Origin of the sequence: Streptomyces sp. NBC_01013 (assembly GCF_045162765.1) — a bacterium.
Taxonomy (GTDB): domain Bacteria; phylum Actinomycetota; class Actinomycetes; order Streptomycetales; family Streptomycetaceae; genus Streptomyces.
Window position 1 is genome coordinate 460,520 of sequence record NZ_CP108687.1, and the last position, 113,434, is coordinate 573,953.

Sequence of the window (113,434 nt, forward strand, 5' to 3'; positions counted from 1 at the left end):
GGCTTCATCGTGGGACCTGACGAACGCGGAGTGGGATCGGCTGGAGTCATTCTTTCCTCCTGGTGGTGCGTGGAGGTCGGAGCAGCGATCGCCCGTGCTGAGCCCGCAGTTCAGCGCACTCGCCCCCGGGGCTTCAAGGGCACAGGGGGCAACGCCGGAGCCGGGAGCGGCGCACCGTCGTAGCCGCGCACCGCGCCGAACCGATCACCGTTCATCCAGTCCTCCCGCGCCTGGGTGATGTCGTCCTGGGTTCTGCCCACGAAGTTCCACCACATGACGATCTCCTCCTCGAAGGGCTCACCGCCCAGGAGCATCAGACCCGCGTCGGACTCCGCGCGCAGCGGAAGCTCGGTGCGTCCGCAGCCGAGGTAGAGCATGGAGCCCGGCAGCACCGGGACGCCGTCGACCTCCGCCTCGCCGGACATCGACAGCACGGCGTACTCGAAGTCGGGGTCCAGCGGGAGGCGTGCGTCGGCCCCACGGCTCAGGGCGAGATCGGCGCCGACGATCGGGGTGTACGCGGTGCCGGGCGAGGTGGCGCCGTCGAGGGTCCCGAGGATCACGGTGGCCGAGAGGCCCGGAGCGGTGACGGTCGGCAGGTCCGTGTGGTGCTGGAAGTGGGGTTCGACGGCGCGGTGGGCATCGGGGAGGGCGACCCAGAGCTGGGCCCCGTGCAGAAGCGAGGCGTGCGGCCTGGGGCTCTCCTCGGAGTGACTGATGGCGCGGCCGGAGGTCATCAGACCGAGCTCGCGCGGGCGGATCGTCTCCAGGCTGCCCAGGCTGTCGCGGTGCAGGACCTCGCCCTCGTGCAGCCAGCTGACCGTCTGCAGGCCCATGTGAGGGTGGGGCGGCACCTGCATGCCGGGCTCGTCGGCGATGTCGTCGGGGCCGTAGTGGTCGACGAAGGCCCAGGCCCCGACCATGCGGCGGCCCAGATTGGGCAGCAGTCTGCGGACCTCGGTGGACTCGCCGAGGCGGACATGGCGCGGGGTGAGGAGTTCACGTACGGGTTCGGCGACGACGAAACCCCGTCCTCCGCAGACGGAGAGTGTGGCCTGGCGATCGAGATTACTCATGGCGGTCAACCTATTCCCGTGCGGCTCCGGGCGGGCTGCACCCACGCCCAATAATTAGTGGAATGTTAAACGACATGTGGGTGTTGTGGCGGATGGAAACGTACGGGAGCGGCCCGGCGGCACCCTCGACCGAGGAGATCAGATGAGCGACACCTACTACGAGTTCGGTACCGCCGCCGAGCGCTGGGATCGCGCTCAGTTCTTCTTCGATTCGAAGGAGTACACGACTGCGGCCCGGATTCTGGGCGGACTGGTCGAGCAGGTGCCGGAGCAGGTCGCGCCGCGCTTGCTGCTGGCACGGGCCTACTACCACTCGGCGCGGCTCGTCCGGGCCGAGACGGAGCTGCGCGCGGTGCTGGAACTGGACCCGGTCGAGCACTACGCGCGACTGATGCTCGGCCGCACGCTGGAGCGTCAGGGTCGACAGGCCGAGGCGGACACCCACCTGCGGATGGCGGCCGCCCTGTCCGGGGACTTCACCTCGGCAGCCGATGCGTGACCCCAGGGCCCGGGAACTTCGCCTCGGCAGGCGATGCGTGACCGCCCTCCCCGGGGGCCTGGCCCCGGCAGCCGAGCCCTGACCGCACGGTCCGGGTACCTCACCACGCCGGCCCATGCCTGCCCCCACTGGCCGGAGACCTCACCCAGGCAGGGTGGCTCCCGGCCGCCCGCACGCGCCGGGCCGCACCTGGAAAATCCAGGTGCGGCCCGGCCGCATCGCGTGATACCCACAGCCCATGACCGACCTCGTCACACCACGTCTGCTCCTGTACCCCCTGACCGCCGCCCACGCCGAGCAGGTGGTCGCGGGCCGGCCTGCCGGCGGTGCGCGCTGGGCTCCGGGCTATCCCTCGCCGGGCGAGATGAGGGCGGCCAAACGCTTCCTGGAAACGTGCGCCGATTCAGGCGATCCCCATCCCTACGGTCCGTACGCGATACAGCGCCGCGAGGACGGCACGGTGATCGGCGGAGTGGGGTTTCACGGGGCACCCGACGACCGGAGGCACGTCACGATCGGCTACGGGCTCGTGGAGTCGGCACGGGGAAGGGGTTACGCCTCCGAGGCGCTTCGCGCGCTGTTGCGGTTCACCCGCGACCAGGGCATCGCCTGCGTCCACGGGGACACCGATCTCGACAACACCGCCTCCCAGCACGTCATGACCGCGGTAGGGATGCGCCTCGTGAAGGAGGACGCACAGCTGAAGCACTACCGGATCGACTGGGACGGGCCCGCCACCCAGGAGTGAGAAGCGAGGCGGCTTCCGCACGCAGCAGAGCCCACCGGGTTCCCCGGCGGGCTCTGTGCGTGCCGTCGTCGCGACGTACACGGTCCTGCCGCAGACGTCACGCCGTTCCGGGCCGGCCTGCCTGGCCCGTGGTGGCTCCCGGCCTCAGCCCACGATGGTGGCCGGCCGGTTCGCCGTGACCTCCCCGGCCGTGACCGCATCCCGTCTCGGCACCAGCAGCCGCTCGGTGAGGTACCCGAAGACCAGCCCGAAGGCCGTCCAGAGCGTGATCTGCACCGCGAGCGTGGCCAGCCTGAACTCCCAGAGCAGAGAAGCCGGGAAGTCCTTTCCGACCTCGTTGAACGAGGGCAGGAAGGCGTAGGCGAGGCCGACCACCAGGACATAGCCGGCGGCCGCGGCGATGGTGGCGTTCCAGTTGCCCAGGCGCGGGGCCAGCCGCCTGCCGAGAAGGACGGCGGCGACGGCCAGCAGGACACTGAGAGCGACCATCAGGAAGAACAACGCGGTGCGGCGGCCGATGGTGTCGGGGTCGCCGACCGCGGGCGGATTCGCCGGATACTTCAGGAACGGCACGATGTACACGGTCAGCAGGGCCGCTCCCGCGATCAGCGCAGCCGTCGCCCGGGGTCCGAAGCGGCCCATCCGGCCGAGGGCGTAACAGAAGACGAGCGCGGCGATGCCGCCTACGGCGACGCCGAAGACCAGTACACCGGTGGCGAGGCCGCCGGTGGCCTGCATGCTGCGGCTGACGAGTTCCGCGCCACCGCCGTGGTCGTGGGTATGTGACTCTTCGAGGGCGATGGCCGCGTCGACACGGGACTCGCCGAGGAAGTAGGCCACCACGAGTGCGATCGCACCCGCGACGAGGCCGGCCAGCATGCCGCGGACCAGCAGAGCTCTGACAGATATGGAGTTCATGAGGAATTCCCCTGGATCAGCCGGATGGATCAGTGGCAGGGGAAACCGAGGAGGTGACGGCCGTCGTGGACCCACTCGTGCACGCCTTCGCCCGAGATGAGCGCGGTAGCGCCCTGCTCGGCGCCGACGAAGTAGAGCAGGACCAGCATGAGGACGCCGAAGAAGACCGCCCACGGGGCAATGGCCTTCAGTGAGATGGGGGTGATGGCGGGTGTGACGGCGGCGGGGGCAGCAGTCTGTGCCATGGCAGAACCTCCTGGGGGAACACGCGTCCCGATCGTGGTGCCTGAGACGAAGGTGCTGGGTCTGACTTCCCGCACAGGTACGGGTTCACAGTGGCGCGACCGTGCCGGATTCTCACCGGACTTCCGTCACACCCTCGTCATGTCGTCGCGACCATACCGCCTGGACGTGACGGCCGCCATGGTGCCCACGGGCGGGCCGTTGGCCCTCGGATGCCATGGTGTGCTTGGCCGAGGGGCCACAGTTCAGGAAGGTCGTAGCGGTGATGACGGTACGGGTGATGTTGATCTCACCGGCGATGAACGCCGCGCTGCGCGAGGCCCGGTTCGCCGGTGACGCGCCCCTCGACGACGCCGGACTCCGGCCGGCCCGCGCTGCCGCTGCCGCCGGATCGGTCCCGGCAGCGGACCGGTGGCTGCGGGGACCGTCCCGACGCTGCGCGGGCACCGCGACGGCGCTGGGGCTGCGAGCCGAGCACGAACACGAGCTACGGGACTGGGAGATGGGCCGTTGGTCCGGCGCACGACTGTCCGAGGTCGGCGCGGACGAGCCGGACGGAGTGGCGGCCTGGCTGGCGGATCCGGCCGCCGCACCGCACGGTGGTGAATCCCTGCTGGGCCTGTGCGCCCGAGCGGCCTCATGGCTCGACTCGCTCCCCGGCAACGATGCCCGTCGGGTCCTGGCGGTGACCGAGCCCGCCGTGATCCGGGCCGCCGTCGTCCATGCGCTGGCCCTCCCGGCCCAGGCGTTCTGGCGGCTGGACGTGGCTCCGCTCACGGTGACGGAGCTCAGCGGCAGATCGGGGCGGTGGAACCTGCGCTGCGGCCGGCCGCTCGCACCCGAGGAAGAGGGCTGATGACGGCGGCAGGACAGCCCTCCCACATGTGCGAGCCCACGTGTGCGAGCCCCTACATGTGCGAGCCCCTGCAGACGTGTTGGCTCCTACGCCGCGCCCCCGCGCTCCCCGTTGAGCCTCGCGTCCAGGGTGATGGCGGCGTCGATCAGGGCGAGATGGGTGAACGCCTGCGGGAAGTTGCCCAGTTGTCGCCCTGTCAGCCCGATCTCCTCCGAGTACAGGCCGAGATGGTTGGCGTAGGAGAGCATCTTCTCCAGAACCAGTCTGGCCTGGTCCGTGCGCCCGGCCCGCGCCAGGGCGTCGACGTACATGAACGTGCAGAGGGAGAAGGTCCCCTCCGAGCCGCGCAGTCCGTCCGGTGACGCTTCGGGGTTGTAGCGGTAGACCAGGCTGTCGCTGACCAGCTCACGTTCCATCGCGTCCAGCGTGGACTCCCACATCGGATCGTCCGGCGTCATGAAGCCGACCGTCGGCATGCGCAGCAGTGACGAGTCGAGTACGTCGTCACCGTAGTGCTGCACGAAGGCCTGCTTCTTCTCGTCCCATCCCTGGCTGAACACCTGCTGGTAGATCGCGTCGCGGGCGTCCAGCCAGCGGACTCGGGCCGCCGGGCGGCCGTCGTCGTAGGCGATCCGGACCGCTCGGTCGAAGGCCACCCAGGACATCACGCGGCCGTAGGTGAAGTCCTTGCGGCCGCCGCGGGTCTCCCACAGCCCTTCGCCGGGCCGGTCCCAGTTGTCGACCAGCCAGTCGAGGAGGGTGTGCAGCGCGGTCCAGCCCCGGTGGTCGAGGTGCATGCCGTGCTGGTGCGCGAAATAGATGCTGTCGAACGCCTCGCCGTAGATGTCCAGTTGCAGTTGGTCCGCCGCTCCGTTGCCGATGCGGACCGGGGCGGAGCCGCCGTACCCCTCCCAATGCCCCAGGGTCTCCTCGGTAAGGTCCGAGGAACCGTCGACGCGGTACATGACGTTCAGCGGCCCGGTGCCGCCCGTGTGACCGGCCTCTTCCTTCACGCGGTCGTGCAGCCAGCTGATGAACGCGGTCGCCTCTTCCCTGAACCCCAGGCCCAGCAAGGCGTACACGGAGAACGAGGCGTCCCGGATCCAGGTGAACCGGTAGTCCCAGTTGCGCTCCCCGCCCAGTTGCTCGGGCAGCCCGGTCGTCGGCGCGGCTACCAGGGCTCCGGTGGGCGCGTAGGTCATGAGCTTCAACGTCACGGCCGAGCGTTCCACCGCTTCCCGCCACCGGCCCGCGTAGCTGGACTGCCCCAGCCAGGATCGCCAGAACTGGACGGTCTCGTCGAAGAGCCGGCTGAACTCCGCCATGGCGACCTCGTGCGGCGGCCCGCCGGGTGACGACTCCATGACGAGACCACGTTGCTGCCCAGCCTGCAGCGTCAGGGTGAACCGCAGGTCGCTGCCGTGCGGAACGATGTGCAGCAGTCGCTCGTCCCGCGGTTCACGGACGGCGTGAACGGCAAGGCGCATGTCCTTCGAAGCGAACAGGGCCCCGTGCTCCGTGAGATGCAGCTCGTGCGGCTGACGACCGTAGTCGAAGCGGGGGGCGAGCTCTCCCTCGAACGTGATACTGCCCCGGACACAGCGCACCATCCGGACCAGACGGTGCCGGTCCGTCGCCGTCGCGCCGGTGACCGGCATGAAGTCGACCACCTCGCCGGTCCCCGCCTCGGTCATGAAGCGCGTCACCAGCACGGCGGTGTCGGGGTGGTAGAGCTGCTTGCTGGTGTACGTCCCCGCGGCGGGCTTGCAGGTGAAGTGACCGCCCTTCCGCCGGTCGAGAAGAGCACCGAAGATGCTGGGCGAATCGAAGCGCGGGCAGCAGAACCAGTCGACTGTCGCGTCGGTCGTCACGAGGGCCGCGGTCTGCAGATCACCGATGAGACCGTGGTTCTCGATCAGGGGGTATTCATCCATTTCGCACCTCTTTCGGCGCCGATGGCTCATCGTAAGCCGTCGGCGACGCCGCGTCCTGGCGAGACGGTCCGCCCCGTGGAGCGACCGCGGCTTACGCGGCCCGGGGGGCCCGGCCGAGACCGTAGGCTCTGCCCCATGGTGGAGACGCAGGCGGACGGTGCCGTACGAGGACCAGGCCGGCCGCGGGAGGAGCGGGTCACCGGAGCCGTTCTCGACGCGGTGGTGGGCCTGGTCACGGAGCTGGGGATCGGGGCGGTCACGATGGACGCCGTCGCGGCCAGGGCCGGGGTGAGCAAGCCGGCCATCTACCGACGGTGGCCCACCAAGCAGGACTTGATCATCGCCGCCGCGGAGACGCGCATCGGCATCCTCTCGGTGCCCGACCTGGGTGACTTCCGCGCCGAGCTCCGCTTCGTGCTCACCGCACGCCTGGAGGCATACCGACTGCCCGGCTCGGACCGGCTTCTCGCGGGCCTCATCGGGGCGTCGGCCGATGCGGGCGCGGCGCGGGGCCAGTACGCGGAGTACACCGAGCGCATCACGAGCGAGACGAGGCGCATCCTCGAACGGGGGATCGCGCGAGGTGACGTGGCCCCCGGCATCGATGTCCGGGCCGCCGCCACCCTGGTGGCCGCACCACTGGTCTTCCGGCTGATCGGCGAGCTGGAGCTGCCCGACGCCCGCTTCGTGGACTCGCTGGTCGATCTCGTCGCTCAGGCGGTCGGCACAGGCGCCTGACGGATCAGGCTGACGGATCACGGCTGACGGATCAGGGGGCCCGACCTCCGGGTCCAGGCCGTCGGCAACCCTGATTTCCGGCGTCGAATTTTCACGCCCCACGCGTCTTGCCTCGCCATGCCTCAATAACGATACTTCCAGTAACGATTTTCTGGACCTCGATGTGGAGGACTCATGGCCAGCGCCGTCACCACCCCCGCCCCCGCCCTCGACAAGCCGTTGATGCACTACGGGAAGCGCACGCTCGACCGCCTCGCACCCGGCGCGGAGCAGCCCGGCTACCGGCTCCTGGACGTCTGCCCGCTCACCCCGCACATCGGCGCCGAGATCGAGGGCGTCGACCTCTCCGGCCCGATCGGCGACGGCCTCGCGCAGGAGCTCCGGCAGGCGCTGCTGGAGTGGAAGGTGCTCTTCTTCCGTGATCAGCACGCGTTCGCCCCGCAGTCCCAGCTGGCGTTCTCCGCCCTGTGGGGCGAGCCGGAGCCCAATCCGTTCTTCCCCAAGGGCGACTCGGTCGGCGTCTCCCGGCTGGCCAAGGACGCCATGGCCATCGGCAGCGAGAACATCTGGCACAGCGACCACTCGTTCATGGCCGCACCGGCGCTCGGCTCCGTCCTGCGCGCCGTCGAGGTCCCCGCCGCCGGCGGGGACACCATGTGGGCCGACATGGCGGCCGCCTACGACAACCTCACTGACGCCTTGAAGGCCCGGATCGACGGGCTCACCGCCGTACACGACTGGGTGCCGAGCTGGGGGGCGTTGATGACCGCGAGCCAGATCGCCGCCCATCGCGAGAACCTGCCGGCCGTCGAACACCCCGTGGTCGTGCGCCACCCGCGCACCGGGCGCAAGCTCCTCTACGTCAACGAACCCTTCACCACCCGGATCGTCGGCCTGTCCGGCCCCGAGAGCCGTGAGCTGCTCGGTGAGCTCGTCCTCCAGGCCCGTATCCCCGAGTACCAGGTCCGCTTCCGATGGCAGCCGGGCTCGGTCGCGGTCTGGGACAACATCGCCACCCAGCACTACGCGATCAGTGACTACTTCCCGCAGCGCCGTGTCATGGAGCGCATCGCGATCGCCGGCGTCCCCCTCTCCTGAACCCCCTCCCCGCACCTGACCCACTCCCCCTCCCTCCATCCAGTCGCGCGGAGCCCCAGTGACCGACACCGATGCCGCACCTGCTGTGTTCACCGGTCCCCCGAAGGCGCCTGGCGGAACGAACCGCCGGGCGTGGACCGTCACCGCACTGCTCGTCGTCTTCATGATGATCAATTTCGCGGACAAGTCCGTGCTCGGTCTGGCAGCGGACGAGATCCGGGAGGATCTCGGCCTGTCCGCATCGGCCTTCGGACTCGCCAGCAGCGCCTTCTTCCTGCTCTTCTCGGTCTCCGGCGCCGCTGTGGGGCTGCTCGCGGACCGCATCCGGCCCAAGTGGCTGCTCCTGGCCATGGCCGTACTCTGGTCCGTCGCCCAGGCCCCGATGGCGGCAGGCGGCGGGCTCGCGGTGCTCATCACCTCACGCGTCCTCCTCGGTGCCGCGGAGGGGCCCGCCTTCCCTGTCGCCCAGCAGGCCACGCTGTCCTGGTTCCCCAACCACCGGCGCAACCTGCCCGGGGCCCTGATCGTCCTCGGAATCACCCTGGGGGTCCTGGTCGCCGCTCCCGTACTGACGTGGGTGATCCAGCATCACGGCTGGCGCTCGGCCGTCGCCGCTGTCGCACTGGCCGGTCTCGTGTGGGCCCTGCTGTGGCTTCTCCTCGGCGGGGAGGGGCCCTACGCCGGCGCGCCGGCCGGCTCCGGCGACGGGACGGGCGCGGCGGCAGGGACGGGATCCGGGGCGCCCCTGCGCAGGATGCCGTACCGGCGGATCCTCGCGACCCGCACCTGGATCGGCGCCACGGCCGCCTATTTCGGAACGTACTGGATCATCGCCTTCGCCCTGGTCTGGCTCCCGTCCTACCTCCAGGACGCCCTGGGCTACACCTCGGCCGGTTCCACCCGGCTGGTCATGCTGGTCTGGGGTCTGGGCGGTGTGGTGGTGCTCGGTCAGGCCGGCCTGACGGGTTGGCTGCTGCGCCGCGGGACGTCGAGCCGGTGGGCCCGCGGCGGGGTCGGCGGAGTGCTGCTGCTCATCGGCGCCGCAGCGTGCCTGACCCTGCCCGCGGCCCCGGCCGGCGCCATGACCGCCCTGCTCCTGGTCGCGGGATTCGGCCTGGCCGGAGCGATGAGCAGCATCGCCGTCACCACCGTCACGGAACTCGTTCCCGCCGATCGCCGCGGCGGTTCCCTGGGCATCATGAATGCAGTGGTGACCACCGCCGGGCTGATCGCCCCCACTCTGATCGGGCGCCTCGTGGACGGCCACGGCGCGGAGGGTTACCGGTACGCGGTCCTGATCACCGGGGTCGTGCTCCTGCTGAGCGGAGCGGCCGCCCTCACGTTGATCGATCCCGCCCGCGACGCCCGACGGCTGTCCGTGTGACCGGAGGTACGTGCTCGCTCCTCGCGCGACGCACCGGACCGGCCCTTCTGTCCGCTTCTTCTCCCGCCTTCCGCAAGGGACGACCTTGAACACCGCCGCCCTCGACGCCCCCTTCCTCGACCGCACCGTCGCCCATGTACGCGGCAACGCCCAGTCCTGGTACGCCACTCCGCTCAGCGAACGCATCGCTCTCCTGGAACGTCTGCTTCCGCGCATCGCCGCTCGCGCGGCCGAGATGGCCGGTGCGGGCGCCCGGGCGAAGGGGTACGGCCCGGACTCGCCCTGGGCGGCCGAGGACTGGATCGGCGGCCCATGGGCCCTGGCCCAGAACACGACGGCGTACCTCCACGTCCTTCGACGGATCGCCGGGGGCGGGGACCCCCTCGCCGGCAAGGCCGTTCACGAGGAGAACGGCCGCACCCACGTGGACGTCTTCCCCGCAACCGGCTGGGACGCCCTGCTGCTCAACGGGTTCACGGCTCAGGTCCGGATGCGCCCCGGCGTCACCGTCGAGCAGACACGCGCCTGTGCCGCGGGCGAGTACCGCGGCCGGCAGGGCGACCCGGCCCTGGCGCTGGTGCTCGGCGCCGGCAACGTCGCCGCCATCACCGCGCTCGACATCCTGCACAAGCTCTACGCCGAGGGCCAGGTCGTCATCGCCAAGATGAACCCGGTCAACGCCTATGTCCGCCCTCATTTCGAGTACGTCTTCGCCGAGTTCGTCGAACGGGGCTGGCTGCGCTTCGTCGACGGAGGGGCAGCCGAGGGCGGCTACCTCGCCCGCCATGAAGGCGTCGACACCATCCATGTCACCGGCAGCGACCGCACGCACGACGCCATCGTCTGGGGCACCGGCGAGGACGCCGTGGCACGCCGCCGTGACGATCTTCCCCTGATCAGCAAGCCCTTCAGCAGCGAACTGGGCGGGGTCAGTCCCTGCATCGTGGCTCCGGGCCCGTGGAGCCGTGCCGACTTCCGCTTCCAGGCGGAACACATCGTCACCAGCAAGCTGAACAACTCGGGTCACAACTGCATCGCCACCCAGATCCTGGTCCTGCCGCGGGACTGGGACGGCACCGAGCGGCTGCTCGCCGAGATCCGACGAGTGCTGCGCGAACTGCCCGTGCGCGCCGACTACTACCCCGGCGCCGGCGCCCGTCTCGCCGCCGTGCGGGCGTCCCATCCGACGGCGGAGGTTCATGGGGACGGCTGCCGGATGCTCGTACCCGACATCACCGACCCCGACGATCTCCTCGTCACCGACGAGGTCTTCGGCAGCGCCCTGGGGGTCGTACGCCTGCCGGGTGCGACCCCGGCCGATTTCCTGGGACATGCCGTCGAGTTCGCCAATGAGGTCCTGCCCGGCACGCTCGGCGCCACCCTGATCGTCCACCCGAGGACCGAGAAGGCCGCTCCGGAGGCCGTGCGCGCCGCGGTCGCCGATCTGCGCTACGGCACCCTTGGTGTCAACTGCTGGTCAGGGGTCGGGTTTCTGCTCGGCTTCACCCCCTGGGGCGCCCATCCCGGCCACACCCGCCAGGACATCGGCAGCGGTGTCGGCTTCGTGCACAACGCGTTCATGCTCGAGGACGTCGAGAAGACCGTGCTGCGCGCCCCGTTCGCGCCGGCTCCGCGCGGGCTGGTGACGGGCGCCCCTTCGCTGTCCCCCCGGCCCCCGTATTTCGTCACCCATCGCACGGCACTGACCACGGTGAAACGCCTCACCCGCTTCACCGCGGCGCCGAGCCTCGGGAAGCTGCCCGCACTCTTCGCCGCCGCCCTGCGGGGCTGAAGCTCCGACCGCGGTCCCGGCACCCCGCGCACCCCTGTGCGCCCGTCCCTTACGGAGACCCCATGCTCAATCTCGCCACCCTGCTGGAGAACAGTGCCCGGACCGTGCCCGACCGTGCGGCGGTCGTGCTGGGCGTCCAGCGGACGACGTACGCGGAGTTGGACACGGCCGCCCGCCGTGTGGCCGGCCTGCTGCGTTCCCGCGGTATAGGCCCGGGCGACAAGGTCGCCCTGTCCTGCCCGAACCTCCCGTGGTTCCCGATCGTCTACTACGGCATCCTCAAGGCCGGCGCGGCGGTCGTGCCGCTCAACGTGCTGCTCAAGGGCCGCGAGATCGCCTATCACCTGGCGGACTCCGAGGCCAGAGCCTACTTCTGCTTCGAGGGCGGCCCGGAGCTCCCGATGGGCCAGGACGGCTGGTCCGGCTTCAGCGGGGCTCCCGGCTGCACGGACTTCTTCCTCATGACCGCCTCTCCCACCGAGCACTCCCCGATCGCGGGTGCCCAGACCCTCACAGCAGCGCTGGCCGGGCGGAGCGCGGACTTCGAGACCGTGGCGACGGAACCCGACGACACGGCGGTCATCCTGTACACCTCGGGCACCACCGGTCGGCCCAAGGGCGCGGAACTCAGCCACTCGAACCTGATGCTCAACGTACTGACCTGCCACAAGGTGTTCGGCGAGGTCGAGCACGATGTTCACCTGGTCGCCCTGCCGCTCTTCCATTCCTTCGGTCAGGTCGTGCAGATGAACGCGGGCCTCGCCTCGCAGGCGACGCTCGTTCTGCTGCCACGCTTCCACGCCTCGTCCGCCCTGGCCCTGATGCAGCGTCACGCGGTGACCTTCTTCGCGGGTGTGCCCACGATGTACTGGGCCCTTCTCGATGCGGAACCGCCAGAGGTGGAACCCTCGCGGATCGCTGGGTCGTTGAGGATGGCGGGATCGGGCGGCTCCGCTCTGCCGGTCGAGATCCACCGCCGTTTCAGCGAGCGCTTCGGCGTCACCGTCATGGAGGGGTACGGCCTCTCGGAGACCAGTCCGGTGGCCACCTTCGCCCCCCGCGGTGAACAGGTGCGCCCCGGCTCCATCGGCCGCCCGGTCTGGGGCGTGGAGGTGGACCTGGTCGACAAGGACTGGGCATCCGTGGAGGGCGCGGACGCCGTCGGCGAGATCGCCGTCCGCGGCCACAACGTCATGAAGGGCTACTTCAACCGGCCCCGGTCGACCGCCGAGGTGATGCGCGACGGCTGGTTCCGCACCGGCGACCTGGCCCGTCGCGACGAGGACGGATGGCTCTACATCGTGGACCGGGCCAAGGACATGATCGTGCGGGGTGGCTTCAACGTGTATCCGCGCGAGGTCGAGGAAGTGCTGCTCACCCACCCCGCCGTGAGCATGGCGGCCGTCATCGGCGTGCCGCACGCCAGCCACGGCGAGGAGGTCAAGGCGTGCGTGGTGCGTGCCCCGGGAGCGACGCTCGCCGAAGAGGAGCTGATCGCCTGGTGCAGGGAGCAGATGGCCGGCTACAAGTACCCCCGCATCGTGGAGTTCCTCGATGCACTGCCGACCAACGCCACCGGAAAGATCCTCAAGCGCGAGCTCAGGGACGCGGACGGTCACATGAGCGGGGCAGGCGGATGAGCGCGCCGCCCGGCAGGTCCGAGCCCTGAGGCCGGGCCTCGGGCTGCGGCCCGCGAGAGCACAACGGCGCCACCCGGGGCGGCGACTTGCCCCCATTCCAGCCGTTCACCCTCGGCGAGTCGTTGCCATGGCGAGAACTTGCCGCCGTCAGCCCTTCACGCCGTGCGTTCCTCACAGATAGACCGATGCCATGTTCTCCCCCTCTCACTCCTCCGCCTACCGGCGCAGACGCCGGCAGCTGATAGCGACCGCCACCGCGGTCCCACTCCTGGTGACGGGGCTCGCAGTTCTGCAAGCACCCGCCCAGGCCACCCCGAGCAGGCCCTCTGCTCCCGCCAAGCCCTCGGCAACCCACAAGGTCACCCTGGTCACCGGCGACGTCGTCACCGTCACCACCATGGCCGACGGCAAACAGACCGCTGACGTCGACCGGCCGGACAGCGCCGTCGGCGGCGTGAAGATCCAGCAGATCAAGGGCGATTTGTACGTCGTCCCCGACGAGGCGGCTCCGCTGCTGGGCACCGGCAAGCTCGACCGCCGGCTGTTCAACGTCACCGACCTGATCGAGATGGGGTACGACGACGCGAAGTCGTCCGCGGTACCGCTGATCGCGACGTACGCCACGCCGAAGACCCGCTCGGCCGCCGAGCCGGCGGCCCCCCGTGGCAGCAAGCTGACCCGCAGGCTCAAAGGCATCCACGGTGCCGCGCTGAGCACCGAGAAGCGGCAGGCCCACACCTTCTGGAACACCGTCGCACCGCGAAGCAGCGCCGTGCTGGGGGCGGGCGTGACGAAGCTGTGGCTCGACGGGCGTGTGAAGGTCAACCTGAAGGAGAGCGTGCCGCTCATCGGCGCGCCCGAAGCCTGGGCGTCCGGGTACACCGGCAAGGGCGTCAAGGTAGCGCTGCTCGACACCGGCGTCGACGTCAACCACCCCGATCTGGCCGGCCGCATCGACGACACGGTCAGCTTCGTCCCCGATGAGGCCGTCACCGACGTCAACGGGCACGGCACCCATGTGGCGGGCACGATCGTCGGCTCGGGGGCCGCGTCCGGGGGCGACAACAAAGGCGTCGCCCCGGACGCCGACCTGGTGGTCGGCAAGGTGCTCGGCGGAGCCGAGGGGTACGGCCAGGACTCCTGGGTCATGGCCGGAATGCAGTGGGCCGCCGAGTCCGGCGCCGACGTCGTCAACATGAGCCTCGGCGACTCGTATCCGACGGACGGCAGCGACCCGATGTCGCGGACGGTCGACGCGCTGTCCGCGCAGTACGGCACGCTGTTCGTCATCGCGGCCGGCAACGCCGGCCCGGAGACCATCTCGGCGCCGGGCGCGGCCACGTCCGCGCTGACCGTGGCCGCCACGGACAAGGAGGACCGGCTCGCCTCCTTCTCCAGCACCGGCCCGCTGGCCTACTCGGGCGGCATGAAGCCGGACATCGCGGCACCCGGCGTGGACATCACCTCGGCCCGCTCGCAGGAGATGACGGGCGGGGGCGAAGGCCTGTACCGCACCCTCAGCGGCACCTCGATGGCCACCCCGCACGTGGTGGGTGCGGCGGCGATCCTGGCTCAGCAACACCCCGACTGGACCGGCGCACAGCTCAAGGAACACCTGATGAGCAGCGCGAAGGGCCTGGGGGACTACTCCCCGTACGAGGTCGGCACCGGCCGCGTCGACGTGGCCGCCGCCGTGCACACCACGGTCCGCGGCACCGGATCGCTCTTCTTCGGCAACTACACCTGGCCGCACGAGCCGGGCGACGTCGCCGTCACCAAGGACCTGACCTTCACCAACACCGGTTCCACCGACGTCACGTTGAACCTGGAGCTCACCGGCGAGGGCGGCCCGTTCACGCTGGGCGCCGCCAGGGTGACCGTCCCGGCGGGGGGCACCGCCGCCGTGCCGGTGACCGGCGACCCGCGCTCCGCTTCGGCCGGGCGGCACGTCGGCCATGTGATCGGCACCGATGCGGCCACCGGGAAGCCGGTGACCCGCACCTCCGTGGCGCTGCTCAAGGAAGAGGAGCGCTACGACCTGGACATCAAGCTGGTCGGGCGGGACGGCAAGCCCGCCGCAGGATGGGTCACGGTCAACCTCGCCGGTGACTCATGGCCCTGGAACGTGTACGTCGAGGGCTCGACCACGATGCGCATGGCACCCGGTCTGTACACGGTGGCGGCCTACGTCGACGTAGCCGGCGAGAGGTCGGACCGCTCCGGTCTGGCCGTGCTGGTCGACCCGGAAACCGTGCTCAAGGACGGCTCCGCCGAGGTGGTGCTCGACGCGGGCAAGGCACACCTGTTGCGGACCGAGGCGCCGCAGCGCACCGAGGACCGCCAGCGCAAGGTCGACTTCAACGTCCACTACAAGGGCTTCGATCCGTACACGGACTACCGCGGCGCGTATGTGCTGCCGTCCACGTACGACGACGTCTACGTCGCACCGACGGAGCGGATGGCGCAGGGCGACTTCATGCTGATCACCCGCTGGCGCAAGGGCGAGCCGCCGCTCGTGCTGAGCACGCCGGGCGGCCGGCTCCGCTTCGAGGCACTCGTGCAGGCGGGCAGCGCCCTGGGCACCGCCACGGACAGGCTGAACGCCGTCTACGCGGGCAACGGCACGGCCGCCGCGTACGAGAAGATCCGGGCCAGGGGCAGGATCGTCGTCATCCGGCGCAGCGACGAGGTTTCGCCGCAGGAGCGCACCGATGCCGCCGTCGCGGCCGGCGCGAAGGCATTGATCGTGGTCAACGACGGTGTCGGCGGGCTGATGGAGTACGTCGGCGAGTCGAGCATCCCGGTCGCCACGGTCCATCGCGACGCGGGCAGCGCCCTCGTCGCGATGGCCAGGGCCGGCGTGCTGAAGCTGACGGTGAAGCAGACCGAGTTCACGCCGTTCGTCTACGACCTGACCCGGGACTACCCCGGCCAGGTGCCGGACCGGGCCCTCGTCTACAAGCCCTCCAGGGGCGACCTCGCGCGGATCGACGCCCGCTACTACTCCGCCACGAACGGTGGGCCGGCGGAGGGCTACCGGTCCGACTTCACCCTCAGCCCGTCGTTCAACCTGCCCGAGGGCGAGTGGCACCCCGGGACCCGCACCGAGTGGGTGACGCCCGGCCAGGTCTGGCGGGAGTTCCACACGCAGGGGGTCGACACGGCGCTGCCGTGGTCGATGGTGTCGGGCGACAACACGTATGCCAAGGGCAGCGCCACCCGGCTGGACTGGTTCGCTCCGGCCACCCGGCCCGGCCAGAGCGAGTCCTTCGGTGTGTACAACTCCCGCTGGCAGAACTACATGACCTGGAACGTCCAGGCCTGGGCCTCCGCCAGCGACACCATGCGGCTGGGCGGCTACCTGCCGTGGGGCGAGACGCCGTCCCACCTGCAGGTCTTCCAGGGCGACACGCTGATCCAGGACAACCCGAACAGCGGCGACATGCAGTGGCAGGAGGTGCCTGCGGGCAATCTGCCCTACCGCGCCGTACTCGACGCCGAGCGGCCCGGTGACGTCTTCCGGCTGTCGACGCGTACGCACACGGAGTGGACGTTCATGTCCGGCACCGTCGACTCGGACTTCTTCGAACGGTTCTCGGTGCTGAACCTGGACTACGGGCTGGAGTCCGATCTGCACGGCGACATCAAGAGCAACGACGCCCGGAAGATCGCGCTCAAGCCGGTGTCGATGGACTCCGGGACTGTGCCGGGCACCGTCACCACGGTGAAGCTGGACGTCTCGTACGACGACGGCGCCACCTGGCAGAAGGTGAGCCTGGCCAAGGCCGCAGGCGGCTCCTGGACGGGAACGTTCCGGACGGCGGAGAAGCCCGGCGGATTCGTTTCGGTCCGCGCGAGCGCCGCGACGGACCGCGGCTACAGCGTCAAGAACGAGATCATCCGGGCCTACGGCCTGCGATGAGCCACCAGGCCGGGCCCCGGGGAGGCGACTCCCCGGGGCCTCTCCCCTCACACCTGCTCCCACCAGGGACTATTCAGGGTCTGCCGCCATGGCGCATACTCTCCCCGCTGCGGCACGTGGAAGAGAGTCGGTCGTCGATGCTGGATGTCCTGGGCCTGGGGCCCGATGATGAGCGCGTCTACCGCGAGCTGCTCGGACGGCCGGACTGCCCCGCGGCGCCGCTGTCGGATCTGCTCGCCATGACACGGCCACTCGTCGACGAGGTTCTGTGCCGGCTGGTCGGGTGGGGACTGGTGATCAGGTCGGCGGACGACCGGTTCACCGCCGCGCCACCGGCTGTCGCTCTCGGCGCTCTCATCGGGCAGCGCAGGGACGGGCTGCGCATGGCCGAGCAGGCGCTGGTGACGTTCGCCGAGGAGCACCGGGCGGCGATGACCGGGAGCAGCATCAGCGATCTGATCGAAGTCGTCACGGGTGTCGACGCGATCCGCCATCGCTTCCTGCAGGTACAGCAGGCGGCCCGCAGCCAGGTCCGCTCCTTCATCACCGCCCCGTTCGTCGCCGTGCCGCCCGACGAGAACTCGGCCGAACCCGTGGCCCTCGGCCGCGGTGTGCGGTTCCGGGCGGTGCTGGACCGGGCCGTGCTCGCAGAGCCGGGCATCGTCGCGGACGCGATCGAATCGCTGCGCAACGGCGTGCAGCTACGTGTCGCCGACCAGGTGCCGATGAAGCTCGTGCTGGCCGACGCGGACCTCGGCCTCGTGCCGCTCGCGGTCACGCCGGCCGGAGACCCCGGCGCGGTGCTGCTGCACCGCAGCGGCCTGCTGGACGCGCTGGACGCGCTGTTCGAGACGGTGTGGCGCACCGCCCACCCGCTCGAACTGGCGGGCACCGGGAGGGAGGCCGAGCCCACCGTCGAACTCGGCCCGGAAGGCCCGACCGACCTGGACCGGAAGATCCTGGCCCTGCTGCTGGCCGGCCTGACGGACCCGACGGCCGCGACTCAGCTCGGCCTGTCCCCGCGCACACTGCACCGGCGCCTGCGCCACCTCATGGACCTGGCCGGGGTCCGGACCCGGATGCAGCTCGGCGGCCATGCCGTGCGGCACGGCTGGGTGGAGCCGCAGTCGGCACGGCCGGACCCCACCCGCCCGGACGCGGCATGAGGTCATCCCTCCTCGGCGCCGCCACTCTCCTCCCGGACCGGAACCTGTGCGGGGTGCCCGCTCCCTGAGCGGGAGGCGGGTGCGGGGCGACTGCGGCAGCTGCCGGCCGAGGGTCTGATGGGGCGGCAGCCCTGCTGGGCACCGGGTGCGCATCCGGCACGAACACGTGCTGAGGACCGGGTCCCCCCTGTTTCCGCTGTTCGTCGCGCTGACGGAGGGGGAGCGCGACGGACAGCGGGCGGGGCGGGGTCGCACTCGATCACGCCGTGCGATGAGCTGCTCGTCCCGGCCCTGCGGTGCGGAGGGCTGTCCCGCAATCCTGGCGGGGCAGCACTCAATTCCCCCGGTACGTCTCCAGAAGCCGGAGCCAGATCTCGCTGATCGTCGGGTAGGCAGGGACCGCGTGCCAGAGGCGGGCGAGTGGGACCTCTCCCGCGACCGCGACGGTCGCCGAGTGCAGCAGCTCGCCGATGCCCGGGCCCACGAACGTGACCCCGAGCAGGATCTCCCGGTCCAGGTCGACGATCATGCGGGCCCGGCCCCGGTAGCCGTCCGCGTACAGGCCGGAGCCGGCCACCGCGGCGAGGTCGTGGTCGACGGCCCGGACCCGGTGACCGGCCTGCTCCGCCTCCGCGAGGGTGAGCCCCACCGAGGCGGCTTCCGGGTCGGTGAAGACGACCTGCGGGACGGCCGCGTGATCGGCGGTGGCGGCGTGGGCGCCCCAGCGGTCCGTCTCCAGGGACTGCCCGCCCTGCGCCCGGGCGGCGATCGCCGCACCCGCGATGCGGGCCTGGTACTTGCCCTGGTGGGTCAGCAGGGCCCGGTGGTTCACATCACCGACGGCGTAGAGCCACGGAGTCCCCTCGACCTGGCAGCTGTCGTCGACGGTGAGCCAGGACCCCGGCTTCAGGTCGACGGTCTCCAGGCCCAGGTCGTCGGTGCGCGGGGCGCGGCCGGTGGCGAAGAGGATCTCGTCGGCCTCGATCCGTTCGCCGTTGTCGAGCTCCACGGTGACCGGTCCGTCCGGTGCGGAGCGCTGTACGGAGGTGGCCGAGACGCCCGTACGGATGTCGGCGCCCGCGGCGGTCAGCGCTTCGGCGACGAGCTCACCGGCGAACGGTTCCATCCGGGGCAGCAGGCCCCTGCCGCGGACCAGCATGGTGATCCGGGCTCCCAGGGCGCCCCACACGGTGGCCATCTCCACGCCGACCACTCCCCCGCCCACGACGACGAGGCGGCCGGGCACCTCCTTGGCGCTCGTCGCCTCCCGGCTGGTCCAGGGGCGGGCGTCGGCGATGCCCGGCAGGTCGGGGACCACGGCCCGGCTGCCCGTGCACACGGCCACCGCATGCCGGGCCGTGAGCCGGTGCTCCGTACCGTCGGCTGCCGTGACGGTGACCGCCTTCGGGCCGGTCAGCCGACCGTGACCGCGGTAGATGTCGGCTCCGATCCCCTCCAGCCAGGCGACCTGGCCGTCGTCCTTCCAGTGCGAGGCGTACGTGTCGCGGTGCGCGAGCACGGCGGCGGCGTCGAGCGGCCCCTGGACCGCGGCGGCGAGGCCCGGGACGCGGCGGGCGTCGGCGCGGGCGACGACGGGGCGCAGCAGGGCCTTGCTGGGCATGCAGGCCCAGTACGAGCATTCGCCGCCGATCAGCTCGGACTCGACGATGGCGGTGCTCAGCCCGGCGGCCCGGGCGCGGTCGGCCACGTTCTCCCCCACCGGCCCCGCTCCGATGACCACGACGTCGTACGCGACAGGCTCCACAGCAAGTGTCATGGGCCCCATTGTGGTCATGGGGTGTGCGGGGTGGCCACATGGGCAGGCGGAATAGCGCAAGCACAGGCACCGTTGTCCCGGACACGTCGATACGGGCACAGGAAGAGGTACCAGAGCATGACCACCGTAGAGCTCACCAAGGAAAACTTCGATGAGGTCGTCAGTGAGAACGAGTTCGTCCTGATCGACTTCTGGGCTTCCTGGTGCGGCCCGTGTCGGCAGTTCGCGCCGGTCTACGACTCGGCGTCCGAGCGTCATGCGGACCTGGTCTTCGCCAAGGTCGACACGGAGGCTCAGCAGGAGCTGGCGGCGGCCTTCGAGATCCGGTCCATCCCGACGCTGATGATCGTCCGGGACAACGTGGCCGTCTTCTCGCAGCCGGGCGCGCTGCCGGAGGCTGCTCTGGAGGACGTGATCGGTCAGGCCAGGAAGCTGGACATGGACGAGGTCCGCAAGTCCATCGAGGAGCAGCAGAAGGAGCAGAAGTAGGCGGTCTGCGCCGCGCGTGCCTCAGGGCCCGGCCGGTGACGGCCGGGCCCTGACTGCTGCGGTGCCGGGGAGCCGGCGGCCTCAGCCCTCCACATTGCGCTCCGAGACACGGACCGTGAGTCCGTAGTCCAGCTCCGATCCGTCGACGAGCAGGGCCTCCACGGTGTGTGTCGCGGGGTCGATGTCCGCCACCATTCCGTCGCCGGCGTAGCGGGGGTATCCCGACTCACCCGTCTCGCCCGTGGCGGCCACGATCGCCGAGCGGAGGGCCGCGCCGGGCCGCGCGGTCCCGGCGGCGCGGCTGCCGGATTCCCCGGCGCCCGAGTCCTTCATCTGCTGGGCCCCGGCGTCCGGGTCCCTCGGTTCCTGATCCCCGGGGGCCACGTCCTTCGTGTCCTCGTCCCCGGCGCCCGCGCCCGTCCCCCGATCCCCGGCGCCCGAGTCCCTCGGCTCCTGATCCCCGGCGGCCGCTTCCTTCGTGTCCCTGTCCTCCGCGGCGGCATCCCTCGAACCGGAATGCCCGGCGCCGGACCCCTTCGTTCCGGCCTCCTTGCCTGCCGTTCGCCTGTCGTCGGTGAACGCGGGGACCAGCAGGATCTCGTAACTCTGCGGATGGCTCATGGTCATGACGCTAAGCACGGGGCGTCCGCCGCGCATGTTGCCGCGCTGGCGGCCGGTTCAGCTGGACTCGCGGTGGATGGTGCGGACGCGCAGCAGGTCGTGGTGTTCGGGCTCCGTCCCGGGGTGCTGCACCAGCCGGTCGACGAGGTCGGCCAGTGGCTGCACCGTAGCCAGTTCCATCCGTACGCTGCTGAGTCTGGGCCGGAGCAGCCTCCCCAGCATGGAATCGTCCGCCCCGACCACGGCGGTCTCGGTGGGCACCTCGATCCCTGCGTCCTGGAGAGCCCGCATCAGCAGCATGGCGTAGCTGTCGTCGTACGCGAAGACGGCGTCCAGACCGAGTGTGCGCCAGCGGGCCGCCAGGGCGGCAGCCGATTCCTCCGTGTATCGCAGCGGGAGCTCCTCGATCCGGGCGTCGCCTGCCGCTGCGGCCAGCCGGGCACCGGCCAGTCTGGGGCCGGCGAACAGGGCGAGACCGGCTTCCCCGGGCATCACCACGCCGATCCGCCGTCGGCCGCGCTCCAGCAGGTGCCGGACGGCGCTGCCGCCCACCTCCCGCTGATCCGTGATCAGCGCGTGGGCGCCGGTCACCGGCTGCGACCCGAGGGTGATGACGGCTTTCGCTCCGGAGCGCCGGAGTACGGCGATGCCCTCGGGGGCGAGGGGCACGGACCCGGGGGCGATGACGGCGACGGGTCGCAGTTCGGCCCAGGCGCGGGCGGCGTCGTCCGGGTCCAGACCGAGGGAGCCGTACTGGACGACGGTGTAGTCGAGGCGGCGCAGGCCGGATTCCAGGCCATGCAGGAAGCGGTGATGCAGGGGTGCGGAGGGGAGGCTCGCCGTCGGCAGGAGCACCATGCGCGAGTGTCCGGCACGCAGGCTCCGGGCGGCTGCGTGCGGTACGTAGCCGAGTTCGGTGGCGGCCTCCCGCACCCGGCGGCGGGTCGGATCGCTGATCCGTACGGCCGTGTTGTTGTTCAGAACGTACGACACGGTGGCCCGGGAAACGCAGGCGAGCCGCGCCACGTCGGCGCTGGTCGGAACGGAACGTTCGGCGGGCTGCTTCGGTAACTGACTCATGGCGTCGGGCAGTCTTCCAGACCCGCCCGGCAGCGGAACGCGCCGGGGCCCGGCGCGGGTGTGAACCTCAGGCCGACGTCCGGACCGGACGAAAGCGGGCGTCTGACGGCCCCCGTCCGCGGTCCGTGGAGCGGACCCGCTCCCCGCGAGGGACTGCGCAGGTCCTACGGTGTTGCGATGACCATCCAGCACCGCAGCGACAGCAATGACAGCACGGCCGGCTTCCCCGGCCAGGCCGGCCCCACCGCCACCTCCGAGGCGGACCCGAATGACGTGGGTCCGGTCCGCACCTCGTACGCCCCCGACCGGGACGGCGATCCCGATCCGGGCGAGATCGTCTGGACCTGGGTCCCGTTCGAGGAGAACGACGGGCGCGGCAAGGACCGTCCGGTTCTCGTGGTCGCACGCGAGGCGACGGGCACGCTGCTGGCCGTACAGCTGTCCAGCAAGCAGCACGACCAGGACCGCGAATGGGTGGGGCTGGGAGCGGGCCCCTGGGACAGTTCGGGCCGCCCGTCCTGGGTCGACCTGGACCGGGTGCTGCGGGTGCACGAGGACGGCATGCGGCGCGAGGCGTGCGCCCTGGACCGCGACAGGTTCAACCTGGTCGTCGAGCAGCTGCGGGAGCGCTACAACTGGCGGTGACGGGCGTCCGCGCCCGTCACGGCCCCGGCTGTTGCGTGGCGCCGGGGCCGGCCCGCGACCCGAACGGCCCAGACCCGGTGCCGGCTGACGTCGCGAACCCTTTGGCTCAACGTCAGCCTGAGGGTCGGCCTTCAGTGGCGAACGCACGATCGAAGGCGGCCCTGGTGGGTGAGTCGTCGTTGCGGGCGAGAATTCCGAAGACGATCTGCTCGAAGTGGCCCGCGAAACGGCCGCCGCCGGTGAGCAACGCGCGGAAGGCGCCCGCCACCTCGGCCGGGTCGTTGCGGAACACACCGCATCCCCAGGCGCCCAGCACCAGCCTGCGGTAGCCACGCACCGCCGCGACCTCCAGCACCCGTTCGGCGCGCGAGGCGAGGGCCGCGGGGATGTGGTGCGACGACTCCGGGGTCCGGCTGCGTATCACTCCGGCGTTGGGTGCGGGAGAGGTGAGGAATCCCGCCACGTACGGGGTCTCGAGCAGCCGGCCGCGGTCGTCCCGGAAGACGGGCACACCCGGGGAGTGGATGACGCGGTCGGTGTAGAAGGCGCTGCGTTCGGCCCGGTGGTGGGCGTAGTAGTCGGGGGCTCGCAACAGCGTGGCGTAAAGGGCGGATCCGCGGCACAGGGCCTCCTCCTGCGCCTGTGCCCCGTTGAGATAGCCGCCGCCGGGGTTGCGCGCGGAGGCGTAGCTCAGGACGGCGACCCTGCCCGATTGCTCGCCCGTCATCCGGGCGGCTGCCTGGAGGCTGCTCTCGCCGGTGACCTCGATGCGCGGTGTGCGGTTGTCGTCCAGGGCGGCCACGTGCACCGGCTCGGGACCGTACAGCCTGGTACCCGACAGGGCGGCGGAGAGCGCCCGCTCGATACTGACCTCCCGGCCCTGCGGTGTGCGGTAGTGCCCTGCCTCGACGATGGTCTCGGTCTCGCGCGCGATCCCGCGCAGCCGGGCGCTCACCGGCCCTCCCCCTTATGGTGCATACGGGGCATCATCAACGCCCCCACGGCATGGATGCAAGTGAATTTCCGACGCACAGGGGCACCCTTGTGCGATCTCCCGGCAAGGGTTTGGGTAGGACGGTCGCACCGGAACAGGAGGCCCGGCATGTCATCCGACACACCTGGCACACACGGCCCGCCCGGACAGGCCACGCCCATCACGGAGGGCGAGGCGGAGGATTTACTGCGCTGTATCTGCTTCAAGACGGGACCGCCCCGCGTCGTGGGGGTCGAGCTCGAATGGCTCCTGCACGACCGTGACCGGCCCCACGTGCCCGTCACCCACCACCGTCTCGACGCGGCCGCCGAGGCCGTCCGGGCACTGCCGCTGAACGCGGCGCTCACCTTCGAACCCGGTGGCCAGCTGGAGCTCAGTTCGCGCCCCGCCGGCTCGTTGATGGCCTGCATCGACGACACGGCCGCCGATCTCGTCGCGGTGCGCGACGCCCTCGGCCGGCTGGACCTCGCTCCGGCCGGTCTCGGTGTCGACCCCTGGCATCCGCCGCGCCGACTGCTGCACCAGCCCCGCTACGACGCCATGGAGATCGCGTTCGACCGCTCGGGCCCGGCCGGCCGGGCCATGATGTGCACGACCGCGTCCGTCCAGGTCTGCCTGGACGCCGGAGAGGAGGAGCCGGGACCGCTCGGATACGGGCGGCGCTGGCAGCTGACCCATCTGCTGGGCGCGGTTCTGGTGGCGGCGTTCGCCAACTCGCCGTTCCGGCTGGGGAGGCCGACTCCGTGGCGGTCGACGCGCCAGTCGCTGTGGGCCGACCTCGATCCGCACCGCACGCTGGCCCCGGCCGGCCAGCTGCCACCTCGGGATGCCTGGGCGGCCCACGTACTCGACACACCGGTGCTGTGCATCCGGGACGGCGAGGGGCCCTGGGCCGTGCCCGAGGGGCTCACCTTCCGTGACTGGATCCGCCGGGGGGAACCGCGGCGGCCCGACCGGTCCGATCTCGACTACCACATCAGCACGCTGTTCCCGCCGGTGCGTCCGCGCGGGCACCTGGAGCTGCGCATGATCGACGCGCAGTCGGGTGACGACGGCTGGCTCGTGCCGCTCGCCGTCACCACTGCCCTGTTCGACGATCCGGAGGCCGCCGAGACCGTGTACCGCGCCGTCAAACCGCTGGCCGAGACGGCGGGCCCACTGGCCGCGCCCCGCAATCCGCTCTGGGCCGGGGCCGCCCGCGACGGGCTGGCCGATCCGGAACTGCGGGCGGCGGCGGCCACCTGTTTCGATCTCGCTCTGGAGGCGCTGCCGCGGATGGGAGCGACGCAGGCCGTGCAGGACGCGGTGGCCGGTTTCCAGGACCGCTATGTCGCGCGGGGCCGATGTCCGGCCGACGATCTGCGGGAACAGCTTACGACGGACCGGCACCACGGTTCGGATCACCCGGAGGGGACCCTCTCATGACCGACTCCCCCACTCCTTCGCCGGACCGGGATCAGAACCCGGTCGTCCAGGACCCCGAGGTGCTGCGGGAGCGCGCGCTCGCCGCGCTGGTCACCGCCCGCGAGCGCACCGGGCTCCTGACCGACAGCGTGGACGATCACGAACTCACCGCCCAGCACTCTCCGTTGATGTCTCCGCTGGTGTGGGACCTCGCGCACATCGGCAACCAGGAAGAGTTGTGGCTGCTGCGCGGCGTCGCGGGCCGCGAGGCCATGCGCCCGGAGATCGACGGTCTCTACGACGCCTTCGAGCACCCGCGGGCGACCCGGCCCTCCCTCCCGCTGCTGGGACCCGCCGAGGCCCGTTCCTACGCCTCGGAGGTGCGCGGCCGGGCGCTGGACGTCCTGGAGTCGACCCCACTGGGCGACCGCCCGCTGGTACGGTCCGGATTCGTGTTCGGGATGATCGCCCAGCACGAACAGCAGCACGACGAGACCATGCTGATCACCCATCAGCTGCGATCGGGCCCTGCCGCCCTCAGTGCACCGGAGCCCCCGCGGGCCGGTGACGCGGCCACCCTGCCGCCGGAGGTCCTCGTCCCCGGCGGCCCGTTCACCATGGGGACATCGACCGAGCCGTGGGCGCTCGACAACGAACGCCCGGCGCACCGGCGCGAGGTCCCCGGCTTCTTCATCGACACCTCACCTGTGACCTGCGGCGCCTACCGGGCGTTCGTCGAGGACGGCGGCTACACGGAGCAGCGCTGGTGGGCGAGCGAGGGTTGGGCGATGGTGCGTCAGCACCATCTGACGGCTCCGCTGTTCTGGCACCGCGACGCCGGGCAGTGGCTGCGGCGCCGCTTCGGGGTGACCGAGCCGGTCCCGGAGGACGAGCCGGTGCTGCACGTGAGCTGGTACGAAGCGGACGCGTACGCCCGCTGGGCCGGCCGCAGACTGCCCACCGAGGCCGAGTGGGAGAAGGCGGCCCGGCACGACCCCGGCTCCGGGCGCTCCCGGCGCTATCCGTGGGGCGACGAGGACCCGACGCCGGAGCGCGCCAATCTCGGACAGCGCCATCTGCGCCCCGCGCCCGCGGGGGCGTACGCTCCCGGGCGCGCGCCGTCCGGCGCCGGGCAGCTGATCGGTGACGTGTGGGAGTGGACGTCGAGCGACTTCCTGCCCTATCCGGGCTTCGCGCCGTTCCCCTACCGGGAGTACTCGGAGGTGTTCTTCGGCCCGGAGCACAAGGTGCTGCGCGGCGGTTCGTTCGCGGTGGACCCGGTAGCCTGTCGGGGCACGTTCCGTAACTGGGACCTGCCGGTCCGGCGCCAGATCTTCTCCGGCTTCCGCACCGCCAGGGATATGTGATGTGCCGTCATATTGCTTACGTGGGGCCGTCGATACCCTTGGGCGCAGTACTGACGCAGCCAGTGCACTCGCTGGTTCGGCAGTCGTGGGAGCCGCGCAGGCAGCGGTACGGGACCGTCAACGCGGACGGTTTCGGGGTCGGCTGGTACGCGGACGGGGACCCTGTGCCGGGACGGTACCGCCGGCCGGGACCCGTCTGGGGCGACCGGACCTTCGCCGATCTGGCGCGAGTGGTGCGCAGCCAGGCCCTGCTCGCCGCGGTCCGGGACGCCACCGAGGCTGACCCTGACGGCGAGGCGGCAGCCGCACCCTTCAGCGGCGGAGACGTGCTCTTCAGCCACAACGGCGCGGTGAAGGGCTGGCCCGGATCCGTGGCACCGCTCGCTGCGCTGCTTCCCCCGGTCGAGCTTCTCCGGCTGACCGCCCGCTGCGACTCCGCACTGCTGTGGGCACTCGTGCAGCACCGGCTGGCAACGGGCGACGCCCTCCCGGAGGCGGTCACCGACACCGTGCGGAAGGTCGCCGGGGCTGCGCCCGGATCCCGGCTCAACCTGCTCCTCACCGACGGCCGCACCATAGTTGCCACGGCCTGGGGAGACACCCTGTGGTATCTGGCCGAGCCCGGCCGGCACGCGGTCGTCGCCTCGGAGCCGTACGACGACGATCCGCGCTGGATCGAGGTTCCCGACCGCACCCTGCTGACCGCGACCCGCGCCGAAGTCCTGCTGACCCCGCTCAAGGAGCCCACCGAGTGAGTCCCTTTCTGCTGACCCGAACCCTGCCGGTGGACGCGACGGACGCGGCGCTGCGCGCCGATGTGCTGCGCGGTCTGACCCTGCAACCCAAGACACTGCCCCCCAAGTGGTTCTACGACGCCCGCGGCAGCGAGCTGTTCGAGGAGATCACCCGGCTGCCCGAGTACTACCCGACGCGCGCGGAACGCGAGATCCTGATCGACCGGGCGGCCGAGATCGCTGCCGCATCCGGGGCCAGGACGCTCATCGAGCTGGGCTCCGGCTCCTCGGAGAAGACCCGGCACCTGCTGGACGCGCTGCCCGAGCTGCGCAGTTACGTGCCGGTCGACGTGAGCGAGAGCGCGCTGCGCGGTGCGGCGAACGCGCTGCTGGAGGAGCGCCCCGAGCTGTCGGTGCACGCGCTGATCGCCGACTTCACCGCGGAGCTGTCGTTGCCGGACACCCCGGGCCCCCGGCTGGTGGCGTTCCTCGGCGGCACCATCGGCAATCTGCTGCCCGACGAGCGGGCCGCGTTCCTGTCGTCGGTGCGGTCGCTGCTGTCCCCCGGCGACACGCTGCTGCTCGGTACGGATCTGGTGAAGGACGAGAAGGTGCTGGTCGCGGCGTACGACGACACGGCAGGGGTGACGGCCGCGTTCAACCGGAACGTCCTGGCGGTCGTCGACCGGGAGCTGGGAGCCGACTTCGCACCGGACGACTTCGAGCATGTGGCCCGGTGGAACCCGCAGCAGGAGTGGATCGAGATGCGGCTGCGGGCCCGCCGGGCGCTCACGGTGAAGATTCCGGAACTGGATCTGCTGGTGTCGTTCGAAGCCGGTGAGGAAATGCGGACGGAGGTGTCGGCGAAGTTCCGCAAGGACGGTGTGCGAAGCGAACTCGCCGCTGCCGGCCTTCGGCTGAGTCAGTGGTGGACCGACTCGGCCGGCAGGTTCGCCCTGTCGCTGGCCACTGTGGACTGAGCCAGACCGGCGAGCGCGCGGCGGTCGTGGAGGCTGCCCGCCGGGATCCTCGGCAGGATGTGGATCTCGGCGGTCAGACCGGCCGCCCGCACCACCCGCCACAGCGAGGCGGTCAGCGGATCGTCACCGACGAACGCTGCGGCCCCCGCGGGTTCCCGGCTGCCTGGAGGAGCCGCGAAGTAGCGGATGCGGACGGGCTGGACCGCGGCGTCGGCGTCGATCGCCGCCTGGAAGACGGCGGGCCTGAACCGGCCGCCGGGCCCCCGGCCGCACCAGGTACTGCCTTCCGGGAAGACCACTGCCCGCGCCCCGCCGCGTAGTGCCGAGGCGAGGACCCGCACGGTCGTGGGGAGCGCGCGCAGCCGATCGCGCTCGACGAAGAGGGTGCCGCCGAGCGCGGCCAGCGGCCCCAGCAGCGGCCAGCGCCGGACGTCGCTCTTGGCCAGCATCCGGCCGGGGAACACGGCCGCGACCAGGGGGATGTCCAGCCAGGAGACGTGGTTGGCGGCGACGAGGACGCCCGGCCCGCCCCGGTGCGCCTCCGCTCGGCCCACCACGCAAACCCGCACCCCGAAGGAGCGGACCACCCGGTACGCCCAGGCCCGGGTCAGCCTCCCCCTGTGGGCCCGGCCCAGGAGCAGGGCGAGGGGGACGCACAGCGCGCCGGCGAGGGCGAGTGCGCAGCCGGCGAGCAGCAGTGCCGCTGCCGGGACCGGGTGCCGGACGGGGCCGACGTGGGTGGCGCAGCCGGGTGGGGTGCAGGGCGAGACGGGCAGCCAGCTACTCACTGCTGCGGGGCGAGCGAGAGGAAGTGGCGCAGGTAGCGCGGGTCGGTGCCGCGCAGCGAGAGCAGGACGTACAGATCGGCGACGTTGAACTCGGGGTCGTGGGCGGGTGCGCCGCAGACCCGCGCGCCGAGCCGCAGATAGCCGCGCAGCAGGGGCGGGAGCCCGGCAGGTCCTACGGGGCCACCCGAAGTGCCGGCGAGGGCGGCCGGAGGCTGCCAGAGGCGGTGCGGCGAGACCCAGTACTCCTCGGGTGCCAGGTGCTTGGTCCGGACGGTCTCCCAGGCCCGGGCGGCCGCCGCGCCACCGTCGGACAGGGGGATCGAGCAGCAGCCGGCCAGCCAGTTGTGCCCGCTGCGCTCCATGTAGCGGGCCATTCCTGCCCAGATGAGCGCGATGACGGCACCGTCGCGGTGGGCCGGGTGGACACAGGAGCGGCCGACCTCGACCAGTCCGTCCCGCAGGGGCGCGAGCCGGCTGAGGTCGAACTCGCTCTCGGCGTAGAGGCGTCCGGCGATACGGGCGCGCTCGGGCGGCAGGAGCCGGTAGGTGGCGACGACCTCGCCGGTGGCCGTTTCCCGGACCAGGAGGTGGTCGCAGTACGCGTCGAAGGCGTCGCTGTCCAGGCCGGGTTCGGGGCCGTCCAGCCGGGCACCGAACTCGGCTGCGAAGACCTGGTGGCGCAGGCGCTGCGCGGCGCGTATCTCCGCCTGGTCCTCGGCGAGGGAGACCCGGTAGCGCGGCAGGCCGGTGGGGGCGGCCCGGCCGGGCTGCTGCACCGGGACGGAGGGGGCGGTGGTGGAAACGGGGGGCAGCACATGCATGACGGACTCCGGGGACGGGTCGGCAAGGGCGGCTGCCGGGTCACCGCGCAGACGCGAGGACCCGGCCCCCTACTTCTTCCGTGGCCGGCTGGATTCGACGTGTCCGCCATGGGGAGCGTGGATGTGCGACGGCTGAATCCCACGGTGTGAGGCGGGGTGGCCGATCCCCGCGGGGCCGTGCGACGGCTGCCGGTTCAGCTGCCCGCGAGGCCGTGCGACGGCTGCCGGCTCAACTGCCCGCGAGGAGCGCGGTGATCTTCTCGGATGCGGTCTTCGCCTCGGTCGCCGGGTCCCCGCCCTGGAGGACCGCCGTCATGTAGGGCTTGATCGGGTTGGCGGCCTCGACGGCCGCCCACTGCGGCGAGTTGGGGGTCGCATGGCCCCGGGTGGCACCCTCGGCCATCGCGGAAGTGCTCTCCTCCCCCTCGATGACATGGGCCAGGGAGGGCTTGTTGGGCACGTAGCTCATCGTCTTGGCGAGCTCCTCCTGCCACTTCGCCCCGGCCAGCGCCTTGATGACCTCGAAGCCCGCGCTGCGCTGGTCCGCCTTCTCCGGGATGATCAGGTCGGAACCGCCGGTGAAGACGGAACCGGGCGTCTTGGCTGTCTTACCGGGTATGGGGAAGTAGCCCAGCTTTCCCTTGAGTTCGGGGTTCGCCTTCTCGATCAGGGTCGCACTGCTGGGGGTGGAGATGATCTGCGCGACATCCCCCTTGGCGAACACATCGCTCTGCGGGGGCTTTTCCTCGTCCGCGTCCTTGGGGCCGTTCCCCAGCGCCTGGAGTTCGGAATAGAAGTCCATCCCCTTGAGCGCGGCCGAGGTGGCGAGCGCGCCCTGCCAGTCCCCGCCCCTGTCGTCGGCGAGTTCACCGCCCTCGTCCCAGATGAATCCGGCGAGCACGTACCAGTTCTGGCCAGGCAGATACATGCCCTGGTCGCCGCCCTGGTTCAGCTTCTCGCTGTCCTTGATCCACTGTTCGCGGGTCTTCGGGGGGCTCTTGATTCCCGCCTGCTGGAACAGGTCCTTGTTGTAGATCACCACACGGTTGGCCGCGTACCAGGGGATTCCGTACTGGACACCGCCGATGCTGCCCGGCTCGGCGAGACCGGGGAGCCAGTCCTCGCTGCCCAGGTCACGCATGGACTCCAGGGTGAGATCGCGCAGATTTCCGCTCTCCGCGTACTGGGCGACCTGGGTGTTCCCGACCTCGATGACGTCCGGCGTGTCCTTGCCGCCCAGTGCTTCGAGAACCTTCGGGCCGATTCCGCTCCAGTTCTGAATCTTGAACTCCAGTTCGACCGAGGAGTGCTCGTCCTCGTACGACTTCTTGAAGCGTTCCAGGAAGTCGGCGGTGACACTGTCCTTCATCAGCCAGATGGTGACCTTCTTGTCGCCCGAGCCGCCCGAGCCCGGGATCATTCCGCACCCGCCCAGCGCGACGGTGGAAATCAGGGCCATGGCTCCGACGAGCATGCGGTTGTTCACGGGGGTCACCTTCTGCGAAACGGCAGGACAGACTTGCGAACCCGGTGTGGGGGACTGCGGGCTGCGCTCGCACGGGCGTGGCTGGATTTTGGTATGTACCAATACTTTGGTCAAGGGCGGTACCGGACGGTCCGGCGCTCCGCAACCTCTCGCGAACCTCACCGAGGTGGGGCACCTTGGTAAGGGCGAGAGGAGACACACCATGTCAAACCACACGTATCGCGTCACGGAGATCGTAGGAACCTCCCATGACGGCATCGACGCGGCAATCCGCAACGGCGTCGCAAGGGCTTCCGAAACGTTGCACAATCTCGACTGGTTCGAGATCACCCAGGTGCGCGGGCAGATCAAGGATGGCCGGATCGAGCACTATCAGGTCGGCCTGAAAGTGGGCTTCCGGCTGGACGACAAGGAGTGACGACTCCGGCCCCGATCAGGTGCGCCCCTCGCGCTCCTGCGCGTCCCTCAAAGCGGGCGAGGCGTGCGTCCAGCGGGCGCGCACCACCGTGAATCCGGCCAGCTCCGCGGCGTCGCAGACCAGTTCGTCGTCGTCCACCAGCATGCGCACCGTGCGGCCCCGGCCCAGCCCCCGCAGGACCTCCAGCTTGGTCCTGCGGGCCGGCCGCCGGTCGTCGTTGCGCCGCATGTGGAGCGGACCTTCGGGGAGCCCCTGCCGGGCCAGCCAGGCCACGGTGTCCTTGCGGCAGCGCTCGGGCCGGCCGGTGAGGTAGACGACCTCGCACTCCTCGGCGCTGCTCACGGCGAGCCGTACGCCCTGGGGCAGCGGCGGGTCGGCGGGCGCGGCCGAGAAGAAGCCCGCCCAGTCGCGCCGGGAGCCCTCCAGGAAGTGCTGGCGGTGGGCGGTGTCCGCGAGCGTGCCGTCCAGATCGAATACGGCCAGCGGCCGGGCGTCGTCTCTCATGTGCCCAGTGTGCCCAGCAAACCGAGGCGTGGCGGCGACCGGAGGTCCGGTGCGGGCGGTGCAGGCGGTGCGGGCGGTGAACCTGATATACAGCGCCCACACACCTGGAATCGAACCGTTCGTCCCGGTCAGCCCGCCCCGAACCGTACGGAGCTCAGCCCCCATGCCCACCCCCCACGATCCGTACGTCAGGGTCCGCGGCGCACGCGAGCACAATCTGCAGGACGTCCGCGTCGACATCCCGCGCGACACCCTCACCGTCTTCACGGGCGTCTCCGGCTCGGGCAAGTCCTCACTGGCCTTCGGGACGATCTACGCGGAGGCCCAGCGCCGCTACTTCGAATCCGTCGCGCCCTACGCGCGGCGGCTCATCCACCAGGTGGGTGCACCGAAGGTCGGCGAGATCACCGGGCTGCCGCCCGCCGTCTCGCTGGAGCAGCGCCGCTCCGCGCCCGGCGCCCGGTCGTCCGTCGGCACGGTGACCACGCTGTCCAACTCCCTGCGGATGCTGTTCTCGCGGGCCGGGGAGTACCCGCAGGGGGCCGAGCGGCTGGACTCGGATGCCTTCTCGCCGAACACGGCCGTCGGCGCCTGCCCGAAGTGCCACGGTCTTGGCCGGATCCACCGCACCACCGAGGAACTCCTGGTTCCCGACCCCGGGCTGTCCATCAGGGCCGGGGCGATCGCCGCGTGGCCGGGGGCGTGGCAGGGCAAGAACCTGCGCGACGTACTGGACGCGCTCGGCCATGACGTCGACCGCCCGTGGCGCGACCTCGATCCGGCCGACCGTGAGTGGATCCTGTTCACCGACGAGCAGCCGGTGGTCACCGTCCATCCGGTGCGCGACGCGGACCGGATCCAACGCCCTTACCAGGGCACGTACATGAGCGCCCGGCGCTATGTGATGCACACGTTCGCCGATTCCCGCAGCCGCACGCTGCGGGCGAAGGCCGAGCGTTTCCTGACGAGTGCGCCCTGCCCGGTCTGCGGCGGCAGCCGGCTGCGGCCGGAGGCCATGGCGGTGACCTTCGCGGGCCGGACGATCGCGGAGATGGCCGGCCTCGCGCTCACGGATCTCGCCGATGTGCTGTCGGCGGCGGGCGGGGGCGATACCGCCCGGGTGCTGACGGGGGATCTGCTGGCCCGGATCGGGACGGTCACCGAGCTGGGGCTCGGCTACCTCAGCCTCGACCGTACGGCTCCGACGCTGTCCTCCGGCGAGCTGCAGCGCCTGCGGCTGGCGACCCAGCTGCGGTCGGGTCTCTTCGGTGTGGTCTACGTCCTGGACGAGCCGTCGGCCGGACTGCACCCGGCGGACACGGAGTCGTTGCTCGCGGTGCTGGGGCGGCTCAAGGAGGCCGGGAACACGGTCTTCGTCGTGGAGCACCAGATGGACGTGGTGCGACAGGCGGACTGGCTGGTCGATGTCGGCCCGCTGGCCGGTGAGCACGGTGGCCGGGTGCTGCACAGCGGCCCGCCCGCCGGCCTCGCCGACGTCGCTGAGTCGGCGACACGGCGTTTCCTCTTCGACGACGCCCCCGCCCCCGTACGACAGGTGCGCACGCCCTCGGGGTGGGTGCGGCTGCACGGGGTGGACCGGCACAACGTGCGCGATGTGGACGCCTCGTTCCCGCTCGGGGTGTTCACGGCCGTCACGGGGGTCTCGGGCTCGGGGAAGTCGACGCTCGTGGGTCAGGTACTGGCGGGCGCGCTGGCCGACCGGCAGGCCGAGGACGCCTCCGGGGAGCAGAGGGAGCGGCCGGCGCCCGGTTGCGCCTCGACGGAGGGACTGGAGGCGGTGGATCGGCTGGTCCAGGTCGACCAGAAGCCCATCGGCCGCACCCCGCGCTCCAACCTGGCGACCTACACCGGGCTCTTCGACGTCGTGCGCAAGCTCTTCGCCACGACCGACGTGGCACGCGAGCGGGGCTACCGGGCCGGCCGGTTCTCCTTCAACGTGCCGGGCGGGCGGTGCGAGACGTGCCAGGGCGAGGGGTTCGTCTCGGTGGAGCTGCTCTTCCTGCCCAGTACGTACGCACCCTGCCCGGACTGTCACGGAGCCAGGTACAACCCGGAGACACTCGATGTCACCCTGCGGGGGCTGAACATCGCCCAGGTGCTGGATCTGACAGTGGAGTCGGCGGCCGCGTTCTTCGCGGACACCCCCGCCGCCGGGCGCAGTCTGCGGACGCTGCTCCACGTGGGCCTCGGCTATCTGCGGCTGGGGCAGCCGGCGACCGAGCTGTCCGGTGGCGAGGCGCAGCGGATCAAGCTGGCCGCGGAGCTGCAGCGTGCCCGCCGGGGCCACACCCTGTATCTGCTCGACGAGCCGACGACGGGTCTGCATCCGGCCGATGTCGAAGTGCTGATGCGGCAGTTGCACGGGCTGGTCGACGCCGGCAGCACCGTGGTGGTCGTGGAGCACGACATGGCCGTGGTGGCGGGAGCCGACTGGGTGATCGACCTCGGTCCCGGTGGCGGCGACCGAGGCGGCCGGATCGTGGCCGCGGGACCGCCCGTGGAAGTGGGCCGCGTCCAGGAGGGCCGGACGGCTGCGTACCTGCGTGCGGCCCTCCGCCTCGGCTGACGACAACTCCCCCGTAGGCCAGACAAGTTGCGCGCTCCGGCAAGCCAAGGGGAATGAAACAGTAAAGAATGTTGACAGTTAGCTGGTCCAGACCAATCATGGGCATGCCTCACGGTCGTTCCTCGCCGTGCGGCACGTGACCCCGGCCGGGAATCACAGGAACGGGCCGCGCCCCCACCGGGCGCGCGGCCGAGCCGTGCGATCACCCGTCGTCCCACCCCGCTGGGAGCTGCCCCATGAGACGTCCAAGCACAGTCGGCGCCCTCCTCGGCGCCTTGGCCACCTTCGTCGCGTCCGCAGGCCTGGTCCTCGGATCAGGCGCCGGCGCACAGGCCGCCGCAACCGCCGCCACCCCCCTGCCCGCACACGTCTTCGCCCCGTACTTCGAGGCGTGGAACGGAGACAGCCCGGCCGCGCTCTCCCAGGCGTCGGGCGCCAAGTACCTGACCATGGCCTTCATCCAGACGGAGGCCCGCGGTTCCTGCACCCCGTACTGGAACGGCGACGCGGGCACACCCATCGCCCAGGCCGAGTTCGGCGCCGACTTCACCACCATCCGCTCGCGCGGCGGCGATGTGATCCCGTCGTTCGGCGGCTACGCGGCCGACAACGGCGGCACCGAGATCGCCGACAGCTGTACGAGCGTCGACTCCATCGCGGCGGCGTACGAGAAGGTCATCACGACCTACGACGTGTCCCGCCTCGACATGGACATCGAGGACAACTCACTGGAGAACAGCGCCGGAATCGACCGCCGCAACAAGGCGATCAAGAAGGTCCAGGACTGGGCGGCCGCCAACGGGCGCTCGGTACAGATCTCGTACACCCTGCCCACCACCACGAGCGGGCCGGCCGAGAGCGGCCTCGCGGTGCTGGAGAACGCGGTGTCCAACGGGGCGAAGGTCGACGTCGTGAACCTCATGACGTTCGACTACTACGACGGAGCCGCGCACAACATGGCGCAGGACACCCAGACGGCGATCACCGGCCTCAAGGGCCAACTGGCCGATCTCTACCCGTCGAAGACCGACGCCCAGCTGTGGGGCATGACCGGCATCATCGAGATGCCGGGCATCGACGACTACGGTCCGGCCGAGACGTTCACCACCGCCGATGCCACCGCGGTCTACAACTGGGCCGTCTCCAGGGGCGTCAGCACGCTGTCTTTCTGGGCGCTCCAGCGCGACAACGGCGGCTGCCCCGGCACCGGCGGCAGCGACACCTGCTCCGGAATCGCGCAGGACACCTGGTACTTCAGCCACACCTTCGCCCCGTTCACGAGCGGCGGCACCGGTCCGGTGACGGACGACTACTCGGTGGCCGTCACGCCCGGATCGGCGACGGTCGCACCGGGGGGCTCGGCCACGGCCACCGTGAGGACGGCGGTCACCTCGGGCAGCGCCCAGGCCGTCGCGCTGAAGACGAGCGGGGCGCCGGCCGGAGTGACGGCGTCCCTCAGCCCGGCATCGGTCACCGCGGGAGGCACCTCGACCCTGACGGTCAGCGCCTCGGCTTCGGCGGCGCCCGGCACGTACACCATCAGCGTGACCGGCACGTCGGGCACGCTCACCCACACGGCCCCGTACAGTCTGACCGTCTCCGGGCCGGGCGGCGGTACCGGATCGCTGGTCAACGGCGGCTTCGAGACCGGTTCGCTGGGCCCCTGGACCTGTGAGTCCGGCGGCGCCGTCGTCTCCTCGCCGGTACACGGCGGTGCGCACGCGCTGGCCGCCGCGGCGACCTCCTCGCAGACCGGCGAGTGCACCCAGACGCTCACCCTGTCCCCCCACACCACCTACACGCTTCAGGGATGGGTGCAGGGGAACTATGGCTATCTCGGCGTCCGGGGCGGCGCTTCGGCGAGCACCTGGGGTTCGTCGAGCGGCTACGCCAAGCAGTCGGTGGCCTTCACCACCGGATCCAGCGGCACGGTGACCGTCTATCTGCACGGCTGGTACGGGCAGGGCACGGTCTACGGCGACGACCTCTCCGTGACCTCCTGACCCTGCCGTACGTGCAGGGCGTCCCGGTCCCGGAGGCGGGCGGCCTCCGGGGCCGGGAACCGGTGCGGGCCCTCAGCGGTGCACCTTGCGGGTCGCGCGCAGCCACTCCTTGTTCATCGCGGAGATCGACGGCAGCGGGATGCCCTTCGGGCAGGCCGTTGCGCACTCGCCGGTGAGCGTGCAGCCGCCGAAGCCCTCGCTGTCCATCTGATCCACCATGTCCAGGACGCGGGTCTCACGCTCGGGAGCGCCCTGGGGCAGGACGTTGAGATGGTTGACCTTCGCCGAGGTGAACAGCATCGCCGAACCGTTGGGGCAGGCCGCGACGCAGGCGCCGCAGCCGATGCACTCGGCGTGTTCGAAGGCGAAGTCCGCGTCCGGCTTCGGCACGGGCGTCGCGTGCGCGTCCGGTGCCGTTCCCGTCGGGGCGGAGATGTAGCCGCCTGCCTGGATGATCCGGTCGAACGACGAACGGTCCACGACCAGGTCCTTGACCACCGGGAAGGCCGAGGCGCGCCACGGCTCGATGTCGATCGTGTCGCCGTCCCGGAACGAGCGCATGTGGAGCTGACAGGTCGTCGTACGCTCAGGACCGTGGGCGTCGCCGTTGATGACGAGACTGCACGCGCCGCAGATGCCCTCTCGGCAGTCGTGGTCGAAGGCGACGGGGTCGTCGCCGGCGAGGATGAGCTCCTCGTTGAGGGTGTCGAGCATCTCCAGGAAAGACATGTCCTGCGAGATGCCGTCCACGTCGTAGGTGGACATGGCGCCGGGGGCGTCCGCGTTCTTCTGGCGCCAGACGCGCAGGGTGAGCTTCATGCGTAGCTCCGCTGAGTGGGGTGGACGTACTCGAAGACGAGGTCTTCCTTGTGCAGGACGGGTGCTTCACCGGTGGCGGCGAACTCCCAGGCCGCCGCGTACGAGAACTCCTCGTCCCGGCGTGCGGCTTCACCGTCCGCGGTCTGCGACTCCTCGCGGAAGTGGCCTCCGCAGGACTCCGCCCGGTGCAGGGCGTCGAGGCACATGAGCTCGGCGAGCTCCAGGTAGTCGACGATGCGGTTGGCCTTCTCCAGCGACTGGTTGAACTCGTCGCCGGTGCCCGGGACCTTGATGCGGCGCCAGAACTCCTGGCGGATCTGTGGGATCCGGTCGAGGGCCTTGCGCAGCCCTTCCTCGGTGCGGGCCATCCCGCAGTACTCCCACATGAGTTCACCGATCTCCCGGTGGAAGGAGTCGGGGGTGCGGTCGCCGTCGACCGCCAGCAGCAGGTTGAGCCGGTCCTCGGTCTCGGCGACGGCCTCCTCCACGGCGGGGTGCGAGGCGTCGACCTCGTCGTGGTGCGGATTACGGGCCAGGTAGTCGTTGATCGTCGACGGCAGGACGAAGTAGCCGTCGGCGAGGCCCTGCATCAGCGCCGAGGCACCGAGCCGGTTGGCCCCGTGGTCGGAGAAGTTGGCCTCGCCGATCGCGAACAGGCCCGGGATCGTGGTCTGGAGGTCGTAGTCGACCCAGAGGCCGCCCATCGTGTAGTGCACGGCCGGGTAGATCCGCATCGGGGTCTCGTACGGGTTCTCCGCGGTGATCTGTGCGTACATGTCGAAGAGGTTGCCGTACTTCTCCTCGACCTTGGCGCGTCCCATCCGCTCCATGGCCTCGGCGAAGTCCAGGTAGACGCCCTGGCCCCCGGGCCCGACCCCGCGCCCCTCGTCGCAGACGTTCTTCGCGGCGCGGGAGGCGATGTCACGGGGCACGAGGTTGCCGTAGGCCGGGTAGATGCGCTCCAGGTAGTAGTCGCGCTCGTCCTCGGGGATCTCGTTCGCCGGGCGGGTGTCGCCCTTGGCCTTCGGCACCCAGATGCGGCCGTCGTTGCGGAGCGACTCGCTCATCAGCGTCAGCTTGGACTGGTGGTCGCCCGTGCGCGGAATGCAGGTGGGGTGGATCTGGGTGAAGCAGGGGTTGGCGAAGTACGCGCCGCGCCGGTGGGCTCGCCAGATGGCGGTGGCGTTGGAGTTCATGGCGTTGGTCGACAGGTAGAAGACGTTGCCGTAACCGCCGCTGGCCAGGACGACGGCGTCGGCGAAGTACGTGTCTGTCTTCCCGGTGACCAGGTCGCGGGCGACGATTCCGCGGGCCTTGCCGTCGACGACGATCAGGTCGAGCATCTCGGTGCGGGGGTGCAGCTCGACGTTGCCCGCGGCGATCTGCCGGGACAGCGCCTGGTAGGCGCCGAGGAGCAGTTGCTGGCCCGTCTGGCCGCGGGCGTAGAAGGTGCGGGAGACCTGGACGCCGCCGAAGGATCGGTTGTCGAGAAGGCCGCCGTACTCGCGGGCGAAGGGGACTCCCTGGGCCACGCACTGGTCGATGATCTCGACGGAGATCTGCGCCAGGCGGTGGACGTTGGACTCCCGGGCGCGGAAGTCGCCGCCCTTCACGGTGTCGTAGAAGAGCCGGTGGACCGAGTCGCCGTCGTTGCGGTAGTTCTTCGCCGCGTTGATGCCGCCTTGGGCCGCGACCGAGTGGGCCCGGCGGGGCGAGTCCTGGAAGCAGAACTGGACGACGTGGTAGCCCTGTTCGGCGAGCGTCGCGCCCGCCGAGCCTCCGGCCAGCCCGGTGCCGACGACGATGACGGTGTGTTTGCGGCGGTTGGCGGGGTTCACCAGCTTGGCCTCGAAACGGCGGGTGTCCCAGCGCTCGGCGACGGGGCCCCCGGGGGCCTTGGTATCGGCGACCGGTGCGCCGGTCGCGTAGTCCGTGTAGTCGTTCATGTCAGCTCACCACTCCGGTCATGACGGCGACGGGTACGGAGACGAAGCCCACGGTCAGCACCAGGGCGAGGACGTTGGCGAGGGTCTTCAGGACGCGGTCGCGGGTCGCGCGGCCCGCGCCGAGGGTCTGCGCCGCGCTCCAGAACCCGTGCTGGACGTGCATCCCCATGGCGAGCATGGCGACGATGTAGATGACGTTGCCGTACCAGGTGGAGAAGGTGTCGACGACGTTCTGGTAGGGGTGCCCGGACTGGAATCCGCCCGCGTGCACGGTGCCGGTCGTCAGGTCCAGGATGTGCCAGACGATGAACAGCGCCATGATGATGCCGCCGTAGCGCATGGTGCGAGTGGCATAGCTCGCACGCGCCCTCTTGTGCACGTACTTGCTGGGCCGGGCCCGGAGGTCTCGACGGCTGAGCTGGTACGCGGACACCGCGTGCAGCACCACCGCCGCGACGAGGACCACACGGACGATCCACAGCGCCCACTCGTGGTGCAGGCACGGCTCACCCATCACCCGCAGCCAGTGCGCATAGCCGTTGAACTCGTCGGAACCGAAGAAGATCTTCAGGTTGCCGAGCATGTGGACGACCAAGTAGAGGAGCATGATCAAGCCGCTCACGGCCATGATCGTCTTCTTGCCGACGGACGAGTCCCAGAGCGTGCGCGTCATGGACGGCCGTCGGCCCGCCCGCGTTGCCAATGCCATGGACACGACGCTAGAGCCGAGAGGCCCGATCAGTCCAAGACATGGAACATCTGATATCCATAGGCAGAGACTATCGACGGCCCTAGGGTGAGTGTATGCAATTCCAGCAGCTCGCGTACTTCGTGGCGGTGGCCGAGGCCCGGCACTTCACCCGCGCCGCAGAGGAGGTGCACGTCTCGCAGCCCTCACTCTCCCAGCAGATCCGAGCCCTGGAGAACGAGCTGGGGGCCGAGCTGTTCAGCCGGGCCCGGGGGAACATCACGCTGACGGACGCGGGCGAGGCCCTGCTGCCGCTCGCCCGGCGCATCCTGGCCGACGCCGACACCGCACGTCACGAGGTCCAGGAGCTGGCCCAGCTGCGCCGGGGCCGGGTCAGGCTTGGCGCGACGCCCAGCGTCTGCACGGGCCTGCTGCCGGACGTGCTGCGCACCTTCCACGACCTGCACCCGGGGATCCAGCTGCTGCTGGAGGAAGGCGGTTCGCACGACCTCGTACGCGAACTGGCGCGCGGAGCTCTCGATCTGGCGCTGGTGGTGCTTCCGCTGCCCGCGGCCTCACCGGCGCTGACCACGGTCGAGCTGCTCCAGGAGGATCTGGTGGTGGTCTCGTCGGCCGACGGCCCGCGCCCCGGCCGGGGCGGCACGGTCCGGATCGCGGATCTTCAGGGCGAGTCGCTGGTGATGTTCCGGCACGGCTACGACCTGCGGGAGCTGACGGTCGCCGCCTGCCGCGCCGAGGGATTCGAGCCGTCGTTCACCGTGGAGGGCGGCGAGATGGACGCCGTACTCGGCTTCGTCCGGGCAGGCCTGGGTATCGCGGTCGTGCCGAGCATGGTCGCCACCCGGGCCGGTCATGACCTGCGGACGACACCGCTGGCGCGGCCGGGCCTGCGCCGCACGATCGCGCTGGCGCACCGCAGCGACGTGGCCCCGCCGCGGGCGGCACGCGAGCTGCAACGGGTGCTCCTGGCCAGCCGGCGGAACAGTCCGGCCACCGCCCCGCCCTCAAGCCCGTCCCCGGGTGCGGGACGGGCTTGAGGACGCAGCGTCCGCCCGGCTCACACCGCGTCGGCCAACAGCAGGGAGTGGATGCGGTCCGGTGCACCGGGGCGCGCGTAGTACCAGCCCTGAGCCGTGTCGCAGCCCAGCTGCCGCAGCTGCTCCGCCTGGGCCCCCGTCTCCACACCCTCCACCGTCACGGCCAGGTCCAGACTGTGCGCGAGCGAGACGATCCCCTCGACGATCTTCAGATCCACCGGGTCGGCCGGGTGGTGCTGCATCCCCTGGGTGAAGGAACGGTCCAGCTTCAGCACACTCACCGGCAACCGACGCAGGTTCGCCAGGTTGGAGTACCCCGTGCCGAAGTCGTCGAGCGCTATGTCGACGCCCATCTCGGCCAGTTGCCGCAGCGGCTTCAAGAGGTCCTCGTCCGCCCCGATGAGCGCGGACTCGGTGACCTCCAGGCACAGCGCCCCTGCTTCGAGCCCCGAGCGCTCCAGGACGTCGACCGTCTCCGCGACCAGCCGCGGGTGGTGCAGCTGAGCCGGCGAGAGGTTGACGTTGATCCGCAAGGGACCGCCGTCGGTGTGCCGCTCCTGCCAGAAGTTGGCCTGCCTCACCGACTCCTCCAGCACCCAGCGGCCGAGCGGCACGATGAGCCCGGTGTGTTCGGCGAGTGCGATGAACCGGTCGGGCCCCAGCACACCGTGCTGGGGGTGGCACCAGCGCACCAGTGCTTCCGCGCCGTGCACCGAGCCGTCGTCCAGGTGCACCAGGGGCTGGTACTCGATGAAGAACTCGCCGCGCTCCAATGCGGCCGGCAGCGCCGTGGTCAGCCCGTGCCGGGTGATCGCGCGGGCGTCCGCCTCGGCGTCGGCGAACTCGAAGCGGTTGCCGCCCGCCGACTTCGCCCGGTACATCGTGATGTCCGCGCTCCGCAGCACCTCCGCGGCGCTGCGTTCACCGGCCGGGCCCTCGACGACCCCGATGGACCCGCGGACGGTCAGCTCACGCCCGTCGAGGCGGATCGGCGCGGCGAGCACACCGAGGATCCGGCACGCGAGCTCGTCGACCTCCTCCGCCGTGTCGGGTCCCGTGGTGAGCGCCACGAACTCGTCGCCGCCGAGCCGCGCCACCATCTCACCGGGTGCGGTCGCACAGCTCTGCAACCGGTCCGCGACCTCGACCAGCAGCCGGTCGCCCGACGCGTGGCCCAGACTGTCGTTGATCGCCTTGAAGCCGTCCAGGTCCAGATAGCAGAGGCCGAACCGGCTTCCGTCACCTGCCGCGAGCGCCTTTTCGAGACGCTCGAAGAAGAGCGTCCGGTTCGGCAGCCCGGTGAGCGCGTCGTGCGTGGCCTCGTACCGCAGCCGCAGATTGAGCAGCCGCCGTTCGGTGGTGTCCTCCATCAGGGCCAGCTGATACTCCGGCCGGCCCTCGGAGTCGCGCAGCAGCGACACCGTCAGATTGGTCCACAGGACGGTGCCGTCGTTGCGGTAGTACGGCTTCTCGACCCGGTAGTGCTCGCGGTCGCCGCGCACCAGCTCGTTGTAGTACTTCCAGACCTGCGGAGTGTCCTCGGGGTGGACCCACTCGTTGAGTCGGTGGCTCAGGACGTGGTTCTCGAGACCGCCGAACATCCGGGTGAGGGTGTCGTTGATCTCCAGCAGGTTGCCGTCCAGGTCGGCGATGCCGATGCCGATGGCCGCGTCCTTGAAGACGGCCCGGAAACGGGCCTCCGTCGCGTGCAGCGCCTGTTCGGCGTGGGAGCGGGCGGAGAGCGCCGAGCGGGCGATCGCCTCCTGCTCGGCGAGGGTCCGCTCGCGCAGTGCCTGGGAGAAGCCCCCCGCGACCGCGTGCTGGATCCGTGCGCAGCGGGACCGGCTGTCCTCGGTCGACAGTGCGACCGGTCCGTTGGTTCCGCAGTAGAGCACCAGGTACGAGTCGACGACGCCGAGGGTGGAGCTGAGGGCGTCCGGGTCCGTGCAGTGCGCCGCGACGAGGGCGGTGCCCACGCCGCTTGCTGGTGCCGGGTCGAACGGGCGGGCATGCAGTATGTCGTTGAGCGTCCGGGCCAGCGGGAGCAGGTGCTGCTCGAACTCCGGCCGGGTCATGGAAGTGGCCGTGGACGGGAAGATCGCCCGGCTCCAGATCGTGGCGAATCTCCGGAGCCGGTCCTCGGGGCCGTCCGGCTCCGCGTCCGGGGCTCCGGACGCCTGGGCGGGAATGCTCACGCCTTGCGTCCCACTCCAGCGAAGCCCGAAAAGGCGTACGGGTCTTCGTTCTCCTGCTTGACAGGGGCCTCGGGACGCCAGTGCGGCATCGCCACCAGGCCGGGCTCCACCATCTCGTAGCCGTCGAAGAACCGGCCGACCTCGTCCCGGGAACGCATCACCAGCGGGTTGCGGATGTCCTTGTACACGCCCACCGCGCCTACGGCCTCCTCCTTCGTCACCGGCACCCCTTCGTACGAGGCGTGAGTGACGACAAGGAGGCTGCCGGGCGCCAGGAGGTCACGCAGGGCGGCGACCGCCGTGTGCGGGTCGTCGGCGTCCTCGATGAAGTGGAGTACGGCGACGAGCAGCAGCGCCACCGGACGGTCGAAGTCGAGGAGCCCGGAGACGTCAGGGTGGTCGCGGATCCCCTCTGGCCGGCGCAGGTCCGCGGTGGCGATCACCGCGCCGTCGTTGCCTTCGAGCACGGCCTGACTGTGGGCGACCGCTACCGGGTCGTGGTCGACGTAAGCCACTTTGGCCTGCGGATCGATCGTCTGGGCGACCTCGTGCACGTTTCCGAAGGTCGGTATCCCGGAGCCGATGTCCAGGAACTGCGTGATGCCCTCGTCCAGCGCGAACCGCACGGCGCGGCGCATAAAGGCGCGGTTCGCCTGCATGATCTTGGGAAGTCCCGGCATGAACTCCATGGCCTTGCGGGCCGCTTCCCGGTCCACCTCGAAATTGTGCGAGCCGCCCAGATAGAAGTCGTACATTCGGGACACGCTCGGCACCGAAATGTCAATGCCTTGCGGTGCCCAGGCGGGACGCTCCATCGATGTCTCCAACAAGTCGCCTCGGTGAACCGGCCATGTTCATGGTCAGTATTGACCAGAGGCTACTGACCCACCGCCAGGAGAGCGAGCGGAAACGGAAATTAGCGGTCCGTTATTGGTCACACACCCGTGGCATGTGCAACCGCCCCGTCGCTGCCTGTGACATTCGGCGACGGGGCGGCACGGGAAGACCGCGCGGGAACTACTTCGACGCACCGACCAACTTCGCCTGGGGCGAGACCGCGTACCAGGTACCCCCGACGCCCTGACCGTTGGTGTCGCCGGGTTTGACGTCCCCGGAGAAGGTGTAGATGGGCCAGCAGTCGACGGCCTGCTGCTTGAGTCCGTCGGGCCGGTCGAAAGTGACAAAACCCTTCGTGGTGACACCGTTCACGTCATTCTTCTCGACGGGAGCGACAACCGGCCACTTCGAGAGACATGCGCCGGTGCAGGCCGACTTCATCGGCCATGCGACATCCTTGTTGAACCGGTAGACCGTCATGCCACGCTTGTCCACGACGATATCGCCGAGTTTCGGATCCTTGCGCACCGAGAGTCCCGCGAGGTCGGCCGGGCGGCTACCGGAAGGGCCGTCGGCGTTCACTGCCGCCTTCTTGCCGTCGGGCGCGGCGGCGAACCAGGTTCCCCCCACTCCCTGCCCCTGGGCGTCGCCCGGCGCGGCGTCCTTGGCGTACCGGTACATGGGCCAACCGGCCAGTGTGAGTTGCTGCGTGCCGTCGGCCCGGGTGACCTTCCCGATCAGAGCGGCATCGGTCCCGGCCGCAGCGGTGACATTGCCCGCGGGCACCGGCGGCCACACTTTCGCGCAGTCGCCTTCACAATTCGACTTGGGCGGACTCGCGGTGTCCTTGTCGAATCGGTAGAGCGTGAATCCTTCGCTGTCCGTCACGACTTTGCCGAGCTTCTTGCTGTCCCACACCGCGAGCTGACCGGCCTGCTTCGCCGAGACGGTCTCAGCCGCCGCACCGGAACCGTCACCGCTGTCCGACCCGTAGCTGTCCGATCCGTAGCTGTCGGCGGCCTGGCCGGCCGGACTCGCGTTGCCCACGTTCTGGCCGTTGGGCGACTCGGTGCCCTTGTCCTGCCCGCACGCCGCCGTCAGCGCCAACAGGGTCACCGCGGTCACCGCGAGCGAGGCGTTCCGCCAGGTGTTCATGTCAACTCCCGTGGTACTTGTGCCAGTTGCGACGCGAGTTCGCGCCGTTCGTGACCCTGGATACGGGCGCCGGGCCGTTCTTTGTTCAATGCGTACGCAGATTCTTCCGGAACCGCAAACACCAAGTGCGCCAGATCCCCTCCATCAGGCGAATCCAGTGGATCTCCGGCGTGCCTGACCGCGGCCCGGAACATGCTCCCCGTCGTGTACGGATCACTCATCGGCCGACTCACCGCAGCGGTCGCTCTCACCTGGCTGTTGACCGCCCCGACGCCCGCGGCGGCCGACAGCTGCGCGTATGCCTCGATCGGTGACGGTGAGGGCAACTGGGCGGTGGCCGTCAGTGGCGACGGCACCTGTCACGCAGGGCCGGAACCCGAGCCCTCTCCCCCGCCGACCCCGAAACCGAAACCCCCTCCGCCAACGCCCCCTCCCCCGCCACCCCCTCCTCCTCCGCCGCCTCCACCCCCTCCACCCCCTCCGCCGCCCCCTCCCCCGCCGCCTTCTCCGCCACCGCCCGCACCGGCGCCGCCCCCTCCCCCGCCGACACCCACTCCGTCGCCGTCACCCACACCGTCCCCGTCCCCGTCCGCGCGCCCCGCGCCTCCCGCGCCCGTGGCGCTCCCCTCGTACCGCAGACCCGTGCGGAAGGCACCACAACGCCATACCTCCCTGGTCACGCTCACCTTGATGATCACAGCCCCCGCAGTGTTCGCCGTCGCCGTGCTGCGGCCCCGTTCCCGATGACCTCCGGAGGCATTCATGTCGGAATGGCTGGTTCTCACCCTCGCCATGGCCGCGGCCAGCACCGTCGTGCTGACCATCGCCGTCCTCAACAACCGCCGGCTCCCGGAGGACGACGACCCTTCCGAAACCCCTGACGTCATCGAGTACATGACGATGATGATCGGCGTGGTCTACGCGATCGTGCTGGGTCTCGCCATCGCCGGCGTCTGGGAGGGGCGGGGCGCCGCCCAGGAATACGTACGCCAGGAGGCCCAGGCGCTGCACGAGGTCAGCGCCCGCTCGTCCGTCTACCCGGCCGAGGTCCGCACCCGGATCCGTGCCGACGTCGATGCCTATGTCAGCTACGTCGTGCACGACGAGTGGCGAACCATGAGCAAGCACGGCACCCTCGGCGACCGGGGCACCGAGCTCCTCGACCGGGTGCGCGCCGACGTCACCGGGTACCGGCCGAAGACGGACCACGAGGGCCAGGCGTATCAGCCGCTGGTCGACCAGGTCGCCGCGGCCGACGACGCCCGCAACGCCCGGGGGCAGAGCGCCGGCGCCACGATGCCGGGGGTCGTCTGGTTCGGGCTGATCACGGGGGCGCTGGTGACGGTGGGACTGATCTTCACCCTGCAGATCCGCCGCACCTTCCGCGAGCTCCTGCTGGCCGGCCTCTTCAGTGTGCTGATCGCCTTCCTCCTCTTCCTGATCTGGGATTTCGACTCCCCCTTCGGCCGGGGAATCTCGGCCACCGCTGCGCCGTTCCTGGATCTGTTCCCGGGTGCGACGGGGGGATAGAAGACCCCGTTCCCCGGGCGGTGCGCCGCTCGGGGGACACCGGTGCCCCATTCGCCGGACCCCGATCGCGAGCGAAATGCACCACTTCTAGCGTTGCCGGCATCGAGGTGCATTTCTGACGCTTTGTGGAAATCCGTTCCGCAGCTGCTCCTCGGGGACCCGGAGGATTCACCATGCGCGCAATACGTGTCACCCCCGTCGCTCTGCTCGGCGCCGCAGCACTCGCCCTGACCGCCCCGGCCGTGACCGCGTATGCCGCTACCACGGGCGGTCCGTCCAACAGCGGGAGCGGATACACCGTGACGCCGTCGGTGATCGCGCCCGGCGGCCAGGTCACCCTGGCCGCCAAGGGGTGCTCCACCACGGCCACGGCGTCGTCGGGGGTGTTCGACACCGTCACCATCCCCAAGGACGGCACCGGCAGGGCTACGGTCGACTGGGACGCGAAACCGGGCGCCGTCTACGAGGTGACGTTCACCTGCAACACCTCGCCGAGCTCCACGGCGAAGGTGAACCTCACGATCAGCGCCGCCACGAGCACGCCCACCACCAGCTCGACGGCCTCCGCGGTGTCCACGGCCTCCCCGGCCGGGGTGCAGGGCGGTCTCGGCGGCAGCATCGACAGCATGAACTCCGGCGAGATCGTGGCCGGCACCGCGCTGGCCGTGGCGGCCGCCGCAGGCACCGTCTACGTGGTGCGGCGGCGCAAGGAGAGCCGCTCTCACTGACCGGCTCACGCGGCAGAACGGAAGTCGCCCCGGGTCCTCCAAGAGGACTCGGGGCGACTTCGGTTATCGGGCCGCTGGGTGCGTCCTTACGGTCAGATCGCCCCATGGCTCATCCTCCGGCGGCGCATGATGTACATGCCTCCGCCGAGGGCCGCCGAGGCGACCAGGCCCGCTCCGACGCCCATCTCCGTCGGGGTCGCGGCCATGGAACCGCCGAAGCCGCCCTGCGCGCCGCGGCTGTTGAGCACGGTGAAGCGGTGGCCCGCCGTCCGGTCGGTGCCGTCACAGCGCACCGTCAGGTTGTAGGAGCCGGGCGTCGCGTCGTTGAAGATCCGGACCCTGGCGTGGCCGACCCGGCCCGCCGAAAGGCGTGTGGTCCGGAACGCGTTGGACGAGACGCTGCCGCCCCGGCCGCAGCCCTCGGCGCTGACCTGCATGGCCGCACCCTGGTGCACACGCTCGGGGTCGACGGTCACGTTGTTCGGGCCGTTGTTGCGGCCGTTCCCGTTCCCGTTCCCGTTCCCGTTGCCGTTGCCGTTGCCGTTGCCGTTCCCGTTGCCGTTCCCGTTCCCGTTCCCGTTCCCGTTGCCGTTCCCGTTCCCGTTCCCGTTCCCGTTCCCGTTCCCGTTCCCGTTGCCGTTGCCGTTCCCGTTCCAGTTGTCCCAGTCACCCGGGTCGTTCCAGTCGTTCTGGCTGTTGCCGTTGTTCTGGCCGTTCCCGACGTCTCCACCGGCGGTTGCCATCGGGGTACCGAGCCCGAGAGCGGCGACGGCGGTCGCGGCGACAACGAGAGCGCGTGTAGCACGCATCGTTCGAACCTCCAGCGGGAAGCGCCCCGGGGCTCTGTGCGCCGGGATGGATCGACGAGTACGCCTCCCATGACGAACCCTCACCAAAACCTTGATCCACCGCATTTCGGGACTGCTCCACCCCGGTGATCCGACACGCCGTGCGAGTACGGGTGCACCTGATGGACTCGCAGGTCACAGACCGTCAGGATTTTTGTCCGGCTACTACTCCGATGTGTGCCCCGCCGAACCGCCGCCACCCGTTCGCACTTCTCTGCATGCCGCTCGGCCGCCCCACGCCTAGCGTTCCCCTCGTCGCGACGAAGGGAGAACCATGGGACGGGACAACTGGCGCCCCGAACGGATCAGACACTCGCCGTGGGGCGCACTCGCGCTGGCGATGCTCACCGGTCTCGCGCTCATGCGCAACGGCGCGGACCTCTCACCCGGGCCGCCGCAGCCGGTCGCCGCCACCTCGGTGGACCACCAGAAGGTCGTCCCAGGGGCCCCGGTGGCCGGACCGGCCGTGAAGCCGCTCGCGTACGCGCCCGTCGCACGCGTCGCCATCCCCTCGATCGGGGTCGACGCACCGGTCGTCGATGTGAACCTCGACGCGAACGGCTGGATCGAGACTCCGCCCCCGCAGGATCCCAACCTGGCCGGCTGGTACCAGAACGGCATCGCCCCGGGGCAGATCGGCACCTCCGTGATCGTCGGTCACGTCGACAACCAGGCCGGCCCCGCCGTCTTCTACGGGCTGGGCTCGCTGAAGAAGGGCAACCGCGTCGAGGTCACCCGCAGCGACGACAAGGTCGCGGTGTTCCAGGTCTACGGCGTCGAGGTGTTCGCCAAGGACGACTTCCCCGGCGCCCGGGTGTACGGCGACACGGGGCAGGCGGAGTTGCGCATCATCACCTGCGGCGGCGGATACACGAAGGCCCGTGGCTACGACGGCAACGTGGTGGCCTTCGCCCGCCTGGTCGAAACCCGCTGACGGTTGCTGCCGGGGCCGGTCCCGGCAGCCTCCTCGGCCCGCCTCAGCGTCGCCGCGGCACCGTGATCCGGTACCCGTCGTCCAGCAGCTCCGGTAGATAGCGGCGCAGCGCGGCCACGCTCTGCGACCGGTTGCCACCGGCGTCGTGCGAGAGCACCACGACTCCGGGTGCCGCACCCTCCCTGACCCGGCGGACGATGCTGTCGGTCCCCGGCACGGTCCAGTCCAGGGTGTCCACCGTCCAGGCCATCGGCTCCATGCCGAGCGCGGCCCCGATCTCGAACGAGTTGCGGTTCCAGGCCCCGTAGGGGGCCCGGTACCAGAGCGGCGGTTCGCCGGTGATCTTCTCGATCACGTCGCTGGTACGGCCCAGCTCGTCGGTGACACCGGCCCGGGAGAGGCCGGTGACCAGCGGGTGGGTCCACGAGTGGTTGCCGACGGTGTGCCCCTCGTCGGCGATCCGGCGCACCAGGTCCTCGTTGTCGTGGGCCATCTCCCCGCACACGAAGAACATGGCCCGTACGTCGTGCTTGTGCAGGGTGTCCAGGATGGGCGGTGTGTAGAGCGGATCGGGGCCGTCGTCGAAGCTCAGGACCATGGCCCGGCCGATCTCGGGCAGTTCCTCGAAGGGCCGGGTGCGGACCGGTGGCGCCGCCGGGCGGTATCGGGGCGGATGGTCCGCGGTCATGGGTTCAAGGCGGTAGGCGAGCGGCCTGGTCCGCAGGGCGGCCGGCTCCGGACCGGCCGCGGTGGCCGCCGGCGGCACGGGCCGCCGGGACGGGGTACCGGCGGAGTCCGCCGCGACCAGGCGGACGGCAGTAGCGGCGCCCAGCCCGGCAGCCAGCCTCAGCAGCGTTCTGCGCATCGGCGGCATCTGATCGTTCTTCATGACCAACTGCTCGCACATCCGCTCTGTCTCCCTTCTCAACGACACCGTTCGGGGAGGGTTTTGCACCCATTGGAGGGAGCGCGCCCGCGCAAGCAGCAGCAGCGCGCCGGGGCACTCGGGAGCCCGGGCCGGGGCCGGCCGAGCGAGCCGATAGCCTCACTGCCGTGACAGACCAGCAGCCTCACCAGTTCGAACGTGGCACAGACGGCCCGAAAGTGATCGTCGCGGGCATCGACGGTTCCGACTCCTCCATGCGCGCCGCCGCGTACGCCGCAGGTCTCGCCCGTCGGCAACGGGCCATGCTCGCCCTCGTCTACGTCCAGCCCGTCCTCACGGCGGGTGCCGCGCTCGGTGCGCCGGTCGGCGACGCGACCGCGGACGTCGCGGAGGGGCTGGTGAGCGAGATCCGCGCGTCGACGGAGCGAATGAAGGACATATGGGATGTGCGCTGGGAGTTCCACACCTTCCGAGGTGATCCGTACAACGGGCTGGTGACGGCGGCGGACGAGCTCAAGGCGGACGCCGTCGTGGTGGGCGCGTCCGAGTCGGCGGGGCACCGGTTCATCGGCTCGGTGGCCGTACGCCTGGTGAAGGCCGGCCGCTGGCCCGTCACCGTGGTCCCGTAGAGCCACTCTCCGGCGTTGCCCTCCCCGGCCCCGCACACCGCCGCCCGACCGTTCACCGCACCATTCGCCGCTCCGTGCGACCGCTCGTCGCACGGAGCCGCGTATGTCCTGTTCCCCGTGGCGCGAATGCGTTCGTATACGCCAGTCAGCAGCGAGGCGGCAGGGACCTCCGCGGGGAAGGGCGTTCACCATGACCACGACGACGACCGATGAGCGGGCACTCGCGGATCTGCAGCGTGAACACGGACCCGCCCTGTTCCACTTCCTGCTGGGTCTGACGTTCGGCGACCGGCAGCGGGCCGAGGATCTTCTCCAGGAGACGTTGGTGCGCGCGTGGCAGCACCCCGAGGCGTTCGACGGCCCGTACGAGTCGATGCGGCCCTGGCTGTTCACGGTCGGGCGCCGGCTGGCGATCGACGCCCGCAGGTCGCGGCTGGCCCGGCCGGCCGAGGTCAGCGACGCGGTGCTGGAGAGCGCCCCGGGCCGGGAGGACACCGCGGAGTCCGCGGTCGCCGCGCTCGATGTGCGGGAGGCGGTCCGCACCCTCAGTCCGGAACACCGGGCGGTGCTCGTCCAGATCTACTTCCGGGGGCTGAGCGTGGGCGAGACCGCGGAGGTCCTCGGAATACCCGCCGGCACGGTGAAGTCCCGTTCGTACTACGCGCTGCGCCTGCTCTCCCGTAACCTGCCCGGCTACTCCCACAGGTCCTCCTCGCTCAGCAGCGGCAGCAGGGCCGCCGCCTCCGCGACCGCCGCGTAGTCCGCGGCGCAGCGGTCGCAACTCAGCAGGTGACGGGCGACGGCGCGCGCCTGCGCGTCCGGGAGCGCGTCCAGGACGTAGGCGCCGAGCAACTGCCGCATGTGCGGTCCCTCCCCTGGGTCGGCGGTCATCGCAACCTCATGTCTGTGACGGATCGGGCACGACGGATCCTGCCCTTCTGGCCACGCGGGGCGCGCTCCCCCGGTTCAATGCTGCGTGTGGGGCCGTGCCGAGAACGGAATGGGGCGAGACCGGATGCGTCCGGAACGTCAAGACGGATCCAGTGGCGGTGGGCTGCTGATTCCGATGGCCTGGATGTACGCGGAGTACATCGCCGACGAACTGCTGCGGACCGGCGAGCTGATGGAGCCCGCGACGCTGGAGTACCGGGCGGGCCGTGACGCGCTCGCCCTCACCGTCTTCCTCTCCGACGGTGCGGTGGCCGAGGAACTGCCCGCCACCCGGGTGGACGAGTTGCGGCTGCTGACGGCGTACGGGACGCCGTGGCGCCGATGGGTGTGCGAGCGGCTCGACGCGCTGGAGGCGGCGGGGGACACCGGCCCGGACCTCGCTCTGGCCCGCGCGGCCTGGCGGTGGCTGGAGGAGACCGAGCTGCTGGCGGCCGACCTGGACGCGATCGGCCCGCCGCCGTGGGAGCCGGCCGACAGCCCTCGTGAGCCGGAGGAGGACGAGGCGGCCACCCAGGTGTGGACACCCGCCTGGCAGCTGGGCCTGCCACTGGGGCATCTCTCGATCCACCTGTATTAGGGGTGGTACGGGGTTCCGGGCCGGGACCCTCTTCAGGAGCCGTGGACCCCGGCGCGGTACTTCGGCAGCCGTACGGTGATGCGCATGCCGGCGCCGATGCCCGTCTCGATGACCAGCCCGTAGTCGTCCCCGTACACCTGGCGCAGCCGTTCGTCGACGTTGAGCAGGCCGATTCCGGTGGACTTTCCGCCCTCGCCACGCAGGATGTGGCGCAGGCGCTCCGGGTCCATGCCGGTGCCGTCGTCCTCGATGACGACCTCGGCCTCGGAGCCGGCGTCCAGCGCGCTGATGGTGATGCGGCTGGAGGTGACTGCCCCTTCGAGTCCGTGTTTGACGGCGTTCTCGACCAGTGGCTGGAGGCAGAGGAACGGCAGGGCGACGGGCAGCACCTCCGGGGCGACCTGGAGCGTGACCGAGAGTCGTTCGCCGAACCGTGCCCGGACGAGGGCCAGGTACTGGTCGATCGAGTGCAGCTCGTCGGCGAGGGTGGTGAAGTCGCCGTGACTGCGGAACGAGTAGCGGGTGAAGTCGGCGAACTCCAGGAGGAGCTCACGGGCCTGCTCGGGGTCGGTACGGACGAACGAGGCGATGGCGGCCAGCGAGTTGAAGATGAAGTGCGGGGATATCTGCGCGCGCAGGGCCCTGATCTCGGCCTCGATGAGCTGGGTCCGCGAGCGGTCCAGCTCGGCCAGCTCCAGTTGTACGCAGACCCAGCGTGCGACCTCGCCCGCGGCTCTCGCCAGGACCGCGGATTCGCGCGGGGCGTACGCGATCAGTGTGCCGAGGACCCGGTGGTCCACCGTGAGCGGCACCGCGACGGCCCAGCGCAGCGGGCAGTCCAGGTCGTCGCACTCGCTGCGAAAGGCGGTGTCGCGGCCGCTGGCGAGGACGCCCTGCACCTGCTCCAGGACGTGGCGGCCGTGGTGGTCGCCCTCGCCGTCCCACACGAGGACCCGGTCGCGGTCGGTGAGGCACAGGGCATCGGTGCCGAGCAGCGAACGGAGCCGGCGGGCCGATCTGCGGGCGCTCTCCTCGGTCAGTCCGGCGCGCAGCGGGGGCGCGGCGAGCGATGCGGTGTGCAGGGTCTCGAACGTGGCGTGCTCGACGGGCGTGCCGACATCGCTGGTGCGGACGGGGCGTGCGGTGCGCCGGCCCGTCAGCAGGCCGCCGCCGAACAGCAGCAGGACGAGGAGCACGATGACGGCGTATCCGGCCCCGGTCACCGGTGCCTCCCGGCGATGAGTGCCTCGGGCAGGTGGAAGCGGGTCATCGCGGCGTTGGTGCCGGCGGGTATCCGGCTCGGCGTGGCGAGCGAGACCAGGATCATGGCGAGGAAGCCGACGGGCACGGACCAGACGGCGGGCCAGGCGAGCAGGGCGTGCGGCCAGCCGGGCGGGCGCACCGCCCCGCTGACGGTGATGGCGACGGAGAGCAGCGCGGAGCCGCCGCCCAGGACGAGTCCCGCCACGGCTCCGGGCGGGGTGAGCCGGCGCCACCAGATGCCGAGGACCAGCAGCGGGCAGAAGGAGGACGCCGATACGGCGAACGCCATCCCCACCGAGTCGGCGACCGGTACCCGGCTGACGATCAGCGACCCGGCGAGCGGGACGGAGATGGCGAGGACGGTGGCCAGCCGGAAGTGCCGTACACCGCGCGAGGGCAGGACGTCCTGGGTGATGACACCGGCGACGGCCATCGTCAGTCCGGAGGCGGTCGACAGGAACGCGGCGAAGGCGCCGCCGGCGATGAGCGCGCCGAGCAGGTCGCCGCCGAGCCCGCCGATGACCCGGCCGGGCAGCAGCAGCACCGCGGCGTCCGCGTCGCCGCCCTGGATGAGTTCGGGTGCGTACAGCCTGCCGAGTGCTCCGTAGACGGGCGGGAGCAGATAGAAGACGCCGATCAGGGCGAGGACGGCGACCGTGGTCCGCCGGGCGTCGCGGCCGTTGGGGCTGGTGTAGAAGCGGACGACGACGTGGGGCAGGCCCATGGTGCCGAGGAAGGTGGCGACGATGAGTCCGTACGTGGCGTACAGCGGATGGTCGGCGCGGAAGACGGAGAGCTGCTCGTCGAAGGTGACGCGGGGCCGGCCGTCACCCTGCCAGGCGAGTACCAGGAAGATGGCCGGGACGAGGAGCGCGGTCAGTTTCAGCCAGTACTGGAAGACCTGGACGAAGGTGATGGAGCGCATCCCGCCCGCGGCGACGGCGAGGACGACGACGGAGGCGACGAGGGTGTCGCCGAGCCAGCCGGGCGCCCCCGTAAGGATCTTGAGGGTGAGTCCGGCACCCTGGAGCTGCGGCACGAGGTAGAGCCAGCCGGCGCCGACGACGAGGACGCTGACGAGCCGGCGCACCTGCCGGGATTCGAGCCGCCCCTCGGCGAAGTCGGGCAGGGTGTACGCGCCCGAGCGGCGCAGCGGAGCGGCGACGAAGACCAGCAGCACCAGGTAGCCGGCCGTGTAGCCGACCGGGTACCAGAGCATGTCGGGGCCGTGGACGAGCACCAGACCGGCGATGCCGAGGAACGAGGCGGCGGAGAGGTACTCGCCACTGATCGCGGCCGCGTTCAGCCGGGGCCGTACGGTCCGCGAGGCCACGTAGAAGTCCGAGGTGGTGCGCGAGATGCGCAGCCCGAAGCCGCCGACGAGGACGGTGGCGAGAACGACGGCGGCGACGGCCGCCACCGCGTACGTGCGGCTCACTGTGCGGGGCGGCCTTCCACGAGCCGGGCGAAGTCGTGCTCGTTGCGCTCGGCCCGGCGCACGTACCACCAGGCGAGCAGCGTCAGCGGCGGATAGGCGGCGAACCCGAGGACGGCCCAGACGACGGCGGAGCTGTGCAGGGCCTCGAAGACCAGGGGCAGGGTGCCGACGACCACCGCGAGGACGGTGAAGGCAGTGAGTCCGGCGCGCAGCTGGCTGCGCATCAGCGAGCGGACGTAGGCGCCGCCCAGCGCGGTCTGTTCGTCGATCTCCGACTGGGTGCGGTAGCGCGGCAGCGGACGCACCCGGCGGGGCTCCCCCGTCACCACTTCACGCCGGGGCGTTGGCTCTGCGGACATGGGGCCGGAGTGTACGCAGCACCCGACCCCGCTGGGAAGGGGTTCGGGCGCGTGTAGACGCTGGTCAGCGGCCGGTCTGCCGCATCAGCAGATCGCGCAGCGCGCGGGTGTGGCGGCGGCTGACGGCGAGCGAAGCGGTGCCGATGCGCACGCTCATGCTCCCGGCGTCCAGGCGCAGTTCGTCGATCCGGCCGAGTGCCACGAGGTGGCGGCGGTGTATGCGGACGAATCCGCGGGCGCGCCAGCGCTCCTCCAGCGTGGTCAGGGGAACGCGGACCAGGTGGCTGCCGGTGGCGGTGTGCAGGCGGGCGTAGTCGCCCTGGGCCTCGGCGTACGCGATGTCGTCGATCGGGATGAAGCGGATGACACCGCCGAGTTCGACGGGGATCTGGTCGTGTGCGGTGTCGGCGGTGGGTGCGGAGCGGTCGCCGACCTGTTCGGCGGCGCGGCGCACGGCTTCTGCGAGGCGTTCGCGGCGCACGGGTTTGAGGACGTAGTCGACGGCTTTGAGGTCGAAGGCGTGCACGGCGAAGCCCTCGTGGGCGGTGACGAAGACGATGAGCGGAGGTGCGGCGAACCCAGCCAGCAGTTGGGCGACATCGAGCCCGGTGAGGCCCGCCATGTGGATGTCGAGGAAGACGACATCGATGGCGGCGGGGTCGTCGGGACCTGCGTCGACGGCGCCACCGATGCGCCGCAGCGCCTCGGTGGCACCGGTGGCTCCCTCGGCGCTGCGGATCCGGGGATCGGCGCGCAGGAGGTACAGGAGTTCCTCCAGAGCGGGTTCTTCGTCGTCGACGGCGAGTACGCGGAGCATGAGGCCGGAGTTTAGGGCCTGAACGACGGGTTGCACGGGGGTGTGCTGAGTGATTCACGGGCTGTTTCCGTACAGGACGGCATGTGCAACCCGCAACACCGTCGCGATGTCGGGGCCTATGCCCTGGGCGTGCTCGGCGCCGCCGACACCTTCCGATTCGACGAGCATCTCGAGGGTTGTCCGCTGTGTGCGGGCGGGGTGGTGGAACTCAGCGGGGTCGCGGCCGCCCTGGGACGGTACGCCCGGCTGACACCGCCGGGCGTCGCCCCGCTGGTGCGGGCGGGTCCGGGGCTGGTGCGGCGGGCCGTGGAGGTGGTGGCGGCCGCGCGGCGCAGGACGCGACGCCGACGGCTGGCAGTGGTGGCGGCGGCCGTGGTGCTCGCGGCCGGGGTGTCCTTCGCGGCGCCCGGCGGGGGGCGCGGATCCGACCGGTGGACGGGCGCCGACCGGGGTTCCGGGATGACGGCCGTCGTGACGGCGGGGGCGCGCGAATGGGGTGCCGATGTCGGGCTGGAGGTGTCGGGAGTGCCGGAGCGCGCGGTGTGCTCCCTGGTCGCGGTGGGGCGGGACGGGGACGAGGAGACCGTGGCCACCTGGTCGTCGGCCGGTCCGGGCGAGGCGCCACTCCGGCTGAACGGCGGCGCCGCCCTGCGGCCCGGGGCCATCGCCCGGTTCGAGGTGCGCACGACGGCGGGGCGGCGGCTGCGGCTCACCCGCTGAGGGCCCTCGGTCCCGCCTACTTGAGCAGTTTGGAGAGCCTGCGGTCGGCCAGCGGCTTGCCGCCCGTCTGACAGGTGGGGCAGTACTGGAGCGAGGAGTCGCTGAAGGACACCTCACGGATCGTGTCCCCGCAGACCGGACATGCCTCACCCGTGCGCCCGTGAACCCGCATCGCACTCTTCTTCTCGGCCTTGAGCCGTCCCGCCTCCAGCCCGCTGGAGCGGGCGACGGCGTCGTTCAGCGTGGTGCGCAGGGCGGTGTGGAGCCGGGTGATCTCGTCGTCGGTGAGACGCGCGGTGAGTTTGAACGGCGACATCTTCGCGACGTGCAGGATCTCGTCACTGTAGGCGTTGCCGATGCCCGCGATGAGCGACTGGTCGCGCAGGGCGCCCTTGATCTGGCGCCTTTCGTCGGCGAGCAGCGAGGCAAGGGCGTCACGGTCGAAGGACGGGTCGAGCGGGTCGGGCCCCAGACGCGCCACCCCGGGGATCCCGGCCGGATCGTGGACCAGGTACACGGCGAGGCGTTTGGTGGTCCCTGCCTCGGTCAGGTCGAAGCCGTCGCCGCCGGTGAGGACGGTACGCAGCGCCAGGGGGCCCTTTCCGGGGCGCGGCGGGGTGGCGGGGAAGCTGTCCTTCCAGCGGAGCCAGCCGGCCCGGGCGAGGTGGGTGACCAGGTGCAGCGGGCCGACGGCGATGTCGAGGAACTTGCCGTGCCGCCGCACAGCGGTGACCGTCCCGCCGTGCAGGGCGGTGAGCGGCGGGTCGTACGTCTTCAGGACGCTGATGGCGAGGGGCAGGACGCGGTCGATCTCCCTGCCGACCAGGTGGTCGTCGAGGAAGGCCCGCAGGGCTTCGACTTCGGGCAGTTCCGGCATGGTTCCCAGCCTGCCGCAGCCGCCGCCCCGGCGCCTACCGGAGGCCGTACACCCGCTCGGCGGTGGTGGCGAGGACGGCGCCCCGCTCGTCGTCGGCGAGGCTGCCGAGGAGCACGATTGCGGTCTCGACGACCTCGGTGTACGTCGCCGCGAGCCGGCACACCGGCCAGTCCGAGCCGAACATCAGCCGACCGGGTCCGAAGGCGTCGAGGATGGTGTCGGTGTACGGGCGCAGGTCCTTGACGGTCCAGTCGTGCGGGTCCGCCTCGGTGACCAGCCCGGAGAGTTTGCACACGGTATTGGGGAGGGCGGCGAGCGCCCGCAGGTCATCTGCCCAGGGGTGCGTCAGCCCCGTGGCGATCGGCGGTTTGCCCGCGTGGTCGAGGACGAAGGTGAGCCCGGGCAGCAGCTCGGCGGCCCGGACGGCGGCGGGCAGCTGGTGGGGCTGGACCACCAGGTCGTAGGCGAGTCCGGTGTCGGCCACGGCGGCCAGTGCGCGCTGTACGTCCGCGCGCAGCAGCCATCGGGGGTCGGATTCGCCCTGGACCTGGTGGCGCAAGGAGACGAGCCGGTCGCCGCCCGGGAGCTCTCGCAGGGCGGCCAGGGTGTCGGCGATGTCCGGGGCGGTGAGATCGGTCCAGCCCACGACGCCCGCGACCAGATCACTGCCGTCGGCGAGCGCAAGGAACTCGGGGGTCTCCTCCGGGACGGTGACGGTCTGGACGAGCACGGTCGCGCACACACCGTTGGCCCGGGCCTCCGGCTCCAGGTCGGCGAGGCCGAAGTCGCGGCGCAAAGGGGCGAGTTCCTCGCCGGTGATCCAGTCCTGGTCGCGTACCGACAGGTCCCACACGTGGTGGTGGGCGTCGACGATCCGGGGGCGGCCGGTCATCTCAGAGCTCCCAGGCGACCGGGAGACCGGCCTCGGCGCCGTCCGAGGAGTAGTCGTGTGCGACGTCGAGGAGTTCGTCCATCCTGGCCTGCCAGGCGACGTTGACGGGGAGCTGTTCCAGTTCGGCGAGGAGCCGGGTGTAGTCGTCGCACTCGATGACGTGGAACAGGTCGGTGCCGCTGCGCCAGATCGTCCAGGAGGTGGCTCCCGCCCCGCGGATCGCGCGGGTCAGTTCGGCCGGGACCTCGCGGTGGGCGGCCTCGTACTCGGCTATGCGGTCCGCACGGACCTTGGTGTGCAGGGCGATGCGCATGTCAGTGTCCGATCTCGGTCAGCAGGCCCTCGGCGCGCAGGTCGTCCCAGAGGGTGTCGGGGATCTCCCGGCGGAGCAGGGCGGCGGCGTCGCGCACCTCGTCGGGGGAACGGGTGCCGACGAGCACGCCGGCGACCGCCGGGTGAGCCAGCGGGTAGTGCAGGGCGGCGGCACGCAGTGGCACGCCGTGGCCCTCGGTGACGGCCTTGAGGCGCAGGGCCCGGTCGAGGAGGTTCAGCGGCGCGGCGGCGTAGTCGTACGTGGCACCGGGTCGCGGGTCGGCGAGGAGGCCGGAGTTGAAGACGCCGCCCACGACGACACTGCGGCCGCGCGCCGCGGCGGCGGGCAGCAGGTCGTTCAGGGCGGACTGGTCGAGGAGGGTGTAGCGGCCGGCGCAGAGCACCACGTCGACGTCCGTCTCGACGACGAAGCGGGTGAGCATCGCCGTCTGGTTCATACCGGCCCCGATGGCCCCGATCACCCCTTCGGCCCGCAGCTTCTCCAGTTCCGGATAGGCCTCGCCGAACGCGGCTTCGGCATGGTCGTCGGGGTCGTGGAGGTAGGCGATGTCGATGCGGTCGAGGCCGAGGCGTTCCAGGCTGTCCTCGATACTGCGGCGCACACCGGCGGCGCTGAAGTCCCAGCGCCTGCGGTGCGTGGCGCGGACGGCGAAGCCCTCGGAGAGCGACTCGGACGCGAGGGCGCCGTCGGGCAGCGGGTCGAGCACCCGGCCCACTTTGGTGGAGAGGGCGTACGCGTCGCGGGGCCGGCCTCGCAGGGCCTCGCCGAGCCGTCGTTCGCTGAGACCGAGCCCGTAGTGCGGTGCGGTGTCGAAGTGGCGGACGCCTTCGTCCCAGGCGGCGTCGACGGCGGCCGCGGCCTGTGCCGGCTCCACGGCGCTGAAGAGATTGCCGATGGCGGCCGCCCCGAAGGACAGCTCGGTGACCTCGACCGCGCTGTTTCCCAGCCTGTTGCGCCGCATGTTTCCGCCGCCCTCCCCGAAGATCGCTTCCTGCACACAGCGAATATTCATCGGATCACTTGGGCGCGTCAACACCCCGGAGGGCATCAAAGCCGCCGACCGCTCCGCCACCTGTCCGATCTATGAGAGGGCGGGCGCAGGCAGCAGCGTCAGCAGTTCGGCCACCTCCTCCTCCGCGCAGCGCCCCAGGCGCTCCAGATCGGGCAGCGCCTTGCCGTCGGCCACCAGTCCGATCTGTACGGTGCCGCCGTACGTGGTCAGCGCGACGGCCAGCGACTGGCCGCGGGCCAGCGGCGCCATCGGATAGAGCGCGCGCAACGGGCAGCCGCCGAGCGAGAGGGCCGAGCGCGGCAGCGGCACACTGGTGACCAGCACGTCGAAGAGCAACCGGGCGGCGCTCCCCGCGAGCGGCGCACCGAAGCGGTGGGCCAGCGAGGGCAGCTGGTCGGCGAGGACCGCGACCGCTCCGGCCCCGCGCAGCGGCCCGGCGGACTTGTTGCGGTCCATGGCCCCACGGACGGCCCGAAGCCGCTCCCAGGGGTCGGGTTCGGAGACGGGGAGGCCCAGCAGGTAGGCGGAGAGCCGGTTGCCGCCGGCCGCGGCCGCGCCACCCGGGCGACGCCGGGAGACGGGGACCAGGGCGCGCGGGTCGGCGCCGGGCAGCGGTTCGCCGCGCTCCAGCATCCAGCGGCGCAGCGCGCCCGCCACGATCGCGAGCAGCACGTCATTGCTGGTACCGCCCGCCGCCCGGCGGATCCGCTGCACGGCTTCGAGGTCGAGGTCGGCCGTGGCAAGGCGCCGGGTGCCGGAGGAGCTGGCGCTGAGGGCCGGCGCTCCGCGCAGGTCGAGGCGGCTGGCGCGCACCAGTGAGGCCCCGACGCCGAACGCCCGGCCGAGGTCCTCGATCCGCCCGAGGGCGAGGCCTGCGACCTGACGGGGTCCGGGCATCCAGGAGCGCGGCGCCACCGGCAGGACCCGTCCGGCCGCCGGTCCCGGCCGGCTCCGGCCCGCGAGCGAGGCGATCTCGTCGAAGATCCCGGCCCCGATGGCGACCGCGCGCATGCCGTCGGCGAGGGCGTGGTGAAGCTTGACGAGCACGGCGAAGGTTCCGTCCGGGGCGCCGCCGATGACGTACATCTCCCAGGGCGGCAGCCCTCTGCGCAGCGGCTGCTCCATCAGCTCGCCCGCGAGCCGGGTGGCCGCCGCCATGAACCCTGCCCGGCCCTCGCCCGCGGTCGCCACCTCGGGCAGGCGCACCCGCTTGACGTGCCGGTGGACGTCGAAGTCCTTGTCCACCGACCAGGCAGCGCCTCCGACCGGCAGCAGCACGTCCCGCACCCGCATGCGCAGCCGGGGGATGGCTGCGGCACGGGCGCCGAGCAGCGCGAGGAGAGCATCGGGGCCGGGTGCCGGACCGTCCCCCGGCGCGAAGACGGCGAGCGCGCCGAGGTGCATGGGATGCGCATCGGACTCGAGGTGCCAGAAGGCCAGGTCGAGAGGTGCCAGTAGCTCAGTGCCCAACGGGTCCTCATGTCATGGAAGCCGAAGACTGACGGAGTCGCAGTCAATCCCTGGTGGTCGGTTACGGTCAAGTACAGACATGTTACGTTCTGTTACTTTCTGGTAGCGCTCAACCCCGGTGGACGGCAGCGGCCGTCACCGGATCAGCCGCGCGGCGGGATGACGAATTCGCACCAGACGCACTTGCCGGTCCCCCGGGATTCGACGCCCCAGGCATCCGCCAGCCGGTCGACGAGCATGAGTCCGCGGCCCGAGACCCCTGCCTCGCCGGCGTCCCGGCGGCGCGGCAGCGCACTGGAGCGGTCCTCGACATCGACGCGCAGGCGGCGCTCGGGCCCGGTGAGCACCCGGATGGTGACGATCGCGCCGCCATCGGTGTGCATCAGGGCGTTGGTCGTCAGCTCGTCGGCGGCCAGCTCCACCTCGTCGGCCCGCTCCTTGGCGCCCCACGCCCGCACCGCCGCACGGATCATGTGCCGCGCGGAGCTGAGGGCCTCCGGATCGTTCTGCCCCACGTGCTGCTGGAGCCGGCCGCCGGGCTGCGGAGCGTGGGCGGCCTTGCGGCGCAGCAGCAGGACCGCCACATCGTCCTCGCCGCCGCGTTCGTCGACCGATTCGCAGAGCCGGTCGGCCAGCCGCTGAAGGTCCTGGGGGCCGTTCCTGATCATGGCGGTGAGCAGCTGCACGCCCTCGTCGAGGTCGGCTCCCGGCAGCTCCACCAGACCGTCGGTGAACAGCACCATGGTCTGACCCGGGTCCAGCTCGACCGTGCTGACCGGATACTCCAGCCGTCCGAATTCCGCGGAGAGCCCCAGCGGCAGACCTCCCTCGACCAGCACCTTGCGACAGCTCCCGTCGGCGTCGCGTATCAACGGGTCGACATGCCCGGCCCGGACCACCTGCACCACACCGGTGGTCAGGTCGGCCTCGGCGTAGGTGCAGGTCGCGAAGCGGTCGGTGTCCAGTTCGTGCAGGAAGACCGACGCCCGCGCCATGACCGTCGCGGGGCTGTGCCCCTCGGCCGCGTACGCGCGCAGCACGATGCGCAGCTGCCCCATGACGGCGGCGGCGTGCGTGTCGTGGCCCTGGACGTCCCCGATGACGGTACCGACCCGGCCGCCGGGCAGCGGGATGACGTCGTACCAGTCGCCGCCGATGTCCCGGCCCAGCCTGGCCGAGCGGTAGCGCACGGCGATCTGGGCGCCGGGCACCTCGGGGACGCGGCGCGGCAGCATCGCCTGCTGGAGCCCCTCCGCCAGGTCGTGCTCCTGTTCGTACAGCATGGCGCGCTGGAGGCTCTGCGCGATGGAGCTGCCGAGGGCGACCAGCAGATTGCGTTCGTCGGCCGTGAATCCGTCCTTGTCGCTGTAGAGCAGCCCGAGCGCACCGATGGGACGGGCCTGGGCGATCAGCGGCAGGTAGGCCGCCGAGGTGATGCCCAGATGACTGATGTGGGGCCACAGGACCGGGTACGAGTCCGCGAAGTCCTCGGCGGACTCGATGAACCGGGGGCCGAGCGTGCGGACGACCTCGCTCATCGGGTACTGCTCGTCGGTCCGCGTGTACCGGGTGCCCGGCACGAAGGCACCCTCGGGCCCGTCGGCCACCAGGTGGATGCGCCCCGCCTCGATCAGCCCCATGACCAGGCTCGTCGCCCCCAGGTGGGCGAGCCCCTGGGAGTTCTTGAGCACGTCGATGACGTCCTTGACCGTACGGGCGTGGGCCAGCGCGGCCGTGGTGGCTTCCACCAGGCTGGTGCGCCGCTGCCGCTCCTCGTCCAGTTCGCGACGGGCGGTGGAGTCCGCCAGTTCCTCGCTGGCGTCCCGGACGATGCCGATGATGCGTCGCGGCCGGCCGGTGGCGTCCCGGCGGACGAAGCCCTGCGTGTGCATCCAGCGCAGGGTCCCGTCGCGGCGCAGCATGCGGAAATAGGCCCCGTAGTTGCTCCTGCCGGTCTTGAGTGCCTGCGTCACCATGGCGTCGAGCCGCATGGCCTCGTCCGGCGGCACCCGCGTCCCGAGCGTCTCCGGCCTGTTGTCGTACTCGTCGGCCGTCAGGTCGAACACGTCGAGGGCCGGCTGGTCCATGTGCATGAGGCCGCTGTCCAGGTCCCAGTCGAAACTGCCCATACGGTTCAGGGCGAGACTGAGGTCCGGGTGGGCGGGCCAATCGTCCGGGAGTGACAGGGCACCCGCTACCCGATCATCCATATGCGTAACTCTGCCATCATTTGCCCGATTCTTCGCGCGAACCGTCCACCAGCTGAACGTGGGATGGAACACATTTACGAGGCGCCGGGCGAGGCAGCCTCCCCAGCGATTGCGCGGGATTCCGAGGAGCGGCAAAGGTGCGGGGGGCCGGATATCCCCGCAGAACACCGACCCGCCCCGAATACGGGCAGGTGCAGCGACTAACGTGTGCGTGGGGGCGGAGTAAGCCAAGCCTTACCACGGCCCGCCCCGCTCCTGCTCGTTCGTCCTAAGGAACAGCTCGCCATGACACGCCCCGTCCGCGTAGCCATCGTCGGAGCCGGCCCCGCCGGAATCTACGCAGCGGACGCGCTGCTCAAATCCGACGCCGCCGCCGACCCGGGCGTCTCCATCGACCTGTTCGAGCGGATGCCCGCCCCCTTCGGCCTGATCCGCTACGGCGTGGCCCCGGACCACCCGCGGATCAAGGGCATCGTGCACGCGCTGCACCAGGTCCTGGACAAGCCCCAGATCCGGCTCTTCGGGAACGTCGACTACCCGAACGACATCGGCCTGGACGAGCTGCGGAGCTTCTACGACGCGGTGATCTTCTCCACCGGCGCCGACGCCGACCGCGCCCTCGACATACCGGGGAGCGACCTGGACGGCTCGCACGGCGCCGCCGACTTCGTCTCCTGGTACGACGGGCACCCGGATGTGGCGCGCACCTGGCCGCTGGAGGCCGAGAAGGTCGCCGTGCTGGGTGTCGGCAACGTGGCCCTGGACGTCGCCCGCATCCTCGCCAAGACCGCCGACGAACTGCTGCCGACCGAGATCCCCGCCAACGTCTACGACGGCCTGAAGGCGAACAGGGCGCTGGAGGTGCACGTCTTCGGACGGCGCGGTCCCGCCCAGGCGAAGTTCAGCCCGATGGAGCTGCGCGAGCTGGACCACTCGCCGAACATCGAGGTCATCGTCAACCCCGAGGACATCGACTACGACGCCGGCTCGATCGAGACCCGGCGCGGGAACAAGCAGGCCAACATGGTCGCCTCCACGCTGGAGAACTGGGCGATCCGCGACGTCGGCGACCGGCCGCACAAGCTCTTCCTGCACTTCTTCGAGTCCCCCGTGGAGATCCTCGGCGAGGACGGCAGCGTCGTCGGACTGCGAACCGAGCGCACCGAGCTGGACGGCACCGGAAACGTGAAGGGCACCGGCCGTTTCCACGACTGGGACGTGCAGAGCGTCTACCGGGCGGTCGGCTACTACTCGCAGGAGCTGCCCAAGCTCCCGTTCGACGTCGCGTCCGGCACGGTTCCGCACGCCGCCGGGCGGGTTCTCGCCGGCGGTGAGCCGATGGAGTCGGTGTACGTCACGGGCTGGATCAAGCGGGGCCCGATCGGCCTGATCGGGCACACCAAGGGCGACGCCAACGAAACGGTCGCCTGCCTGCTGGAGGACCACACCAGCGGCCGGCTCGCGGCCCCTGCACAGCCCGAGCCCTCGGCCGTGACCGAGTTCCTGGAGTCGCGCGGCGTCCGTTACACCACCCGCGAGGGCTGGTATCGCCTGGACGCACACGAGCGCGCCCTGGGCGAGGCGCAGGGCCGCGAGCGGGTCAAGGTCGTGGAGCGAGACGCCATGCTGGATGCCTCGGAGCCCGGCAACTGACACCACGGCGGCGGCCCCGGACCACCCCCGGTGCGGGGGTGGTCCGGGGCCGCCGCCGTTCCAGGGATGTCAGCGTCCCTGCAGCGCCCTGACGTTGTCGCCGAAGGTCCAGTTCCTGGATCCGTCCCAGTTCAGCGACCAGGTCATCAGCCCCTTGAGGCTGCCGCCGTAGTGGTTCCAGGCCTGCGCGACGAGGTTCGGCGCCATGTGTCCGCCCCCGGCACCCGGCTGGGCGGGCAGACCGGGTACCTGTTTGTCGTAGGGCACCTTGATGGTGGTGCCCTGGATGACCAGTCCCTTGTCGAGACAGTCCGTCTGCGCAGTGAAGCCCTCGACGGTGCCCGCGGAGTACGAATCGCCCGCGCAGCCGTACATGCTGCCGTTGTAGTACTGCATGTTCAGCCACCAGAGCCGGCCGTTGTCGGCGTACTTCTTCACGATCGGCAGGTACGCGCCCCAGATCGAGCCGTAGGTGATGCTGCCGCCCGTGACGTAGGCCGTCTCCGGCGCCATCGTCAGCCCGAAGTTGGAGGGCATCCGCGCGAGCACGCCGTCGATGATGCGGATCAGGTTGGCCTGCGAGGCCGACAGCTGACTGATGTTGCCGCTGCCCGTGAGACCGGTCTCGATGTCGATGTCGATGCCGTCGAAGTTGTACTTCTTGAGGATCGGCACCACGGTCTCGACGAAGCGGTCGGCGACCGCGCCGGAGCTGAGGTCGATGCCCGCGGCAGCACCGCCGATGGACATCAGGGTGGTGAGCCCGGAGGCCTTCGCCCCACACATCTCGGCCGGGGTCGGGACCTTCACGGTCGAGTCCATCCCGTCCTCCCACAGGACGGTGCCGTCCGGGCGGATCACCGGGAAGGCCGCGTTGATCACGTTGTAGCCGTGCTGCGGGATGCGGCTGTCGGTGACCGGGATCCAGCCCAGGGGCGGATGCACACCGTTGGACGCGCCGTCCCAGTTCTCCCAGTATCCCTGGAGCACCTTGCCGGACGGCTTGGACTTGACCGCGCAGGTGTCCTCCTGCGCGGAGCTCGGTGTGGCCGCGACCAGCATCTGTACGATGCACGCCGCCGCGAGACCGGCTCCCAGCAGCCGTGAGGTGCGAGCGGACATGACGAACCCCCTTGATGGCATGTACCTGACAATTCTTGGGCGGGGTCGCGCTTGCCGGGACCCCGCATGCACTCAACGTAAAGTGGTCCAGACCTTCCGTCAATAGGTCTGGACCAAAGGGCGGCGGGCCCGTCACGGGCCGGCGCGGACGCTCCGGTACCGCTCGCGCACTCGGTCCGGGTAACGCTCCGTGACGCGGACAGCCAGAACCAGCAGGACGACGGGGATGATCCAGTTGTACCAGTCCGCACCGGACGACGTGTGCACCGCGAGCAGGCCCAACAGGGCGGTCGCGGCGAAGACCCCTCCCCAGAGCAGGGTGAGCATCCGGTTCACATGCTGGAAAGCGGGCGTGCCCCACACCTCACGGGGCGTGGACTCCCGCGCGTACTGCTCGGTGAAGGGGACGAACGCCAGCGAGCCGAGCGCCACCACCGCGATCACGGCGCTGGACAACACCTGGGCGTACCGCTCCACCCAGTACAGGTCCTGGCGGTCCAGAAAGAGTGCCAGGACGCTGAGGAGAGCGAAGAAGGCGATGCCCGTGACCTCCAGCACCTTGAACGAACCGCGGCGCAGGTCGGGCAGGTTGAGCGCCACGGCGGCCACGAGACCGGCGAGTGCCGCGTATTCCCAGGTGCTGGGGGAGGCGATGACATCGAAGATGATCCACGGGGCGAACGCGAAGAACAGATTCCCGGTCCGCCGACCGGAATTGGCTTGGGCCACCGGACACCTCCGGGGCATGTTCCGCGGCACTCTGCCGCTTCCTCCATGGTGATGCCGAGACCCTCCCGGCGCATCTCCGCACCCCGGGGCCCGCGTTGCAGCGGCGCCCGCCCGGAGATTGAATGAGGGACCCGTGGCCCCACCTCCATCGACGGCCTCGACGAACCGATGATGATCCACGACATGGCACTGACCGCACGGTTCCTGGTGATCGTGCTGGCGCCGGTGTTCTTCGACATCGCCGCCGCGATGAACGGCGGATCCATGATCGACTGGCGGCCCGAGCGCGGCACCCGGGTGGCCCTGGTCTCCCGCGACGGCGGCCCGGTGCGGTGGGCGTCCGACGAGGCGTTCTGGCTGTGGCACACGGTCAACGCGTACGACACCGAGCCCGGCGGTGGTGATGTGGTGCTGGACTACGTGCAGTGGTCCCGCCTCTCCATGGGCGCGCCCGACGGTTCGGGGCAGCCCAACACCGCCGGTCTGGTCCGTGCGGTCATCGACCCCGTGGCCGGCACGATGCACCGGACCATGCTCGACGACGCCAGGATGGAACTGCCGCGCACGGGCGACCGTCTGATCGGCCGGCGCCACCACCAGCTGGCCGTGGCCGCGGACTCCGGGGACCCGCATCTGCTGCCGGGCGAGTTCGACGCGCTGCGCTGGTACGACGGTGCGGACGCGTCGGGCGCGAGCGTGGTGTGGCGGGCCGGAGATCTGTCCGTCGGCGAGCCGGTCTTCGCGCCCTCGCCGGGCAGCGCGCCCGGCGAGGGCGGCCACTGGCTGACGTACGCCACCGACCGCACCGACAACAGCAGCTGGCTGCTCGTCATCCCCGCCGACGACCCCGGCTCCGGCCCGGTCGCGCGGGTGCGGATGCCGGTCCGGGTCCCGTTGGGACTGCACGGCAACTGGCTGCCCACCGAGGAGTGAGGCGGAGAAGGACGTCTGCTTCATCGATGACGACCTGCCCCGCGGCCTCTGCCGGGACGCGCACCGCACCGGCTGAGACCGGACGCGGAACCCGTCCCCCGCACGGGAAACAGCGGACGTCCCGGCCCGTCACCAGGCCGGTCATCCGTCGACGGGCGCGTCCACGTCGTCCTGCCACGGCAGCCGGATGGAGGTCTGGGGCTCGTCGGTCATGGGCGGCACCAGGTCCTGCGGCGGTTCGTCCGGGTCGACGGGTGTGCCGGTCGGCTCGTCCGTCGGGAGCTCCGGGTAATCGTCGGTGGGGCCGTCGGACGGCGTGGGGCAGTTCGACGGCCGGGACTCCGGCGCACCGGTCGGCTGCTCCGTTGCCGCGACCGCCTCGCCGGGCGGTGTCGGAGCGCCGGGCGTCGGGCAGTCCCCCGGGGCGGGAGCGGAGCGCGAGGGTGGAGGCGCGACCGACTTCTCCGGCACCTTCGGTTCCCTCGGCTTCGCCGAAGGCGCGTCGGGCAGCGGCCCGGTGATGTCGGTGTCGGCAGCGTAGGGCGGTGGCACCTCGGGGGTGCGGTCCCGGGCGCCCTCGTCGCCGACCGGGCGCTCCATCCAGCTGTTGTGGTCCGCGTCGACGACGACCAGGGCCGTGACGGGCTCCACGGTGGGCGCGACGACGACGATCCGCGCCGGGTCGTAGCCCTCCCACTTCTCGCCCCGTCCGCTCTCCGTGCCCCTCGCGCCGACGGGCCGCCCCAGCGGGTTGCCGCAGGCGCAGCGGACCCGCGGGAGACCGTGGCCGTCCACCATCACGGCGGTGCCCGCCTGGAGGACGGCCTGGAACGTGTGGGCGGAGCCCTCGCGGAAGCCGTGGTCGGCCACCAGGGTGTCGGCGCGCAGGACCAGGGGCGTCAGGCCGCTCAGAAAGTCCGCGACCTCGTTCCGGGGCACACCCGCGGCCTGGGCGAAAGCATCCTTCCTGGCCGGATCGGCTGCGAGAAGGCGGGCCTGCTGCCCGACGTCGCACGAGGCGACGGATCGGGTTCCCCCGTAGATGCCGGGAGTCGATCCGGGAAGGGTGTGCGGGCCCCCGTCGCCGGGCACGGGCGCCCGCGGCGGGGTCGTGCGGGGTGCGGCGCCGGCCGGTTCCACCGTCGACCTGGTGAAGGGGTCGGGCCCCTGCTCGGCGGCCGGCTGGAGGAGGACTTCCTCGGCATCGGACGTTCCTTCGGTGCCGTGCCCGCCTCCCCCGGTTTCCCGGGCGCAGCCCGCCGTGACGAGGATGCCGGTGGACAGTACGGCGAGCACGGCGCGGCGCATGCGTGTCGGTGCGTGCACGAAGAGGTCTCCTGCCTGGTCACCGGTCCGGGTGCTTCCCTCATGTCTGCCGTAGTTCCCCCTCCCCCGCAAGCCGGAGCGGCATGGCGTGAGCACGGCTGCGGGAGACTCACACCCACTGCCTTGAACGCGTTCAAGAAAGCCTCTAGAGTCAGCACGGTCAAGCACTTGAACGCGTTCAAGTACGGGGAGGGTGGCGTGATGTCCGTCCTGGTGGGTCTGATCGTGATGCTCGGGATGCTGGTGATCGTGCCCGTCGGGCTGCGGCTGGCGAACGCCCCGGACCTGGACCGGATGCGGCGGCTGTGGCCGGCCTTCGCCCTGCCGGGGGCAGACGCCCTCTGGCTACCGCGCGGACCGGCCGCCACCGTCCTGGCCCTCGGTTACGCGCTCGGCGCCGCGCTCCTCGCTCTGCGCGCCCCGGCCCGCGTCGTCCGGCGCTCCGGTCCGCTGCTGTCGTGGCGGACGGCACCCGCCGAGATCGCGCTGCTCACCGCTCTGGTGACCCCCGCCGTCGCCGCCACCGCGCTGGTCGCCGAGCGCTCGGGGCGTCCGCTGTTCGGCTTCGGCCTCGGGATCCTGGCGCTGACCGTGCCGCACTTCCACTTCGCCGGATTCGCCGCCGCTCTGGTCTCGGGCCTGGTCGGCCGCGTTGCCGACAGCGCGGCAGGCCGGTTCGCGGCGCTGAGCGTGCCACTGGGCACCCTTTTCGTCCTGATCGGCTACTTCATCGGCGACTGGGCCGAACTGGCCGGAGCAGTGGTCCTGACAGCGGGCATGTGGACCGTCGCCCTCCTGACCTGGCGCACGGTCCGGCCCGCGGCACGTGACCGGACCACCCGTCTGCTGCTCGCCACGTCGGCCGCCGTGCTCGCGGCGACCATGGTGCTCGCGCTGAGCTGGGCACTGGGCGAGGCCACCGGGCTCCCGCACCCCACCCTGGCCTGGATGGCCGCCACGCACGGTGTCGGCAACGCGCTGGGCTTCGCGCTCTGCTCGGTACTCGCCTGGCAGCGTCTGAACCACCGCACCGCCCACGAAGGAAGGACAGCATGAACACCCTCACGTACCCCGAGGCGGGCGCCACCCGCCTCGGCCCGCTCCCCGACGGCTACCACCACCTCCACCACCGCACCGAGGTCGGACACGGCCGCGCCGACCTCGAGGCGGCAGGCGCCGCGATCACCGAATTCCGCATGCACCGCGTCTCCGGGGCCGAGGTCCGGGCCTCCGCGCCACGGGCCGAGCCCGGTGCGTCCGTTCGAGTGCCGTTGGGAGCGGGGCCGTTCCGGTTCTCCGCACCCTGCCGGGTCGTCTGGGCCGAGTACGGTCCGGAACGCATCGGATTCGCGTACGGAACACTTCCCCGCCACCCCGAGTGCGGCGAGGAGTGCTTCGTCGCCGAGCTCGCGGAGGACGGCACGGTCTCGTTCACCGTGATGGCGTTCAGCCGGCCCGTCCGCTGGTACACCCGCCTGGCCGGACCGCTCGTACCCGTGGTCCAGCACTGGTACGCGCGCCGCCTCGGCCGCACACTGCGCCGGATCGTCACGGAGGAACGCGCGCAAAGGAAGTGAGACGCCGGGGAGCGGCGGGCCGATACTGGAAGCGATGGACTGGTTCACCGCAGACGGGTACTGGCTCGGCCGGCTCCTTTTCCAGAAGGGCCTGGCCGTCATCTATCTGGCCGCCTTCCTCGGGGCCGCGCTCCAGTTCCGCGCACTGATCGGCGAGCGCGGCATGCTGCCCGCGCGCGAGTTCCTGCGGCGTACGGACTGGCGCACCGCACCTGGGCTGTTCCGCCTGTACTGCTCCGACCGGTTCTTCGCCGTGGTCGCCTGGTCCGGCTGCGCGCTCGCCGTCGCACTGCTCGCGGGCGCGGACCGCTTCGTTCCACTGTGGGGGGCCATGCTCCTGTGGGCGCTGCCCTGGGCGCTGTACCTGTCGATCGTGCAGGTCGGCAGCGTCTGGTACGGCTTCGGCTGGGAGTCACTGCTCCTGGAGACGGGGTTCCTCGCCGTCTTCCTCGGCAACGCGGACACGGCGCCACCGGTGCTCGTCCTGTGGCTGCTGCGCTGGGTGCTGTTCCGCGTGGAGTTCGGCGCCGGACTGATCAAGATCCGCGGAGACGCCTGCTGGCGCAAGCTGACGTGTCTGTACTTCCACCACGAGACCCAGCCGATGCCGGGTCCGCTGAGCTGGTTCTTCCACCACCTCCCCCGGCCCGTGCACCGGGCCGAGGTGGCGGCCAATCATGTGACGCAGCTTCTGGTGCCGGTGCTGCTCTTCACCCCGCAGCCAGTGGCGAGCGCGGCGGCGGGACTGATGGTCCTCACCCAGCTGTGGCTGGTGCTCTCAGGAAACTTCGCCTGGCTCAACTGGCTGACGATCGCCCTCGCCCTGTCGGCCGTGGACTGGTCCCCGCTCGCCGAGCCGCCCGCGCCGGCCGCTGTGCCTCTCTGGTACGAGGTGCTGGTCATCGCCGTCACGGCCCTGGTCCTGGTCCTCAGCTACCGCCCGGCCCGCAATCTCTTCTCGCGCCGACAGGTGATGAACCGCTCCTTCGACCCGCTGCACCTGGTGAACACGTACGGCGCGTTCGGCAGCATCAGCCGGGTCCGGATGGAAGTGGTGGTCGAGGGCACCGACGAGCAGGAGATCCACCCGGGCACGGTCTGGCGGGAGTACGGCTTCCGGGGCAAGCCGGGCGATCCGCGGCGGCTGCCGCGCCAGTTCGCCCCGTATCATCTGAGGCTCGACTGGATGATGTGGTTCGCGGCGCTCTCGCCCGCGTACGCCAGGCCCTGGTTCGGGCCGTTCGTGGAACGGCTGCTGGAGAACGACCGGGACACCCTGCGGTTGCTGGGGGACAACCCGTTCCCCGGGGAACCGCCGGCGCACGTCCGCGCCAGGGTGTACCGCTACCGGTACACGACCTGGCGCGAGCTGCGGGCCACCGGATGCTGGTGGCACCGCACCTACGTGCGGGAGTTCCTGCGACCGACGCCCGCGGGCCCGGCCACCGGCCACCCTCGCGGGTCCGCAGCGACCTACTGATCTCCTCGACGGATCCGTCGTCCTCGGAAGCCGGCTTGCCGGAGACGATGGCGACGAGCTGCTTGCCCAGGAGCCCTCAGCCGCCGCCGTGGAAGAGTCCCAGCGATGGCGACATGCACGCGACGCAAAACGCCGCCTGCTCTCACGCTGCCGCGGCCGCACGACCGAACTCCGGCCCCGCCCCTGTGCGGGGTACGGGCCGGAGCTCGGGCGGGAAGCGCTCAGTCGATGCCGGGCAGGATGTGCGGCTCCGCGAGATCGTCCTCGTAGCCGGCCAGCCGGATCGGCGCGGACCTGGCCCAGACCTCGATGTTCCGGAGCTTTTCGGGCCTTCGGGCCCGCTCTCCGTGCCGCTCGGCCGGCCGCTGCTCGCGCTTCGTCAGTTCTGGTGTCGTCACCGCGCACTCCTTTGTGTCGCATAGCCCCCGGCGTATCCGACGCTCCGGCGTCATATCCGGTGGTCGACCGCCTGTGGTGCGGGGCAGGGCAGGATCTCTATTTCGGTCGCGGTGGCGCCGGGTACGGGGCGGGACGGCGGCCCGGTTGACGGGCCTGTCCCAGGACGGTCGAGGAACCTTCGTGGATCCCTTGGTGGCGTCCGTTCCTCACAGAGTAACCAAATGAGCGCGCCCATGCTCGATGGAACGTGTGCCCTGGGTCACTTTAGGCCACCAGCCATGGCAAAGGCCCGGCCCGGGAGAGTTCCCGGACCGGGCCTGTGACCTCAGGAGGGTGCTGCTACCAGTTGGCGGGGGCGTAGTCCTTGAGGAAGCAGCCGTACATCGCCTCGCCCGCTTCGCCGCGGACGATCGGGTCGTACACCCGGGCGGCGCCGTCGACCAGGTCGAGCGGGGCGTGGAAGCCCTCCTCGGCCAGCCGCATCTTGTCGGGGTGCGGGCGCTCGTCGGTGATCCAGCCGGTGTCGACGGCGGTCATCAGGATGCCGTCCTTCTCGAACATCTCCTGGGCGCTGGTGCGGGTCAGCATGTTCAGCGCGGCCTTCGCCATGTTGGTGTGCGGATGGCCCGCACCCTTGTAACCGCGGCCGAACACGCCTTCCATCGCGGAGACATTGACCACGTAGGCATGCTTGGCGGCGGCCGCGGCCATCGCCGGGCGGAGCCTGCTGATCAAGATGAACGGCGCGGTGGAGTTGCAGAGCTGGACTTCCAGCAGCTCGATGGGTTCGACCTCGTCGACTGTCTGGATCCAGCTGTTGGTGTGATGCAGGTCCGGGACGAGTCCGCCCGCGTCGATCGCGGTGCCGGCCGCGATGCGCTCCAGCGACGCCGAACCGGTGACCAGGGCCAGCTCGGTGACGTCCTGCGCGCTCAGCCCTTCCTTGCGGGCGGCGGGCAGGGCGGCCACGCGGTCGACGGTGCCACTGCCGAAGGTGCCGATCACCTCGGCGGCCGGCAGCTCACCCGCGGGCAGCGGAGCGGATTCGGCGCCGAGCAGTTCGCTGTACGCCTGCGGTGAGCGGCGGACCGTCTGCGCGGCATTGTTGATCAGGATGTCCAGCGGCCCCTCGGCCGCCACCGAGTCGGCGAGCGCGACGACCTGGGCCGGGTCGCGGAGATCGATGCCGACGATCTTCAGACGGTGGATCCACTCGTCGCTGTCCGGCATCGCCTTGAAGCGGCGGATCGCGTCGTTCGGGAAGCGGGTGGTGATCGTGGTGTGCGCGCCGTCGCGGAGCAGCCGCAGCGCGATGTACATGCCGATCTTGGCGCGGCCACCGGTGAGCAGGGCACGGCGGCCCGTGAGGTCGGTGCGCGCGTCGCGCCGGGCGCGGTTCTCGCGGGCGCAGTCCTGGCAGAGCTGGTGGTAAAAGGCATCGACCTCGACGTACCGCGTCTTGCAGATGTAGCAGGACCTCGGCCGCTGGAGGACACCGGCGATCTCGGAGGCGGCGGAGGACGACGGCAGTACGCCCTGGGTCTCGTCGTCGATGCGCTCGGCCGAGCCGGTGGCGGTCGCCTCGGTCACGGCCTTGTCGTGCGCGGTCTTCGCCGCGCGCCGCTCCTGGCGGCGCCGCTGCTTCACGGTGCGGTAGATACCGGCGGTGGCGCGGCGCACCGCGATGGCGTCCGGATGGTCGACATCGATGGAGTCGAGCTCGTCGAGCACACTCAGGCAGACGGCCAGCCGCTGCGGGTCGATACCGGGACCGAAGTCCTCGATTCCGGGCGCGATCTCCGGGCTGTCCTCTGTCACCGTCATTGCCGTTCCTCTGTAGCTTGTGCCGCCGGATTCACTCGGCAGACCGTGGCGCCCCGCCGAACCGGGCGCACGAGGACTGACATCCACGGGACTGGCCCGGCCGCGGGCTTCTACGCAAAGCCGCCGCACTGCGGGCCGAACGCCCCCGTCAAGTTTGCCATGCTCCGGGCGCTGCTCCATTCGAGTGCGGGGCGGGGTCACCGACGGCGAGGCCGGACGGCCGGGCAGCGTCGCCTCCCTCCGCGCGTGGTCATGTCTGCGCGAACTCCACCCTGATCCCGAGAGGCCCGCCGGGTCTGCCACGGCCCGCTTCCAGGGCCGGCCGTCCAGCCGGAGCAGAAACGGCTCCCGCGACTCATCCCGGGGGCGGCAATCCGGGAGGCACGGACGGCCGGGGCGATGGGCGACACGGCCGGGATCGACCGGACCGGCCCCGACGGCGATCCCACCGCCTTCGCGGCGACCGGGTCCTCACCGGCGGCCGGGCGCGCGGTGGCGCGGGCCGCCCTCGCGGTTTGTGCGCTGCGACCCACGCCACCCCGACATGCTGTCCGCCCCTCGACCACAGCTCGTGTGCGTGGTGGCCGGGGTCGTCGTGACCCCTGTAGCGGCGGGTCTCCTCACTACGGGGTCCGGGCCGGCCCTCCGGCAGATCGTCCACATGCCCGTGGGCTGACCCGGGCCCGCTCGCGCTGCGAAGGCTGATGTCGTCGACCGACCGCCCCTCGGCGTCCGGGAAGTCCGCGCTACTCGATCAGGGGCCCATACATACACAAAACAGTCATCTCCAGGCCGGTGTCCGGGAGATGAAAAGAATTCGCATCCGCTCGGCATGACCTCCCGATTACGGGGCACACGAGGGCTGACGAACTTGTGAACAAGGAGGGGCGACACCATGGCGACCACGACGGAGCGGACAGGCGAAGCCTTCGGAAGCGTGCGCACACTCTCGGAGCAGGACAGCGCCCGCACCGGCCACGGCACTTCGGACCTGCCGTGGATCGAGGACACCGGGAAGGTGGCCCCGAAGGACGCCCGCGCACTGTCGAAGCTGTTCCTCGACCGTCTCCAGACCCTTGAGGAGGGGACGCGCGAGTACCAGTACGCGCGGAACACCCTCATCGAGATGAACCTCTCACTGGTCCGGTACGCCGCCTCGCGGTTCCGCAACCGCGGTGGTGACGACACCGAGGACATCATCCAGGTCGGCACCATCGGACTCATCAAGGCGATCGACCGCTTCGATCTCTCCCGGGAGGTGGAGTTCGCCACGTTCGCGGTCCCCTACATCGTCGGTGAGATCAAGCGCTTCTTCAGGGACACCACCTGGGCGGTGCATGTGCCGCGCCGGCTCCAGGAACTGCGGGTCGATCTCGCGAAGGCGAAGGAGCAGCTCTCCGCGGAGCTGGACCGCGACCCGACGGTCAAGGAACTCGCCGACCTGCTCGACCTGCCCGAGGAGGACGTCATCGAGGGGCTCGTCGCCGCCAACGGCTATGCGGCAGGGTCCCTGGACGCGCCGTCCGCCGAGACCGACGCCGGCAGCGACAAACGGTCGTTCGCCGACCTGATCGGCGAGAACGATCCCGGGATGGAGGCCGTCGAGAACCTCCACACGCTCGCTCCGCTGCTGGAAGAGCTCGACGACCGCGAGCGCCAGATCGTGCGCATGCGCTTCGGCCAGGAGATGACGCAGTCCCAGATCGGCGCCGAACTCGGGGTTTCGCAGATGCACGTCTCCCGGCTCATCGCGCGCATCGTCAAGCAGTTGCGCGCCGGGATGTTCGTCGAGGCGTGATCCCGGGCACATGAGAGCGTCCCGCGGCAGGGGTCCCTCTCCTCCCTGTCCGGCGCGTGGACCGGCCTCGGTCCCGCGCCACCCCTCCATTCGGAGACCGCGTATCCGCAGGAGCTGAACCACCTCAGCCCCCACATTCGCAGCATGCGTGAACGGCACCCCTGCACACCGGCGGGTGCCGTTCACATATGCTGCGAGCGACGACAGGCAGCCCGCTCGGGCGCAACGAGAGGGTGAAGCGTGGCTGAGATGCGCACAGGCTCCCCGGCCCTGCATCCGGCCGCTGCGGCGTTTCCGGTGCAGACCGTCTCCGCGCCGGCCGGCCTGCCCTCCGTATGGGACGTCAACGCCTCCATCCTCCTGGTCGAGGACGACGCGGGCGACGCCTTGCTCGTCGAGGAGATGCTCGCCGACGGCGAGCTGGACTCGGCGCTCACCTGGTGCAAGAGCCTGGCCGAGGCTCTGGCCTTCCTGCGCGGCCAACGCAAGCCCGTCTGCGTCCTGCTGGACCTGCACCTCCCCGATGTGTACGGGCTGAGTGCCGTCACCCAGATCGTGGAAACCACCCCGGACGCGGCCATCGTGGTCCTGACCGGCCTGGCGGAGGCCGAGGCCGGCCTGAACGCGGTGGCCACCGGCGCGCAGGACTACCTCGTCAAGGGGCGGATCGACCCGCAGGCCCTGTCGCGCTCGGTCCGCTACGCCCTCCAGCGCAAGCAGGTGGAGCGGGCGGCGGCCGCCCTTCGCGCCACTCAGCTGATGGCGCAGGAGAACGCACGCCTCGAACGGGGACTTCTGCCCGTACCGCTCCTGAACGACGACAGTTTCGAGGCCGTCGCCCGCTACGAGCCGGGCCGCGCCCACGGACTCCTCAGCGGCGACTTCTACGACGTGGTCCAGAGACCCGACGGCACGGTCCACGCCGTGATCGGTGACGTGTCCGGGCACGGTGCGGCCGAGGCCGCGCTCGGCGTGTGCCTCCGGGTCGCCTGGCGCACCGCGGTCCTGTGCGGTACCGACTCGCTGGAATTGCCCGCGCTGCTCGAGGAGATCCTCGTCGCCGAGCGTTCCGACCCTCATGTCTTCGCTACCGTCACCTCACTCGTCTTCCCGCCGGAACGGGACCACGTCCGGATCGTCAGGGCGGGCCACCCGGGGCTCCTGCTGCGCCACAACACCGACATCGAGTGGGTCGAGCCGGACGGCGGCATCGCTCTCGGGCTGCTGCCCGGCCACGGTCAGTGGGTCTCGACCCGGCACACCCTGGAGCCCGGCGCCGGTCTCGTACTCTTCACGGACGGCCTGTTCGAAGGGCGCACCGGACCCGACTCCCGTCTGGGTGAGGAGGGTCTGCTGGCCATGGCCCGGGACCAGGCCGGCCTGACGGCCCGGCCGTTCATCGACGCGCTGGTCGCCGGCGCCGCCGAGGGGGCGGCTCCCTACGGCGGCCTCGCCGATGACGTGGCCGTTCTGCACCTCGCCTGGAAACGGACAGCCCATGAGCAGTGACCCGCAGGACGACACCCCCCAGCACCCGGGGCGACTGGCCCGGCTCTCGGTCCAGAACTGGGTCCATCTCATCCTGGCCTGCTTCGTGCTGGTCGTGTGCGGCTGCCTGGTGGTCGGCGGACTCGTCCTGGCCTCGATATCCGACCGGACCACCGAACTGGTGGACCGCATCCAGCCGGCCCGGTCGGCCTCCTTCCAACTGCAGAACGCCCTGCTCGACCAGGAGACCGGGGTCCGCGGCTACGCCCTCACCGGCGACGCCTCCTTCCTCGAGCCGTACGCGGCCGGGAAGCGCAACGAGCAGACGCGTCTGGCACAGGTCCGCTCCGCCATGGGTGACGACGGGCCCTACGCCAACGATCTGGAACGGATCGCCACGGCCTCGGCACGGTGGCGCGGACAACATGCCGAACCGCTGATCGCCGCCGTCCGCCGTGACGGACCGGAGGCCCACTCGTCCTCCAGAACCGCCGGGAGCAAAGCCGCCTTCGACACCCTGCGGCGGCTCTACACGGCGCAGCAGTCCCGGCTGGACGCCGCCCGGGACCACGCGCGGGCCCAGCTCAATGACGCACGCACCACCCGCGACCACACGCTGATCGCCCTCGTCGCCTGTTTCGTCTTGTGCGTGATCGCCCTCAGCCTGCTGCTGCACCGGGTCGTGGGGCGCCCGCTCAACGCCCTGGCCGAGGCCTCCCGACTGGTGCGGGCCGGTGCCTTCCGCCGGCGGATCGACGTGCCCGGGCCCTCCGACGTGCGTGCGGTGGCCGCCGCCGTCGAGGACATGCGGTGCCGGCTGGTCGAGGAGCTCGACGCCGCGCAGGAACGCGAGGAGCTGCTCGCGCAGCAGACGGAGGAGCTGCGCCGCTCCAACTCCGAGCTGGAGCAGTTCGCCTACGTCGCCTCGCACGACCTCCAGGAGCCGCTGCGGAAGATCGCGTCCTTCTGCCAGCTGCTGGACAAGCGCTACGGAACCGAGCTGGACGCGCGGGGCAAGCAGTACATCGACTTCGCCGTCGACGGCTCCAAGCGGATGCAGGTGCTCATCAACGACCTGCTCACCTTCTCCCGGGTGGGCCGGGTCCACGACAGCTGGACCTCCGTCGACCTCGAACGCACTCTGGACCGGGCGCTGGGCAATCTGGCGCTGGGCATCGAGGAGTCGGGCACCACGGTGGTGCGCGCGGACCCCCTCCCCGAAGTGAACGGTGACGCGACGACACTCGGGATGATCTGGCAGAACCTGATCGGCAACGCCGTGAAGTTCCGCCGCCCCGACGAGCCGTGCGTCATCACGATCGGCTGTGTGCGGGAGGAGGACGTCTGGCACTTCACGGTGACGGACAACGGCATCGGGATCGCCCCCGAGTTCGCCGAGAAGGTCTTTGTCATCTTCCAGCGCCTGCACGCCCGTGACGAGTACGACGGCACGGGCATAGGCCTCGCACTCTGCCGCAAGATCATCGAGTTCCACGGCGGCAGGATCTGGCTGGATCCGGAACCCCGCTCGGGCGCCCGCATCCACTTCTCGCTGCCCGCCGAGGCCGAGGACACCCGGCCCGCCGAAGCCGACGATTCCCAGCCTGCCGCCGAGGATGCGGCCGGCCCCGCCGAGATCCCCGGAGGTACCGCGTGACACTCCCCGCACAGCCCATCGAGGTCCTGCTCGTCGAGGACGACCCCGGCGACGAGTTGATGACGCGCGAGGCGTTCGAGGACAACAAGATCCGCAACACGCTCCATGTGGTCCGCGACGGGCAGGAGGCGCTCGACTTCCTCTACGGCCGTGGCGAGCACGCCGACGCCCCGCGCCCCGATCTGATCCTGCTCGACCTGAACCTGCCCAGGTACGACGGGCGCCAGGTGCTGGAGCAGATCAAGCAGGACCCGGAGCTCTCGCTCATCCCGGTGGTCGTGCTCACCACCTCCTCCGCCGAGGAGGACATCCTGCGCAGCTACAAACTGCACGCCAACGCCTACGTCACGAAGCCGGTCGACCTCGATCAGTTCATCGCGGCGGTCCGTCAGATCGACGAGTTCTTCGTGTCAGTGGTCCGGCTTCCCGGACGTGCTTGATTTATCCGACATCGCCCGGGAGTGGGATCTTCCGAGGCGGGTACACGTCCAGCGAGAAGAGAGGTCCACGGCCTCCCCCGCTGCGCCATGGCTGGAGCACATGAACCAACAGCCCACCTCTCGGCCTGACGACCCTCCAGTGGGTCGCCCGCCCACGGAGGCACTGCACAGCGCCGAGGTGTTCGACGGCGAGCCCGGTTGCATTTCGCGGGCGCGCGCCCTGGCCGACCGGTTCCTCGTCCGACTCGTCGCCGAGTGGATGGCCGTGGTCGGCACGCACACCCGCAACGATCTGATGCTGGCCGTGAGCGAGCTGGTCACCAACGCCGACCGCTACAGCCACGGCCCCTACCTGCTGGAGCTGGAGGGCACCGCCGAGCGCATCAGCGTGACGGTGTACGACAGCAGCAGCGCCCTCCCGGTCTTCTACTCCCCGGACCCGAGCCGGCTGGGCGGCCACGGCATGGAGATCGTCGTCGCCCTGTGCGATCGACTGACAGCCGAGCGTGTGCCGGTCGGCAAGCGCATCCGCGCGGAGTTCATGCTCAGCAGCTGAACCACCCGACGGCCTCCGGGCCCGTGTCAGGCGCCGCTTTCCTGCCTGCCGAACCAGTCGACACAGACGACCAGTGCGTCGTCGAGAGGCTCTCCGTCGCGGTAGTCCGCGAGCTCCCTCAGGACGGCGCCCGGCACCGATGCCGCGGGCAGCAGCCGCGTCGCGAGGATCGCCCTGGTCAGGCCCCTCTCCACGTAGGGCTCGCCGAGGGGTGAGACGGTGTCGTACACCCCGTCGCTGACGAGCAGCAGCCGGTCGCCGGGCATCACCCGCAGGTTCTGGACCACGTACTGCGACTCCTCGAACATGCCGAGCGGCAGCTGTGCCTCCAGCTCCACGCGTGCGACCGTCCTGCCGCGCAGCCGCCACATCTGCGGGGAGCCGGCGTCCACCGCACCGACCGCACCGGTGGCGAGGTCGAAGCGGAGCAGCAGGGTCGACACGTGTGCGCTGCCGCGGTGCTGGTCGTAGAGGGCCTGATCTGCGAGGGCGGCCTGGTCCGCGATGTCGATCCCGGCCCTTCGCGCGTTGCGCAACGCGTTCACGGCGAGGTTGGTGAGCAGCGAGGCCTGGATGCCCTCGCCCATGCCGTTGGTCACCGCGACGGTCAGCTGGTCGCTGTCCGCGGCCCAGTCGAAATTGTCCCCGTGGATGGCGTAGGCAGGCTCCAGCTGCGCGCCGATGGCGTACTCCGCCGCGGTGAACGCGCGGGCGGGGAGCAGCTGCCACTGCATCTCGGCGGCGAGGGTGAGCCGGGTGACGCGGCGGACCCTGTCGTAGTGGTCGGTGTCCCGTTCGGCGACGATGATCTCGTGGCCCAGGAGATCGGCCACCTGGGCCAGCTCGTCCATGGTCTCCGGGGTCGACCGCCCTGCCGGGAGGCGGACGCTGAGGATTCCGAGACGCTCGCCCCGTACCGTCACGGGGAAGTGGTGCTCGACCTGGCCTCCGTTCCCGGCCGGCTCCTCGTGCGGGCGCTGGCTGCCGAAGGCACGGCCCTGCGGGCTGTTGTGCATCGACAGCGGGCGTTCGTTCTCCGGCTCGGGACCGACCGGCTTGAGCACGGTCATTGCGTAGTCCGCGAGCAGCAACTGCACGGAACGGGCGTCGTACGCGGTGGCAAGGGCGGCGCGCACCGTCTCCACCAGGGCGTGCGGTGCCGCAGCGCGTACGGCTCGTTCGATTTCGGTACGGGCGTTCACGGTCTTCCGCTCATTCTTCGTCCCAGGACAAGGACGGGGCCAGGCTGACAGGAGGACGCTCCGGGTGGCAGAGTGGACGGATGCCCCACCGCGCCGGTCTCCCCCACCGCCTTGAGCGGGTGTCCGAGGACGTCCGTGCCGCATCCGAACTGCTGGAGGTGCTGTGGGGACGCGGGCAGGAGTCCGCGCCCTTGGGTACGGTCTCGCCCTCGCAGCTGCGGGCCCTGCTCGTCATCGAGAAGCTGGAGGGCAACAACCTTCGCTCGCTCGGCGAGGCGCTCGGCTCGCGTGCCCCGTCCGTGAGCAGGCTCTGCGACCGGATGGAGGCCATGGGCCTCGTCCAGCGGGACCCGAGCCCCACGAGCCGGCGCGAGGTCGAGCTCCGGCTGACCGGGCGGGGCCGCGCCCTGCTGGAGGAGTACCGGGCGATCCGTACGCGCGAACTCTCCGCCGTGCTGGAACGGATGCAGCCGGCAGACGTTGCGGCGCTCGCCGAAGGGCTGGCCGCCTTCCACTCGGCCGCGTCGCAGCGGCTCACCGGCGGCCGGGGTCCGGCCGACCGGCTGCGCGACGACATCGCGGACAGCGCCTAGCTTCATCCAGCCCCTGCTTCCGCGTTGCTGAGGCACTCCCGAGGGGGTGCGTTCGTTGATCAGTGCGGGTACAGATTGTTGCCCCATGAAGAATGTTGTCAAATGGCAACTATTACTTCTATCGTTGCCCTACCGCCGCGACCAGGGACGGGACTCGCACCGGACCATCCAGGTCACGGCGGTCTCCCCCGCCACCCAGTGCATCACGAGGTGACCGTGCTTCCATCCCCCAGCGCCGGCAGAGCAGTAAGAATCGTCCCACGGCAGGACCGGGGCGCGCTGGTGCTCGCCGTGACTGGCGACCTCGACATCGATAACGTCGCCCCGCTCGCCGCCGCGCTGGAGGGCGCGGCGGCGGACGGCGCAGCGCCCGTCGTCGTCGACCTGTCGGACGTGAGTTTCGCGGACTCGACGACGGTGAACGTGCTCCTCCAGGGCCAGACCCTGCTGGGTCCACGGCTGCGGCTCGCCGCGCCGTCCCCGTTCGTACAACGGCTCATCGGGGTGCTGGGCCTCGACTCCGTGCTTCCGGTCTTCCCGACCGTCACCGAGGCGATCGAGCCCCCGCTGCCCGCCTGACATCGCCATACGCCGCCGAGCGCCCTGCCCCTCTTCCGGAGAGAGGCAGGGCGCTCGGCGTGTCGCGGATAGCGGGATCAGCCCAGCGCGGGCGGGGCGTCCTCGGGCGAGGTGCCCCAGGCCGACGGCTCGCTGCCCACCGTGAAGGAGAGCGAACGGGCCGAGCGGATGTCGTCCGTGGTGAGGTAGGTGCGCGACTGCTGCGCACCGTCGATCCGCGCCGACTGGATGTAGCGGTCGGTGTCCGAAGCTCCGGGCGCGCTCACCGTGAGCGAGCCGCGCGGGTAGTACCGGCGGTCGAGCTTGATGTCGACGCGCTCGAAGGCCGGCGTCGACAGGCCCCAGGTGTCGGTGCCCGGCTGGACCGGGAAGACGCCGATCGACGAGAGGACCATCCAGGCGGACATGGTGCCCAGGTCGTCATTGCCGGTCATGCCGGTCGGTCCGTTGGTGAAGAGCGTCAGGGCGGCGTGGACGACATCGGTCGTCTTCCACGGCTGGCCGGTGGAGAGATAGGTGTAAGGCGCGATGAGGTCGGGCTCGTTCTGCGGGTTGTACTTGTCGGCGTTGTAGTACGCGTACGGGCCGTTGACCCACACCTCGCGAGCGGTCTTGGCCGGGTCGGCGAGGAGCTTGTCGTACGCGAAGAAGGAGTCGAGCCGCTGGTTGGCGGCGTCCTTGCCGCCGATCAGGTCGACCATGCCGGGGATGTCCTGCGGCACCATCCACTGGTACTGCCAGGACGTTCCCTCGTGGAAGCCCTCGCTCTGCGCCGGATCGGCGGGCCCGGTGAAGGCGCCGGAGGCGTCGCGGGCGCGGAAGAAGCCGGTGGAGGGGTCGAAGATCTTGCGGTAGTTCTGGGCGCGTGCCCCGTAGCGCGCGGCGTCGGCGTCGTGCCCGAGGTCGCGGGCCATCTCGGCGAGCATCCCGTCGGACAGGGCGTACTCCAGGGTGGCGGAGGCACCGTGGTCGTAGTCGGAGTCACCGGGCTTGGCGTGCGGACGGCCGCTGATGTACGGAGCGAAACCGTCCTTGAGGTACTCGACGTTGGCCTCGCGGCCGACCGGGGCGGATGCGGTGGCCGGCACCCCGTCGGCGTTCTTCTTCAGGGCGCGGTACGCCTCCTCCTCGTACCCCTTCAGCAGACCCTGCTGGTAGGCGTTGGTGAGGAAGGGGGTGACCGGATCACCGGTCATGATGTTCGTCTCGACCGTGCCGTAGCCCCACTTGGGCAGCCAGCCGCTCTCGGCGTCGATCCGCAGGACGGATATCGCCATGTCGCGGGACTCGCGCGGAGCGAGCAGCGAGAGCAGCTGGGCCTGGGTGCGGTAGGTGTCCCAGAGGGACCAGTTCTGGTAGTAGGTGAAGTCCTTCGCGCGGTGCTTCTTCTGGTCCCAGCCGGTGTAGCGGCCGTCGACGTCGCTGCCGACGTTGGGGGCGAGGAAGGACCGGTAGAGGGAGGAGTAGAAGGTGCGGCGGAGTTCGTCGCTGCCGCCCTGGGCCTTCACGCCTTCGAGGCGGTCCTCCCAGCTGCGCTGGGCGGCGCCCTCGACCCGGTCGAAGCTGCGGCCGCCTTCGGCGCGGAGATTGAGCGCGGCGCCCTTGGCGTCGACGTAGCTCAGGGCCGTGGTGGCCTCGACGGTGCGGTCCTTGGTGGTGTCGAAGCGGAGCCAGGCGCCGTTGCGGGCGTCGGTGGCCGAGGACTTCTTGGAGCCCTCGGTGACGGTGTCGCCGTTCCAGGTTCCGGACGTGGTGAAGGGCCGGTCGAAGTGGGTGACCGTGTAGACGGTGTACGCCTTGGTGTCCTGGCAGAAGCCGCTGCCCTTGATCGCGGTCCGCACGGTGCGGTTGTCCAGGATCTCGACGTCGGAGGAGAGCGTCCGGTGCAGTGACTGGCCCGCGTTGAGCAGGACGTTGGCCTTGTCGGTGGCCGGGAAGGTGTAGCGCTGCACGCCGGTGCGCTGCGTCGCGGTCAGCTCCGCGTCGATGCCGGTCTTGAGCCCGACCCGGTAGTAGCCGGGGCTCGCCTTCTCGTCGTCGTGGCTGAACTCCGCCGCGTACTTCGCGTAGTCGGTCTCGGTGACGTCACCGGTGGTGGGCAGGGTCGGCAGGTCGCCGCCCAGGCCGCAGCCGACACCGGAGAGATGGACCGAGGAGAAGCCGCGGATGTGGTTCTCACCGTAGTCGTACCCGGTGTTGTGGCCGGTGTCCGGGGAGAGCTGCACCATGCCGAAGGGCACGGAGGCGCCGGGGTAGGTGTTGCCCTCGTTCTGGGTGCCGATGAACGGGTTGACCAGGTCGGTCAGCCGGCCGTCGGTCCGGGGCGCGGCCTGGGCCGTGGCCCCGGCGGTGAGAACACCGCCCAGGAGCGCGGCGGCGGCGAGTGCGGCCGCCGGGCCGCGCAGGCGCGGCCGTGGGATCCGGTGCATGGGGTTACTCCTTCGGACAACGTTGTCAGAGCGCGATCATTCTTGGGTCCCCGTTGATCCGAGTCAAGGGGTCGGACGGTGCCGTTCCGGTCCGCCCGCTGCGGGGCGGACCGGAACGGCACCACAGGTCAGGCCGCGGGGCAGCCCGCCACGACGTCCTTCGAGGCGTCGCGGATCAACGCCTGCTGGGCGTCGTGGACCCGCTTCACATCGGGTTTGACGACCCTGCGGTCGTAGGTGAGCAGACCGTTCAGCTCACCCTCCACGTCGGAGATCTGCGTGTACACCGCGCCGTTGCCGCCCTTGCAGGCCAGCGCGTGCACCTCGTCGAGCTTGGTGAGGTAGTCGTCGGTGTAGGTGGCAGGGTCGACCGCGATGTACGACTGCTGCACCGCCCAGGCGTGGCCCGGCACCGCGAGTCCGAGTCCGCCGTACTCGCCGCTCATCAGCGCCCGTCGGCCATCCGGTGCCGGCAGGGCCGGACTCGGGTAGCCGTGTTCGTCGATGATGTCCCCGGTGCCGCCGTCGGCACCCAGGTTGATCCCGGACATGCTGTTGACCAGGCGCGTCGGGTCCCAGGCCTTGGCCTGGTCGGCGATCCGGGCCTCGTCGTACTGGCCCCAGCCCTCGTTGAAGGTCACCCACATGACGACGGAGGGGTGGCCGGCGTGTTCGTCGATCATCTCCTTCATCTCGTGCTCGTACTCGGCGCGCGCGGCGGCGGACGGGTTGACGGTGTTCATCGCCGGCATGTCCTGCCACACCATCAGGCCCAGCTTGTCCGCCCAGTAGAACCAGCGGTCGGGCTCGACCTTGATGTGCTTGCGGACGGAGTTGAAGCCCATCGCCTTGTGCATCCTGAGGTCGTACGCGAGCGCCTCGTCGGTGGGCGCGGTGTGCAGCCCGTCGGGCCAGAAGCCCTGGTCGAGGGTGGCCATCATGAAGACGGGCTTGCCGTTGAGCATGGTGCGCGGGGTGCCGTCCACCTTCTCGACGGCGATGGACCGCATGCCGAAGTAGCTGCCGACCCGGTCGGCTCCGACCGTGACCTGGAGCCGGTAGAGATGCGGGTCGTCCGCGGACCACAGGTGCGGATGCGGCACGGACAGCTTCAGGGCCGATCCGGTCCGGCCGGTGACCGTCCCCACCTCGCGCTTGCCGTCGTACGCCGTCGCCGTGACCGGCACCCCGTCACGCACACCGCGCACCTCGACGGCGACGCTCTCGCTCGCGACGTCCGGGGTGAGTTTCAGCGAGTCCGCGTGGTCGGCCGCGACCGGCTCCATCCAGACGGTCTGCCAGATGCCGGAGGACGGGGTGTACCAGATGCCGCTCGGGTCCAGGCGCTGCTTGCCCATCGGCGGGTTCTCGCCGTCCTCGGCGTCCGTCGGGTCGTAGACGCCGACGATCAGCTCCTGGGTGCGGCCGGGCTTCAGCGCGTCGGTGACGTCGGCGCTGAACTTGTCGTAGCCACCCTTGTGTTCGGCGACCTTGTGCCCGTTGACGTACACCTCGGACTGCCAGTCCACGGCGCCGAAGTTCAGCTGGAGCCGCTTCGCCGAGCCGACCTTCCAGTTCTTCGGAACGGTGAAGGTCCGGCGGTACCACATGCGGTCCTCGTGCCGTTCGATCCCGGAGAGCTGCGATTCGACGGGGTACGGGACGAGGATCTTCTCGCCGAGCTTCCTGCCGACCGGCGGCTGCTCCCCCGCCTTGGCCGCGGCGAATTCCCAGGACCCGTTGAGGTTCTGCCAGTTGTCGCGGGTGAGCTGGGGACGCGGGTACTCGGGCAGGGCGTTCTTCGGCCCGACCTCCTCGGCCCACTTCGTGCGGAGCTGGTACGTGGAGTGGTTGGGCCCGCTGGACCAGAAGGCGCCGACCGCCTTGCCGTCCTCGCCGGCCAGAGCGCCGTCCCCGTCGTAGCGGATGTCGGCCAGGCCCGTGGCGTCACCGGCCTTGTTCCCGACGACCGGCTCCTTGAGGGCGACGGTCACGCTGCGCGGGTCGGCCGGGTCCGCAGTGACCGCCCCCAACGGCCACTGCGCGCCACCGATCACGGCGTCCAGGTGGTTCACCAGACCGGCCGGGAGAGCACCGAGCTTCTGTGCGAAGTCGAGCTTGAGGGTGCGGCCGTCGGCGAGCACCGTGGCGCCGATGGCGCCGTCGTACGCGAAGTCGTCCGGCAGCCGGAAGGCCGACTGCGGTACGGGCACCTTGGTGCCGCCCGGTTCGGTCCATTTGAGGTGGAGGTTTGATCCTCCCTGGTGCTCGAAGAACTCCACCTTGAAGTCGTAGGCGGTCCCGGCGGTCAACTCGACCGGCTGGGAGGTCTGTTCCCTCTCCCAGTCGTCGACCCAGTGGTCGATGACCGGCTTCCCGTCGATCCAGAGGCGGAAGCCGTTGTCCCCGATCATGGAAAACGTGTGGGCGCCGGACTTCTCCGGCACGATCTTCCCGGTCCACCGGATGCTGGCGTCGTCGGCCTGTCCGGTGGCCGAGGTCAGCCGCGACTCCAGAGTCGGGAAGTCGATGGACGGGTCGAAGCCGGTGGCCTTGAGCGTCCCGAAGTCGAAGGCCCCGGGGGCTGTCTGGGTGTAGTACTCCCCCTTCAGCCCCTGTACCTCGGCGGAGTCCCCGGAATCCTGACCGGCCGCCGAGGCGGCGGGTACGGCGGACAGACCGGCGGCCCCCACGGCGGCTGCCAGGAACAGAATCAGTCTCTTGTCGATGCGCACGGATCCTCCTTGGTGAGGAAGGGTGGCGGCTCGTTGCAACACGATGTACAACGTTGGAAGGAAAGGCAGTTGGCATGACAGCACGCCGGATGCAGCGCTGTCCAGGTCCATGACAAGGCCGTCTACGGAACGGAGGGATACCGGAAGAGCCCACGTCAGAGCCCTCGGCACGGCAGCACGGACCGGATCGCCGCGCCGCGTTTCGATGTGCCCTGAAGACTGTCGGGCGCCGGGGCTCAGACGAGTTGGTAAATGCTCTTGGCGACCAGCCACACTCCGGCGAGCAGGGACAACGTGACGATCACCTGGTCCTGATGGCCCTCGGTCCAGTCGCGCAGCGCACCGAGCTCCGCCCGCGCCTTCGCCGGCCGGAACGTCGCGTACAACTCCATCGCGATCAGGCCGCAGGTGGCCAGCAGGCAGAAGGCCACCAGCGCCACGTACGAGGCGAGCGAGGTCAGATGCGCCTGGACGACCGTGGCGGCGCCCGCGGCGACCAGACCCCAGGGCTGCAGAATGAAGCCCAGACCCGCGGCGGTCCAGCCGGAGGCACTGTCCAGTCTCCCCAGCCACTTGGGGGTCCGGTGCGGCCGTTTACCGGCGCCCCGGCGCCGTTTCGACTCCGCGTAGACCACCATGCCCGTGCCCAGCACCAGTTTGAGCGCCAGGGCGGCCGTGGAGGGGGCGCTCCTGGGCGCCGGTGGCTTACCGCCGGTCAGCAGAAGCACCGCGGCCAGCACCAGGACCAGGCAGCCGAGCCACGCCATGATGAACGCAAGGCCCTTCCGGACGCCCCGGGGCGCGGAGAGCAGCAGGATGAACGCGCTGTTGTGCAGGGGCCCCACGTTGATGGCCAGACCGATGATGACGAGGTCAAGAACCATGCGTGGCACCCGTCGCCCTCAGGGTACGGGCACGGAGCCCGGCACCGGTGGTCCTCACGGTGGACTGCTGCATGTCCGGGCTCCTCGTGACAGGGCAGGGATGGGGCGTGGCGGGGACGAACCACCTGCCGTCGACTTCGTAGCCCGTGCGCCGCTCCCCTGCCGCCATACGTGCCGACCGGCTCACGAGAGAAACCCGAAAGGCTCTGCCACGCGCGCTCCGGCGGGCTCCTCACCCCCGGCCGGGGCGCCCCGGCCGTGCGAGGGGGGCCTCGTCGAAGACGCAGTCCCCGCACAGACCACCGCCCGGGACACGGTAGTAGAGGCAGCAGGTACTCCTGCGGAATGCCGGCCCGTGCGGGACGCCCGAGTCGCGCAGATCCGGGTGGTCGAAGAGTTCGGCCGCCAGGACGCGGGTGCGCGCGGCAACGTCAGGCCTGCCGTGGGTACGCGCCCACGCGATCAGCTCGCGTGCGGCTCCCGCCAGAGCGGAGCCGGCGTTGCCCCACAGCAGCCGGGCCGGCACGGGGGTGTCCCTGCGGATCGCCTCGGCGAGCGGTTCGAGGTGGGCGTGCTGGACGGCATCCCGGATCCGGGCGGCCGAGCCCGGGAGCAGCGTGCTTCCGCCGAGCCACAGGTCGTCCGGGGCGGGCCACCGGGGATCCCAGTGAAGATCCTCTGCCGCAAGACCGGGGAGACCGCCGGTGAGGGCTGCCGGGCCCAGAGCGACGGACCACAGGCGCGCGGCAAGGCCGAGATGCGCGATGGAGGCGGCGACGCGTCGTTCGGCCGTCCCGAGCCGCTGCGCGACGGTGTCGATCCGGGCCGCGAGCGAGGCGCCCTCCCCGGCGTACAACCGTGCCAGGGCGAGATGCCCGCCGTCCGGCACCGGGGCCCTCCGCAGCACGAAGAACCCGCCCGGACCTGCCTCTTCGTCCCCGCCCATCGCGCTGTCGCCTCCCGCCCCGTCCTGCCACCTGGTGTGAACCCACGGACACCGAACGTGCCGCGGCTCGCGGTTCACCGTATAGGTGCGGGATGATCGTTCTGACGTCGGCCACAGGGAGGACTACCGTCGGGAGGAGGACACCGGGACCACTCCCGTACTACCAAAGCAGTACGCCGAATCGCCGCCTCAGGGACGACGACGCGGCGGCTTTGAAGGGAGATCGTGGTGTACATGAGTTCCCTCGCGTTGTCCGTGCTGCTGTCACTGATCTCCGCGGTCGCCTACGCGGCCGGGGCGATCGTCCAGGAGCGCGTGGCCACCGCCTCCGACGGAGGCTCACTCGCACCACTGCGCAACCGGGTGTGGTGGGCCGCGGTGACACTCAACGGTGTGGGCGCCCTCCTGCATGTGGTGGCGTTGGCGTACGGCCCGCTGAGCCTCGTGCAGCCGCTGGGCGCCCTGACCATCGTCTTCGCCCTGCCGATGTCCGCCCTCTTCGTGCACCGCAAGGCCGGGGCGACCGCCTGGCGGGGCGCGGTCATGGCGACCGCGGGGCTTGCCGGGCTGCTGGCCCTGACCGGAGGTTCGGAGGCGCGATCCCTGGGCGGGCCGCAGCAACTGATGCTCGCCGTCGTGACGTTCGGCGCGGTCGCCGCGCTCATGCTGGTCGCGAGGGCCATGCGCCGTCCGGTGATGCGCAGCGTGGTCCTGGCCGGCGCCGCGGGTGTCGCCTTCGGCATCTCCTCGGTGTTCACGAAGACCGTGGCGATGCAGTGGACCTCGGGCTCGGTGGGCACGGGGCTCCCGACGCTCCTGGTGATCGCGGCGCTCGCGGGATCCGGACTGCTGCTGTCCCAGTCCGCGTACCGGGGCGCGGGCCTGACCGCCCCGCTGGCCACGGTGACGGTCGTGAACCCCGTGGTGGCCGCCGCGGTGGGCATCACGCTGTTCGGTGAGCAGTTCCGGCACGGCACCGCGGGCACGATGCTCGCCCTCCTCTGCGGCGCCGTGGCGGCCGGTGGGCTGATCATGCTCACCACGGAACGGATGAGCGCGGAGCGCCGCGAGGGCCGGCAGGCGGCGGATCGCGACGACCGCCGGCAGACCGCTGCCCGCGCAGACAGGGCGTCCCGGAGCACCACCGGCGCCGCGCCTTCGCCCGAACCCCAGCACTCCGGCGAGGGCGCGGGGGATTTCGCCGGGCCCGCCGGCTCGCCGGACCCGGCGGGCACACCGATCGACCCGGCGGGCACGCTGCCGCGGCCGGTCCGGTCGACGACACCGACCGCGGTGGTTCTTACCGGACCAGTGGGGCCGACGCAGCCGACGGCGGCCGCAGAAACGTTTCCCGCTCCGCCGGCATTGCCCGTACGGATGCCGCTGGAGCGCCGGGTGGGTCAGGTGGAGTTCGGACCGGGCGCGCGGGCGCACGGCGGCGCCGCGCGCAAGGGCGCGTCGTCCGCTGCGTCCACCGCCTCCGCCGTCGCGGCCGGTGACCGCCCCGGTGTTCAGACCCTGACGCCGCCCGCCCTGAGGTAGGCGAGCGGGTCGATGTCGGAGCCGTAGTCGGGGCCCGTCCGGATCTCGAAATGCAGGTGCGGCCCTGTGACGTTGCCGGTGGAGCCGGAGCGGGCGATGCGCTGCCCTCCGCCGACGTGCTGACCGGAGCGCACCAGTAGCGACGAGAGGTGCGCGTACTGGCTGAACTTGCCGTCGCCGTGCCGGATGACGATCTGGTAGCCGTACGCCCCGCCCCAGCCCGCCGAGACGACGGTGCCGGGCGCCACAGCCTTCACCGATGTGCCGGTGGGTACCGGGAAGTCGACGCCCGTGTGGTATCCACTGGACCATGAGCCGGCCTGGTGATACGGGGTGCCCGTGCCGGCCGCCACCGGGGCGGTGAGCCCGGAGTGCTTCTCCGCCCGCTCGGTCTTCCGGTTCTGCGTCTTGTGGCTTTCGGTCTTGTGGCTTTCGGTCTTCCTGGGCTTCGGTTTCGCCTGCTCGGTCCGCTTCGGCTGCTGCTGCACGGGCCGGGCCGTCTGCTTCTGCTCGGCCTGCGCCGTCCGCTTCGGTGCGGGCGCCGGCTTCTCCTTGGCCCGGGACTCGGGTGCGGTATCCGTCTTCGGCGCGGCGCGGGTGACCGTCCTGGGGGCCCGGGACAGGTCGAGGCTCAGGCGCTGACCCGGGAAGATCAGATCCGGGTCGTCTCCGACCACCTTGCGGTTCGCCGAGTAGAGCCGCTGCCAGCCGCCCTCCAGATTCCGGTCGGCCGCGATCCCGGACAGCGAGTCCCCGCCGGCCACGGTGTACGAGTCGCGCTTGCCCGGCACCGTCGTCGGCGTGGCGGACGCCGACGCCCTCTTCACCTCGGCCCTGGCCGGCTCGGCGGTCCGGGGTCCGGCCTTCCTGGGTGTCGTGACCTCGGCAGTGCGCTCGGTCTGCGGACTGAGGTCCGGTCCGTCACCGCCCCGCGTCAGGCCCGCCTTCCCTGAACAGACCGGCCAGGCGCCGGGGCCCTGCCCCTCCAGGACCTTCTCCGCGATGGCGATCTGCTGGTCCCTGCTGGCCAGGTCCGCGCGTGGCGCGTAGACCGTGCCGCCGTAGGCCGCCCACGTCGACCGGGTGAACTGCAGCCCGCCGAAGTAGCCGTTACCCGTGTTGATGTGCCAGTTGCTGGTCGATTCGCACGCGGCAACCTTGTCCCAGACATCTCCTGCCGCCGCACCGGCCGACGCGGCGGTGAGCAGCGGAAGCGCAATGCCCGCACCGCCCGCCGTGACCGTGAGCGAGGCGCGGTTGATGCGGCTGGGCTGGTATCTGCGGTGCCGTCCGTTCGCGGCCATGATGTGGCTCCCCCACAGGCAGTAGGACACGTCGCAAGCGGTCAACTTATGTGCAGACAGCGGGTGATGACAAGAGCACAGCGAGTTCCGGCCATCGGCGGTCCCGGGCGTGTCGCAGCCTGCCCGGGCCCCTTCCCCTGCACCAGGGCCGCGCCTGTCGGACGACGTCGGGGTCACGGACGGGGAGAGCGCTCTCCCTTGATGCTATAAATGCGCTCATGACGGATGACCTGCGACCGGTCGGTGCACCCACCCTTGAGGACGTGGCGAGGGCGGCCGGTGTCTCCCGCGCCACCGTTTCCCGGGTGGTCAACGGCGTACGGAACGTCGACCCGGTAATCCAGGAGGCCGTGCGCCGAGCGGTCGATCTCACCGGCTACGCGCCCAACCGGGCGGCGCGCTCCCTGGTGACCCGGCGCACCGACGCCATCGCCCTGGTGGTTTCCGGCGCCGGCGTCGAACCCGAGCCTGCCGACCCGCTGGGGGCGACCGGCGCGGAGGCGGCCGATCCGGACAACGGATCGTCCTTCACCGCGCAGGTCTTCGCCGACCCGTTCTTCGGCCGGGTCGTGACCGGAGTGGTCAACCATCTGCGGCCCCGCGGTATGCACCCGGTCCTGATGTTCGCGGAGACGTCACGGGCCCGCGAGGAAGTGGTCTCGTTCCTGCGCCAGGGCAGTGCGGACGGCGCCCTGATCGTCTCGACACACGCGGAGGACCCCCTGCCCGGTCTGCTCGCGGATGCCGGCCTGCCCGCCGTGCTGTACGCCCGGCCCGCCCGGCCGGTGCCGATCAGCTATGTGGACCTCGCACACCGCGACGGGGCACGGCTGGCCGCCGAACACCTGCTGGCACGAGGCTGCCGCCGCGTCGCGACCATCACCGGACCGCTGAACGTACCGGCGGGCCAGGAGCGGCTGGCCGGTTTCCGCGACGCTCTGGCGAGTCGCGGGCATTCCTACATCCCGATCGCCGAGGGACGGTTCACCCAGGAGAGCGGCGAGGCCGCGATGGAGTGGCTGCTGGCCGAACACCCGGATCTGGACGGACTGTTCGTGGCGAACGACGTGATGGCGATGGGCGCCTGTCACGTCCTGCGGGAACACGGGAAGCGGGTGCCGGAAGACGTCGCGGTCATCGGGTTCGACGACAGCAGCGCGGCGTCCGCCTGCCGCCCGCCGCTGACCACGGTCCGTCAGCCGGTGGAGGCGATGGCCGCGGAGATGGCCCGGCTGCTGATCGACCGGCTGTCGAGCCCGGACAGAGCGGCGTCATCCGTGATCTTCGAACCGTCGCTGGTGGTACGGGAGTCGGCCTGACCCGCCGCCACGCTTTGTCCGGAACACGCCCGGGCAAGACCCGTGTCGGAGGCTTTCGGCCCGGGGCGTGACCTGGCCGGCCGAGTGGCAGCGGATGCCCCGCTCGTCGCCCTCGCTATGCGGCGAGCGGGGCTCCTGCGACCCTTCCCCTGATCGCGTCCGGGCGGGGACAACCGGCGCCTCCGCCTCACCTCGTCGCGTCCGGCGCCGTCCGCGCACGCTGCCTGCTCCGTACCGCGTCGACGGCAGTCCGGAAGCCGGTTCTCCGGCCGGGGACAACCGGTAGTCGCGTCTCACCTCGTCGCGTCCGGCGCCGTCCGCGCACGTTCCCTGCTCCGTACCGCGTCGACGGCAGTCCGGAAGCCGGTTCTCCGGCCGGGGACAACCGGTAGTCGCGTCTCACCTCGTCGCGTCCGGCGCCGTCCGCGCACGTTCCCTGCTCCGTACCGCGTCGGCGGCAGTCCGGAAGCCGGTCCCCGCAGAGGCGGGCTGTTGTCGGGGGGACGGGCGGCTTCCACCCCTGGCGAGGAAGGCGGACAGCGGGAGCGTCGCGGCGCCGACCGTCACCGCGTCGGGGCCGAGGCGTCCCAGCTCGATCGTGGTGCGGGCAGCGGCATGGCGGAGCGCGTACTCCTGTGCGTAGCGGCGGATGTCGGGCAGGAGATGCGGTCCGATCAGCAGACCCGCCCACCCACCGAGGAGAATGCGCTCGGGCAGGAAGAGGTTGATCAGGTCGCCCAGCGCCGCGCCCAGGCATGCGGCGGTCTCGTCGAGCACGGCGACCGCCACCGGGTCGGGCTCGCCACCGGGGCCGGGGTACGCGGCGGCGAGCAGCGCGGCGATCGCGGTCTCGTCGTCGGCGTCGGCGGGCAGCGGGCTGCCCGCCTCGTGCCAGCGCTCACGCATGGCCTCGGCACCCGCGTACGCCTCCAGGCAGCCGATCGAACCGCACCGGCAGCGCCGGCCGCGCAACTGCACGGTGGTGTGGCCCCATTCGAGGGCCATACTGCTGCGGTCCTCGTCGAGCAGGCCGCCGTGGTTGACGCACGCTCCGACGCCGGAGCCGATGAGGGCGATGGCCGAGGCCCCCGCGCCGCGACCACCGCCGAACCACATCTCGGCCTGGCCGAGCGTCTTGGCACCGTTGTCGATGAAGAAGGGCACCTCCGGCGGGACGCGGACGGCGTCGCGGAGCAGCCGCTCGAAGGGAACGGCGCTCCAGCCGATGGTCTGGCCGTGGACGACGGACCCCACGTCGCCGACCTCACCCTCCGGTGCATGGCGCTCGATGATTCCGGGGACGCCGATACCGATGCCGAGGAGCCGGTGCGGATCGGCGTTGGCATCCCGCAGCACGTCGGCCACCCCGCTGCGGACATGGCCGACGATCCGGTCGACGTCGTAGCCGTGCTGGGCCAACAGGCGTTCGGTACGGGCGAGTTCGGTGAGGGAGAGATCGAGGAGCTCGACCCTTATCCGCGTCTCTCCGATGTCGACGCCGATGAGGAGGCCGCCCGCGGGAGCCACGCGCAGCAGTGTGCGGGGACGGCCGCCGTCGGAATCGACGACTCCGGCCTCCTCCAGGAGACCCTCCGCGGCGAGTTCCGCGACGACGTTGCTGATGGAACCTGAACTCAGTCCTGTCGCGGGGCCGAGCTCCTGACGGCTCAGCGGGCCGTCGAAATACAACCGTTGCAATACCCTCGCCCGGTTGCCCCGGCGCAGGTCACGCACGGTCCGTCTGTCGCGCTCAGCCATGTGGCTCCTTCCCATCCCGCAAGATACCGCGACCTCGGGACTTGACGCGAACTTCACTCACCTCTTAAATCACGTCATAAATTAAGTCCTGAAGGCCGTTCGGTTCTTGAAGGAAAACGGCCTTCCTCCCCGGAAAGGGGCCATCCCGCATGCGCACCATCAGAGCCGCAGCAGCCGCCACCCTCGCGATCTCCATCGCGGCCGGAGTCACCGGCTGCGGAGGCGGTTCGTCCGCGAGCGGCGGCAGCAACGATTCGCCCAGGACCCTCACGTACTGGGCCTCCAACCAGGGCCCCAGCATCGAGGCCGACAAGAAGGTCCTGACCCCCGAGCTCAAGAAGTTCGAGGAGCAGACCGGCATCAAGGTCAAGCTCGAAGTCGTCCCCTGGGCCGACCTGCTCAACCGGATCCTCGCGGCCACCACGTCGGGCCAGGGCCCGGACGTCCTGAACATCGGCAACACCTGGTCGGCCTCGCTCCAGGCGACGGGAGCACTGCTGCCCTGGGACAAGGCGAACTTCGACGCGATCGGCGGCCGGGACCGCTTCGTCGACTCGGCGGTCGCCTCGGCCGGCGCGCAGGGCAAGGACCCTTCCGCGGTCCCCTTGTACTCGCTCGCGTACGCCCTCTACTACAACAAGAAGAGCTTCGCCGACGCAGGGATCAGCAAGCCCCCGGCCACCTGGGACGAACTGGTCGAGGCCGGCAAGAAGCTCTCCAAGGACGGCAAGTGGGGCCTGGGCGCAGAGGGCGCCAACCTCTCCAACAACATCCACCAGACCTTCGTCCTGGCACAGCAGCACGGCGCGGACTTCTTCGACGCCGCCGGCAAGCCGACGTTCACGTCCGACGGGGCCGTCGCGGCCGTGAAGCAGTACATCGACTTCATGGCCAAGGACAAGATCGTCGCGCCGGGCAACGCCGAATACGCCCAGAACCAGTCCCTGACGGACTTCGCCAAGGGCAGGACCGCGATGGTGCTGTGGCAGGCCGCCGCCTCGACGTTCGCCTCCCAGGGAATGAAGCCGGAGGACTGGGGCGCTGCCCCCGTGCCCGTCGCGTCCGGCACTCCCGGCCAGGGCAAGAACGTCAACTCGATGGTCGCCGGCATCAACATGGCGGTGTTCAAGAACACCAAGAACATCGACGGCGCCAAGAAGTTCGTGAAGTTCATGACGAGCGACGCCGAGCAGAAGCTGCTCAACAAGACCTACGGGTCCATCCCGCCGGTCAAGACCGCTCAGGCCGACGCCGCGTTCTCGGCGCCCGACCTCGCCGTCCTGCGTGACACGCTGGCCAAGAGCGCGGCCCCGCTGCCGCAGGTGCCCAACGAGTCGCAGTTCGAGACGGCCGTCGGCACTGCCGTCAAGGAACTGTGGGCCGATGCCGCGGCCGGACGCCCCGTGACCACCGAATCCGTCAAGGCGCGCCTCGAAAAGGCCCAGCAGACGATGCAGCAGTAAGGCACCTTCCATGACCGCGACCGTGACCACCGACAGCCGTACGGAAAAGTCGGACAGGGTGACGAGCCGGGGCACCGGGGGTGCGCGCAGGCGACTGCCGCGCATCCCCGGCCGGATCCGTCAGGGCGGACTGCCCTATCTCCTGCTCCTGCCGGCCGTCCTGCTCGAACTCCTCATCCACGTGATTCCGATGATCATCGGCATCGTGATGAGCTTCCGCCGGCTCACACAGTTCTTCATCGGCAACTGGGGAGGGGCGCCCTGGACCGGCTTCGACAACTACAAGATCGCGATCGACATCAACGCCCCGATCGGCGAGGCGCTGCTCCACTCGTTCCTCGTCACCTGTGTCTTCACGTTCTTCGCCGTCGGCCTGGCCTGGCTGTTCGGTGTCGCGGCGGCGATCATGCTCCAGGAGAACTTCCGCGGCCGCGGATTCCTCCGCGCGATCTTTCTCCTCCCGTACGCCCTGCCGGTCTACGCGGCCGTCATCACCTGGGCGTTCATGTTCCAGCGGGACAACGGCCTGATCAACCACGTGCTCCACGACCAGCTGGGGCTGACCGACCAGCCGTCCTTCTGGCTGATCGGTGACAACAGCATCTACGCGCTGATCGTCGTCTCGGTCTGGAAGGGCTGGCCCTTCGCCTTCCTCATCGTGATGGCGGGGCTGCAGAACATCCCGCGCGAGCTGTACGAAGCCTCCGCGATCGACGGCGCCGGCATCTGGCAGCAGATCCGCACGATCACACTGCCGTCGCTGCGCCCGGTCAACCAGGTCCTGGTGCTCGTGCTGTTCCTCTGGACGTTCAACGACTTCAACACCCCGTACGTGCTGTTCGGCAAGGCGGCGCCGGAGAGCGCGGACCTCATCTCCATCCACATCTACCAGTCGTCGTTCGTCACCTGGAACTTCGGCACCGGATCCGCGATGTCCGTGCTCCTGCTGCTGTTCCTCCTGGTCGTGACGGCCGTCTATCTGCTCATCACCTCACGCGGGAGAAAGGGTGCCGATGCCTAGCCATGCCCAGCCGGCCGCACGGACGAGAGCGGCGAGGACGAGATCACGGTCCCGGTCGCCCATGGCCGCGCCGCAGTCCTTCCTCTGGACCCGCCGCATCATCCTGGCCTTGCTGACGGCCTTCGTCCTGCTGCCCGTGTACGTGATGGTCAGCAGCTCGCTCAAGCCGCTCCAGGACGTCTCGGGGAAGTTCCACTGGATCCCGTCCGGGCTGACCGTCAAGCCGTACATCGATATCTGGGACACCGTCCCGCTCGCCCGGTACTTCGTCAACTCGCTGGTGGTGGCGGGCGCGGCGACGGTCCTGTCGGTGATCATCGCGGTGTTCTCCGCGTATGCCGTCAGCCGCTACACGTTCCGCGGCAAGCGCGTCTTCACCATCACGGTGCTCTCCACCCAGATGTTCCCCGGCATCCTGTTCCTGCTCCCGCTGTTCCTCATCTTCGTCAACATCGGGAACAGCACCGGCATCGCGCTGTACGGCTCGCGCGGCGGGCTGATCCTCACGTACCTGACGTTCTCGCTGCCGTTCTCCATCTGGATGCTCATCGGCTACTTCGACTCGATCCCCAAGGACCTGGACGAGGCCGCACTCGTCGACGGCTGCGGACCGCTCGGCGCCCTGTTCCGGGTCGTCGTGCCGGCGGCCGTGCCGGGCATCGTCGCCGTCGCCGTCTACGCGTTCATGACCGCCTGGGGCGAGGTCCTCTTCGCCTCCGTCATGACCAACGACACCACCCGCACACTCGCCGTCGGCCTCCAGGGCTACGCCACGCAGAACGACGTGTACTGGAACCAGGTCATGGCCGCCTCGCTCGTCGTCAGCGTGCCGATCGTCGCCGGGTTCCTGCTCCTCCAGCGCTACCTCGTGGCCGGCCTCACGGCGGGAGCCGTCAAGTGACCGCTCCGGAAAGGAATTCCGTGTACGCCCTCAGCTCCCTCCCGGCCGATTTCACCTGGGGCGTCGCGACTGCCGCGTACCAGATCGAGGGAGCCGTGGCCGAGGACGGCCGCTCGCCGTCGATCTGGGACACCTTCTCCCACACCCCGGGCAAGGTGGCCGGTGGCGACACCGGGGACGTCGCCTGCGACCACTACCACCGTGTCCCGCAGGACATCGCCCTGATCAAGGAGGTGGGTGCGGGCGCGTACCGCTTCTCGCTCGCCTGGCCACGGATCGTCCCGGGCGGTGACGGCCCGGTCAACGAAGCCGGTCTGGACTTCTACGACCGGCTGGTGGACGGCCTTCTGGACGCCGGGATCACCCCGTTCGCCACGCTCTACCACTGGGACCTCCCGCAGGCGCTCCAGGACCGGGGCGGCTGGACGGTCCGCGAGACCGCCGAGCACTTCGCCGCGTACACCTCGGTCGTCGTGGACCGCCTCGGGGACCGCGTCAAGGACTGGGCGACCCTCAACGAGCCGCTCTGTTCGGCCTGGATCGGCCATCTGGAGGGCACCATGGCGCCGGGTCTCACCGACCTGACCGCCGCCGTCCGGGCCTCGTACCACCTGCACCTCGGACACGGTCTCGCCGTGCAGGCGATACGGACCGCGTACCCGGACGCCCGCGTCGGCATCGTCAACAACCTCAGCCCGGTGGAAGCCGCCACCGACCGTGCGGCGGACCGGGAGGCAGCGGTACGCGGTGACGGTCACACCAACCGCTGGTGGCTCGACCCGATCCTCGGGCGCGGCTACCCGCAGGACATGGTCGACCTGTACGGAGTAGAACTCCCGGTACATGAAGGCGACATGGACCTCATCGCGGCGCCGCTCGACTGGATGGGCGTGAACTACTACTTCCGCCAGGTCGTCACCGCCGACGCGACCGGCCCCGTTCCCCACGCCAAGCCGGTCTATCTGCCCGGCTCCCGCCACACCCACATGGACTGGGAGGTACACGCGCAGGGTCTGGAACAACTGCTCCTGCGCCTCACCGGGGAATACGGCGTGCGGCGCATCTACGTCACCGAGAACGGCGCGGCGTACCAGGACGTCGTCCTCGCCGACGGATCGGTGCACGACCCGGAACGCACCCGGTACTTGGAGGAACACCTCGCCGCCTGCGCACGTGCCGTCCGCAAGGGCGCCCCGCTCGCCGGCTACTTCGCCTGGTCACTGCTGGACAACTTCGAGTGGGCATACGGCTACGACAAGCGGTTCGGCCTGGTCCACGTCGACTACGCGACGCAGCGCCGTACCGTCAAGAGCAGCGGCCGGCGCTACGCCGAGCTGATCCGGGAAGCGGCGACAGGCCGCTCGCACAAGACCGCCTGACTCTCCGCGGGGCGCGAGCGCCCACCTCAGCAGCCTCCGGCCGCGACGGATGACCGCCGCCGCCGGAGGTTTCGCGCTGCCCGGGAATCCCCTCTGCCGGAGGTCCCACGCCTTCCGTACGGCATCACACGCCCCGTGCGCCCCCACCGGTCGCCGACGGCCAGTTCGCCAGCAGGAAGTGCAACGCCTCGACGGCACGCTCCCAGGACGTCTGCACGGCGCGCGGCGCACCGAATCCGCCGTCGGCCTCCAGGGCGGTGAACCCGTGGAACGTGCTGCGCAGCAGGCGTACCGCGTCCGTGAGGTCGGGTTCGGTGAGGCCGTACGCGCGCAGCATCGACGAGGTGGTCTCGATGGTCCGGTGGTACGCGGGGGCTTCGGCGACGACGGCGGGGTCGACCCGCATCCGCGTCGCCTCGTACCGGCCCGGGCACTCCAGCGCGAAGGAACGGTAGGCGTCGGCGAACGCGATCAGGGCGTCCCGCCCGGCGCGGCCCGCCACGGCGGCCTCGATCCGGTCGATGAACTCCCCCGCGGCCAGCAGCGCGACCCGGGTGCGCAGGTCGTGGAGGTTCTTGACGTGGGAGTACAGGCTGGCGTCCTTGACGCCGAAGCCGCGGGCCAGCGCGGAGATGGTGACCTTGTCGAAGCCGATCGAGTCGGCCAGGTCGGCAGCCGCCGTCACGACCCGGTCGGTCGTGAGCCCCGCGCGAACCATCTCCGCCCCCACCATGTGCAGCCTGAGGGCTGTCCCGCGATCCCCGGCGGGCGCACGACACCGGCTACGGCACCTCGCCGCGTTGTCGGAACGCCCGGACATGTCAGTATGCCAACGTCCCTCCGCGTCGCGATGCACCGCATCCGACGCCGCGCGCCGATCCACCAGGAATTGCGGGTTCAGCCCTCAGGACCTCTGGCTTTTCTCCGAATATACACAGGCGGACGGCCGGGCCGAGAACGCACCGGACCCGCGGTGGCCACGTCGGACGGTGGCCCCCGCGGGCTCGTACACCGTGCCGACGGCGGGGACCGGGACGGCACGTTTTCCCCCCTCCGGGTCAGGGGAGTTCGTAGTTCCCGTCGAGCGCGGCGCCGCGGTCCGGATTCGTCTGGTCGTAGCCACGCGCGTCGCACTGGAGGCCACCGATGATGCAGTGGTCGACCAGGGCGTCGAGCGTGGCGTCGTCCCAGGCGTTGAAGAAGTCGTAGTGGAAGCTGTGGCCGGTACCGCTTGCCAGCCTGACCTTCGACATGTCGCCATTGACCGGCCAGGCCATCTTGAACTCGATCATCGGCAGTGCGACCGGGTGGGAAGCCGGGCAGACGTTCTGATTGGCGCCCTGGGCCTGCGGATACGCCATGTGCGCCTGGTGGTCGGGGGTGTCGAGGTGGAGACCGTCCCAGCAACTCGGCGCCTGCATACGGATGTTGAGCTGGACGTCACGGTCGGTCGGGCAGTACGCGGGGAATTCGACGTTGTGGTACTGGTTCTGGCACTCCCAGCCCTCGACCATGCCCGGGTGGTCGCGGAACTGCTCGGCGGTCTGCATCGGGCTGCCGACGACGAACCGCAGCCCCTTCGGGAACGGGCGCACGCTGGTGTAGTCGGTGACCCCCGCCTTGTAGTAGATGGTCTGCGGCCCGACGGGGCGGACCTCCTGGTCGCCGTTGTAGAGGGTCGGCATCCAGTACGCGGACAGATCACCCGGCGCCTTGCAGGCGGTGCCGCCCGCGCCCAGGGACGCGGTGGTGCTGGCGGCGTTCGTGGTGTCGTTCCCCATGAACGTGTGGTTGTGCGACTTGCCGGCCTGACCGGGGAAGACGATCGGGTCGTCGGGCGCGGTGTGGCTGACCGAGCAGTTCGCCTGGAACTCGTGGAAGTAGCGGTGCGCAGGCAGGTCGGTGGACGGCTCGACACCGGTGACCGGCGGGTTCGCCGGTATGTAGCCGTCACCGTCGGGGTCGTCACCGAAGGGCACCGCCTTCGCCGCCATCGCGTGCCCCTGCATCGCGTGGGTCACCGCGGCGGGCTGTGCGGCCGTGCGCGGCGCGGCGTCGGCCCGGCCGGCGTCCGTGATCGCGTTGAATCCCGCGACCACGAGGGCCAGGGACGCGACGAACGCCATCAGGGACAGCAGCCTCGCCTTGCCGAGGGCTGTGGGACGGGGTCGTCGCGGGCAGGTTCTTGTCACCATACGTACCTCCATGCCGCTCTGCGTCCGCACACATCGGGTGTGCGGAGTGGGGAGAGAGTGGTGCTGGACGGTGCAACCGGGGAGCGCCCCTTCGTGGACGCGAGCCGAGCCCGGTCCCGGCGGGAGAGCGCTCTCCCAGGCGTTGTCAGTGTTGCGCCGCCGCTGATGAGGTGTCAAGACTTGATGAACAACAGCCGTACGGAGACCCGTTGGCGTTCGGGTACGGAACACGCCGGGCCGGGGCCTGTCGGGCGGACCCGGCGGGCGGCGGACCGTGCGCCATCCGGCCGCTGAACAGGCCGTCCCCCGCCCTCGTATCCATACTGGACATCGCGGCACCCCGGACCCCGCGGGCCCGTCCCTCCACCGTCTCCCCGACAGATTGCAGGAGCAGACAGATGAGCGGCACTGCGCAGATCGGCGTCACCGGACTCGCGGTGATGGGCCGCAACCTGGCCCGCAACTTCGCCCGTAACGGCTACACGGTCGCGGTGCACAACCGCACGACCGCGAAGACGGATTCCCTGGTCGCGGAGTTCGGTGACGAAGGGACCTTCGTGGCCGCACGCACACCCGAGGAGTTCGTCGCGGCACTGGAACGCCCGCGCCGCCTGGTCGTCATGGTGAAGGCGGGTGAGCCGACGGACGCCGTCATCCAGGAGTTCGCCCCCCTGCTGGACGAGGGCGATGTCATCATCGACGGTGGCAACGCCCACTTCGAGGACACCCGTCGCCGCGAGAACGAGCTGCGCGAGCGCGGCATCCACTTCGTCGGCGCAGGCATCTCAGGTGGCGAGGAGGGCGCACTGAACGGGCCCAGCATCATGCCGGGCGGTTCGGCCGAGTCGTACGAGTCACTGGGGCCGATGCTGGAGAAGATCGCGGCGAAGGCGAAGGACGGGTCGCCCTGCACCACGCACATCGGGCCGGACGGTGCCGGACACTTCGTGAAGATGACGCACAACGGCATCGAGTACGCGGACATGCAGCTCATCGGCGAGGCGTACCAGTTGCTCCGCGACGTGGCCGGCTACTCCCCCGCGCAGATCGCGGACATCTTCCGCACCTGGAACACCGGGCGCCTGGACTCCTATCTCATCGAGATCACCGCAGAAGTGCTCTCGCACTTCGATGCGGCGACCGGCAAGCCCTTCGTGGACATCGTGCTCGACCAGGCGGAGCAGAAGGGCACCGGCCGCTGGACCGTTCAGATCGCCCTCGACCTCGGCGTGCCCGTCTCAGGCATCGCCGAGGCCGTGTTCGCCCGCTCCGTCTCCGGCCACGCCGGGCTCCGGGACGCCTCACGCCACCTCGCCGGACCCACCGCCCGCAAGCTCGGTGAGGACGAGGCGGCGGCCTTCGCCGACCAGGTGGAGCAGGCCCTGTACGCCTCGAAGATCGTCGCCTACACCCAGGGCTTTCACGAGATCGCGGCCGGCAGCGAGCAGTACGACTGGAGCATCGACCTCGGCAGGATCGCCGCGATCTGGCGCGGCGGCTGCATCATCCGGGCCGCCTTCCTCGACAGAATCACCAGTGCCTACGAAGCCCAGCCCCAGCTGCCGAGCCTCCTCGCCGACAAGAGCTTCGCCGAGGAGATCGCCGCGGCACAGGACGACTGGCGCACCGTGATCGCCACCGCCGTCACCCAGGGCGTCCCCACCCCCGCCTTCGCCGCCACGCTCGCCTACTACGACTCCCTGCGCGCCGCGCGCCTCCCCGCCGCCCTCACCCAGGGGCAGCGTGACTACTTCGGCGCACATACCTACCACCGCATCGACCGCGACGGTGTCTTCCACACCCTCTGGGGCGGCGACAGGACCGAAACGGAAAGCTGACCGCCGCCGCAGGAGCCGACGGCCGGGCGGATCGCCCGGGACACGGTCGCGGAGGGTGCGGGCGTCGGAGGCGACGGACGGCCCGTCTCCGCGGACCGGCCCCGGGGCCGAGGTCCGGGGCCGGGGTGGGCCCGCGGGGACTCACCCGCGCGAGCGCCGCCTCAGCATCCGGATCACCACCACCGCGACCAGCACGGCCGCCGTGGGCGCCGCAGCCTTCCTGAGCAGCACGGGCAGCGCCGCCGCACCGAGGTCGATGGCCTCCGGCTCGGGGGCGAGCCGGCCACGGAGGGTTCCCGCCGGGCCGCTCGTGGACGCCGCGGACGCCGCGGACGCCACAGGGCCGGCCTCCCGCAACAACTCCTCCAGCCGGGTGGCGAACTGCTGGACGATGCGGTCGCCGACCTCGGCCATGATGCCCCGGCCGAACTGCGCCGGGCGCCCGGTGATGTCGAGGTCCGTGCGGACGCGTACCACCGTGCCGGCGGGAGTGGCGCTCAGCGTCGCCGTGACCGTGGCAGCGGCGGTACCCGCCCCGCGCGTCTCGCTACCGCTGAGGTCGAGCAACATCGAACGGGCGGATTCGTCGCGGGTGACCGTTCCCTCGCCGCGGTAACTCATCTGGACCGCACCGACCTTGACCTTGACGCGGCCGGTGAAGCAGTCACCGTCGAGGGTGTCCAGCACGGCGCCGGGCATGCAGGGCGCGACCCGGTCGAGGTCCTGGAAGAGCCCCCAGGCGTCGTCGAGACGGGCAGGGACGGTGAAGGAGTGGTCGAGCTGCATGGGTGTCCAATCAGGGGGCGGCCGGCCGTGGATGCGAAACCGGTTCGGGTGGGGCGGGATCAGGCGCCGGATGCCGTACGGATCAGCGCGCGTACCCGGCTCGGTGAGAGGGGTCCGCGGCGCACGACCACGCCGAAGGGGCGCAGCGCGTCCTCGACTGCGCCGGCGAGTACCGCCTGGGGGGCGATGGCGCCGCCTTCGCCGAGTCCTTTGACGCCGAGGTCGTTCATGGGGCTGGGGGTGAAGATCTCGTCCATGTCGAGGTCGGGGATCTCCGAGGAGGTGGGCACCAGGTAGTCCATGTAGGTGCCGGTACGGGGCTGCCCGTCGGGGCCGTAGATCATCTCCTCGTACAGGGCTCCCCCGATGCCCTGGGCGATGCCGCCGGTGACCTGCCCTTCCGCGATCATCGGGTTGACGATGTTGCCCGCGTCGTGGACCACGACGTAGTGCAGGATCCTGACCTCGCCGGTGTGTGCGTCGACCTCGACGACGGCGGCGTGTGCTCCGCTCGCGACGGCGAAACCCGGCGGACGGAAGTGCACGGTCTCGCTGATCTCGGTGCCGTGCCGGCCGTCGGTGGGCTCCGGGGTGCCGGGCATGGGCGCCTCCCCTGCCAGCTCCGCGAGGCTGATGGAGGGGCCGCCCGGTTCGCGGGCTGACACGACGCCCTCGTTCAGGGCGAGACCGTCCGGCGCGAGGCCGAGACGTCGGGCGGCAGCTTCGATGATCCTCTCGCGGACGAGCCGGCCGGCCCGGTGGGTGGCGTTCCCGGCGTTGACCAGCGCGCGGCTGGCTATGGTGCCCACGCCGAACGGAGTGGCATCGGTGTCGCCGCCGACCACGTCGATGACATCGAGCGGCACCCCCACGGCGTCGGCGGCGATCTGCGCCATGGAAGTGCGGTGCCCCTGCCCCTGGGAGGGGGCACCGATCGCGAGCCGGACACGGCCGCTGGGGGCGATGTCGATCCGGGCGGTCTCGAAGGGACCGAGACCGGTCGCCTCTATGTACATGGCGAAGCCGATGCCGAGGTGCTTGCCGTCGCGGGCACCCTCGCGCTGCCGGTCGCGTACCCGCTGGACGTCCGCCTTCGCGACGGCGCGGCGCAGGAGTTCGGGGAAGTCCCCCGAGTCGTAGGACTGCGGACTGCCCGAGCGGTCCACCAGGCCGGTCGCGTACGGCATCTCTTCGGGCCGCACCAGATTGCGTGCCCTCAGCTCCTCGGGTTCGATGCCCAGTTCCACGGCCAGCCGGTCCATGGCCCGCTCCATGGCGAAGACCGTCTCCGGACGTCCGGCGCCACGGTAGGGCGTGGCGAAGGTGGTGTTGGTGAGCACGCCGGTGACGTCGATGTGCACGTTCGGGATGCGATAGGGGCCCAGCAGGTGGCACAGGGAGTTGTACGGCACGACCAGGCCGGTCATGTTGTACGCGCCGAAGTTGACGGTGATGCGGTCGCGCACGGCGAGGATGCGGCCTTCGGCGTCCGCGGCGAGTTCGATGCGGTGGATCTGTTCGCGGGCGTGGGAGGAGGCGGTGAGGTTCTCGTTGCGGTCCTCACGCCACAGCACGGGCCGGCCGAGACGACGGGCGGCGTGCGGCACGAGGAGTTCCTCGACGTAGAGGATGCCCTTCTGGCCGAAGCCTCCGCCGACGTCGGCCGCGATGACGTGCACCGCGGCGGACTGGAGACCGAGGGTGTGGGCGATGGCGTCCCGGAGCCGGTGCGGGGTCTGGGTGCCCGACCAGACGGTCAGGCGGCCGTCGTACGGCTCGACCTGGGCCGAGACGGCACGGGTCTCGATCGGCGAGGCGACGTACCGGTGGGCGTCGAACCGTTCACTCACCACGGCATGCGCTGCGGCGAAGGCCTCTTCCGGGTCCCCGACCCGGGTGGCGACGGCGACCGCGGTGTTGTCCGGCAGGTCCTCGTGCAGCCGGGCCGCATCCGGCGACAGGGCGTGTTCGGGGTCGACCAGCACCGGCAGAGGGGCGTACCGCACCTCGATGAGTTCCAGCGCGTCCTCGGCGAGGTAGCGGTTCTCGGCAAGGACGAGGGCCACGGGCTGGCCGACGTAGAGGACCTTCTCGCGGGCGAGCAGCGGCATGGGCGTCATCCGGACCAGCGGATCGAGGAGATCGGCGAGACCGGGCGGGGTGCGCAGTTCCTCCTTGTTCAGCATCGCGGGCAGGTCCGCCACGTCGTCGCCGGTCCACACGGCGACCACACCGGGTGCGGCCAGGGCCGACGTCACGTCGACCGATTCGATACGGGCGTGGGCGTGCGGGCTGCGCAGGAAGGCCGCCTGGACCGCGCCCGGGAGGGCCACGTCGTCGACGTAGCGGCCGTTGCCGCGCAGCAGCCGGTCGTCCTCGACGCGCGGGACGGAACGGCCGATCCAGCTGCCGCTGCCGGCCTGGGCACGCTCGGAACCGTGGGACATGCGGGTCACTCCCCGAATCGCTCGTCGAGTGCCTGACACACGGCACGGCGGATGTTGCGGTAGCCGGTGCACCGGCACAGGTGCCCGCTGAGCGCGTCGGCGACCTGTTCCTCGTCCGGACGCTCGGGCTGCTCGGTCAGGGCGGTCGCCGTCATGACGAATCCCGGCGTGCAGAAGCCGCACTGCATGCCGTGGCACTCGTGGAAGGCCCGCTGTACGGGGGTGAGCGGGGCGTCGGCGGGCGCGAGGCCCTCGACGGTGCGGAGCTCGGCACCGTCACACTGCACGGCCAGGGTCAGGCAGGCACGCACCGGCTCGTCGTGGAGGAGGACGGTGCACGCTCCGCAGACGCCGTGTTCGCAGCCGGCATGGGTGCCGGTCAGACCGAGCCGGTCGCGCAGGAAGTCGGTGAGCAGCAGCCGCGACTCGACCTGGGCGGTGACCGGTCGTCCGTTGACGGTGAGGCTGATCTCGTGCCAGGCGGAGGGCTCGGCGAGCGGCGGTGCGCCCGCGACGAGCGGGGCGGGGACGGAGGGGGTCATCAGCAGCGCTCCCAGGCGGTGGTGCAGGCGCGGACGAGGAGGTGGGCGGCGGTCTCGCGCCGGTACTCGGCGCTGGCGTGAACGTCGTCGGCAGGGGTGAGGTGGGACAGCGCGGCACGGGCCGCGGCGGCGAGGGCCTGTTCACCGGCGTCGCTGCCGACGAGCGCGTGCTCGGCAGCGGGCAGGCGTACCGGGACGGGACCCGCACCGCAGAAGACCACGCGGGCGGCGCGGACGGTGTCCACTGCGGTGTCCCGTTCGAGGACGACGGCCACGCCGACCGTGGCGAAGTCGCCGTGCCTGCGGGTCAGCTCCTCGAAGGCCCAGCCGTGGTGTGCGGAGAGCGGCGGGAACACGACCTCGGTGAGGAGCTCGTCCGCCTCGACCGCCGTGGAGAAGGTGGCCACGAAGAAGTCCTCTGCGGTGACCGTACGAGTGCCCCGCGGGCCGGTGATCACGAAGCGGGCGTCCAGGGACAGCGCCGCGGTGGGCAGTTCGGCGGCCGGGTCGTGGTGGGCGAGGCTGCCGCAGACGGTGCCGCGGTGGCGGATCTGAGGGTGCCCGATGTGGCCGATCGCGGCGGCCAGCAGCGGCCATCCGTCCCGCACCGCGCCGTCCGCGGCGGCGTGGGCCTGCCGTACGGCGGCTCCGATGCGCAGGTTGCCCGCCTCGTCCACGTGGAGGCGGCCGAGTTCGGGGATGCGGGTGATGTCCACGAGCACGTCGGGTCTGGCGAGGCGCATGTTCAGCATCGGGATCAAGGACTGCCCGCCGGCGACGACCTTGGCCTCCCGTTCCTCGTCGCCGAGGAGGGCGACCGCCTCACCGACGGTGCTGGGGGCGGTGTAGTCGAAGGATGTGGGTTTCAACCCGCTGCCACCGAATCTCTCGTGTCGTCGTCGCGCCGTGGTTTTCGACACGGGCAACTTATCTAGTACCTGAAATGATTTACATTAAAGTTTCCTCTTGGCAAGAGGCTGTCCGAGATTTCACGGCCCGCGGAGGGCGATATGCGACATGTCATCGACCAGGCAGCCGCCTGGCAACGCTCCGGAACCCGCTTCGCCATGGCGACCGTCGTGCACACCTGGGGCTCCTCCCCCCACGGTCCGGGCGCCTCGATGCTCGTATCCGAGGACGGCCGGGTTGTCGGCAGCGTCTCGGGGGGCTGCGTCGAGGCCGCGGTCTGCGCGATCGCGGAAGACGTGCTCGCGGGCGGCGCCCCGGTGCTCGAGCGCTGGGGAGTCGGCGACGAGGACGCCTTTGCGGTGGGCCTGACCTGCGGTGGAACGATCGAGGTGCTGGTCCGCGAGATGGGTGCGGACGCCGCCCTCGACCGGCTCGCCACGGACATCGCGGCCGGCGTGCCGGTAGCCCTGGTCACCCCGCTCGACGGCAGCGGCTGCCTGGTCGTCGGCGGTGGGACGACCACCGGTTCCCTGGGGGACCCGCAAGCGGACAGGGCCGCGGCCCTGGCGGCCGAGGGCATGCTCGGCCGGGGCGCCGACGGGGTGGTGGCCGGCCGGGACGGCGCAGCCGCCGGCAGAACCTGCGCACCGGGATACCAGCTGCTGGTGCAGTCCTTCGCCTCTCGGCCCCGCCTGCTCGTTTTCGGTGCGGCGGAGTTCGCCCGGCCCTTGGCGGACATCGGCGCCACGCTCGGGTACCGGGTGACGGTCTGCGACGCGCGGCCCGCCTTCGCGACGGCCGAGCGGTTCCCGCGGGCGGACGAGGTCGTCACGGAAAGGCCCGATCGCTGGTTCCTCGCCCACGAGGATCTGGTCGACCCCGCGACCGCGGTGTGCGTGCTGACTCACGACACGCGGTTCGACGTGCCGGTACTCGGCGTCGCCCTGCGGAGCAGGGCCGGCTACGTCGGAGCCATGGGCAGCCGCCGGACGCACGAGGACCGGATGGCGCGACTGCGCGCGGCGGGCGCGACGGACGCGGAACTCGCCCGGCTGCGCTCGCCGATCGGGCTGGACCTGGGCGGACGGGGTCCCGAGGAGGCCGCTCTGTCGATCCTGGCCGAGATCGTGGCGGTGAGGCGCGGCGGCAGCGCGCTACCGCTCACCCTGCGCACCGGACCGGTACATGCAGTATGACTCTTTTTGAACGACTGTTTTCATGAACGACCGTTCAATTTGAACACTCGTTTAATGTAGTCTCCGTGGATCCACAGGACAGGGGCCGCCGAGACCCGGCCCAGAACACCGCGCCCCCAGCCGGTCGGGAAGCGGGGCGCCCCCGGCACCCGTCGAAGCGCCGCCCCGGCACCCATGACCCCGAGGGCAACCGTCACGCGGTCCTCGAAGCGGCCCGCCGCCTGTTCGGAGCGCACGGCTACCGGGGCGTGGGGGTCCGCGCCATCGCGGCCGAGGCAGGGGTGACACCCGGCCTGGTGATGGCGTACTTCGGCACCAAGGACGGTCTGTTCCGTGAAGCGGTCGGTGGCGGATCCGGCGTCACGGGCGACGTGCTCTCGGCCACGGCGGCCGGCACGGGCGAACTGCCCGCAGCGCTGGCCCGCGCCTACCTCGACCGGTGGGACCGCCTGCCGGCCGACGACCCCTGGCCCGCGCTGATCCGCTCGGCCGTGAGTCACCCGCCCAGCGCCGAGCTTCTGCGCACGATCCTGGAGAAGCAGGTCGGTGAACCCCTCGCGCGCCTGCTCGGAGACTCCGCCGATGCGGAGGTGCGCACCGCCGTCATCCGGAGCGTCCTGTTCGGCGTGATCATGGAGCGCTACCTCTTCGCGCACGATCCGGCGGCCTCCGTCCCGACCGAGGAACTCGCCCCGGCGCTGACGGATGTGCTCGTCACCGCTTTCGGCGACGCCCTCGGAACCGCGCCTCCCTCTCCGCATAAGGGCGAGGCAGCAGACGGCGAGGCGCATTCCCGTCCCGCTCCCCCGTCCCCGTCATCTTCAGGAGACGGCGCGGCTTCAGGAGACGGCGCGGCTTCCGGAGACGGCGCGGCTTCCGGAGACGGCCCGGCTTCCGGAGACGGCCCGGCTTCCGGAGACGGCGCGGCTTCCGGAGACGGCGCCGCGGAGCGTCGCCCGGAACTCTCGGTCCGGACGGCTGACGAACAGCCCACCGCCCTGTTCGCACAGCTGAACTCCTGTGCCGCTGCCCATCAGGAGCTGATCGGCAGGACCCTCCGCGCGTACGGCCTCAGCCTGCCCGCCTACGACGTGCTCACGGCCCTCCGCGATGCGGGAGAGCCCTACCGGCGGACGACGGGCGAGGTGGCAGCGGCGGGCAGGGTTCGCGCGGGCGGCCTCACCCAGCACATCGACCGCCTGGAGGCGGCGGGGCTGATCCGGCGGGAACGCGACGCGGACGACCGCAGGATCATCAGGCTGTCCCTCACCCCGCAAGGCCTGGAACTGACCAACCGGGTCGTCACCGTGCGGTCGGCCCAGGAGCAGGAACTGCTCGCCGGGCTGGGCGCTTCGGACCGGCGCCGGCTCGCCGGCCTGCTCGGTGCTCTGGGCGAAGACCTGGGGGCGGGTGCGACAGAGCGCTGACGCTCTGTCACGTTCGGCCATCGGGCCACCTCGCCGGTCACGGCGCGGGCCCGAACGCCCTCACTCGGGGGCGGGTCCTCTCCGGGTCGCCCGGTCGGGTGACCCGGGGTGCGGCGGCGCCCGGGGTGTGGGTAAGTGGCAGCGGGTCCCTCTCGTCCCCACCCGCGACGGGACCGTGTTCCACCGCGCCGTACCGCCGCCGAGCCAGTTCATGGAGCCGCCGCATGCCCGGGACCATCGAGGAACGGCCCGCGGCGCAGCCCGTCGTCGCACCGCTGACCAGTGCGGCCCTGATCCTGGTCGCCACGATCGAGCCCGGCGGGGAGCCCGTCGTCCATGAGGCACTGCCGGATCTGGCGGCGTTCGCACGCTCCATCGGGTTCCGCTACCCGGATGCCGGACTGGTGTGTGTCACCGGGTTCGGTTCCGATGCATGGGACCGGTTGTTCTCCGGCCCGCGGCCGGCCTCGCTCCACCCTTTCCAGGAGTTGCACGGCCCCCGCCATCGCGCCCCCGCCACGCCGGGCGACCTGTTCTTCCACATGCGCGCCGATCGGATGGACGTGTGCTGGGAGTGGGCTTCGCAGCTGCTGGACCGGCTGGGCGGGGCGGTGAAGGTCGTCGACGAGACGCACGGCTTCCGCTACCTCGACCACCGGGATCTGCTCGGGTTCGTCGACGGGACCGAGAACCCGGTGGGCGACGACGCCGTCGCGGCGGCCCTCGTGGGCGACGAGGACCCGGATTTCGCGGGCGGCAGTTACGTCATCGTGCAGAAGTACCTGCACGACCTGCCGTCATGGAACGCTCTGACGACCGAGGAGCAGGAGCGGGTGATCGGGCGGAGCAAATTCACCGACGTCGAACTGGCCGACGACGTCAAACCCGCCGACTCGCACGTCGCGCTGAACACCCTCACCGACGCGGACGGAACGGAGCGCGACATCCTGCGCGCCAACATGCCGTTCGGCAGCTTCGGGCAGGGTGAGTTCGGCACGTACTTCATCGGGTTCGCCGCCGACCCGGACGTCACGGAGCGGATGCTGCGCAACATGTTCCTCGGTAACCCACCCGGCACCCACGACCGCATCCTCGACTTCTCGACCGCGGTCACCGGCACGCTCTTCCACACTCCCGGCGCCGGCTTCCTCGGCGCCCCGCCGCCGTTGCCC

Annotated in this window: 97 protein-coding genes, 1 pseudogene and 1 riboswitch (1 of these 99 only partly in view); of the genes and pseudogenes, 49 read left to right on the forward strand and 49 right to left on the reverse strand. The window is 70.8% G+C overall.

Features of this window, described 5'->3' with window-relative positions:
* Positions 1-110 precede the first annotated feature (110 nt).
* On the reverse strand, positions 111-1,076 hold the full coding sequence (locus OG538_RS01990) for a pirin family protein (RefSeq protein ID WP_406089487.1): 966 nt from the start codon (positions 1,074-1,076) through the stop codon (positions 111-113).
* A 142-nt stretch (positions 1,077-1,218) separates the two neighbouring features.
* On the opposite strand from OG538_RS01990, the gene OG538_RS01995 reads away from it, so the two are divergent.
* Entirely contained in the window at positions 1,219-1,575 is a 357-nt protein-coding gene (locus OG538_RS01995) for a tetratricopeptide repeat protein (RefSeq protein ID WP_406089489.1), read from the forward strand.
* 238 nt (positions 1,576-1,813) lie between these two features.
* Positions 1,814-2,323, forward strand: a complete 510-nt coding sequence (locus tag OG538_RS02000; RefSeq protein ID WP_406089491.1) for a GNAT family N-acetyltransferase — start codon at positions 1,814-1,816, stop codon at positions 2,321-2,323.
* Between the two features lie 144 nt (positions 2,324-2,467).
* Here the strand turns inward: OG538_RS02000 and OG538_RS02005 are convergent, their stop codons facing one another.
* Positions 2,468-3,241, reverse strand: coding sequence for a CbtA family protein (locus OG538_RS02005; protein ID WP_406089492.1), 774 nt, complete (start codon positions 3,239-3,241; stop codon positions 2,468-2,470).
* Positions 3,242-3,270: 29 nt separating this feature from the next.
* Positions 3,271-3,486, reverse strand: a complete 216-nt coding sequence (locus tag OG538_RS02010; protein WP_406089494.1) for a CbtB-domain containing protein — start codon at positions 3,484-3,486, stop codon at positions 3,271-3,273.
* Positions 3,487-3,531: 45 nt separating this feature from the next.
* Positions 3,532-3,625, reverse strand: a riboswitch (adenosylcobalamin (AdoCbl) riboswitch).
* Positions 3,626-3,749: 124 nt separating this feature from the next.
* Between OG538_RS02010 and OG538_RS02015 the strand changes: the two genes are divergently transcribed.
* The gene (locus OG538_RS02015; RefSeq protein ID WP_406089496.1) at positions 3,750-4,340 is read left to right on the forward strand and encodes a histidine phosphatase family protein; all 591 of its coding nucleotides are present in this window, start codon (positions 3,750-3,752) and stop codon (positions 4,338-4,340) included.
* An 86-nt stretch (positions 4,341-4,426) separates the two neighbouring features.
* On the opposite strand, the gene OG538_RS02020 is transcribed toward OG538_RS02015, so the two are convergent.
* On the reverse strand, positions 4,427-6,304 hold the full coding sequence (locus OG538_RS02020; protein ID WP_406089498.1) for a glycoside hydrolase family 15 protein: 1,878 nt from the start codon (positions 6,302-6,304) through the stop codon (positions 4,427-4,429).
* Positions 6,305-6,409: 105 nt separating this feature from the next.
* Here OG538_RS02020 and OG538_RS02025 point away from each other — a divergent pair, with 105 nt between their 5' ends.
* From OG538_RS02025 to OG538_RS02055, 7 genes are all read left to right on the forward strand, one after another.
* Positions 6,410-7,012, forward strand: coding sequence for a TetR/AcrR family transcriptional regulator (locus OG538_RS02025; protein WP_406089500.1), 603 nt, complete (start codon positions 6,410-6,412; stop codon positions 7,010-7,012).
* Positions 7,013-7,186: 174 nt separating this feature from the next.
* On the forward strand, positions 7,187-8,110 hold the full coding sequence (locus OG538_RS02030) for a TauD/TfdA dioxygenase family protein (RefSeq protein WP_406089502.1): 924 nt from the start codon (positions 7,187-7,189) through the stop codon (positions 8,108-8,110).
* 58 nt (positions 8,111-8,168) lie between these two features.
* Positions 8,169-9,494 (forward strand): MFS transporter, encoded by a 1,326-nt coding sequence (locus OG538_RS02035; protein ID WP_406089504.1) that lies wholly within the window; start codon positions 8,169-8,171, stop codon positions 9,492-9,494.
* Positions 9,495-9,579: 85 nt separating this feature from the next.
* Positions 9,580-11,286 (forward strand): aldehyde dehydrogenase family protein, encoded by a 1,707-nt coding sequence (locus tag OG538_RS02040; protein WP_406089506.1) that lies wholly within the window; start codon positions 9,580-9,582, stop codon positions 11,284-11,286.
* Positions 11,287-11,348: 62 nt separating this feature from the next.
* A complete protein-coding gene (locus tag OG538_RS02045; RefSeq protein WP_406089508.1) occupies positions 11,349-12,926 on the forward strand; it encodes a long-chain-fatty-acid--CoA ligase in 1,578 nt (525 codons plus the stop codon).
* Positions 12,927-13,116: 190 nt separating this feature from the next.
* The gene (locus OG538_RS02050; protein WP_406089510.1) at positions 13,117-16,848 is read left to right on the forward strand and encodes a S8 family peptidase; all 3,732 of its coding nucleotides are present in this window, start codon (positions 13,117-13,119) and stop codon (positions 16,846-16,848) included.
* Positions 16,849-16,964: 116 nt separating this feature from the next.
* Positions 16,965-18,014 (forward strand): transcriptional regulator TrmB, encoded by a 1,050-nt coding sequence (locus tag OG538_RS02055; protein ID WP_406089512.1) that lies wholly within the window; start codon positions 16,965-16,967, stop codon positions 18,012-18,014.
* Positions 18,015-18,348: 334 nt separating this feature from the next.
* On the opposite strand, the gene OG538_RS02060 is transcribed toward OG538_RS02055, so the two are convergent.
* Positions 18,349-19,791 carry a dihydrolipoyl dehydrogenase family protein gene (locus tag OG538_RS02060; protein ID WP_406089514.1) on the reverse strand — a complete coding sequence of 481 codons (1,443 nt, stop codon included), beginning with the start codon at positions 19,789-19,791 and terminating at the stop codon, positions 18,349-18,351.
* Between the two features lie 117 nt (positions 19,792-19,908).
* Here OG538_RS02060 and trxA point away from each other — a divergent pair, with 117 nt between their 5' ends.
* Positions 19,909-20,280: a thioredoxin gene (gene trxA, locus OG538_RS02065; protein WP_406089516.1), complete on the forward strand. Its 372-nt coding sequence runs from the start codon at positions 19,909-19,911 to the stop codon at positions 20,278-20,280.
* A gap of 81 nt (positions 20,281-20,361) precedes the next feature.
* On the opposite strand, the gene OG538_RS02070 is transcribed toward trxA, so the two are convergent.
* On the reverse strand, positions 20,362-20,901 hold the full coding sequence (locus OG538_RS02070) for a hypothetical protein (RefSeq protein ID WP_406089518.1): 540 nt from the start codon (positions 20,899-20,901) through the stop codon (positions 20,362-20,364).
* Positions 20,902-20,958: 57 nt separating this feature from the next.
* The gene (locus OG538_RS02075; RefSeq protein WP_406089520.1) at positions 20,959-21,981 is read right to left on the reverse strand and encodes a LacI family DNA-binding transcriptional regulator; all 1,023 of its coding nucleotides are present in this window, start codon (positions 21,979-21,981) and stop codon (positions 20,959-20,961) included.
* A gap of 177 nt (positions 21,982-22,158) precedes the next feature.
* Between OG538_RS02075 and OG538_RS02080 the strand changes: the two genes are divergently transcribed.
* Positions 22,159-22,626 (forward strand): type II toxin-antitoxin system PemK/MazF family toxin, encoded by a 468-nt coding sequence (locus OG538_RS02080; protein WP_406089522.1) that lies wholly within the window; start codon positions 22,159-22,161, stop codon positions 22,624-22,626.
* A gap of 112 nt (positions 22,627-22,738) precedes the next feature.
* On the opposite strand, the gene OG538_RS02085 is transcribed toward OG538_RS02080, so the two are convergent.
* Entirely contained in the window at positions 22,739-23,581 is an 843-nt protein-coding gene (locus OG538_RS02085; RefSeq protein ID WP_406089524.1) for a TIGR02452 family protein, read from the reverse strand.
* 147 nt (positions 23,582-23,728) lie between these two features.
* On the opposite strand from OG538_RS02085, the gene egtA reads away from it, so the two are divergent.
* From egtA to egtD, 4 genes are read left to right on the forward strand one after another with little or no spacing between them, the layout of a single operon-like run.
* The gene (gene egtA, locus OG538_RS02090; RefSeq protein WP_406089526.1) at positions 23,729-25,045 is read left to right on the forward strand and encodes an ergothioneine biosynthesis glutamate--cysteine ligase EgtA; all 1,317 of its coding nucleotides are present in this window, start codon (positions 23,729-23,731) and stop codon (positions 25,043-25,045) included.
* Positions 25,042-26,391: an ergothioneine biosynthesis protein EgtB gene (egtB, locus tag OG538_RS02095; RefSeq protein ID WP_406089528.1), complete on the forward strand. Its 1,350-nt coding sequence runs from the start codon at positions 25,042-25,044 to the stop codon at positions 26,389-26,391. The genes egtA and egtB overlap by 4 nt, the downstream gene beginning before the upstream one ends.
* Positions 26,391-27,146 carry an ergothioneine biosynthesis protein EgtC gene (gene egtC, locus OG538_RS02100; RefSeq protein WP_406089530.1) on the forward strand — a complete coding sequence of 252 codons (756 nt, stop codon included), beginning with the start codon at positions 26,391-26,393 and terminating at the stop codon, positions 27,144-27,146. Before egtB ends, egtC begins: the two co-directional genes overlap by 1 nt.
* Positions 27,143-28,105 (forward strand): L-histidine N(alpha)-methyltransferase, encoded by a 963-nt coding sequence (gene egtD, locus OG538_RS02105; RefSeq protein ID WP_406089532.1) that lies wholly within the window; start codon positions 27,143-27,145, stop codon positions 28,103-28,105. The genes egtC and egtD overlap by 4 nt, the downstream gene beginning before the upstream one ends.
* Here the strand turns inward: egtD and OG538_RS02110 are convergent.
* From OG538_RS02110 to OG538_RS02120, 3 genes are all read right to left on the reverse strand, one after another.
* The gene (locus tag OG538_RS02110) at positions 28,048-28,893 is read right to left on the reverse strand and encodes a lysophospholipid acyltransferase family protein (protein WP_406089534.1); all 846 of its coding nucleotides are present in this window, start codon (positions 28,891-28,893) and stop codon (positions 28,048-28,050) included. The genes egtD and OG538_RS02110 overlap by 58 nt on opposite strands.
* Complete coding sequence (locus OG538_RS02115) at positions 28,890-29,714, reverse strand: GNAT family N-acetyltransferase (RefSeq protein WP_406089536.1); 825 nt, start codon at positions 29,712-29,714, stop codon at positions 28,890-28,892. Before OG538_RS02115 ends, OG538_RS02110 begins: the two co-directional genes overlap by 4 nt.
* A gap of 229 nt (positions 29,715-29,943) precedes the next feature.
* Positions 29,944-31,200, reverse strand: a complete 1,257-nt coding sequence (locus OG538_RS02120) for an extracellular solute-binding protein (protein ID WP_406089538.1) — start codon at positions 31,198-31,200, stop codon at positions 29,944-29,946.
* Positions 31,201-31,402: 202 nt separating this feature from the next.
* On the opposite strand from OG538_RS02120, the gene OG538_RS02125 reads away from it, so the two are divergent.
* Positions 31,403-31,618, forward strand: a complete 216-nt coding sequence (locus tag OG538_RS02125; RefSeq protein WP_406089540.1) for a dodecin — start codon at positions 31,403-31,405, stop codon at positions 31,616-31,618.
* A gap of 15 nt (positions 31,619-31,633) precedes the next feature.
* On the opposite strand, the gene OG538_RS02130 is transcribed toward OG538_RS02125, so the two are convergent.
* Complete coding sequence (locus OG538_RS02130; protein WP_406089542.1) at positions 31,634-32,122, reverse strand: hypothetical protein; 489 nt, start codon at positions 32,120-32,122, stop codon at positions 31,634-31,636.
* A 163-nt stretch (positions 32,123-32,285) separates the two neighbouring features.
* Here OG538_RS02130 and OG538_RS02135 point away from each other — a divergent pair, with 163 nt between their 5' ends.
* Both OG538_RS02135 and OG538_RS02140 read left to right on the forward strand, forming a co-directional pair.
* Complete coding sequence (locus tag OG538_RS02135) at positions 32,286-34,709, forward strand: ABC transporter (RefSeq protein ID WP_406089544.1); 2,424 nt, start codon at positions 32,286-32,288, stop codon at positions 34,707-34,709.
* A gap of 236 nt (positions 34,710-34,945) precedes the next feature.
* On the forward strand, positions 34,946-36,712 hold the full coding sequence (locus OG538_RS02140) for a glycosyl hydrolase family 18 protein (RefSeq protein WP_406089546.1): 1,767 nt from the start codon (positions 34,946-34,948) through the stop codon (positions 36,710-36,712).
* A 72-nt stretch (positions 36,713-36,784) separates the two neighbouring features.
* On the opposite strand, the gene OG538_RS02145 is transcribed toward OG538_RS02140, so the two are convergent.
* Genes OG538_RS02145 through OG538_RS02155 form a run of 3 tightly spaced genes read right to left on the reverse strand, consistent with a single transcriptional unit; the run spans position 36,785 to position 40,186 of the window.
* A complete protein-coding gene (locus OG538_RS02145; protein WP_406089548.1) occupies positions 36,785-37,531 on the reverse strand; it encodes a succinate dehydrogenase/fumarate reductase iron-sulfur subunit in 747 nt (248 codons plus the stop codon).
* On the reverse strand, positions 37,528-39,477 hold the full coding sequence (locus OG538_RS02150) for a fumarate reductase/succinate dehydrogenase flavoprotein subunit (RefSeq protein ID WP_406089550.1): 1,950 nt from the start codon (positions 39,475-39,477) through the stop codon (positions 37,528-37,530). The genes OG538_RS02145 and OG538_RS02150 overlap by 4 nt, the downstream gene beginning before the upstream one ends.
* Position 39,478: 1 nt before the next feature.
* Positions 39,479-40,186 (reverse strand): succinate dehydrogenase, encoded by a 708-nt coding sequence (locus OG538_RS02155; protein ID WP_406089551.1) that lies wholly within the window; start codon positions 40,184-40,186, stop codon positions 39,479-39,481.
* A gap of 95 nt (positions 40,187-40,281) precedes the next feature.
* On the opposite strand from OG538_RS02155, the gene OG538_RS02160 reads away from it, so the two are divergent.
* A complete protein-coding gene (locus tag OG538_RS02160) occupies positions 40,282-41,223 on the forward strand; it encodes a LysR family transcriptional regulator (protein WP_406089553.1) in 942 nt (313 codons plus the stop codon).
* A 20-nt stretch (positions 41,224-41,243) separates the two neighbouring features.
* Here OG538_RS02160 and OG538_RS02165 read toward each other — a convergent pair whose 3' ends face one another.
* The 3 genes from OG538_RS02165 to OG538_RS02175 form a co-directional block, all read right to left on the reverse strand.
* Positions 41,244-43,418 carry a putative bifunctional diguanylate cyclase/phosphodiesterase gene (locus OG538_RS02165; protein WP_406089555.1) on the reverse strand — a complete coding sequence of 725 codons (2,175 nt, stop codon included), beginning with the start codon at positions 43,416-43,418 and terminating at the stop codon, positions 41,244-41,246.
* Positions 43,415-44,233, reverse strand: a complete 819-nt coding sequence (locus OG538_RS02170; RefSeq protein WP_406089557.1) for an SAM-dependent methyltransferase — start codon at positions 44,231-44,233, stop codon at positions 43,415-43,417. Before OG538_RS02170 ends, OG538_RS02165 begins: the two co-directional genes overlap by 4 nt.
* A 202-nt stretch (positions 44,234-44,435) precedes the next feature.
* A complete protein-coding gene (locus OG538_RS02175; RefSeq protein WP_406089559.1) occupies positions 44,436-45,410 on the reverse strand; it encodes an SCO0930 family lipoprotein in 975 nt (324 codons plus the stop codon).
* 762 nt (positions 45,411-46,172) lie between these two features.
* On the opposite strand from OG538_RS02175, the gene OG538_RS02180 reads away from it, so the two are divergent.
* Complete coding sequence (locus OG538_RS02180) at positions 46,173-46,940, forward strand: hypothetical protein (protein ID WP_406089561.1); 768 nt, start codon at positions 46,173-46,175, stop codon at positions 46,938-46,940.
* A gap of 173 nt (positions 46,941-47,113) precedes the next feature.
* Complete coding sequence (locus tag OG538_RS02185; protein WP_406089563.1) at positions 47,114-47,668, forward strand: hypothetical protein; 555 nt, start codon at positions 47,114-47,116, stop codon at positions 47,666-47,668.
* A gap of 92 nt (positions 47,669-47,760) precedes the next feature.
* Here the strand turns inward: OG538_RS02185 and OG538_RS02190 are convergent, their stop codons facing one another.
* Positions 47,761-48,477 carry a hypothetical protein gene (locus tag OG538_RS02190; protein ID WP_406089565.1) on the reverse strand — a complete coding sequence of 239 codons (717 nt, stop codon included), beginning with the start codon at positions 48,475-48,477 and terminating at the stop codon, positions 47,761-47,763.
* A gap of 313 nt (positions 48,478-48,790) precedes the next feature.
* On the opposite strand from OG538_RS02190, the gene OG538_RS02195 reads away from it, so the two are divergent.
* Positions 48,791-49,450 (forward strand): class F sortase, encoded by a 660-nt coding sequence (locus OG538_RS02195; protein WP_406089567.1) that lies wholly within the window; start codon positions 48,791-48,793, stop codon positions 49,448-49,450.
* Positions 49,451-49,493: 43 nt separating this feature from the next.
* On the opposite strand, the gene OG538_RS02200 is transcribed toward OG538_RS02195, so the two are convergent.
* The gene (locus tag OG538_RS02200; protein ID WP_406089569.1) at positions 49,494-50,339 is read right to left on the reverse strand and encodes a polysaccharide deacetylase family protein; all 846 of its coding nucleotides are present in this window, start codon (positions 50,337-50,339) and stop codon (positions 49,494-49,496) included.
* A gap of 164 nt (positions 50,340-50,503) precedes the next feature.
* On the opposite strand from OG538_RS02200, the gene OG538_RS02205 reads away from it, so the two are divergent.
* Positions 50,504-50,965: a universal stress protein gene (locus OG538_RS02205; protein ID WP_406089571.1), complete on the forward strand. Its 462-nt coding sequence runs from the start codon at positions 50,504-50,506 to the stop codon at positions 50,963-50,965.
* 190 nt (positions 50,966-51,155) lie between these two features.
* On the forward strand, positions 51,156-51,725 hold the full coding sequence (locus OG538_RS02210; RefSeq protein WP_406089573.1) for a sigma-70 family RNA polymerase sigma factor: 570 nt from the start codon (positions 51,156-51,158) through the stop codon (positions 51,723-51,725).
* Here the strand turns inward: OG538_RS02210 and OG538_RS02215 are convergent.
* The gene (locus tag OG538_RS02215; RefSeq protein WP_406089575.1) at positions 51,659-51,856 is read right to left on the reverse strand and encodes a zf-HC2 domain-containing protein; all 198 of its coding nucleotides are present in this window, start codon (positions 51,854-51,856) and stop codon (positions 51,659-51,661) included. The genes OG538_RS02210 and OG538_RS02215 overlap by 67 nt on opposite strands.
* Positions 51,857-51,980: 124 nt before the next feature.
* Here OG538_RS02215 and OG538_RS02220 point away from each other — a divergent pair, with 124 nt between their 5' ends.
* Positions 51,981-52,493, forward strand: a complete 513-nt coding sequence (locus OG538_RS02220) for a hypothetical protein (protein ID WP_406089577.1) — start codon at positions 51,981-51,983, stop codon at positions 52,491-52,493.
* Between the two features lie 32 nt (positions 52,494-52,525).
* Here the strand turns inward: OG538_RS02220 and OG538_RS02225 are convergent, their stop codons facing one another.
* From OG538_RS02225 to OG538_RS02240, 4 genes are all read right to left on the reverse strand, one after another.
* Positions 52,526-53,716, reverse strand: coding sequence for a sensor histidine kinase (locus OG538_RS02225; RefSeq protein WP_406089579.1), 1,191 nt, complete (start codon positions 53,714-53,716; stop codon positions 52,526-52,528).
* Positions 53,713-55,194 (reverse strand): cation acetate symporter, encoded by a 1,482-nt coding sequence (locus OG538_RS02230; RefSeq protein WP_406089580.1) that lies wholly within the window; start codon positions 55,192-55,194, stop codon positions 53,713-53,715. Before OG538_RS02230 ends, OG538_RS02225 begins: the two co-directional genes overlap by 4 nt.
* Positions 55,191-55,553, reverse strand: a complete 363-nt coding sequence (locus OG538_RS02235; RefSeq protein ID WP_406089582.1) for a hypothetical protein — start codon at positions 55,551-55,553, stop codon at positions 55,191-55,193. Before OG538_RS02235 ends, OG538_RS02230 begins: the two co-directional genes overlap by 4 nt.
* Before the next feature lie 64 nt (positions 55,554-55,617).
* Complete coding sequence (locus OG538_RS02240; protein ID WP_406089584.1) at positions 55,618-56,370, reverse strand: LytR/AlgR family response regulator transcription factor; 753 nt, start codon at positions 56,368-56,370, stop codon at positions 55,618-55,620.
* Between the two features lie 81 nt (positions 56,371-56,451).
* Here OG538_RS02240 and OG538_RS02245 point away from each other — a divergent pair, with 81 nt between their 5' ends.
* A complete protein-coding gene (locus OG538_RS02245) occupies positions 56,452-57,090 on the forward strand; it encodes a zf-HC2 domain-containing protein (RefSeq protein ID WP_406089586.1) in 639 nt (212 codons plus the stop codon).
* A 16-nt stretch (positions 57,091-57,106) separates the two neighbouring features.
* Here OG538_RS02245 and OG538_RS02250 read toward each other — a convergent pair whose 3' ends face one another.
* The 6 genes from OG538_RS02250 to OG538_RS02275 form a co-directional block, all read right to left on the reverse strand.
* Complete coding sequence (locus tag OG538_RS02250) at positions 57,107-57,967, reverse strand: Fpg/Nei family DNA glycosylase (protein ID WP_406089588.1); 861 nt, start codon at positions 57,965-57,967, stop codon at positions 57,107-57,109.
* A 34-nt stretch (positions 57,968-58,001) separates the two neighbouring features.
* Positions 58,002-58,859 carry an amidohydrolase family protein gene (locus OG538_RS02255; protein ID WP_406089590.1) on the reverse strand — a complete coding sequence of 286 codons (858 nt, stop codon included), beginning with the start codon at positions 58,857-58,859 and terminating at the stop codon, positions 58,002-58,004.
* Between the two features lies 1 nt (position 58,860).
* Entirely contained in the window at positions 58,861-59,172 is a 312-nt protein-coding gene (locus OG538_RS02260) for an L-rhamnose mutarotase (RefSeq protein WP_406089592.1), read from the reverse strand.
* A gap of 1 nt (position 59,173) precedes the next feature.
* Positions 59,174-60,154, reverse strand: coding sequence for an aldo/keto reductase (locus OG538_RS02265; RefSeq protein ID WP_406099953.1), 981 nt, complete (start codon positions 60,152-60,154; stop codon positions 59,174-59,176).
* Positions 60,155-60,274: 120 nt separating this feature from the next.
* Positions 60,275-61,675: a wax ester/triacylglycerol synthase family O-acyltransferase gene (locus OG538_RS02270; protein WP_406089594.1), complete on the reverse strand. Its 1,401-nt coding sequence runs from the start codon at positions 61,673-61,675 to the stop codon at positions 60,275-60,277.
* 143 nt (positions 61,676-61,818) lie between these two features.
* On the reverse strand, positions 61,819-63,885 hold the full coding sequence (locus OG538_RS02275) for a SpoIIE family protein phosphatase (RefSeq protein WP_406089596.1): 2,067 nt from the start codon (positions 63,883-63,885) through the stop codon (positions 61,819-61,821).
* A gap of 285 nt (positions 63,886-64,170) precedes the next feature.
* Here OG538_RS02275 and OG538_RS02280 point away from each other — a divergent pair, with 285 nt between their 5' ends.
* A complete protein-coding gene (locus OG538_RS02280) occupies positions 64,171-65,538 on the forward strand; it encodes an FAD-dependent oxidoreductase (RefSeq protein WP_406089598.1) in 1,368 nt (455 codons plus the stop codon).
* A gap of 69 nt (positions 65,539-65,607) precedes the next feature.
* On the opposite strand, the gene OG538_RS02285 is transcribed toward OG538_RS02280, so the two are convergent.
* Entirely contained in the window at positions 65,608-66,660 is a 1,053-nt protein-coding gene (locus OG538_RS02285; protein ID WP_406089600.1) for a chitinase, read from the reverse strand.
* 132 nt (positions 66,661-66,792) lie between these two features.
* A complete protein-coding gene (locus OG538_RS02290; RefSeq protein ID WP_406089602.1) occupies positions 66,793-67,389 on the reverse strand; it encodes a hypothetical protein in 597 nt (198 codons plus the stop codon).
* A 132-nt stretch (positions 67,390-67,521) separates the two neighbouring features.
* Between OG538_RS02290 and OG538_RS02295 the strand changes: the two are divergent.
* Positions 67,522-68,322, forward strand: a pseudogene (locus OG538_RS02295) (carotenoid oxygenase family protein); the annotation flags it as partial.
* Positions 68,323-68,463: 141 nt separating this feature from the next.
* On the opposite strand, the gene OG538_RS02300 reads toward OG538_RS02295, so the two are convergent.
* Positions 68,464-69,648, reverse strand: a complete 1,185-nt coding sequence (locus OG538_RS02300; RefSeq protein WP_406089604.1) for a DUF6777 domain-containing protein — start codon at positions 69,646-69,648, stop codon at positions 68,464-68,466.
* A 201-nt stretch (positions 69,649-69,849) separates the two neighbouring features.
* Between OG538_RS02300 and OG538_RS02305 the strand changes: the two genes are divergently transcribed.
* The 3 genes from OG538_RS02305 to OG538_RS02315 are packed head-to-tail and all read left to right on the forward strand — an operon-like array spanning position 69,850 to position 72,705.
* The gene (locus OG538_RS02305) at positions 69,850-70,704 is read left to right on the forward strand and encodes a YndJ family protein (protein WP_406099954.1); all 855 of its coding nucleotides are present in this window, start codon (positions 69,850-69,852) and stop codon (positions 70,702-70,704) included.
* Entirely contained in the window at positions 70,701-71,225 is a 525-nt protein-coding gene (locus tag OG538_RS02310) for a DUF1990 family protein (protein WP_406089606.1), read from the forward strand. The genes OG538_RS02305 and OG538_RS02310 overlap by 4 nt, the downstream gene beginning before the upstream one ends.
* A 34-nt stretch (positions 71,226-71,259) precedes the next feature.
* Positions 71,260-72,705, forward strand: a complete 1,446-nt coding sequence (locus OG538_RS02315) for a lipase maturation factor family protein (RefSeq protein WP_406089607.1) — start codon at positions 71,260-71,262, stop codon at positions 72,703-72,705.
* Between the two features lie 221 nt (positions 72,706-72,926).
* Here the strand turns inward: OG538_RS02315 and OG538_RS02320 are convergent, their stop codons facing one another.
* Both OG538_RS02320 and OG538_RS02325 read right to left on the reverse strand, forming a co-directional pair.
* Positions 72,927-73,103: a hypothetical protein gene (locus tag OG538_RS02320; RefSeq protein ID WP_406089609.1), complete on the reverse strand. Its 177-nt coding sequence runs from the start codon at positions 73,101-73,103 to the stop codon at positions 72,927-72,929.
* Between the two features lie 340 nt (positions 73,104-73,443).
* A complete protein-coding gene (locus OG538_RS02325) occupies positions 73,444-74,928 on the reverse strand; it encodes an SDR family NAD(P)-dependent oxidoreductase (RefSeq protein ID WP_406089611.1) in 1,485 nt (494 codons plus the stop codon).
* Between the two features lie 895 nt (positions 74,929-75,823).
* On the opposite strand from OG538_RS02325, the gene OG538_RS02330 reads away from it, so the two are divergent.
* From OG538_RS02330 to OG538_RS02350, 5 genes are all read left to right on the forward strand, one after another.
* Entirely contained in the window at positions 75,824-76,726 is a 903-nt protein-coding gene (locus OG538_RS02330; RefSeq protein ID WP_406089613.1) for an RNA polymerase sigma factor SigF, read from the forward strand.
* Between the two features lie 249 nt (positions 76,727-76,975).
* Positions 76,976-78,235 (forward strand): PP2C family protein-serine/threonine phosphatase, encoded by a 1,260-nt coding sequence (locus OG538_RS02335; RefSeq protein ID WP_406099955.1) that lies wholly within the window; start codon positions 76,976-76,978, stop codon positions 78,233-78,235.
* The gene (locus OG538_RS02340) at positions 78,225-79,871 is read left to right on the forward strand and encodes a CHASE3 domain-containing protein (protein ID WP_406089615.1); all 1,647 of its coding nucleotides are present in this window, start codon (positions 78,225-78,227) and stop codon (positions 79,869-79,871) included. Before OG538_RS02335 ends, OG538_RS02340 begins: the two co-directional genes overlap by 11 nt.
* Complete coding sequence (locus tag OG538_RS02345; RefSeq protein WP_406089617.1) at positions 79,868-80,311, forward strand: response regulator; 444 nt, start codon at positions 79,868-79,870, stop codon at positions 80,309-80,311. Before OG538_RS02340 ends, OG538_RS02345 begins: the two co-directional genes overlap by 4 nt.
* A 100-nt stretch (positions 80,312-80,411) precedes the next feature.
* Positions 80,412-80,867, forward strand: coding sequence for an ATP-binding protein (locus tag OG538_RS02350; protein ID WP_406089619.1), 456 nt, complete (start codon positions 80,412-80,414; stop codon positions 80,865-80,867).
* 26 nt (positions 80,868-80,893) lie between these two features.
* Here OG538_RS02350 and OG538_RS02355 read toward each other — a convergent pair whose 3' ends face one another.
* Complete coding sequence (locus tag OG538_RS02355) at positions 80,894-82,069, reverse strand: PP2C family protein-serine/threonine phosphatase (RefSeq protein WP_406089621.1); 1,176 nt, start codon at positions 82,067-82,069, stop codon at positions 80,894-80,896.
* 80 nt (positions 82,070-82,149) lie between these two features.
* Between OG538_RS02355 and OG538_RS02360 the strand changes: the two genes are divergently transcribed.
* Positions 82,150-82,662 carry a MarR family winged helix-turn-helix transcriptional regulator gene (locus tag OG538_RS02360; RefSeq protein ID WP_406089623.1) on the forward strand — a complete coding sequence of 171 codons (513 nt, stop codon included), beginning with the start codon at positions 82,150-82,152 and terminating at the stop codon, positions 82,660-82,662.
* 216 nt (positions 82,663-82,878) lie between these two features.
* Positions 82,879-83,241 carry an STAS domain-containing protein gene (locus tag OG538_RS02365; RefSeq protein ID WP_406099956.1) on the forward strand — a complete coding sequence of 121 codons (363 nt, stop codon included), beginning with the start codon at positions 82,879-82,881 and terminating at the stop codon, positions 83,239-83,241.
* Between the two features lie 77 nt (positions 83,242-83,318).
* On the opposite strand, the gene OG538_RS02370 is transcribed toward OG538_RS02365, so the two are convergent.
* From OG538_RS02370 to OG538_RS02385, 4 genes are all read right to left on the reverse strand, one after another.
* Positions 83,319-85,670 carry a GH92 family glycosyl hydrolase gene (locus OG538_RS02370; protein WP_406089625.1) on the reverse strand — a complete coding sequence of 784 codons (2,352 nt, stop codon included), beginning with the start codon at positions 85,668-85,670 and terminating at the stop codon, positions 83,319-83,321.
* 128 nt (positions 85,671-85,798) lie between these two features.
* Positions 85,799-88,405, reverse strand: a complete 2,607-nt coding sequence (locus tag OG538_RS02375; protein ID WP_406089627.1) for a PA14 domain-containing protein — start codon at positions 88,403-88,405, stop codon at positions 85,799-85,801.
* 236 nt (positions 88,406-88,641) lie between these two features.
* Positions 88,642-89,289, reverse strand: a complete 648-nt coding sequence (locus OG538_RS02380) for a GAP family protein (protein WP_406089629.1) — start codon at positions 89,287-89,289, stop codon at positions 88,642-88,644.
* 232 nt (positions 89,290-89,521) lie between these two features.
* Positions 89,522-90,235: a (2Fe-2S)-binding protein gene (locus OG538_RS02385; RefSeq protein ID WP_406089631.1), complete on the reverse strand. Its 714-nt coding sequence runs from the start codon at positions 90,233-90,235 to the stop codon at positions 89,522-89,524.
* Between the two features lie 225 nt (positions 90,236-90,460).
* On the opposite strand from OG538_RS02385, the gene OG538_RS02390 reads away from it, so the two are divergent.
* Positions 90,461-91,777, forward strand: coding sequence for a DMT family transporter (locus tag OG538_RS02390; RefSeq protein ID WP_406089632.1), 1,317 nt, complete (start codon positions 90,461-90,463; stop codon positions 91,775-91,777).
* On the opposite strand, the gene OG538_RS02395 is transcribed toward OG538_RS02390, so the two are convergent.
* Complete coding sequence (locus OG538_RS02395) at positions 91,747-93,081, reverse strand: transglycosylase family protein (RefSeq protein ID WP_406089634.1); 1,335 nt, start codon at positions 93,079-93,081, stop codon at positions 91,747-91,749. The genes OG538_RS02390 and OG538_RS02395 overlap by 31 nt on opposite strands.
* Positions 93,082-93,299: 218 nt before the next feature.
* Here OG538_RS02395 and OG538_RS02400 point away from each other — a divergent pair, with 218 nt between their 5' ends.
* Positions 93,300-94,400 carry a LacI family DNA-binding transcriptional regulator gene (locus OG538_RS02400; protein WP_406089636.1) on the forward strand — a complete coding sequence of 367 codons (1,101 nt, stop codon included), beginning with the start codon at positions 93,300-93,302 and terminating at the stop codon, positions 94,398-94,400.
* 399 nt (positions 94,401-94,799) lie between these two features.
* Here OG538_RS02400 and OG538_RS02405 read toward each other — a convergent pair whose 3' ends face one another.
* Positions 94,800-96,158 (reverse strand): ROK family protein, encoded by a 1,359-nt coding sequence (locus tag OG538_RS02405; RefSeq protein ID WP_406089638.1) that lies wholly within the window; start codon positions 96,156-96,158, stop codon positions 94,800-94,802.
* A gap of 149 nt (positions 96,159-96,307) precedes the next feature.
* Here OG538_RS02405 and OG538_RS02410 point away from each other — a divergent pair, with 149 nt between their 5' ends.
* From OG538_RS02410 to OG538_RS02425, 4 genes are read left to right on the forward strand one after another with little or no spacing between them, the layout of a single operon-like run.
* Positions 96,308-97,621 carry an ABC transporter substrate-binding protein gene (locus tag OG538_RS02410; protein WP_406089640.1) on the forward strand — a complete coding sequence of 438 codons (1,314 nt, stop codon included), beginning with the start codon at positions 96,308-96,310 and terminating at the stop codon, positions 97,619-97,621.
* A gap of 10 nt (positions 97,622-97,631) precedes the next feature.
* Positions 97,632-98,642, forward strand: a complete 1,011-nt coding sequence (locus OG538_RS02415) for a carbohydrate ABC transporter permease (RefSeq protein ID WP_406089642.1) — start codon at positions 97,632-97,634, stop codon at positions 98,640-98,642.
* A complete protein-coding gene (locus OG538_RS02420) occupies positions 98,635-99,543 on the forward strand; it encodes a carbohydrate ABC transporter permease (protein ID WP_406089644.1) in 909 nt (302 codons plus the stop codon). Before OG538_RS02415 ends, OG538_RS02420 begins: the two co-directional genes overlap by 8 nt.
* A 20-nt stretch (positions 99,544-99,563) precedes the next feature.
* A complete protein-coding gene (locus OG538_RS02425) occupies positions 99,564-100,922 on the forward strand; it encodes a GH1 family beta-glucosidase (RefSeq protein WP_406089646.1) in 1,359 nt (452 codons plus the stop codon).
* A gap of 124 nt (positions 100,923-101,046) precedes the next feature.
* On the opposite strand, the gene OG538_RS02430 is transcribed toward OG538_RS02425, so the two are convergent.
* Together OG538_RS02430 and OG538_RS02435 are read right to left on the reverse strand one after the other, a co-directional pair.
* A complete protein-coding gene (locus OG538_RS02430; RefSeq protein ID WP_406089648.1) occupies positions 101,047-101,640 on the reverse strand; it encodes a TetR/AcrR family transcriptional regulator in 594 nt (197 codons plus the stop codon).
* Positions 101,641-101,980: 340 nt separating this feature from the next.
* Positions 101,981-103,048, reverse strand: coding sequence for a DUF1996 domain-containing protein (locus tag OG538_RS02435; protein WP_406099957.1), 1,068 nt, complete (start codon positions 103,046-103,048; stop codon positions 101,981-101,983).
* 467 nt (positions 103,049-103,515) lie between these two features.
* Here OG538_RS02435 and gndA point away from each other — a divergent pair, with 467 nt between their 5' ends.
* Positions 103,516-104,955: an NADP-dependent phosphogluconate dehydrogenase gene (gene gndA, locus OG538_RS02440; RefSeq protein ID WP_406089650.1), complete on the forward strand. Its 1,440-nt coding sequence runs from the start codon at positions 103,516-103,518 to the stop codon at positions 104,953-104,955.
* Positions 104,956-105,096: 141 nt separating this feature from the next.
* On the opposite strand, the gene OG538_RS02445 is transcribed toward gndA, so the two are convergent.
* The 4 genes from OG538_RS02445 to OG538_RS02460 are packed head-to-tail and all read right to left on the reverse strand — an operon-like array spanning position 105,097 to position 109,599.
* Positions 105,097-105,741 (reverse strand): SRPBCC family protein, encoded by a 645-nt coding sequence (locus OG538_RS02445; RefSeq protein WP_406089652.1) that lies wholly within the window; start codon positions 105,739-105,741, stop codon positions 105,097-105,099.
* A gap of 59 nt (positions 105,742-105,800) precedes the next feature.
* The gene (locus OG538_RS02450) at positions 105,801-108,188 is read right to left on the reverse strand and encodes a xanthine dehydrogenase family protein molybdopterin-binding subunit (protein WP_406089654.1); all 2,388 of its coding nucleotides are present in this window, start codon (positions 108,186-108,188) and stop codon (positions 105,801-105,803) included.
* A 5-nt stretch (positions 108,189-108,193) separates the two neighbouring features.
* Positions 108,194-108,730 carry a (2Fe-2S)-binding protein gene (locus OG538_RS02455; RefSeq protein ID WP_406089656.1) on the reverse strand — a complete coding sequence of 179 codons (537 nt, stop codon included), beginning with the start codon at positions 108,728-108,730 and terminating at the stop codon, positions 108,194-108,196.
* Positions 108,730-109,599, reverse strand: coding sequence for an FAD binding domain-containing protein (locus tag OG538_RS02460; protein WP_406089658.1), 870 nt, complete (start codon positions 109,597-109,599; stop codon positions 108,730-108,732). The genes OG538_RS02455 and OG538_RS02460 overlap by 1 nt, the downstream gene beginning before the upstream one ends.
* 141 nt (positions 109,600-109,740) lie before the next feature.
* Between OG538_RS02460 and OG538_RS02465 the strand changes: the two genes are divergently transcribed.
* The 3 genes from OG538_RS02465 to OG538_RS02475 form a co-directional block, all read left to right on the forward strand.
* Positions 109,741-110,835: an XdhC family protein gene (locus OG538_RS02465; RefSeq protein ID WP_406089660.1), complete on the forward strand. Its 1,095-nt coding sequence runs from the start codon at positions 109,741-109,743 to the stop codon at positions 110,833-110,835.
* 65 nt (positions 110,836-110,900) lie between these two features.
* Positions 110,901-112,262 carry a TetR family transcriptional regulator gene (locus OG538_RS02470; protein WP_406089661.1) on the forward strand — a complete coding sequence of 454 codons (1,362 nt, stop codon included), beginning with the start codon at positions 110,901-110,903 and terminating at the stop codon, positions 112,260-112,262.
* 224 nt (positions 112,263-112,486) lie between these two features.
* Positions 112,487-113,434, forward strand: partial view of a Dyp-type peroxidase gene (locus OG538_RS02475; RefSeq protein WP_406089663.1) — the 5' portion only. It continues 126 nt past the right edge of the window; the window shows 948 of its 1,074 coding nt (coding positions 1-948); its start codon is at positions 112,487-112,489; its stop codon lies beyond the right edge, outside the window.

Excerpts from the sequence above, each read along its gene's own strand:
- OG538_RS01990 (WP_406089487.1), bottom strand. The coding sequence starts at position 1,076 with ATGAGTAATCTCGATCGCCAGGCCACACTCTCCGTCTGCGGAGGACGG.
- OG538_RS01995 (WP_406089489.1), top strand. The coding sequence starts at position 1,219 with ATGAGCGACACCTACTACGAGTTCGGTACCGCCGCCGAGCGCTGGGAT.
- OG538_RS02000 (WP_406089491.1), top strand. The coding sequence starts at position 1,814 with ATGACCGACCTCGTCACACCACGTCTGCTCCTGTACCCCCTGACCGCC.
- OG538_RS02005 (WP_406089492.1), bottom strand. The coding sequence starts at position 3,241 with ATGAACTCCATATCTGTCAGAGCTCTGCTGGTCCGCGGCATGCTGGCC.
- OG538_RS02010 (WP_406089494.1), bottom strand. The coding sequence starts at position 3,486 with ATGGCACAGACTGCTGCCCCCGCCGCCGTCACACCCGCCATCACCCCC.
- OG538_RS02015 (WP_406089496.1), top strand. The coding sequence starts at position 3,750 with ATGACGGTACGGGTGATGTTGATCTCACCGGCGATGAACGCCGCGCTG.
- OG538_RS02020 (WP_406089498.1), bottom strand. The coding sequence starts at position 6,304 with ATGAGCCATCGGCGCCGAAAGAGGTGCGAAATGGATGAATACCCCCTG.
- OG538_RS02025 (WP_406089500.1), top strand. The coding sequence starts at position 6,410 with ATGGTGGAGACGCAGGCGGACGGTGCCGTACGAGGACCAGGCCGGCCG.
- OG538_RS02030 (WP_406089502.1), top strand. The coding sequence starts at position 7,187 with ATGGCCAGCGCCGTCACCACCCCCGCCCCCGCCCTCGACAAGCCGTTG.
- OG538_RS02045 (WP_406089508.1), top strand. The coding sequence starts at position 11,349 with ATGCTCAATCTCGCCACCCTGCTGGAGAACAGTGCCCGGACCGTGCCC.
- OG538_RS02050 (WP_406089510.1), top strand. The coding sequence starts at position 13,117 with ATGTTCTCCCCCTCTCACTCCTCCGCCTACCGGCGCAGACGCCGGCAG.
- OG538_RS02060 (WP_406089514.1), bottom strand. The coding sequence starts at position 19,791 with ATGACACTTGCTGTGGAGCCTGTCGCGTACGACGTCGTGGTCATCGGA.
- trxA (WP_406089516.1), top strand. The coding sequence starts at position 19,909 with ATGACCACCGTAGAGCTCACCAAGGAAAACTTCGATGAGGTCGTCAGT.
- OG538_RS02070 (WP_406089518.1), bottom strand. The coding sequence starts at position 20,901 with ATGAGCCATCCGCAGAGTTACGAGATCCTGCTGGTCCCCGCGTTCACC.
- OG538_RS02075 (WP_406089520.1), bottom strand. The coding sequence starts at position 21,981 with ATGAGTCAGTTACCGAAGCAGCCCGCCGAACGTTCCGTTCCGACCAGC.
- OG538_RS02080 (WP_406089522.1), top strand. The coding sequence starts at position 22,159 with ATGACCATCCAGCACCGCAGCGACAGCAATGACAGCACGGCCGGCTTC.
- egtA (WP_406089526.1), top strand. The coding sequence starts at position 23,729 with ATGTCATCCGACACACCTGGCACACACGGCCCGCCCGGACAGGCCACG.
- egtB (WP_406089528.1), top strand. The coding sequence starts at position 25,042 with ATGACCGACTCCCCCACTCCTTCGCCGGACCGGGATCAGAACCCGGTC.
- egtC (WP_406089530.1), top strand. The coding sequence starts at position 26,391 with ATGTGCCGTCATATTGCTTACGTGGGGCCGTCGATACCCTTGGGCGCA.
- OG538_RS02115 (WP_406089536.1), bottom strand. The coding sequence starts at position 29,714 with ATGCATGTGCTGCCCCCCGTTTCCACCACCGCCCCCTCCGTCCCGGTG.
- OG538_RS02125 (WP_406089540.1), top strand. The coding sequence starts at position 31,403 with ATGTCAAACCACACGTATCGCGTCACGGAGATCGTAGGAACCTCCCAT.
- OG538_RS02130 (WP_406089542.1), bottom strand. The coding sequence starts at position 32,122 with ATGAGAGACGACGCCCGGCCGCTGGCCGTATTCGATCTGGACGGCACG.
- OG538_RS02135 (WP_406089544.1), top strand. The coding sequence starts at position 32,286 with ATGCCCACCCCCCACGATCCGTACGTCAGGGTCCGCGGCGCACGCGAG.
- OG538_RS02140 (WP_406089546.1), top strand. The coding sequence starts at position 34,946 with ATGAGACGTCCAAGCACAGTCGGCGCCCTCCTCGGCGCCTTGGCCACC.
- OG538_RS02145 (WP_406089548.1), bottom strand. The coding sequence starts at position 37,531 with ATGAAGCTCACCCTGCGCGTCTGGCGCCAGAAGAACGCGGACGCCCCC.
- OG538_RS02150 (WP_406089550.1), bottom strand. The coding sequence starts at position 39,477 with ATGAACGACTACACGGACTACGCGACCGGCGCACCGGTCGCCGATACC.
- OG538_RS02155 (WP_406089551.1), bottom strand. The coding sequence starts at position 40,186 with ATGGCATTGGCAACGCGGGCGGGCCGACGGCCGTCCATGACGCGCACG.
- OG538_RS02160 (WP_406089553.1), top strand. The coding sequence starts at position 40,282 with ATGCAATTCCAGCAGCTCGCGTACTTCGTGGCGGTGGCCGAGGCCCGG.
- OG538_RS02170 (WP_406089557.1), bottom strand. The coding sequence starts at position 44,233 with ATGGAGCGTCCCGCCTGGGCACCGCAAGGCATTGACATTTCGGTGCCG.
- OG538_RS02175 (WP_406089559.1), bottom strand. The coding sequence starts at position 45,410 with ATGAACACCTGGCGGAACGCCTCGCTCGCGGTGACCGCGGTGACCCTG.
- OG538_RS02180 (WP_406089561.1), top strand. The coding sequence starts at position 46,173 with ATGTCGGAATGGCTGGTTCTCACCCTCGCCATGGCCGCGGCCAGCACC.
- OG538_RS02185 (WP_406089563.1), top strand. The coding sequence starts at position 47,114 with ATGCGCGCAATACGTGTCACCCCCGTCGCTCTGCTCGGCGCCGCAGCA.
- OG538_RS02190 (WP_406089565.1), bottom strand. The coding sequence starts at position 48,477 with ATGCGTGCTACACGCGCTCTCGTTGTCGCCGCGACCGCCGTCGCCGCT.
- OG538_RS02195 (WP_406089567.1), top strand. The coding sequence starts at position 48,791 with ATGGGACGGGACAACTGGCGCCCCGAACGGATCAGACACTCGCCGTGG.
- OG538_RS02200 (WP_406089569.1), bottom strand. The coding sequence starts at position 50,339 with ATGAAGAACGATCAGATGCCGCCGATGCGCAGAACGCTGCTGAGGCTG.
- OG538_RS02210 (WP_406089573.1), top strand. The coding sequence starts at position 51,156 with ATGACCACGACGACGACCGATGAGCGGGCACTCGCGGATCTGCAGCGT.
- OG538_RS02215 (WP_406089575.1), bottom strand. The coding sequence starts at position 51,856 with ATGACCGCCGACCCAGGGGAGGGACCGCACATGCGGCAGTTGCTCGGC.
- OG538_RS02220 (WP_406089577.1), top strand. The coding sequence starts at position 51,981 with ATGCGTCCGGAACGTCAAGACGGATCCAGTGGCGGTGGGCTGCTGATT.
- OG538_RS02235 (WP_406089582.1), bottom strand. The coding sequence starts at position 55,553 with ATGTCCGCAGAGCCAACGCCCCGGCGTGAAGTGGTGACGGGGGAGCCC.
- OG538_RS02240 (WP_406089584.1), bottom strand. The coding sequence starts at position 56,370 with ATGCTCCGCGTACTCGCCGTCGACGACGAAGAACCCGCTCTGGAGGAA.
- OG538_RS02245 (WP_406089586.1), top strand. The coding sequence starts at position 56,452 with ATGTGCAACCCGCAACACCGTCGCGATGTCGGGGCCTATGCCCTGGGC.
- OG538_RS02250 (WP_406089588.1), bottom strand. The coding sequence starts at position 57,967 with ATGCCGGAACTGCCCGAAGTCGAAGCCCTGCGGGCCTTCCTCGACGAC.
- OG538_RS02255 (WP_406089590.1), bottom strand. The coding sequence starts at position 58,859 with ATGACCGGCCGCCCCCGGATCGTCGACGCCCACCACCACGTGTGGGAC.
- OG538_RS02260 (WP_406089592.1), bottom strand. The coding sequence starts at position 59,172 with ATGCGCATCGCCCTGCACACCAAGGTCCGTGCGGACCGCATAGCCGAG.
- OG538_RS02265 (WP_406099953.1), bottom strand. The coding sequence starts at position 60,154 with ATGCGGCGCAACAGGCTGGGAAACAGCGCGGTCGAGGTCACCGAGCTG.
- OG538_RS02275 (WP_406089596.1), bottom strand. The coding sequence starts at position 63,885 with ATGGATGATCGGGTAGCGGGTGCCCTGTCACTCCCGGACGATTGGCCC.
- OG538_RS02280 (WP_406089598.1), top strand. The coding sequence starts at position 64,171 with ATGACACGCCCCGTCCGCGTAGCCATCGTCGGAGCCGGCCCCGCCGGA.
- OG538_RS02285 (WP_406089600.1), bottom strand. The coding sequence starts at position 66,660 with ATGTCCGCTCGCACCTCACGGCTGCTGGGAGCCGGTCTCGCGGCGGCG.
- OG538_RS02305 (WP_406099954.1), top strand. The coding sequence starts at position 69,850 with ATGTCCGTCCTGGTGGGTCTGATCGTGATGCTCGGGATGCTGGTGATC.
- OG538_RS02310 (WP_406089606.1), top strand. The coding sequence starts at position 70,701 with ATGAACACCCTCACGTACCCCGAGGCGGGCGCCACCCGCCTCGGCCCG.
- OG538_RS02315 (WP_406089607.1), top strand. The coding sequence starts at position 71,260 with ATGGACTGGTTCACCGCAGACGGGTACTGGCTCGGCCGGCTCCTTTTC.
- OG538_RS02325 (WP_406089611.1), bottom strand. The coding sequence starts at position 74,928 with ATGACGGTGACAGAGGACAGCCCGGAGATCGCGCCCGGAATCGAGGAC.
- OG538_RS02330 (WP_406089613.1), top strand. The coding sequence starts at position 75,824 with ATGGCGACCACGACGGAGCGGACAGGCGAAGCCTTCGGAAGCGTGCGC.
- OG538_RS02335 (WP_406099955.1), top strand. The coding sequence starts at position 76,976 with ATGCGCACAGGCTCCCCGGCCCTGCATCCGGCCGCTGCGGCGTTTCCG.
- OG538_RS02340 (WP_406089615.1), top strand. The coding sequence starts at position 78,225 with ATGAGCAGTGACCCGCAGGACGACACCCCCCAGCACCCGGGGCGACTG.
- OG538_RS02350 (WP_406089619.1), top strand. The coding sequence starts at position 80,412 with ATGAACCAACAGCCCACCTCTCGGCCTGACGACCCTCCAGTGGGTCGC.
- OG538_RS02360 (WP_406089623.1), top strand. The coding sequence starts at position 82,150 with ATGCCCCACCGCGCCGGTCTCCCCCACCGCCTTGAGCGGGTGTCCGAG.
- OG538_RS02370 (WP_406089625.1), bottom strand. The coding sequence starts at position 85,670 with ATGCACCGGATCCCACGGCCGCGCCTGCGCGGCCCGGCGGCCGCACTC.
- OG538_RS02380 (WP_406089629.1), bottom strand. The coding sequence starts at position 89,289 with ATGGTTCTTGACCTCGTCATCATCGGTCTGGCCATCAACGTGGGGCCC.
- OG538_RS02385 (WP_406089631.1), bottom strand. The coding sequence starts at position 90,235 with ATGGGCGGGGACGAAGAGGCAGGTCCGGGCGGGTTCTTCGTGCTGCGG.
- OG538_RS02395 (WP_406089634.1), bottom strand. The coding sequence starts at position 93,081 with ATGGCCGCGAACGGACGGCACCGCAGATACCAGCCCAGCCGCATCAAC.
- OG538_RS02400 (WP_406089636.1), top strand. The coding sequence starts at position 93,300 with ATGACGGATGACCTGCGACCGGTCGGTGCACCCACCCTTGAGGACGTG.
- OG538_RS02405 (WP_406089638.1), bottom strand. The coding sequence starts at position 96,158 with ATGGCTGAGCGCGACAGACGGACCGTGCGTGACCTGCGCCGGGGCAAC.
- OG538_RS02410 (WP_406089640.1), top strand. The coding sequence starts at position 96,308 with ATGCGCACCATCAGAGCCGCAGCAGCCGCCACCCTCGCGATCTCCATC.
- OG538_RS02415 (WP_406089642.1), top strand. The coding sequence starts at position 97,632 with ATGACCGCGACCGTGACCACCGACAGCCGTACGGAAAAGTCGGACAGG.
- OG538_RS02420 (WP_406089644.1), top strand. The coding sequence starts at position 98,635 with ATGCCTAGCCATGCCCAGCCGGCCGCACGGACGAGAGCGGCGAGGACG.
- OG538_RS02430 (WP_406089648.1), bottom strand. The coding sequence starts at position 101,640 with ATGGTTCGCGCGGGGCTCACGACCGACCGGGTCGTGACGGCGGCTGCC.
- OG538_RS02435 (WP_406099957.1), bottom strand. The coding sequence starts at position 103,048 with ATGGCGTTCGTCGCGTCCCTGGCCCTCGTGGTCGCGGGATTCAACGCG.
- gndA (WP_406089650.1), top strand. The coding sequence starts at position 103,516 with ATGAGCGGCACTGCGCAGATCGGCGTCACCGGACTCGCGGTGATGGGC.
- OG538_RS02445 (WP_406089652.1), bottom strand. The coding sequence starts at position 105,741 with ATGCAGCTCGACCACTCCTTCACCGTCCCTGCCCGTCTCGACGACGCC.
- OG538_RS02450 (WP_406089654.1), bottom strand. The coding sequence starts at position 108,188 with ATGTCCCACGGTTCCGAGCGTGCCCAGGCCGGCAGCGGCAGCTGGATC.
- OG538_RS02455 (WP_406089656.1), bottom strand. The coding sequence starts at position 108,730 with ATGACCCCCTCCGTCCCCGCCCCGCTCGTCGCGGGCGCACCGCCGCTC.
- OG538_RS02465 (WP_406089660.1), top strand. The coding sequence starts at position 109,741 with ATGCGACATGTCATCGACCAGGCAGCCGCCTGGCAACGCTCCGGAACC.